93 protein-coding genes, 2 tRNA genes and 1 pseudogene are annotated in these 114218 nt (G+C 62.8%); 51 read left to right on the top strand and 45 right to left on the bottom strand.

The window, feature by feature from the left end; genetic code table 11:
- Window positions 1–272 precede the first annotated feature (272 nt).
- Window positions 273–1406: a site-specific DNA-methyltransferase gene (locus tag FJ418_RS23095; protein WP_140857290.1), complete on the top strand. Its 1134-nt coding sequence runs from the start codon at window positions 273–275 to the stop codon at window positions 1404–1406.
- Window positions 1407–1460: 54 nt separating this feature from the next.
- Here the strand turns inward: FJ418_RS23095 and FJ418_RS23090 are convergent, their stop codons facing one another.
- Together FJ418_RS23090 and mutY are read right to left on the bottom strand one after the other, a co-directional pair.
- Window positions 1461–2072, bottom strand: coding sequence for an HAD family phosphatase (locus FJ418_RS23090; RefSeq protein ID WP_140857288.1), 612 nt, complete (start codon window positions 2070–2072; stop codon window positions 1461–1463).
- Entirely contained in the window at window positions 2069–3241 is a 1173-nt protein-coding gene (gene mutY, locus FJ418_RS23085) for an A/G-specific adenine glycosylase (protein ID WP_140857287.1), read from the bottom strand. Before mutY ends, FJ418_RS23090 begins: the two co-directional genes overlap by 4 nt.
- Window positions 3242–3274: 33 nt before the next feature.
- Here mutY and FJ418_RS23080 point away from each other — a divergent pair, with 33 nt between their 5' ends.
- The 4 genes from FJ418_RS23080 (at window position 3275) to vsr (ending at window position 8722) form a co-directional block, all read left to right on the top strand.
- Window positions 3275–3784 (top strand): DUF721 domain-containing protein, encoded by a 510-nt coding sequence (locus FJ418_RS23080; protein ID WP_140869569.1) that lies wholly within the window; start codon window positions 3275–3277, stop codon window positions 3782–3784.
- Between the two features lie 154 nt (window positions 3785–3938).
- Complete coding sequence (locus FJ418_RS23075) at window positions 3939–4685, top strand: DsbA family protein (RefSeq protein WP_140647305.1); 747 nt, start codon at window positions 3939–3941, stop codon at window positions 4683–4685.
- 63 nt (window positions 4686–4748) lie between these two features.
- Window positions 4749–8210: a chromosome segregation protein SMC gene (gene smc, locus FJ418_RS23070; protein ID WP_140869567.1), complete on the top strand. Its 3462-nt coding sequence runs from the start codon at window positions 4749–4751 to the stop codon at window positions 8208–8210.
- A 104-nt stretch (window positions 8211–8314) separates the two neighbouring features.
- Entirely contained in the window at window positions 8315–8722 is a 408-nt protein-coding gene (vsr, locus tag FJ418_RS23065; protein ID WP_140869564.1) for a DNA mismatch endonuclease Vsr, read from the top strand.
- On the opposite strand, the gene FJ418_RS23060 is transcribed toward vsr, so the two are convergent.
- The 3 genes from FJ418_RS23060 to FJ418_RS23050 all read right to left on the bottom strand — a co-directional run bounded on the left by FJ418_RS23060 (window position 8719) and on the right by FJ418_RS23050 (window position 13064).
- On the bottom strand, window positions 8719–9948 hold the full coding sequence (locus FJ418_RS23060) for a DNA cytosine methyltransferase (protein ID WP_246683185.1): 1230 nt from the start codon (window positions 9946–9948) through the stop codon (window positions 8719–8721). The genes vsr and FJ418_RS23060 overlap by 4 nt on opposite strands.
- A 7-nt stretch (window positions 9949–9955) precedes the next feature.
- The gene (locus tag FJ418_RS23055) at window positions 9956–11167 is read right to left on the bottom strand and encodes a hypothetical protein (protein WP_140869562.1); all 1212 of its coding nucleotides are present in this window, start codon (window positions 11165–11167) and stop codon (window positions 9956–9958) included.
- A gap of 184 nt (window positions 11168–11351) precedes the next feature.
- Window positions 11352–13064, bottom strand: a complete 1713-nt coding sequence (locus FJ418_RS23050; protein ID WP_140869559.1) for an HAD family hydrolase — start codon at window positions 13062–13064, stop codon at window positions 11352–11354.
- Between the two features lie 226 nt (window positions 13065–13290).
- On the opposite strand from FJ418_RS23050, the gene FJ418_RS23045 reads away from it, so the two are divergent.
- The gene (locus FJ418_RS23045) at window positions 13291–14214 is read left to right on the top strand and encodes an acetamidase/formamidase family protein (RefSeq protein WP_140869556.1); all 924 of its coding nucleotides are present in this window, start codon (window positions 13291–13293) and stop codon (window positions 14212–14214) included.
- 161 nt (window positions 14215–14375) lie between these two features.
- Here FJ418_RS23045 and FJ418_RS23040 read toward each other — a convergent pair.
- The 5 genes from FJ418_RS23040 to FJ418_RS23020 all read right to left on the bottom strand — a co-directional run bounded on the left by FJ418_RS23040 (window position 14376) and on the right by FJ418_RS23020 (window position 18678).
- Window positions 14376–14450 (bottom strand) — tRNA-Gln (locus FJ418_RS23040).
- Between the two features lie 232 nt (window positions 14451–14682).
- On the bottom strand, window positions 14683–15627 hold the full coding sequence (locus tag FJ418_RS23035; RefSeq protein WP_140869553.1) for an NAD-dependent epimerase/dehydratase family protein: 945 nt from the start codon (window positions 15625–15627) through the stop codon (window positions 14683–14685).
- A gap of 107 nt (window positions 15628–15734) precedes the next feature.
- Window positions 15735–16718, bottom strand: a complete 984-nt coding sequence (gmd, locus tag FJ418_RS23030) for a GDP-mannose 4,6-dehydratase (RefSeq protein ID WP_140869550.1) — start codon at window positions 16716–16718, stop codon at window positions 15735–15737.
- Window positions 16719–16817: 99 nt separating this feature from the next.
- Window positions 16818–18242 carry a phosphomannomutase gene (locus tag FJ418_RS23025; protein WP_140869547.1) on the bottom strand — a complete coding sequence of 475 codons (1425 nt, stop codon included), beginning with the start codon at window positions 18240–18242 and terminating at the stop codon, window positions 16818–16820.
- 91 nt (window positions 18243–18333) lie between these two features.
- Window positions 18334–18678: a VOC family protein gene (locus FJ418_RS23020; protein ID WP_140869544.1), complete on the bottom strand. Its 345-nt coding sequence runs from the start codon at window positions 18676–18678 to the stop codon at window positions 18334–18336.
- 216 nt (window positions 18679–18894) lie between these two features.
- Here FJ418_RS23020 and ppdK point away from each other — a divergent pair, with 216 nt between their 5' ends.
- The 4 genes from ppdK to FJ418_RS22995 all read left to right on the top strand — a co-directional run bounded on the left by ppdK (window position 18895) and on the right by FJ418_RS22995 (window position 25269).
- Window positions 18895–21582 carry a pyruvate, phosphate dikinase gene (gene ppdK / locus FJ418_RS23015; RefSeq protein WP_140869541.1) on the top strand — a complete coding sequence of 896 codons (2688 nt, stop codon included), beginning with the start codon at window positions 18895–18897 and terminating at the stop codon, window positions 21580–21582.
- A gap of 342 nt (window positions 21583–21924) precedes the next feature.
- On the top strand, window positions 21925–23028 hold the full coding sequence (locus FJ418_RS23005) for a glycosyltransferase family 9 protein (RefSeq protein WP_140857259.1): 1104 nt from the start codon (window positions 21925–21927) through the stop codon (window positions 23026–23028).
- A gap of 197 nt (window positions 23029–23225) precedes the next feature.
- Window positions 23226–24386 (top strand): glycosyltransferase family 9 protein, encoded by a 1161-nt coding sequence (locus FJ418_RS23000; RefSeq protein ID WP_140869538.1) that lies wholly within the window; start codon window positions 23226–23228, stop codon window positions 24384–24386.
- A gap of 136 nt (window positions 24387–24522) precedes the next feature.
- Window positions 24523–25269 carry a polysaccharide deacetylase family protein gene (locus FJ418_RS22995; protein ID WP_140869535.1) on the top strand — a complete coding sequence of 249 codons (747 nt, stop codon included), beginning with the start codon at window positions 24523–24525 and terminating at the stop codon, window positions 25267–25269.
- Between the two features lie 191 nt (window positions 25270–25460).
- On the opposite strand, the gene FJ418_RS22990 is transcribed toward FJ418_RS22995, so the two are convergent.
- Together FJ418_RS22990 and FJ418_RS22985 are read right to left on the bottom strand one after the other, a co-directional pair.
- Window positions 25461–25850 (bottom strand): DUF427 domain-containing protein, encoded by a 390-nt coding sequence (locus FJ418_RS22990; RefSeq protein WP_140783383.1) that lies wholly within the window; start codon window positions 25848–25850, stop codon window positions 25461–25463.
- A 107-nt stretch (window positions 25851–25957) separates the two neighbouring features.
- Entirely contained in the window at window positions 25958–26314 is a 357-nt protein-coding gene (locus tag FJ418_RS22985) for a hypothetical protein (protein ID WP_140643350.1), read from the bottom strand.
- A 190-nt stretch (window positions 26315–26504) separates the two neighbouring features.
- Between FJ418_RS22985 and FJ418_RS22980 the strand changes: the two genes are divergently transcribed.
- Together FJ418_RS22980 and FJ418_RS22975 are read left to right on the top strand one after the other, a co-directional pair.
- Entirely contained in the window at window positions 26505–28133 is a 1629-nt protein-coding gene (locus FJ418_RS22980; RefSeq protein WP_140869532.1) for a fatty-acid--CoA ligase, read from the top strand.
- An 82-nt stretch (window positions 28134–28215) separates the two neighbouring features.
- Window positions 28216–29001, top strand: a complete 786-nt coding sequence (locus FJ418_RS22975) for a DUF1499 domain-containing protein (protein WP_140869529.1) — start codon at window positions 28216–28218, stop codon at window positions 28999–29001.
- Here the strand turns inward: FJ418_RS22975 and FJ418_RS22970 are convergent, their stop codons facing one another.
- Entirely contained in the window at window positions 29002–29910 is a 909-nt protein-coding gene (locus FJ418_RS22970; protein ID WP_140869526.1) for an MBL fold metallo-hydrolase, read from the bottom strand.
- A gap of 220 nt (window positions 29911–30130) precedes the next feature.
- On the opposite strand from FJ418_RS22970, the gene FJ418_RS22965 reads away from it, so the two are divergent.
- From FJ418_RS22965 to FJ418_RS22935, 7 genes are all read left to right on the top strand, one after another.
- Window positions 30131–30721, top strand: coding sequence for a biotin transporter BioY (locus tag FJ418_RS22965; RefSeq protein WP_140869524.1), 591 nt, complete (start codon window positions 30131–30133; stop codon window positions 30719–30721).
- A 221-nt stretch (window positions 30722–30942) separates the two neighbouring features.
- On the top strand, window positions 30943–31833 hold the full coding sequence (gene rfbA / locus FJ418_RS22960; RefSeq protein WP_140869521.1) for a glucose-1-phosphate thymidylyltransferase RfbA: 891 nt from the start codon (window positions 30943–30945) through the stop codon (window positions 31831–31833).
- The gene (gene rfbC, locus FJ418_RS22955; protein ID WP_140869519.1) at window positions 31826–32380 is read left to right on the top strand and encodes a dTDP-4-dehydrorhamnose 3,5-epimerase; all 555 of its coding nucleotides are present in this window, start codon (window positions 31826–31828) and stop codon (window positions 32378–32380) included. The genes rfbA and rfbC overlap by 8 nt, the downstream gene beginning before the upstream one ends.
- Before the next feature lie 14 nt (window positions 32381–32394).
- The gene (rfbB, locus tag FJ418_RS22950; RefSeq protein WP_246683181.1) at window positions 32395–33564 is read left to right on the top strand and encodes a dTDP-glucose 4,6-dehydratase; all 1170 of its coding nucleotides are present in this window, start codon (window positions 32395–32397) and stop codon (window positions 33562–33564) included.
- Window positions 33561–34442: a dTDP-4-dehydrorhamnose reductase gene (rfbD, locus tag FJ418_RS22945; protein WP_140869516.1), complete on the top strand. Its 882-nt coding sequence runs from the start codon at window positions 33561–33563 to the stop codon at window positions 34440–34442. Before rfbB ends, rfbD begins: the two co-directional genes overlap by 4 nt.
- A gap of 57 nt (window positions 34443–34499) precedes the next feature.
- Entirely contained in the window at window positions 34500–35993 is a 1494-nt protein-coding gene (locus FJ418_RS22940; protein WP_181167058.1) for a glycosyltransferase family 4 protein, read from the top strand.
- Window positions 35990–36886 carry an NAD-dependent epimerase/dehydratase family protein gene (locus FJ418_RS22935; protein ID WP_140869511.1) on the top strand — a complete coding sequence of 299 codons (897 nt, stop codon included), beginning with the start codon at window positions 35990–35992 and terminating at the stop codon, window positions 36884–36886. The genes FJ418_RS22940 and FJ418_RS22935 overlap by 4 nt, the downstream gene beginning before the upstream one ends.
- 41 nt (window positions 36887–36927) lie before the next feature.
- Here FJ418_RS22935 and FJ418_RS22930 read toward each other — a convergent pair whose 3' ends face one another.
- From FJ418_RS22930 to FJ418_RS22910, 5 genes are all read right to left on the bottom strand, one after another.
- Window positions 36928–38127 (bottom strand): glycosyltransferase family 61 protein, encoded by a 1200-nt coding sequence (locus FJ418_RS22930; protein WP_140869509.1) that lies wholly within the window; start codon window positions 38125–38127, stop codon window positions 36928–36930.
- Window positions 38124–38855 (bottom strand): hypothetical protein, encoded by a 732-nt coding sequence (locus tag FJ418_RS22925; RefSeq protein ID WP_140869506.1) that lies wholly within the window; start codon window positions 38853–38855, stop codon window positions 38124–38126. The genes FJ418_RS22930 and FJ418_RS22925 overlap by 4 nt, the downstream gene beginning before the upstream one ends.
- A 333-nt stretch (window positions 38856–39188) precedes the next feature.
- Window positions 39189–39941: a class I SAM-dependent methyltransferase gene (locus tag FJ418_RS22920; RefSeq protein ID WP_140869503.1), complete on the bottom strand. Its 753-nt coding sequence runs from the start codon at window positions 39939–39941 to the stop codon at window positions 39189–39191.
- Window positions 39942–39974: 33 nt separating this feature from the next.
- A complete protein-coding gene (locus tag FJ418_RS22915; protein ID WP_095766812.1) occupies window positions 39975–40718 on the bottom strand; it encodes an ABC transporter ATP-binding protein in 744 nt (247 codons plus the stop codon).
- A gap of 3 nt (window positions 40719–40721) precedes the next feature.
- Window positions 40722–41537 carry an ABC transporter permease gene (locus FJ418_RS22910; protein ID WP_246683179.1) on the bottom strand — a complete coding sequence of 272 codons (816 nt, stop codon included), beginning with the start codon at window positions 41535–41537 and terminating at the stop codon, window positions 40722–40724.
- Between the two features lie 293 nt (window positions 41538–41830).
- Between FJ418_RS22910 and FJ418_RS22905 the strand changes: the two genes are divergently transcribed.
- On the top strand, window positions 41831–44062 hold the full coding sequence (locus FJ418_RS22905; RefSeq protein WP_140869497.1) for a rhamnan synthesis F family protein: 2232 nt from the start codon (window positions 41831–41833) through the stop codon (window positions 44060–44062).
- A gap of 44 nt (window positions 44063–44106) precedes the next feature.
- Here FJ418_RS22905 and FJ418_RS22900 read toward each other — a convergent pair whose 3' ends face one another.
- From FJ418_RS22900 to FJ418_RS22885, 4 genes are read right to left on the bottom strand one after another with little or no spacing between them, the layout of a single operon-like run.
- Window positions 44107–44487, bottom strand: a complete 381-nt coding sequence (locus FJ418_RS22900) for a GtrA family protein (RefSeq protein WP_181167057.1) — start codon at window positions 44485–44487, stop codon at window positions 44107–44109.
- Window positions 44477–45427: a WxcM-like domain-containing protein gene (locus FJ418_RS22895; RefSeq protein WP_140869491.1), complete on the bottom strand. Its 951-nt coding sequence runs from the start codon at window positions 45425–45427 to the stop codon at window positions 44477–44479. Before FJ418_RS22895 ends, FJ418_RS22900 begins: the two co-directional genes overlap by 11 nt.
- A complete protein-coding gene (locus FJ418_RS22890) occupies window positions 45424–46362 on the bottom strand; it encodes a glycosyltransferase family 2 protein (RefSeq protein WP_210243163.1) in 939 nt (312 codons plus the stop codon). The genes FJ418_RS22895 and FJ418_RS22890 overlap by 4 nt, the downstream gene beginning before the upstream one ends.
- Window positions 46359–47489 (bottom strand): DegT/DnrJ/EryC1/StrS family aminotransferase, encoded by a 1131-nt coding sequence (locus FJ418_RS22885; RefSeq protein WP_140869485.1) that lies wholly within the window; start codon window positions 47487–47489, stop codon window positions 46359–46361. The genes FJ418_RS22890 and FJ418_RS22885 overlap by 4 nt, the downstream gene beginning before the upstream one ends.
- A 550-nt stretch (window positions 47490–48039) precedes the next feature.
- Between FJ418_RS22885 and FJ418_RS22880 the strand changes: the two genes are divergently transcribed.
- The 3 genes from FJ418_RS22880 (at window position 48040) to FJ418_RS22870 (ending at window position 51678) form a co-directional block, all read left to right on the top strand.
- Window positions 48040–50076: a nucleoside-diphosphate sugar epimerase/dehydratase gene (locus FJ418_RS22880; protein WP_181167056.1), complete on the top strand. Its 2037-nt coding sequence runs from the start codon at window positions 48040–48042 to the stop codon at window positions 50074–50076.
- Window positions 50077–50232: 156 nt separating this feature from the next.
- Window positions 50233–51144, top strand: coding sequence for a glycosyltransferase family 2 protein (locus FJ418_RS22875; protein WP_246683177.1), 912 nt, complete (start codon window positions 50233–50235; stop codon window positions 51142–51144).
- Window positions 51145–51147: 3 nt separating this feature from the next.
- On the top strand, window positions 51148–51678 hold the full coding sequence (locus FJ418_RS22870) for a sugar transferase (RefSeq protein WP_140869479.1): 531 nt from the start codon (window positions 51148–51150) through the stop codon (window positions 51676–51678).
- 19 nt (window positions 51679–51697) lie between these two features.
- On the opposite strand, the gene FJ418_RS22865 is transcribed toward FJ418_RS22870, so the two are convergent.
- Together FJ418_RS22865 and FJ418_RS22860 are read right to left on the bottom strand one after the other, a co-directional pair.
- Window positions 51698–52669, bottom strand: coding sequence for an NAD-dependent epimerase/dehydratase family protein (locus FJ418_RS22865; RefSeq protein WP_140869476.1), 972 nt, complete (start codon window positions 52667–52669; stop codon window positions 51698–51700).
- Complete coding sequence (locus FJ418_RS22860; RefSeq protein WP_140869473.1) at window positions 52666–53958, bottom strand: O-antigen ligase family protein; 1293 nt, start codon at window positions 53956–53958, stop codon at window positions 52666–52668. Before FJ418_RS22860 ends, FJ418_RS22865 begins: the two co-directional genes overlap by 4 nt.
- Window positions 53959–54413: 455 nt before the next feature.
- Between FJ418_RS22860 and cysD the strand changes: the two genes are divergently transcribed.
- From cysD to cysQ, 3 genes are read left to right on the top strand one after another with little or no spacing between them, the layout of a single operon-like run.
- On the top strand, window positions 54414–55319 hold the full coding sequence (cysD, locus tag FJ418_RS22855; protein WP_246683176.1) for a sulfate adenylyltransferase subunit CysD: 906 nt from the start codon (window positions 54414–54416) through the stop codon (window positions 55317–55319).
- Between the two features lie 2 nt (window positions 55320–55321).
- Window positions 55322–57259 carry a sulfate adenylyltransferase subunit CysN gene (cysN, locus tag FJ418_RS22850; RefSeq protein WP_181167055.1) on the top strand — a complete coding sequence of 646 codons (1938 nt, stop codon included), beginning with the start codon at window positions 55322–55324 and terminating at the stop codon, window positions 57257–57259.
- A gap of 10 nt (window positions 57260–57269) precedes the next feature.
- Window positions 57270–58052 carry a 3'(2'),5'-bisphosphate nucleotidase CysQ gene (cysQ, locus tag FJ418_RS22845; RefSeq protein ID WP_181167060.1) on the top strand — a complete coding sequence of 261 codons (783 nt, stop codon included), beginning with the start codon at window positions 57270–57272 and terminating at the stop codon, window positions 58050–58052.
- 64 nt (window positions 58053–58116) lie between these two features.
- On the opposite strand, the gene FJ418_RS22840 is transcribed toward cysQ, so the two are convergent.
- The 4 genes from FJ418_RS22840 to FJ418_RS22825 all read right to left on the bottom strand — a co-directional run bounded on the left by FJ418_RS22840 (window position 58117) and on the right by FJ418_RS22825 (window position 62102).
- Window positions 58117–59259: a DegT/DnrJ/EryC1/StrS aminotransferase family protein gene (locus FJ418_RS22840; protein WP_140869462.1), complete on the bottom strand. Its 1143-nt coding sequence runs from the start codon at window positions 59257–59259 to the stop codon at window positions 58117–58119.
- 251 nt (window positions 59260–59510) lie between these two features.
- Window positions 59511–60434 carry a carbohydrate kinase gene (locus FJ418_RS22835; protein WP_140869459.1) on the bottom strand — a complete coding sequence of 308 codons (924 nt, stop codon included), beginning with the start codon at window positions 60432–60434 and terminating at the stop codon, window positions 59511–59513.
- Window positions 60431–60877 carry an RbsD/FucU domain-containing protein gene (locus FJ418_RS22830; protein WP_140869456.1) on the bottom strand — a complete coding sequence of 149 codons (447 nt, stop codon included), beginning with the start codon at window positions 60875–60877 and terminating at the stop codon, window positions 60431–60433. Before FJ418_RS22830 ends, FJ418_RS22835 begins: the two co-directional genes overlap by 4 nt.
- A gap of 1 nt (window position 60878) precedes the next feature.
- Complete coding sequence (locus FJ418_RS22825) at window positions 60879–62102, bottom strand: ROK family transcriptional regulator (RefSeq protein ID WP_140869453.1); 1224 nt, start codon at window positions 62100–62102, stop codon at window positions 60879–60881.
- A gap of 210 nt (window positions 62103–62312) precedes the next feature.
- Here FJ418_RS22825 and FJ418_RS22820 point away from each other — a divergent pair, with 210 nt between their 5' ends.
- The 10 genes from FJ418_RS22820 (at window position 62313) to FJ418_RS22775 (ending at window position 78644) form a co-directional block, all read left to right on the top strand.
- A complete protein-coding gene (locus FJ418_RS22820; RefSeq protein ID WP_140643399.1) occupies window positions 62313–63341 on the top strand; it encodes a sugar ABC transporter substrate-binding protein in 1029 nt (342 codons plus the stop codon).
- 96 nt (window positions 63342–63437) lie between these two features.
- Window positions 63438–64514, top strand: coding sequence for an ABC transporter permease (locus tag FJ418_RS22815; RefSeq protein WP_140657070.1), 1077 nt, complete (start codon window positions 63438–63440; stop codon window positions 64512–64514).
- A complete protein-coding gene (locus FJ418_RS22810; protein ID WP_140643403.1) occupies window positions 64511–65308 on the top strand; it encodes an ATP-binding cassette domain-containing protein in 798 nt (265 codons plus the stop codon). The genes FJ418_RS22815 and FJ418_RS22810 overlap by 4 nt, the downstream gene beginning before the upstream one ends.
- 145 nt (window positions 65309–65453) lie before the next feature.
- Complete coding sequence (locus tag FJ418_RS22805) at window positions 65454–67904, top strand: glycogen/starch/alpha-glucan phosphorylase (RefSeq protein ID WP_140869449.1); 2451 nt, start codon at window positions 65454–65456, stop codon at window positions 67902–67904.
- Between the two features lie 119 nt (window positions 67905–68023).
- Entirely contained in the window at window positions 68024–70237 is a 2214-nt protein-coding gene (glgB, locus tag FJ418_RS22800) for a 1,4-alpha-glucan branching protein GlgB (protein WP_140869446.1), read from the top strand.
- A 63-nt stretch (window positions 70238–70300) separates the two neighbouring features.
- Window positions 70301–71569, top strand: coding sequence for a glucose-1-phosphate adenylyltransferase (gene glgC, locus FJ418_RS22795; protein WP_140643409.1), 1269 nt, complete (start codon window positions 70301–70303; stop codon window positions 71567–71569).
- A 151-nt stretch (window positions 71570–71720) separates the two neighbouring features.
- Window positions 71721–73166: a glycogen synthase GlgA gene (gene glgA / locus FJ418_RS22790; protein WP_140705425.1), complete on the top strand. Its 1446-nt coding sequence runs from the start codon at window positions 71721–71723 to the stop codon at window positions 73164–73166.
- A 3-nt stretch (window positions 73167–73169) separates the two neighbouring features.
- Window positions 73170–74798, top strand: a complete 1629-nt coding sequence (locus FJ418_RS22785; RefSeq protein WP_140869443.1) for an alpha-D-glucose phosphate-specific phosphoglucomutase — start codon at window positions 73170–73172, stop codon at window positions 74796–74798.
- Between the two features lie 190 nt (window positions 74799–74988).
- A complete protein-coding gene (gene glgX / locus FJ418_RS22780) occupies window positions 74989–76989 on the top strand; it encodes a glycogen debranching protein GlgX (protein ID WP_140869440.1) in 2001 nt (666 codons plus the stop codon).
- The gene (locus FJ418_RS22775; protein WP_140869437.1) at window positions 76989–78644 is read left to right on the top strand and encodes an alpha-glucosidase family protein; all 1656 of its coding nucleotides are present in this window, start codon (window positions 76989–76991) and stop codon (window positions 78642–78644) included. Before glgX ends, FJ418_RS22775 begins: the two co-directional genes overlap by 1 nt.
- Window positions 78645–78652: 8 nt before the next feature.
- Here FJ418_RS22775 and FJ418_RS22770 read toward each other — a convergent pair whose 3' ends face one another.
- Together FJ418_RS22770 and FJ418_RS22765 are read right to left on the bottom strand one after the other, a co-directional pair.
- The gene (locus FJ418_RS22770) at window positions 78653–80404 is read right to left on the bottom strand and encodes a pilus assembly protein TadG-related protein (RefSeq protein ID WP_246683175.1); all 1752 of its coding nucleotides are present in this window, start codon (window positions 80402–80404) and stop codon (window positions 78653–78655) included.
- A complete protein-coding gene (locus FJ418_RS22765) occupies window positions 80404–80850 on the bottom strand; it encodes a TadE/TadG family type IV pilus assembly protein (RefSeq protein WP_140643653.1) in 447 nt (148 codons plus the stop codon). Before FJ418_RS22765 ends, FJ418_RS22770 begins: the two co-directional genes overlap by 1 nt.
- Before the next feature lie 294 nt (window positions 80851–81144).
- Between FJ418_RS22765 and FJ418_RS22760 the strand changes: the two genes are divergently transcribed.
- The 4 genes from FJ418_RS22760 (at window position 81145) to FJ418_RS22745 (ending at window position 86570) form a co-directional block, all read left to right on the top strand.
- A complete protein-coding gene (locus tag FJ418_RS22760) occupies window positions 81145–82737 on the top strand; it encodes a peptide ABC transporter substrate-binding protein (RefSeq protein ID WP_140869434.1) in 1593 nt (530 codons plus the stop codon).
- Window positions 82738–82911: 174 nt separating this feature from the next.
- Complete coding sequence (locus tag FJ418_RS22755) at window positions 82912–83835, top strand: ABC transporter permease subunit (RefSeq protein WP_140869431.1); 924 nt, start codon at window positions 82912–82914, stop codon at window positions 83833–83835.
- Window positions 83828–84952, top strand: a complete 1125-nt coding sequence (locus FJ418_RS22750; RefSeq protein ID WP_140657051.1) for an ABC transporter permease subunit — start codon at window positions 83828–83830, stop codon at window positions 84950–84952. Before FJ418_RS22755 ends, FJ418_RS22750 begins: the two co-directional genes overlap by 8 nt.
- 1 nt (window position 84953) lies before the next feature.
- Window positions 84954–86570 (top strand): ABC transporter ATP-binding protein, encoded by a 1617-nt coding sequence (locus FJ418_RS22745; RefSeq protein WP_140869428.1) that lies wholly within the window; start codon window positions 84954–84956, stop codon window positions 86568–86570.
- 88 nt (window positions 86571–86658) lie between these two features.
- Here FJ418_RS22745 and FJ418_RS22740 read toward each other — a convergent pair whose 3' ends face one another.
- Window positions 86659–86994: a hypothetical protein gene (locus tag FJ418_RS22740; protein ID WP_140869425.1), complete on the bottom strand. Its 336-nt coding sequence runs from the start codon at window positions 86992–86994 to the stop codon at window positions 86659–86661.
- A gap of 212 nt (window positions 86995–87206) precedes the next feature.
- Between FJ418_RS22740 and FJ418_RS22735 the strand changes: the two genes are divergently transcribed.
- Entirely contained in the window at window positions 87207–87500 is a 294-nt protein-coding gene (locus FJ418_RS22735; protein WP_140869422.1) for a type II toxin-antitoxin system ParD family antitoxin, read from the top strand.
- Window positions 87443–87871, top strand: a complete 429-nt coding sequence (locus FJ418_RS22730; RefSeq protein ID WP_140869419.1) for a type II toxin-antitoxin system RelE/ParE family toxin — start codon at window positions 87443–87445, stop codon at window positions 87869–87871. The genes FJ418_RS22735 and FJ418_RS22730 overlap by 58 nt, the downstream gene beginning before the upstream one ends.
- A gap of 59 nt (window positions 87872–87930) precedes the next feature.
- On the opposite strand, the gene FJ418_RS22725 is transcribed toward FJ418_RS22730, so the two are convergent.
- A tRNA-Pro gene (locus FJ418_RS22725) sits at window positions 87931–88007 on the bottom strand.
- Window positions 88008–88195: 188 nt separating this feature from the next.
- On the opposite strand from FJ418_RS22725, the gene FJ418_RS22720 reads away from it, so the two are divergent.
- A complete protein-coding gene (locus FJ418_RS22720) occupies window positions 88196–90433 on the top strand; it encodes an AGE family epimerase/isomerase (protein ID WP_140869578.1) in 2238 nt (745 codons plus the stop codon).
- Window positions 90434–90462: 29 nt separating this feature from the next.
- On the opposite strand, the gene FJ418_RS22715 is transcribed toward FJ418_RS22720, so the two are convergent.
- The 6 genes from FJ418_RS22715 to betI all read right to left on the bottom strand — a co-directional run bounded on the left by FJ418_RS22715 (window position 90463) and on the right by betI (window position 97533).
- A complete protein-coding gene (locus FJ418_RS22715) occupies window positions 90463–91167 on the bottom strand; it encodes a YoaK family protein (RefSeq protein WP_140869416.1) in 705 nt (234 codons plus the stop codon).
- 93 nt (window positions 91168–91260) lie between these two features.
- A complete protein-coding gene (gene betB, locus FJ418_RS22710) occupies window positions 91261–92724 on the bottom strand; it encodes a betaine-aldehyde dehydrogenase (RefSeq protein WP_140869413.1) in 1464 nt (487 codons plus the stop codon).
- A 49-nt stretch (window positions 92725–92773) separates the two neighbouring features.
- Entirely contained in the window at window positions 92774–94426 is a 1653-nt protein-coding gene (gene betA / locus FJ418_RS22705; RefSeq protein WP_140869410.1) for a choline dehydrogenase, read from the bottom strand.
- On the bottom strand, window positions 94419–95420 hold the full coding sequence (locus tag FJ418_RS22700) for a threonine/serine dehydratase (RefSeq protein ID WP_181167054.1): 1002 nt from the start codon (window positions 95418–95420) through the stop codon (window positions 94419–94421). Before FJ418_RS22700 ends, betA begins: the two co-directional genes overlap by 8 nt.
- Window positions 95417–96946, bottom strand: coding sequence for a choline-sulfatase (gene betC, locus FJ418_RS22695; RefSeq protein ID WP_140869407.1), 1530 nt, complete (start codon window positions 96944–96946; stop codon window positions 95417–95419). The genes FJ418_RS22700 and betC overlap by 4 nt, the downstream gene beginning before the upstream one ends.
- The gene (gene betI / locus FJ418_RS22690; protein ID WP_140643450.1) at window positions 96943–97533 is read right to left on the bottom strand and encodes a transcriptional regulator BetI; all 591 of its coding nucleotides are present in this window, start codon (window positions 97531–97533) and stop codon (window positions 96943–96945) included. The genes betC and betI overlap by 4 nt, the downstream gene beginning before the upstream one ends.
- 189 nt (window positions 97534–97722) lie before the next feature.
- Here betI and FJ418_RS22685 point away from each other — a divergent pair, with 189 nt between their 5' ends.
- Entirely contained in the window at window positions 97723–98889 is a 1167-nt protein-coding gene (locus FJ418_RS22685) for an acetyl-CoA acetyltransferase (protein WP_140869404.1), read from the top strand.
- Window positions 98890–98942: 53 nt separating this feature from the next.
- Window positions 98943–99947, top strand: coding sequence for an asparaginase (locus FJ418_RS22680; protein ID WP_140869401.1), 1005 nt, complete (start codon window positions 98943–98945; stop codon window positions 99945–99947).
- On the opposite strand, the gene FJ418_RS22675 is transcribed toward FJ418_RS22680, so the two are convergent.
- On the bottom strand, window positions 99940–100419 hold the full coding sequence (locus tag FJ418_RS22675) for a GNAT family N-acetyltransferase (RefSeq protein ID WP_140869398.1): 480 nt from the start codon (window positions 100417–100419) through the stop codon (window positions 99940–99942). The genes FJ418_RS22680 and FJ418_RS22675 overlap by 8 nt on opposite strands.
- Window positions 100419–100700, bottom strand: coding sequence for a DUF1778 domain-containing protein (locus FJ418_RS22670; protein WP_140783347.1), 282 nt, complete (start codon window positions 100698–100700; stop codon window positions 100419–100421). The genes FJ418_RS22675 and FJ418_RS22670 overlap by 1 nt, the downstream gene beginning before the upstream one ends.
- A 183-nt stretch (window positions 100701–100883) precedes the next feature.
- Between FJ418_RS22670 and FJ418_RS22665 the strand changes: the two genes are divergently transcribed.
- Window positions 100884–101696 (top strand): methyltransferase domain-containing protein, encoded by an 813-nt coding sequence (locus tag FJ418_RS22665; RefSeq protein ID WP_140869572.1) that lies wholly within the window; start codon window positions 100884–100886, stop codon window positions 101694–101696.
- Here the strand turns inward: FJ418_RS22665 and FJ418_RS22660 are convergent.
- Window positions 101693–103069 (bottom strand): TIGR03808 family TAT-translocated repetitive protein, encoded by a 1377-nt coding sequence (locus tag FJ418_RS22660; protein WP_140869395.1) that lies wholly within the window; start codon window positions 103067–103069, stop codon window positions 101693–101695. The two genes, FJ418_RS22665 and FJ418_RS22660, sit on opposite strands and share 4 nt — an antisense overlap.
- 106 nt (window positions 103070–103175) lie before the next feature.
- On the opposite strand from FJ418_RS22660, the gene greA reads away from it, so the two are divergent.
- The gene (gene greA / locus FJ418_RS22655; RefSeq protein WP_140869392.1) at window positions 103176–103658 is read left to right on the top strand and encodes a transcription elongation factor GreA; all 483 of its coding nucleotides are present in this window, start codon (window positions 103176–103178) and stop codon (window positions 103656–103658) included.
- Here the strand turns inward: greA and FJ418_RS22650 are convergent.
- From FJ418_RS22650 to FJ418_RS22635, 4 genes are all read right to left on the bottom strand, one after another.
- Window positions 103655–104044, bottom strand: coding sequence for a type II toxin-antitoxin system death-on-curing family toxin (locus FJ418_RS22650; RefSeq protein WP_140869389.1), 390 nt, complete (start codon window positions 104042–104044; stop codon window positions 103655–103657). The two genes, greA and FJ418_RS22650, sit on opposite strands and share 4 nt — an antisense overlap.
- Window positions 104041–104262, bottom strand: a complete 222-nt coding sequence (locus FJ418_RS22645; RefSeq protein WP_140643466.1) for an AbrB/MazE/SpoVT family DNA-binding domain-containing protein — start codon at window positions 104260–104262, stop codon at window positions 104041–104043. The genes FJ418_RS22650 and FJ418_RS22645 overlap by 4 nt, the downstream gene beginning before the upstream one ends.
- 72 nt (window positions 104263–104334) lie before the next feature.
- Entirely contained in the window at window positions 104335–106458 is a 2124-nt protein-coding gene (gene scpA, locus FJ418_RS22640; protein WP_140869386.1) for a methylmalonyl-CoA mutase, read from the bottom strand.
- On the bottom strand, window positions 106455–107897 hold the full coding sequence (locus FJ418_RS22635; protein ID WP_140783343.1) for a methylmalonyl-CoA mutase subunit beta: 1443 nt from the start codon (window positions 107895–107897) through the stop codon (window positions 106455–106457). The genes scpA and FJ418_RS22635 overlap by 4 nt, the downstream gene beginning before the upstream one ends.
- A 232-nt stretch (window positions 107898–108129) precedes the next feature.
- On the opposite strand from FJ418_RS22635, the gene FJ418_RS22630 reads away from it, so the two are divergent.
- The 4 genes and pseudogenes from FJ418_RS22630 to FJ418_RS22615 all read left to right on the top strand — a co-directional run.
- Window positions 108130–109650, top strand: a complete 1521-nt coding sequence (locus FJ418_RS22630; RefSeq protein ID WP_140783342.1) for a helicase HerA-like C-terminal domain-containing protein — start codon at window positions 108130–108132, stop codon at window positions 109648–109650.
- A 396-nt stretch (window positions 109651–110046) separates the two neighbouring features.
- On the top strand, window positions 110047–110466 hold the full coding sequence (locus FJ418_RS22625) for an AraC family transcriptional regulator (protein WP_226891934.1): 420 nt from the start codon (window positions 110047–110049) through the stop codon (window positions 110464–110466).
- A gap of 192 nt (window positions 110467–110658) precedes the next feature.
- Window positions 110659–111114 (top strand): hypothetical protein, encoded by a 456-nt coding sequence (locus tag FJ418_RS22620; RefSeq protein ID WP_140869383.1) that lies wholly within the window; start codon window positions 110659–110661, stop codon window positions 111112–111114.
- A 98-nt stretch (window positions 111115–111212) separates the two neighbouring features.
- A pseudogene (locus FJ418_RS22615) lies at window positions 111213–114218 on the top strand (calcium-binding protein); the annotation flags it as partial.

The following is a 114218-nucleotide window of genomic DNA, read 5'->3' as shown; positions in this document are numbered from 1 at the left end:
CCGACCAGAGTTTCAGTGCCATCATCCATCTCGCTGCCGCCGTCATAAACTCACGATGAATCTCAACAAGCCCTAGAGCATGATGCCGAAAAGTGTGGAGCGGTTTTCGGAGGGCATCATGCTCTATTTCTTTGATCTAGGCGGCGCGGCATACACCAATGGACCGGCCTGCGCAAACCGCGTGGGCCGGGCGGCGAGCCTTCACCGAATGTTTACGCTGATCGGTAACCATAACAGCCAGTAAACCGTAACGCGTTCTTTTGGGTGTTTTGATGTCTGCCGTGCGTCTTATCGACGAGCTTTCCCAAGCTCCCCAGCAGGCCGAATGGCTGGACACGATCCTGAAGGGCGACTGCGTCGCCGCGCTGGACAAGCTGCCGGAAAAGTCGGTCGACATCATCTTCGCCGACCCGCCCTACAATCTGCAGCTCGACGGCGACCTGCACCGGCCCGATCAGTCCAAGGTCGACGCCGTCGACGACGACTGGGACCAGTTCGAGAGTTTCGAGGCATATGACGCCTTCACCCGCGCCTGGCTGCTCGCGGCGCGCCGCGTGCTGAAGCCCAGCGGCACCATCTGGGTCATCGGCTCCTATCACAACATCTTCCGCGTCGGCGCCCGCATGCAGGATCTCGGCTTCTGGATCCTCAACGACATCGTCTGGCGCAAGACCAACCCGATGCCGAATTTTCGCGGCCGCCGCTTCCAGAACGCGCATGAGACGATGATCTGGGCCTCGCGCGACCAGAAGGCCAAGGGCTACACCTTCAATTACGAAGCGCTGAAGGCCTCGAACGACGATTTGCAGATGCGCTCCGACTGGCTGTTCCCAATCTGCACCGGCGGCGAGCGGCTGAAGGACGAGAACGGCAACAAGCTGCATCCGACGCAGAAGCCGGAAGCGCTGCTCGCCCGTATCATGATGGCCTCGACCAAGCCGGGCGACGTCGTGCTCGATCCCTTCTTCGGCTCCGGCACCACGGGCGCCGTCGCCAAGCGCCTCGGCCGCCATTTCGTCGGCATCGAGCGCGAGCAGGCCTATATCGACGCCGCCAATGAGCGCATCGCCGCGGTGCGTCCGCTGGAAAACGCCGATCTCACCGTGCTTTCGGGCAAGCGTGCCGAGCCGCGCGTCGCCTTCATCAGCCTGATCGACAACGGCCTGGTGACGCCGGGCGCCACGCTTTACGACGCCAAGAAGCGCTGGGCGGCCAAGGTGCGCGCCGACGGCACGCTGGCGATTGGCGACAGCGCCGGCTCGATCCACAAGATCGGCGCCGAAGTGCAGGGGCTGGATGCCTGCAACGGCTGGACCTTCTGGCACTATGAGCGCAGCGGCGGCCTGACCCCGATCGACGAATTGCGCCGCATCGCCCGCCTCGGCATGGAGCGGGCAGGGGCCTGAGCCGCCGGCCCCTCTTGAATCAACACCTCAACGGATCGCCGCAAGCGATTCAGTTCAGGCCGCAATCCCGAACCGCTGAAGGTCTGCTTTAAGCGTCTTGGCGTCGGTGAACAGCACCGACTGCCAGCCGGCGGCCCTGGCGCCGTCGACATTCTTCTGGCTGTCGTCGATGAACAATGTGGCGGATGGCTCGAGACCGAACGCGGTCACGTGATGATCATAGATGGCGCGGTCCGGCTTGATCTGGCGGATGTCGGCCGACACGGTCACGCCGCGCGGCCGGTTGAGAAAGTCGAAACGCTGCCGTGCTTCGGCGAGCGTGTCGGCGGCGAAGTTGGTCAGCATGGTCACATCGTGGCCGCGCTCGATCAGGCCGAGCATGATGGCGACGCTGTCGTCATAGGCATGCGGCACCATCTCGTGCCAATGGCGGCGGAAGTTACGGATGTTCTCGGCGTGATCGGGATGCTCGGCGATCAGCAACGCCTCTGCATCTTCCCATGTGCGGCCGCGATCCTGCTCGATGTTCCACTCGCTGGTGCAGACATTGTCGAAGAACCATTTGCGCTCTTCGGCATCCGGTATCAGCCGGCTGAACGCAAGATCCGGATCGTAATGGATCAGCACCTTGCCGATGTCGAACACGATATGGCGGATTTCGGTCATGCAGGCCTCTTTGCACTGTGCGGCGACGGTTTCTTGGTCGCGCCCGGTATCGCCACCTCGATTGCCTTTTTCATGACAGTCGGCAGCGCTTCCCCGGAAATTTCATGAGCCAGCGACCAGAAATGCCCGTCCGGCGCGTCGCCTTTGACGCGGGCATGGAAGATTTCGAGCTCAAGCGCGAAATGGGTGAAGACGTGCCCGATCTGCCCGGCGCGGCGCCAATCGGCGGGAAAAGGCGCGGCCTCGGCCGTCGTGGCGCCGTCAACCCGCGCTGTCCAGCCGGTGGTCGGCACCTCGGTCATACCGCCGAGCAAGCCTTTCTCGGGCCGCTTGCGGAGCAGGATGGCGCCGTCGTCGCGCTCGGCGACGAAGGCGGCACCCTTGCGCAGTGGCTTGTCGTCCTTCGGCAGCCGGACCGGGAAACGTTCAGGATCGCCGGTGAGAATGGCGCTGCAATCCTCGCGGATCGGGCAGAGCATGCAGCGCGGCCGCTTCGGCGTGCAGATCGTCGCGCCGAGATCCATCATCGCCTGGGCAAAGTCCCCGGGCCGCGTCTGCGGCACCAGTTTTTCGACCAGCGCGCGGATCTCCGGCTTGGCCTCGCCGAGCGGCGTTTCGATCGAATAGAGCCGGGTCACGACCCGCTCGACATTGCCATCGACGACCGCCGCTGGCCGGTCGAAGGCGATCGCGGCGATCGCCGCCGCGGTATAGGCGCCGATTCCCGGCAATTCGCGCAGACCCGCCTCGGTGTCGGGAAAACGGCCGCCTCGGAGCGCCACCAGGTCGGCGCAGGCTTTCAGGTTGCGCGCCCTGGAATAATAGCCGAGCCCGGCCCACGCCTTCATCACATCCTCGGCGGGCGCCGCCGCCAACGCTTCGACCGTCGGCCATTTCTCGACGAAATTGCGGAAATAGGCTTTCACCGCCTCGACCGTGGTCTGCTGCAGCATCACCTCGGACATCCACACGCGATAGGGATCGGCCCTCACGCCGCGCCCAGACGCGACCGGCGTGACGCGCCAGGGCAAGTCGCGGTGATGCGCGTCATACCAGGCAAGCAGGCGGGAGGCGATATCCGGGGATCCAGCTTTGCTGGTATCGCCGGATCCGATATCGCCGGATGCGGTCTTCTGTGATGCCTTGCGGGTCTGATCGAGCGGTGCCATTGATCGGATGAGCTGGGGAACTGGAGAACGCACATGGCAGGGAAAAGGCCCTTCGGCAATCCCGTTCCGGTGAGCGATCTCGCCACCGAGATCCTCGACCCGGTGCTGAAGAAGCGCGCCGGTATCTCGATCGGGCTGGTGCAGTCCTGGGAAGAGATCGCCGGGCCGCGCCTGGCCGCCCACTCGCGGCCGGAGAAGATCCAGTGGCCACGCCGCTTGCACGAGGACGATCCGTTCGAGCCGGCGACCTTGATCATCGCCTGCGAAGGCATGGCGGCGTTGCATCTGCAGCACGAGGCCGGCGAGGTGATCAACCGCGTCAATGCCTTCCTGGGTTTCAACGCGGTCGGCCGCATCAAGATTCTGCAAAAACCGGTGCTTTCGCAAAAGGCGCGGCCGAAGCCGGCGCCGCGCCCTCTGAGCGAGGCGGAGAAGTCGAAGCTTTCGCATCTGGTCGGCCAGATCGAGGATGACGGCCTGCGCGCTTCGCTGGAGCGGCTCGGCGCCACGATTATGGGTGAAAGGAAGCCCAAACGGTCGTAAGAAGTGTCATGAATGCGTCACCAATCTCGCGCATTCGTGATGCTTATGATCAAGTTTCGCGATTGGATTGGGGATCGCGATGCCTTAATTCGCGCCAACTCTCGCTTTTTCTAGCCCTTGCATTGCAAAATCCAACCGATATCAGGTGATTCGCATGAACCGTGCCCCGTCTGGCAAAAGCTTGTCTCGCAGAAACCTTCTGACCGCGCTGGCTGCTGTTCCTGCGGTGGCGCTGCTTGCCGCATGCAGCGACTCCGGCGAGGAGGCGAAGGCAGCCGATGTGAAGCCGGCCAACCCGTCGACGCCTGCCAAGCCGGCCGCCACGCCGGCGGCGGTCCAGGTGCCCGAGGCGCAGGGCACCGTGGACATGACGGAACTGCTCAAGCCGGGCGCGCTGCCCGACAAGCAGCTCGGCAAGGACGACGCCAAGGTCACCATCGTCGAATACGCATCGATGACCTGCCCGCATTGCGCGCATTTCAATGACACCACCTTCCCACAGCTGAAGTCGAAATACATCGACACCGGCAAGGTCCGTTATATTCTGCGCGAATTCCCGTTCGACCCGAGCGCCGAGGCCGGCTTCATGCTGGCGCGCTGCTCGAAGGACAATTACTTCGCCATGGTCGACGTGCTGTTCAAGCAGCAGCCGAGCTGGGTCGGCGTCAACAACACCAAGGAAGCGCTGCTGCAGATCTCCAAGCTGGCCGGTTTTACACAGGAGTCCTTCGAGTCCTGCTTGACGGACCAGAAACTTCTGGACGATGTGAGAGCAGTCCAGAAACGCGGAGCGGACGAGTTCAAGGTCGACTCGACGCCGACCTTCTTCATCAACGGAAAGACCTATAAAGGGGCGATGTCGATTGAGGAAATGTCGGCCATCATCGACCCTCTGCTCTGACATCCAGGCCGCGCCGAAGCGGTCCGGCTTCGGCGCGCACGCCTGTAGTGTTGGGCGGCGCGAATGAAATTTTCGCGCCTTCGCCTCCTCGGTTTCAAATCGTTCGTCGAGCCCGGCGAGTTCGTCATCGAACGCGGGCTGACCGGCATTGTCGGGCCGAACGGCTGCGGCAAGTCGAACCTCGTCGAAGCTTTGCGCTGGGTGATGGGCGAAAGCTCCTACAAGAACATGCGCGCGTCCGGCATGGACGACGTGATCTTCTCAGGCTCCGGCGCGCGCCCCGCGCGCAACACCGCCGAAGTCACGCTTTTCCTCGACAATACCGACCGCACCGCGCCTTCCGCCTTCAACGACGCCGATGAACTGCAGGTGTCGCGCCGCATCGAGCGCGAGGCGGGCTCGCTCTACCGCATCAACGGCAAGGAAGCGCGCGCCAAGGACGTGCAGCTTCTGTTCGCCGACCAGTCGACCGGCGCACGCTCGCCCTCCATGGTCGGGCAGGGCCGTATCGGCGAGCTGATCCAGGCCAAGCCGCAGGCCCGCCGCGCCCTGCTCGAAGAAGCCGCCGGCATCTCCGGCCTGCACACGCGCCGGCATGAGGCCGAGCTTCGGCTCAAGGCGGCCGAGCAGAACCTCGAGCGGCTGGACGACGTGGTCGGCGAGCTGGAAGGCCAGATCGAGAGCCTGAAGCGCCAGGCACGCCAGGCGTCGCGCTTCAAGAACCTGTCGGCCGATATCCGCAAGGCCGAAGCGACGCTGCTGCATCTGCGCTGGACGCTGGCAAAAACCCAGGAAGGCGAGGCGCGTTCCGCGCTTGCCGTCGCCACCACGCTGGTCGGCGACCGCGCCGCGGCCCAGATGGCGGCGGCCAGGGAGCAGGGCATCGCCGCGCACCGGCTGCCGGACCTGCGCGACGCCGAAGCCGCCGCTGCTGCCGCCTTTCAGCGCCTGTCGATCGCCAAGACCCAGATCGAGGAAGAGGCCGGCCGCATCCGCGCCCGCCAGACCGAGCTCGAACGCCGCCTGCAGCAGCTCGACGCCGACATCGCCCGCGAGGAGCGGATGGTGCGCGACAATGCCGACATCCTGGAGCGCCTGCGCACCGAGGAAGCCGAGCTCAATTCGGAAAACGCCGGTGCCGCCGAGCGCGAGGCGACCACACGCGCCGCCTTCGAACAGGCCGGCGCGACGCTCTCGCAGAGCGAAGCAAAACTTGCCGCGCTGACCGCCGAGCGCGCCGAGGCGGCCGCCTCGCGCCACCAGATCGAGCGCTCGCTGCGCGAGACCGCCGAGCGCCGTGATCGCTTCGCCCGCCAGCTCGCCGAGGTCGACCGCGAGCTTTCCGACATCGTCGCGCGCATTTCCGGCCTGCCGGATCCGGCCGAGAAGCGGCTGTTGGTCGAGGATGCGCTTGCCCGGCTGGAAGAGAGCGAGGCCGGCGCCATTGCCGCCGAGCAGGCCGTCGCGGAGGCCCGCACTGCTGAAAGCGCCGCAAGGCCTCCGCTGCAGGATGCAAGGGCCGAACTGGCGCGCATCGAGACGGAAGCGCGCACGCTGGCGAAGATCCTCAATGCCACCAGCGGGGGCGATCTTTTCCCTTCGGTGCTGGACCAGATCAGTGTCGAGCGCGGCTACGAAACCGCGCTTGGCGCGGCCCTTGGCGAGGACCTCGACGTTCCGCTCGACCGCAGCGCTCCGGTGCATTGGGGCGAAAGCTCGGTCCAGCCCGGCGATGCGTCGCTGCCCGAAGGTGTGAAGAGCCTGGCCAGCGTCGTTCGCGCGCCGGCGCAGCTTGCCCGCCGCCTCGCGCAGATCGGCATCGTCGACGCCGTCGACGGCCGCCGGTTGCAGGCGCTTCTGGCCCCCGGCCAGCGGCTGGTCAGCCGCGATGGCGCGCTCTGGCGCTGGGACGGCTTGACCGCGAGCGCCGACGCTCCGACCGCCGCCGCGCTGCGGCTGGCGCAGAAGAACCGCCTGGCGGAGCTCGATGCCGAAGCCGTGCAGGCGACGCTTGTCGTACGCGAGGCCGAGGAGGCGTTGACGCATGCCGAGCAGGCGATGCGCCAGGCAAGCGATGCCGAGCGCAATGCGCGCCAAGCCGGCCGCGACGCCCAGCATGCGCTGGATGCGGCCCGCAACGCGCTGGCCGAGGCCGAGAAGGCCGGCGGCGAGCTGTTGAGCCGGCGCGCCGCGCTCGAAGAGGCACGCGCTCGCATTGTTGACAGCCATGAGGAGACGCAGGCCGCTTTCCTCGAAGCCGAGGCGATGTTGCAGGACGCGCCCGATCTTGGCGACCTGCAATTGCAGCTCGAACAGGCCTCCGCCAACGTCTCGCGCGACCGCGCCACGCTCGCCGATGCGCGCGCCGTGCATGAAGGGCTGCGGCGCGAGGCCGAGGCGCGCGTGCGCCGGCTTGACGCCATCGGCGCCGAGCGCAAGAACTGGCTGGAGCGCGCCGAGAACGCCTCGACGCAAATCGCGGCCCTTGGCGAGCGCAAGGCCGAAGCCGAGGCCGAGCGCGAAAGGCTGGCCGACGCGCCCGACGAGATCGACGCCAAGCGCCGCGCCCTGCTGTCGCAGCTGTCCGAGGCTGAGGCTTTGCGCCAGGCGGCGAGCGACCGCCTGCAGGAGGCGGAGAACAAGCAGGCCGAGCTCGACAAGGCGGCGACCGCCGCCATCCAGTCGCTCGCCGAATCGCGCGAAACCCGCGTCCGCGCCGAGGAGCGGCTCACCGCGGCGGATGAGCGCCGCGCCGAGGTCGAGGCGCGCATCCAGGAAGCGCTCAACACGCCGCCGCATCTGGTCATCAAGCATACCGGCCTCGAAGCCGACGACCCGATGCCCGACATGGCCGAGATCGAACGCCAGCTCGACCGATTGAAGATCGAGCGCGAGCGGCTCGGCGCCGTCAACCTGCGCGCCGAGGAAGAGCAGAAGGAATTGTCGGAGCGGCTGGAGACCATCGTTTCCGAGCGCGAGGACATCATCGAGGCGATTAGAAAACTGCGCCAGGCGATCCAGAGCCTCAACCGCGAGGGCCGCGAGCGGCTGCTGTCGGCCTTCGAGGTGGTCAACGGCCATTTCCAGCGGCTGTTCTCGCATCTGTTCGGCGGCGGCACGGCCGAGCTGCAGTTGATCGAGTCCGAGGATCCGCTGGAGGCGGGGCTGGAAATCCTCGCCCGTCCGCCCGGCAAGAAGCCGCAGACCATGACGCTGCTTTCCGGCGGCGAGCAGGCGCTGACGGCGATGTCGCTGATCTTCGCCGTGTTCCTCACCAACCCCGCGCCGATCTGCGTGCTCGACGAGGTCGACGCGCCGCTCGACGACCACAATGTCGAGCGCTTCTGCAATTTGATGGACGAGATGTCGAAGACCACCGAAACCCGCTTCGTCATCATCACCCACAACCCCATCACCATGGCGCGCATGGACCGGCTGTTCGGTGTCACCATGGCCGAGCAAGGCGTCAGCCAACTGGTCTCGGTCGACCTGCAAGCGGCCGAGGCGATGCGCGAGGCGAGCTGAGCTAGATCAGTGTTCGGTTGCCCTCATTAAACTGCACGTCGCAAAATCGTGCAGACATAGCTCGTTAAGGTAGCTGCTTTCACCTGCATCGAGTATTTTGGGTCATGGGAGATCGTCTTTCGCCTGAAGCGCGCAGCGCCCACATGCGCTTGATAACGAAGAAGAACACAAGACCAGAAATCCGGGTTCGAAAGCTGCTACACGCGCTCGGCTATCGCTTCCGACTGCACCGCCACGATTTGCCGGGTTCGCCCGACATTGTTCTTCCGAAGCGCAGGACAGCCATCTTCGTCCACGGTTGTTTTTGGCATCAGCATGCGGGATGCCGGCTTGCGCGTAAGCCAAAATCACGTCTGGAGTATTGGCTTCCTAAGTTGGCGCGTAACGCAATGCGAGATCAAGAAATTGACATGCGCCTTCGCGATCTGGGCTGGCGCTCTGCGACAATATGGGAATGCGAGACACAGCACGAAGAGTCCTTGCGAGGAAGGTTGCTTGAACTCCTCTCCTAAGCAGCTTCGCGCTCTCTATAGACGGCGCCTCGCCCGAGACCGGTACCGGGATGTGCTGAATCACTATGGGCTAAATGGAGAAATTTTTTTGCCACTGGCAGCCTTCTTTCAGGGGGCGGAAAAGCTTCCTGTGCAGAAGGCGCCAACGTTGACATTCCGAGGGCTCCATTGATGCCAAAGAACTGCGCAGCCACCTCTCGAGCCAAACTCTCAGCGAGCGCGGATGGCACGGCATTGCCGACCATCTTTTGAATTTCCGCATAGTTGCAATTGAAGCGGAGCCCATCCGGGAATGTCTGGAGTCGGCAAAGCTCCTCCTTTGAAAGACGCCTATTTTCCCAATGGAAAGGTCCGGTAGCTGGACCTGGTTGCGCTTGAATGGTCCATGATGGCTTGTCCTTTGCCAGCTTCAAGAGGAAGTTCCAATAGCGTCGGCGCCATCCAAAAAGCGCGGCACCACCGCCACGGTCGGTGTGCCAAAGGTAGTTCTGCCCTTCAGGAATAGAGGGCAGTAAATCGGCCCATTTGCCTTTGACCCTCAGAGCTGATTTGTCCTTAATGGAATCGAGATCAGCAAACGCATCCCAAGCGGTGCGGTGTCGGTTCTTTCCGGCGAGAGCTTCGACGCTGCCCGATCGGAAGTGCGTCGGCGACGGAAATCGGAAGCTTCGCCCGTCCCTTGAACCGACAATGAAGACACGTTCTCTGAGCTGTGGCACGCCATAGTCCACCGCATTGAGGGCTCGACACTCCAGCGCGTAGCGGGTTCCGAGATCGCGATTGATCTCCTCGATCCCAGCTTGCAAAGTCTCGATCCCTTCGCTCTTACCCCGATACGCTAGGCCGGGAACATTCTCTAGAAGGAATGTTTTGGGGCATGTATCGCGAAGTACCCGAAGATACTGGACCAGAGTGTCAGCGCGGGGATCGGAGAGCCGTCGAGAATCACCTCGAGCCCAATAGCCAGACTTGCTGAACGGCTGGCAAGGCGGTCCCCCGATCAGAATATCTGCCTCACCTGGCCTAAGATCGGCAGTCGCTAAGATAGTCTCGGACGAAATCGCGGCAATAGGCCCTTCCAGGACGGGCCAATTCCGATTTAATCTTACGGTTGCGCAAGCGATTGGATCAAAATCGAGCGCGACCCGTGTTTCAAATCCTGCCGCCTCAAATCCGAAATCGAGCCCACCAACGCCTGTGAACAAGGATATGGCCTTAAGTTTCACGATCACCTCACGTGGCTCTTGCGTAATGCAACTCGAACACCTTCTCAGCGCTGTCCGAGAAGATCGGTTCCGAAACGCCGATCATGTTTGCTATCCGGCCCGTGCAGGTCTTGTGTGGCTCCAAGTCAGCAGTGAGCGCGAAACGAAACTCCCAATTTTCAGTCACTGCATGAAGGCACGCAGCCAGCACCGGAAAGTCCCCTGGTCGATAGTAGCGAGAGCATGGATCGCCCTTGGATGCGCGAGTCTTCTGGAAATCGACCTTAGGCCGACCGTCCGAATAGGTTGATCGGAGTGTGTTCTTACACTCGATCAGGATGGGCGCGCCCCCCCTCCATCTGAGCGAAATATCCGGCTTGCCGTCTGCTTCAAGACGGGTGCATTCTGAGACACCCTTGAGCTTGCTTAGGATGTCGGCAAGGTGTTCCTCGGCGACCCATCCACGGACTGCCATTTTCAGGCGGCTTGCGCCTTCAATAAGGTCAAAGAGAGCGTCTGGCGTGATCCCAAACTCTTCGAGAATGGGGTGTGGAACGGCCCTAGCTGGCCTTAGCGCTTTGAGTTTATCCGCCACGAGGTGGCGCTCGCCTGGATCCAGCTGATAAGCAATCCGCTCCAAAGCAATCAAGTCGAGCAGGCGATCTTGTCTGCATCCAACTAGAACCTCAGTTCGGTAATCCTCAAGCTCGGCTTTGGGGCGATCTTTTGACTTCCCTGGACGCCGGTCACGCTCCCAAACAGCCCAGCCTTGCTGTTGAATTAGCGCCACATGATCGCGCTTGAATTCGATAGAGCGGGACATTGGCGCGGGCGTATTCATCAGCGGATCGGCGGCTACAAATACACCTTCCTTGAGATCAATGCCTACAAACAACGTGGTAACTAGCCGACTGGTGTCGATTGCGACCTCAAGCACACCTTTGAGATTGCCACCGTATTTGATCTGGAACCGATGTTCGTCGGGAGGTCGGTTCCTTATAAGCTTCGTATTTGCGAAAAACGCATACACGAGCACACCATGGCGCTCGCCGGTAGGCGTATCGAAAACGATGTAGAATGGAGCCCGGCTCGGCTCACTTGCGTATACGATAGAGCAATCCCGCATCTCTAGGGCTCGAAGCACGAATGCGCGCAATGGCTCCTTGTCAGAGCGACTTACCGAATAGCTTTTCCACTCCTGTGTGGAGAGGACGTCCTTGTGGGCATCGAACGGGCTCATGCGAAAAGCATTAGCGCCTTACCGATGATTCGAGAATCTGAGCCATCAACATCCCCCACCTTTGTGACGGCTAAGGAGATTAGCTGAATTCTGCGAACAAAACAAGAACAAGTTGTGTTCTCTGCCGTGAGAGCGAAGAGGGCATTCGTCAGGGATTTCTCGGCGAACGCAAGGGCAACCAGCCCTACTTCTCCGCAGCGGAGGCAGGCGCCGTATAGCGCCTTCGCACGGCGTCGATCACCAGCTTGCGGCTCTCGTCGGCCGACAACGCCTTGTTCTTCTCCGCCTCCGCCGTTTCTCGGGCGAGGTCCTTGTCCCTGATCTGCTGGCGGAACCATTTGGAATAATCGCCGGCGCGCAAATGGTATTCCCATGTCTTGTCGTCGATACCTTCCGCCATCTGGGCGAAGATGATGAGATTGTGAGCTCGCAGATTCATCGCCTTCTTCGGCCCGGTGAAATAGAAGCTGCCCGCCTCGTCGAGCTCGCCTTCGGCATATTTGCGGCTGTGCCGCTTCAGCGACTGGTCGGGCTCGATCGCCTTGACCGTGAACGGCTTCTTGCCGTCATGCGGCCGCCAGAACAGCACGCGGTCGCCCTTGGGCAGAGGAATATCCTTCGGCGCCTTTAGCTCGGTTTCCTTGCAGAAGGTCCTGATCACGTCCTTTGCGTTGGGCCCGAGTGCGATCACTGTCGTCACCAGCCGCAACGCATCGGTGGAGATTGCTTCGGGGTGGACGGTGATCAGCACGGTGCCAGGTAGCTCGATCGAAAGCACCGCGCGCGTATCTCCGCGTCGCTTGGGCATCAAATGATGCGCCTCGTCGATGATCAGCCAGTGCGGCCTTGCCGTGCGATAGCGGACATTGCCGAGGCCGGGTAGCAATTCGGCGAAGAAATCGGGACGCTCATCGACCTTCAGTGCCAGGCCGTTGACCACGACATTGTTCTGCGGTTTCTCGATCAATTCCAGCAATTGTTCCTTGTTCGGCGCGGTCGAGCCGTTGCCGAGCGGCACCGCGCCTTTCAGTCCGTCATAGTCGCCCTCGGGGTCGAAAATGCAGAATTGCAGACCTTTTTCGACCAGCCGCTCGGTGAGCGCCGTGGCCAAGGTCGATTTGCCGATGCCCGAGCTGCCGGCGATCAGCACTGTTTCCATCGGCGACAAGTAGATGTCCTTGCCGCGTGAGGTCCCGAGCAGCACGCCGCGCGAGCGCTTTTTGGCCAGCGGATAATCGCGCTTGGTCAGCTTGCGGATCAGTTCCTCGACGCCTTTGCCGCGCGGCGCCTTGGTGACAAGGTCGGCGGTTTCCTTGACCGCGGGCAGCGCGTTGGCCACCGCGACGCTGCAGCCCGAGGCCCTGAGGAAAGCGTGGTCGTTCTCGGCGTCGCCGACGGCCACGACATTATGCGGCGACAGCTTCAGGTCCTCGAGCGCAGCCGCCAGTCCGGTTGCCTTGTTGATGCCCGAGGGCAGGATCATCACCGCGCCCTTGTTGAAGATGATTTCCAGCTCCAGCCCGAGCTTCTTGATGACGTCGAGCACCGTCACCTGGTGCGGCTCCCAGGTGGCGACGATCGAGCGCCCAACCGACAGCGGCTTCACGCCGCGCTTCTTGAGCCCGTCGATGAGATCGACGGAAGGCGAGGGCGAGATCGTGCGTTCTTCCTCGCTGGCCGGCGTGTAGATCAGCGCGCCGTTTTCGGCGACGACCTTGTCGAACAGGAAAAGTTCGGGAAAAACCTCCTTGAGGTCGGGCAGTTCGCGGCCGGTGACCAGGATGAGCTTGCGCCCCGATTTCTTCAGCTTTTCCAGCGCCGAGATCGTGCTGGCCGTGACCAGGCCATCATGCGCCAGCGTGCCGTCATAGTCGGTGGCCAATGCCATGAAATACATCGGTTTAACCTCTCCGCCGGCTGTTTTTCGCGCCCGCCGGGAGTATCCGGCTCGGCGGACAACAACGCCTGGAGGCGGAAAAGGTTTAGGTCGAGCACTGGATTTCTCGGGCCGGCGCTAGGCCGTCGCGCATCGCAACGACTCGCCCATGCGAACGAAACGATCGGCCACGAAGAGCTCAATCCGCCCACTTGCCGTACGTCGACGCCTTCGTTACTGCGATCTGATGGCGACGCACAAGCTTACCAACACCACTTGGCACAATGTCCTCGGTACGATCGCGCCGGCGCTCACAATTGCATCCGGCGATGTCGTGACGACGGAAACGCTCGACGCTCAGGGCTTCGACAAGAACGGTGTGCAGCGGTCACGAGGGCCGAATCCTATGAACGGCCCGATCTTCGTGACGGGAGCCGCACCTGGTGATGCGCTGCGTGTGGAGATCCTGCGCATGGACCCGATCCGCTCTTCCGGCTGGACGATCTCGTCACTGGCTGCAAACGTTGTCGATCCGGAGGCTGCTCGTGGGCTGCCTGCCAGGGACAAAGTCACTTGGCAGATCGACCTGGAAGCGCGAACTGTGGTGTTGCAGGAGCCGCCGCCAGGCCTCGAGCACTTCATTTTGCCGGTCGAGCCGATGATCGGCTGCTTCGGCGTGGCGCCATCGATGGGCCAGGCTTTCTCCACCGCGACCAGTGCAGAAAATGGCGGGAACATGGATTACCGCGGGTTTCGGCCCGGCGCGACCGTTTGGTTCCCCGTTGCGGCAGAGGGTGCGCTCTTCTTCGCGGGCGATTGCCATGCGGCGCAGGGCCATGGGGAGATCGTTGGAACCGGGATCGAAACCTGCTTTGAAGTTGAGCTTCGCTTGACTGTGGAAAAAAACAGACGGTTGACATGGCCTCGTGGCGAGAACGAGACCCACATTTTCTCTGTTGGTAATGCTCGTCCGCTTGATCAGGCTCTCCAGCACGCGACCACGGATATGTTCAACTGGTTGACCAGTGACCACGGCTTGTCCGCCGCTGCCGCATCGCATCTGATGGGACAGGTTGTCCGGTATCACGTCGGAAACGTTTTTGACCCTGCCTATACGATGGTTTGCCTGATCGAAAAGCGATGGCTTCCGAAACCGGCCTCCACCGGCTGACGAGAGCAATTCCAGGAAAAGCGTGAGCGGTTTTCCGTTCGGAATTGCGTCAAAACAAAGAGGTAGGGCGGTTCGCTGTTTCCGTGAAACCGTGAAACGCACGAGTGCAAGCCACGGCGCCAACAACAACCATACCATCCGTTTGACTGACCGATGACAGTTGGCTGGGGCGCCAGGATTCGAACCTGGGAATGTCGGTACCAAAAACCGATGCCTTACCACTTGGCGACGCCCCAGCATGCGGGCATGCCCGCTGCGCGCGGCCTTATAGGACGAGGCGGAGCAAAGCTCAATGCCGGGAGATCAACTAAAATCGGCAGCGACGCGGGCCGTCATTCCCGGCCAGTTCATCGCTCGATCGCCCGGCGGTGGATCGTAAGCCGCACGCGCCGCGCGGCAGCTTCGCGCCTGTGCTGGCGCGGGAGCCGCTCAGCTCAGGCTTCAGGGAAGCAGGCGACGCATCCTTGCCTACGCCTGGGCCACGCGCGCGCGGCAATCCTCGAGGACGGCCGCAAGCGTATCCTCGAAGGGATGCTCGGGCGCCCAGCCAAGCAGGGTCCGGGCGCGGGTCGCATCGCCGACGATGCATGGCAGATCGCTCGGCCGCAGCCGCAGCGGATCCTGCTCCGTGACGATCTTGACGCTGCTCCGGGCCAGTAGCCGATCGAGGATGTCTCCCATCCGCCAGGACGCGCCGGATGCGACATTGAAAATGGTGTTCGGGGCGAGATCGCCGCTCTTCAGCACCGCGCACGAATACGCGCTGGCGACGTCGCGCGCATCCAGGAAATCGCGCCTCGCATCGAGATTGCCGACGCGGATGACCGGCGGGGCCACGCCCGCTTCGATCCGGGCGATCTGCATGGCGAAGGCCGGCACGGCAAATGCCTCGGTCTGACCCGGACCCGTATGGTTGAAGGGGCGCATCCGGACACACTTCAACCCCCTGCGTGAAAGCGCGCCGAGCGCGAGGTCGGCCGCGGCCTTGGTCACGGCGTAGTCGTCGATCGGAGCAAGCAGCGTGCCTTCGTCGAGCGGTCGTCCGGTCTTAGCGCTTTCGCCATAGACCAGGCCCGATCCGACATGAACCAGCCAGCAGTCCGGAGCCTTGTCGAGGACGGCATTGGCCACGTTGAGCGCGCCACCCACGTGAATGCGCCATGTATTGCGGGGATCGGCTTGGGCGGCACCCAGAGCCGCGACCGCCGCCAGATGAATGACATGGGTGGGCCGGTGACGGGCGATCGCATCCTGGACGGCAGCCGCGTCCGTCACGTCCAGCGCTTCGACCTGGCCGAAAGCGGGATGCGGACCGCCATCCTTGGAGGTTGCGGCAACGACAATTTCGCGGCCGCAAACGCTGCGTAGCGCTTCGAGCACATAGGGGCCGACGAACCCGTTGGCGCCGGTCATCAAAATCCGCATGCCGACCTCACGGACCATGACGTGTCGTCCGCATGCGGATGCGCGGCAAAAGACGGCGCGTCAAGTCATCGACCCGTAGATGCAAGAGCTTCCTTTCAACGCCTGGCGGTTGAGTGGCGTGCCAGATCGGCGTCCACCATTTCGCGAATCATCTCTTCCAGGGAGATCGTCGCTTCCCATCCGAGCTTCGCCTTTGCCTTGGCCGGATTGCCGCGCAGGATTTCGACTTCCGCCGGCCTGAACAGGTCGGGGTCGATGACGAGATGGTCGTGCATCTTCAGCCCCACATGCTCGAAGGCGATCCTGCACATGTCGCGCACCGTCGTGGTCCTGCCGGTGGCGACCACATAATCGTCGGGCTGATCCTGCTGCAGCATCAGCCACATGGCGCGGACATAGTCCCTGGAGTGGCCCCAGTCGCGCTTGGCGTCGATGTTGCCCAGGCGCAGCTCCCTCCCCAGGCCCTTCTTGATGCGCGCGACGGTGTCCGTGACCTTGCGTGTCACGAATTCGATGCCGCGAAGCGGCGATTCGTGATTGAACAAGATGCCGCTCGAAGCATGCAGGCCGAAGCTCTCGCGGTAGTTGACGGTGATCCAGTGACCGTAGACCTTCGCCACCGCATAGGGAGAGCGGGGATGGAAAGGCGTGGTTTCCGATTGCTCCGGCTCCTGGATAAGACCGTACATTTCCGACGACGAAGCCTGATAGAAACGCGCCTCGGGGATTTCGAGACGCAGCGCCTCGAGGACATTCGTCACGCCGATACCGGTGACGTTGCCCGTCAGGATCGGCTGCTGCCATGAGGATTTGACGAAAGACTGTGCGGCAAGGTTGTAGACCTCGTCCGGCCTTACGTCGCGCATGGTTCGAGTGAGACCCGACAGGTCGGTCAGGTCGCCATCGACGATCCGCACGTCGTTCTCGATCCCAAGCCATTTCAGGCGTGCGGTGTTGATGTCGGCTGTGCTCGACCGTCGCGCCAGGCCGTGGACGCCATAACCCTTCGAAAGCAGGAACTGGGCCAGATAGGCGCCATCCTGCCCCGTAATGCCGGTTATCAATGCCGTCCTTGTCATCGGTGTTCTCGGGGATCGAGCGAGATGCGGGGCGCGCACCCCCGTTGTTGTCGAACCGGCCGCGCCCCAGGCCTGCGGCAACCGCCGACGCTACTTTCGTTATACCGCCTCTGATTCATCTGCCAGTGTGCTGTCCCGCGCCCGTTCCAGCGCCATTGCCACAATTTCGGTCGCCCTGTCATGGCTGGCGGCCTCGGCATAGCAACGAAATTCGGGAGCGTTGCCGGAAGGCCGCAGATGGACGATCTCGCCGCTGCTCATCCGTGCCCTGAGGCCGTCGGTCTCATCGACGTCCGTGACGGTGCCGAAGGGGGCAAGGAATTGCCGCAACGCATCGCGGTCGGCGAGCTTGCGCATCAAGCCGCGCGATGCCTCGACAGGGAAGTTCTCGAGCCGCTCGCTGGCACAGACCGGAAGGTTCCAACTTTCGCGCAGGCCCGACAGCGATTTGCCGGTCGATGCCGCCGTGCCCAGGACAGCCAGGATGGGCAAGAACGAATCCCGCGTCGGCAGCGCGGACAAAGTCCTGCCGTTCATCAGGCAGTCCGACCCCAGAAGAACCCCGCCATTGGCTTCGAAGCCGACGACGATGCCGCGGGCCGATTGCGCGGCCTCCATGCCCGCTATGACGAAGGGAGACCCGACCTTGGTTCTCCTGACGTTGAACCCGAAAGCCTCGGAGATGCCTGAATTGGAGGTGACCGGCGTCACCACGATGTCGGCCTTGAGGAACAGCGCCGTCGCCAGCCCGATCAGGTCGCCGCGGAACAACTCGCCACTGTCGTCAATGACGAGAGGGCGATCGGCATCGGCATCGGCCGAGAGCACGGCGTCGAATTTGAATTCGCGCACCCAGGCTTTCATCTTCGCCATCGTTTCCGGGCTGACGGCCTCGGTATCGACCGGCACGAACGTTTCCGCTTTGCCTACGGGGATCACATCGGCGCCGTAGGATCGCAGAACCTCGACCAGCAGCGCCGCCGCAACGGTGCTGTGCTGGTAGACGCCGAGCCTCATTCCGGAAAGGGCGCCAGGGGGGAGAATGCCGCCGACCCGGTCTCGGAAGGCCACGCGCGCCTGTTCGTGGGCGGTCTGCCAGTCGGCGGGAGCCGGCGGCCACGGATACTGGTCCGACAGTTCAGCGACATGATGGGTGATCGCTGCCTCGTCCGCCTTGTCGATCTCGCCCTTCGGCCCGTAGAACTTGATGCCGTTGCGGTCGGCGGGAATATGCGAGCCGGTCACCATCAGCGCCGCGGCGCCGTGCAGGCGGGCATAAAAGGCAAGCGCGGGTGTGGGGATGGGGCCGCAATCGACCGGCTGGAAGCCGGCTGCGGCCAGGGCCGCCATGCAGTCCTCTGCAATTGCCGGACTGCTGTCGCGCAGATCGCGTCCGACGAAGACCTTGCCTTGCTGAAACCCGGTCGACCGCAAGCGCCGGGCAAAACCCTCGGTATAAAGCCCGCTTGGCCTCCCAACCAATTCGGAAGCCAAACCCCGAACGCCGCTTGAGCCGAATTTCATCAGTCTGCTTTTGCCGTTGGAAGATCGCCGCTACTTATTGGAGTGAGCAAGACTGTCAACAGCAAAAGATACCTCGAAATCCGCGTCTTTCCTAATATCCCCATACAGCCAGTTCGTTGCCGGCCGGATCTGTGAAATGAAACCGTCTACCGCCGGGAAAGGCGAAAATTGGCTTGATGATGGTGCCGCCGGCACTCTCGACAGCGTCCAGCGCTTCCTCGAGGTTTTCGCAGTAGATGACCGGAAGCGGCTTGGCCGGCGCTTCGCCGGCATCTGCCTGGAAGCCGCCGTCGAGTCCTTCGGCAAAGGCGGCATAGGTCGGGCCGTAGTCGGTGAACGACCACGAAAAGGCGGCGCTGTAAAAGGACTTGACGCTGTCCAGCCTGCCGCCTGTCGCCGGCAGTTCGAGATAGTCGAGTTTTCCGTTGAGTTTCATCACGCTACTCCACTATGTTCCCTTTATGTTCTATATCGCGCTGCCCCCTCCCGCAAGTCTTTTTGACGCAGCTTTTGCTTAATCGATTGTAGTTGCGATGCCCGCTGGGCCGGTGCCTTGCCTTTCGCACTGCAGCATCCTATCGCTCGGGTCGGGGAAGGCGGGGAACCGGGCAATCATCCGGATGTTCTATCTTCCACGAACTGGAGGGCAAGCATGACCAAGTGGGTTTACACCTTCGGCGACGGCGTTGCCGAAGGCCGTGCCGGCGACCGCAACCTTCTCGGTGGCAAGGGTGCCAATCTGGCCGAGATGTGCAGCCTCGGGCTGCCGGTGCCGCCCGGTTTCACCATCACCACCGAAGTCTGCAACGCCTATTACGCCAACGGCCGCACCTATCCCGACGCACTCGAGGCGGACGTCGTCTCCGCTCTCGATCATCTCGGCCGCATCACTGGCCGCCGCTTCGGCGACCCGTCGAAGCTGCTCCTGGTTTCCGTGCGCTCCGGCGCCCGGGCCTCCATGCCAGGCATGATGGATACGGTGCTCAATCTCGGCCTCAACGACGAGACGGTCGAGGCCCTGGCCGCCGATTCCGGCGATGCGCGTTTTGCCTATGACAGCTACCGCCGCTTCATCCAGATGTATTCCGACGTCGTGATGGGCCTGGACCACGAAGTGTTCGAGGAAATCCTCGAGGACGAGAAGGCGAGCCTCGGTCACGAGCTCGACACCGGGCTCTCGGCCCAGGAGTGGCAAGGCGTGATCGGCCTCTACAAGGCCAAGGTAGAGGAAGAGCTCGGCAAGCCGTTCCCGCAAGATCCGCGGGAGCAGCTCTGGGGCGCGATCGGCGCCGTGTTCTCGAGCTGGATGAACAACCGCGCCATCACTTACCGGCGCCTGCACGACATCCCGGAAAGCTGGGGCACGGCCGTCAACGTCCAGGCCATGGTGTTCGGCAATATGGGCGACACATCCGCGACCGGTGTCGCTTTCACCCGCAATCCCTCGACCGGCGACCGGCAGCTATACGGCGAGTTCCTGGTCAACGCCCAGGGCGAGGACGTGGTGGCCGGCATCCGCACGCCGCAGAACATCACCGAAGCGGCGCGCATCGCCGCCGGCTCCGACAAGCCATCGCTGCAGAAGCTTATGCCCGACGCCTTCCAGGCTTTCGTCGACATCTCCGACCGGCTGGAAAAGCATTACCGCGACATGCAGGACCTCGAATTCACCATCGAGCGCGGCAAATTGTGGATGTTGCAGACCCGCTCCGGCAAGCGCACCGCCAAGGCGGCGCTGAAGATCGCCGTCGAGATGGCCAGGGACGGGCTGATCACCAAGGAGGAGGCGGTCGCCCGCATCGATCCGGCTTCGCTCGACCAGCTGCTGCATCCGACCATCGACCCGAAGGCCGCGCGTGATGTCATCGGCATGGGCCTGCCGGCCTCGCCGGGTGCGGCCACCGGTGAGATCGTTTTTTCCTCCAGCGATGCCGAGGATGCCAAGGCGCAAGGCCGCAAGGTAATCCTGGTGCGCATCGAGACCAGTCCCGAGGACATCCACGGCATGCATGCCGCCGAAGGCATCCTCACCACGCGCGGCGGCATGACCAGCCACGCCGCCGTGGTGGCGCGCGGCATGGGCAAGCCCTGCGTGTCGGGCGCAGGCTCGCTGCGTGTCGACTACAAGGCAGGCACGCTGCTCTCGATGGGCCAGACCTTCCGCAAGGGCGACATCATCACCATCGATGGCGCCAACGGCCAGGTGCTGAAAGGGGCGGTCGCCATGCTGCAGCCGGAGCTGTCGGGCGATTTCGCCGCCATCATGGAATGGGCGGACGCCGCGCGCCGCATGAAGGTGCGCACCAATGCCGAAACGCCGCTCGACGCGCGCATGGCGCGCTCTTTCGGCGCCGAGGGCATCGGGCTGTGCCGCACCGAGCACATGTTCTTCGACGGCGACCGCATCGTCGCCATGCGCGAGATGATCCTGGCCGATACCGAGAACGACAGGCGTGCGGCACTGGACAAGCTCCTGCCCATGCAGCGCTCGGACTTCCTCGAGCTGTTCGAGATTATGGCCGGCCTGCCGGTGACGATCCGCCTGCTCGACCCGCCGCTGCACGAATTCCTGCCCAAGACCGAGGCCGAGCTCGCCGAGGTCGCCTCCGCAATGAACGTGTCGGCCGACAAGCTGAGGCAGCGCACGGAAGCGCTGCATGAATTCAACCCGATGCTCGGCCATCGCGGCTGCCGGCTCGCCGTCTCCTATCCCGAGATCGCCGAGATGCAGGCGCGCGCCATCTTCGAGGCGGCGGTCGAGGCCGGCCGCAAGGCCGGCGCGCTGGTCGTGCCGGAAATCATGGTGCCACTGGTTGGCCTCGTGAGGGAGCTGGAATATGTCAAGGCGCGCATCGACGCGGTCGCGCAGAGCGTGATGCAGGAAAGCGGCACCAAGATCGACTATCTGACCGGCACGATGATCGAATTGCCGCGCGCGGCGATCCGCGCCCATGTCATCGCCGAGGCGGCCGAATTCTTCTCCTTCGGCACCAATGATCTGACGCAGACCACCTTCGGCATCTCGCGCGACGATGCGGCCTCCTTCCTCGAAACATACCGGCAGAAGGGCATCATCGAGCAGGATCCGTTCGTGTCGCTCGATGTCGACGGCGTCGGCGAACTGGTGCGGATCGCGGCCGAAAAAGGCAAGGCGACGCGGCCGGGCATCAAGCTCGGCATCTGCGGCGAGCATGGCGGCGATCCGGCCTCGATCCGTTTCTGCGAGGAGGTCGGCCTCGATTACGTCTCGTGCTCGCCCTACCGGGTGCCGATCGCCCGGCTGGCGGCCGCGCAGGCGGCAGTGGCGGCGGCGAAGGGCGCTGCAAAACGCGCTTCCTGATGCATGTCGCCCAGAAGTGCGCAGCGGTTCTGGGACAACGACATGCATCAAAGCAAAGACCATGTCGCCCAGAAGTGCGCAGCGGTTCTGGGACAACGACATGCATCGAAGCAAAGACCATGTCGCCCAGAAGTGCGCAGCGGTTCTGGGACAATGACATGCATCGAAGCAAAGACTTGAAGCGCGCCGCCTGAATTTGTTTCAGCGCGGCGCGCTCAAGGGGCATTCGGATACCTTACGGTTTTGTATGCAATGTCACGCGAACGTGCGCGTGACGGCCCTGAATCTCGACACCGTTTCAAGGGACCTTCCGACACCGAATCTATTGGTGTCGGAAAACCCATGTTGCAGATTTCCCCATCCGCTTACCGCTCGATCCTGATCCTGCAGACCAAGTTCATCGGCGACATCGTGCTTGCCTCCGCGCTGGCGAAGAACCTGCGGCTTCAATATCCGGGCGTCCGGATCGTGTTTCTTTGCGAAGCGCATTTCGCCGGCTTCCTGACTGCCCATGGCATAGCTTCCGAGGTCGTCCCCTTCAGCCGTGCCAAGATGCGTGGCTCGCCGCTTGAGCGGGGTCGCGAGCTCTTCCGCATGGTGCGCACATTGCGGCAGCACCGTTTCGACATGACCATCGACATCACCGATTCCAAGACCTCACGGATCATTTCCGAACTGGTCAACGCTCCGGTCAGGGTCGGCTATTTTCCGACGGAGCGGCCTTTGCGCTGGCACGAGCGTCAACCCGCCAACGTCAGGATGAAGCCCTTCGGATTTGGCAAGACGCATTATCTCTACCGCTATCTGTCTCCGTTGGAGGCGCTGGGCGTCGGTCTGCGCGTCAGGGCGCCTGCCATTCGCCCGCTGCCCTTCGAGACGACGCGCGCCCTGGCCTTGCTCGCCAGGCACCAGATCCGGCCAAACGCTTTTGTTGCGGTCCATGCCGGAGCAAGCTTCGTGGGTCGCCGGTGGCAGCCGGAGCGCTTTGCCGAGGCAATCGGCAGGATCGTCCGCGAAACCGGCCTGCGCGTGGTTCTGGTCGGCGGTCCGGACGAGAGCGAGGCGACCGACAGGATCATGGCCGCGGCCAAGACGCCAGTCCTCAACCTAGCGGGCACGCTGCGGTTGGAAACGCTGCTGGCGCTGCTCAAGGAGGCGCGGCTGTTTCTCGGCAACGAAAGCGGGCCGATGCATATGGCGGCCGCGGCCGGCACGCCGGTCGTCGGCCTGTTCGGCCTGACCAGCCCGGTTCGCTGGGCGCCGATCGGGGTGCCCAGCATTTCGTTGCGGCCATCCATGCCTTGCGACTGCGTCGGCGGCGACCTTTGCCGCCGGACCGACCCGCGTAAGGCATGCTGCGTCTGGCGCCTGGAGGTCGATCCGGTCGTCGACGCTGCGCTCGAACTGCTGGCGCGCACCGAGATGCTCCTGGAGGCCGCGGTCTGACATTCGCCGGAAAGTTGCCCGTCGGCGGCGTAGCGTCCTTTGGACCAATCCCAGGAAGGTATGAAACGTTGGGCGCGGCCCCTTCGCCTTTTCCGTGAAACGGTGGAAGGCGCTTGTCGGCGCGCGAGTCACTCTGGTCCATGATCTTGCCATCTTGTATATGAGAGCCACGTGAAACAAGCGCATGACGGCTCCACATGTCGACGTCTCAGCCCAGCTTCGTGGACTCCGATCCGTCCGGCGCCCGGACGCGGGTGTCGCAGCTTCTCTCCGGCCCTCTCCGGTCGATCCTGATCCTGCAAACGAAGCACATTGGCGATCTCGTTCTTTCCTCCGCGTTGGCGAGGAATCTGCAGCTCGAATATCCCGGCGTGCGCATCGTCTTCCTCTGCGATGGCCGCTTCGCCGGCCTCCTCACGGCCAACGACATCGCCTCGGAGGTCGTGACATTCCGCCGTTCCCATATGCGCGGCACGCCGCTGCGGCGCACGCAGGAGCTCATTCTCACGCTCCTTAAGTTACGCCGCGGCCATTTCGATATGGTCGTCGACATCACCGATACGAAGACGTCGCGATTCATCTCAGGACTGGTTGGTGCACGGGTTCGCGTCGGATATCACCCGTCAGAAAGGCCCCCGCGTTGGCTCGAGCGCCAACCTGCCAATGTCAAGGCAAAGCCGTTCGGCTATGGCGAGCAGCATTTTCTCTATCGTTATCTTTCGCCGCTGGAGGCGCTTGGCATAGAGTTGCGTGTGCGGGATCCCGACATTCGACCGCTGCCGTTCGAGACGACGAAAGCCTTGGCCCTGCTGGACAAGTTCCACCTTCGGCCGAACGCCTTCGTCGCGGTGCATGCCGGTGCAAGCTTCCCCGGGCGCCGCTGGCAGCCGGAGCGCTTTGCCGCCGCGATCGACCGGATATCGGCTGAGACAGGTCTGGACGTCGCCCTGGTCGGCAGCCCGGACGAGAACGACGTGGTCGAAAAGATCCTGGCCGCTGCGAAGACGCCGATCGTCAATCTGGTCGGAGCGCTCCCGCTCGACACGCTGCCGGCGCTGTTCAAGCAGGCGCGGCTGTTTCTCGGCAACGACAGCGGCCCCATGCACATGGCCGCCGCGGTCGGCACGCCCGTCGTCGGCCTGTTCGGCCTGCAGAGCCCGGTCCACTGGGGGCCGGTCGGCGTGCCGAGCATCGCGGTACGCCCGGCCATGCCTTGCGATTGCGTCGGCGGTGACCTGTGCGAACGGCCTGACCCCAACAAGGCGTGTTGCGCCTGGCGCCTGGAGGTCGACACGGTCGTCGATGCCGTGCTCCAACTGCTGGCGCGAACGGAGTTGGCGCTGGAGGCCGCGGTCTAAGCGAAAGCAAATTTTCGCGACTGCTGCTTTTTGCGCTGTTTGCCGTCCCGATTTTCGCCTAGATGCGGGCCTTGTAGAGGCGAGTTTTGTTGGCGCGGCGCGGAGAATGCCCGAACGTGCCGGTTTGGAACGAATGATGGGTGTGCTTCGAAAATCCCTTTGCGCGATGGCGCTGTCGCTGTTCGCGGCGTCGGCGGGCAATGCCGCGACGCTGCTCGAGCCGACGCTGCATGTGAAGCCGCAGGGCCTCGAGGTTGGCAGCGGGCGCGTCGCGCTGACGCTCGATGCCTGCGGCGGCAAGACCGACACGAGGATACTTTCGGCGCTCGTCGACAACAGGATACCGGCGACGATCTTCGTTACCGGCATCTGGCTGAAGCGCAATGCCGAAGCCGTCGAGATCATGCGGGCGCATCCCGATCTGTTCGAACTGGAAAACCACGGCGGCCGCCACATTCCGGCGGTCGATACGCCGCAGAAGATCTACGGCATCCGCAGCGCCGGCAGCCCGGACGCCGTGCAGGCCGAGGTCGAATCCGGCGCCGCCGCCCTAGCCGGCGCAGGCGGGCCCGCGCCAAAATGGTTTCGCGGCGCAACCGCCGAATACAGCCCCTCGGCGATCGCCATGATCCGCAGGCTGGGCTTCAAGATCGCCGGCTTCTCGGTCAATGGCGACGGCGGCTCGCTGCTCGGCGCGAAGGAAACCGCGCGCCGCATCGCCGCCGCCAAGGACGGCGACGTCATCATCGCCCACATCAACCAGCCGACCCATGCGGCCGGCGAGGGCGTGGTTCAGGGGCTGCTTGCCTTGAAGCAGAAGGGCATGACCTTCGTGCGCCTCGACGATGCCGAGGGCATAGGCAACGACGGCACGACGGACTGAGTTGCCATGATATTCAGGTGAAGCCGGCCTGCGAACAGCGAGTTCCTGCGCTTCCGGCCTTCGCCAGCCGAAGCACTCATGAATGTCACGTCAGTTAAGGTTACGGCCGGCGTAGGCCAGTTCTCGGAACTCGCTTTTGTCGGCTCGGCCTGACCTGAATCTCAAGGCACCTCTGGCGGGCCAACAAAGGTTCAGCCCGGCTCAGCTTCGACCGTTACCTTGCTGGTATAGAATGCGCCGTGATTGCGGATTTCGGCCATCTCGTCGAATGGCGTCTCATAAGCCCACATTGCATTTTCGCCGACGTCGCCGGCTTCGCGGACGCTCCAGTAGCTGGCATCCCCTTTGTACGGGCAATGCGTCGAGTGCTCGGTGGCGGCCAGCTTGTTGAAATCGATGTCGTCGAACGGGATGTAGAAGGCATCCGCGTAGGGCGGCTCCGACAGCACCTTGGCCCGGGTCGACCGGGCGATGACGGTGTCGCCCGCGCGCACGATGACGCTGCCGCGATAGGGTTCGACGGTGATCGCCTTGTCCGGGTTGCGCTGGAAGCCGGGGGCGGGGTTGGCGAGCTTGTCCATGAATGGGTCTCCTTGGGGGAGATTTACATGTGTCGGACAAGCGCGTCGCGCAAGCCCGCGCGGCGCGAGGTGTCATCACCATTCATTGAATGTCTGTCACGCAGCCGTCAGGCGGCCGTCTTGAAGGCATCCATGAGGCTGGCATAGGCGGCGGCAATGCCCGCAACCGGATTGGTGCTTCTCGCCGCGGTTTCGACCTTCAGCGCGCCGCCGCTGGTCGGCAGCGTCAGCAGCAGGAACTGACGATTGTCGGCGTTGCCAACGCAGGCCGCGGCGACATGTTCACCCTCGGTCCCGTTTTCGACGCGCATTTTGAACAGCAACGTTCCGCCGACGGCCTCCAGCGCGCCGCCGACGACTTCGGCAAATTCATCTTCGGAAACTGTTTTGGTGTCCGGCGTCAGAACGTCCAGACTTTCGGCAAGCGTGCTTTCGAGGGCCTTATCGTCGAGCTGCGCGTCCATGCGAACCACTCCATTCGCCAATCTCACCCAGCCCGTTAATGAAGCTTAACGGCGACGATGGCCGGATTATGGCGGTTTTTCAGGTTCTTCGATCCATCCACGGGCTTCTACTTATGGCGGCTGGACAAACCGCCGGTTCGTTCCACAATGCGTGAAACAAACGACGCGAATGCGCAAAGGGGAGGAACAGATGCTTGGATTGATGCAGGAATGGCCGCTGCTTTGCCACAAGCTGCTCGACCATGCCGAACGCCAGCACGGCGACAGGGAGGTCGTGTCGCGTTCGATCGAAGGCCCGATCGTGCGCACCACCTTCGCCGAAATCCATCACCGGGCGCTCAAGGTGGCGCAGCGGCTGGAGCGTGACGGCTTCAGGCTCGGCGACCGCATCGCGACCCTTGCCTGGAACACGGCCCGCCATATCGAGGCCTGGTACGGCATCATGGGCATCGGCGCGATCTATCACACGCTCAACCCGAGGCTTTTTCCCGAGCAGATCGCCTGGATCATGAACAATGCGGAGGACAAGGCGATCTTCGTCGATTTGACCTTCGTGCCGCTCCTGGAAAAGATCGCCGGCGCAATCCGGTCGCTGAGAAAGGTGATCGTGCTGACCGACCGGGCGCATATGCCGCAAACGTCGCTGGCGAATGCCGTCGCCTATGAGGAATGGCTGGCCGAGGCCGATGGCGCCTTCGCCTGGAAGGCGTTCGACGAGAACACCGCCGCCGGCATGTGCTACACCTCGGGCACGACGGGCGACCCGAAGGGTGTGCTCTACAGCCACCGCTCCAATGTCCTGCACGCCATGATGGCCGCCATGCCCGACGCCATGGGCATATCCACCCGGGATGTGATCCTGCCTGTCGTGCCGATGTTCCACGCCAATGCCTGGGGTCTTGGCCAGAGCGGACCGATGATCGGCGCCAAGCTGGTGATGCCCGGCTGCAGGATGGACGGAGCCTCGATCTATGATCTGCTCGACACCGAGAAGGTGACGTTCAGCGCGGCCGTACCGACCGTCTGGATGATGCTGCTGCAATATCTTGAGGAGACCGGCAAGAAGCTGCCTCACCTGAAGAAGGTCGTCATCGGCGGCGCGTCCTGTCCGCGCGCCATCACCGCCAAGTTCCAGGACAACTACGATGTGCAGGTGGTGCATGCCTGGGGCATGACCGAGATGTCGCCGCTGGGCACGCTCTGCACCCTGAAGCCGCAATATGAGACGCTGACTGGCGACGCGCGGCTCGATGTCCAGGGCAAGCAGGGTTTTTCGCCCTTCGGCGTCGAAATGAAAGTGACCGATGACGACGACAACGCGCTGCCCTGGGACGGCAAGACCTTCGGGCATCTCAAGGTGCGCGGCCCCGCGGTGGCCCGCGCCTATTATGGCGGCGCCGGCACCGAGCAGTTCGATGCCGATGGCTGGTTCGACACCGGCGATGTCGCCCATATAGACGCCAGCGGCTACATGCAGATCACCGATCGCGCCAAGGACGTCATCAAGTCCGGCGGCGAATGGATATCGACCATCGATCTCGAGAATCTCGCCGTCGGCCATCCCGACGTGGCGGAGGCGGCGGCTATCGGCATCCCGCATTCGAAATGGGGCGAGCGGCCCTTGCTGGTCGTCGTGAGCAAGCCCGGCAGGGAGCCGAGCAAGGGCGACATCCTCACCTTCATGAGCGGCAAGGTAGCGAAGTGGTGGATGCCCGACGACGTGGCCTTCGTCGGCGAAATTCCGCACACCGCCACCGGCAAGATCCAGAAGACCAGTTTGCGCGACCAGTTCAAGGATTACCGCCTGCCGACGGATTGACCAAAAATGTTTGTTCTTTCGGCTTCAAGCCGGCGTCAAAAACCGCTAACTCTCGGCGCGGGTTGGGACGACACGGCACAGAATGGCATCTATTCCTGAACGGCAGACGTCGAGGGCGGCCGGCTGGTCGCGGCGGATCGGGGCATTTTCCCTCGTCCTTTTGCTCACCCTCATTGCAGCCTACAGGCTGGGTCTCGTCGACACACCGCCTTTCCTGTGGGTGCTGGCGGTCGTGGCGCTGCTGGCGGCGCTTGCCCTGTTGCTGGCTGGTCTCGGTCTGTCCAGGGTCTGGAGTTTCGGCGATCGCGGTGGCCGCGATCTCAGCATCGGCGCGCTGCTGGCGCTTCTGGTGCTGGCGCCATACGGCGTCGCCGTCTACTGGGCGACGATCTATCCGCCGCTGCGCGACATCTCGACCGATCTCGACGATCCGCCGGTGCTGGACACCAGCGAACGCACCGCCGACATGAACGAGCTGTCGCCGCCCACCCCGGGCGAACAGAGCCTGCAGGCCGCCGCCTATCCGCTAGTTAGCGGGCGCAGCTACAACCTGCCTTTCGAAACCGTCGTCGACGCTGTCGAAACCGTGCTCGACCGCCGCGACTGGCAGCTGACGGCACCTTATCCCGATATCAACGGCCAGAGCGAGGCGACGATCAATGCGCTGGCCAAGGGCTTCGTGCTCGGACTGCCGGCCGACGTCGCCATCCGCGTCACGGACGACGGCGAGCAGGTCGTCGTCGACATGCGCTCGGCCTCGCGCTACGGCCGCTACGACCTTGGCGACAACGCCGCCCGCATCACGGATTTCCTCGGCGAGCTCGACCAGGAGGTCGCCGGGCAGGTCGGCGCGGCGCCGGCCGAGTGATCAGCCGGCGGGACTGAAAACACCGTCGATGGCAGGCTCGCCGTCGGTTGCGACCAGGCCGCGCGCGACCAGATCCTCGAGATGGGCAAGCACCGAAAGCCCCGCGGCGCCGTGCAGCCGCGGGTCTGTGTCGCGATAGATCGCAGCGACCATTTCCGCGATCGTCCGGTCTCCGGCGCGGATGCGTTCCAGGATCGCCCTTTCGCGCATCTTGCGATGCGTCTTGAGGCCGCGCATGAACCTTTGCGGCGCGGTCACTGGCCCGCCATGGCCCGGCAAAAGCAAGCGATCGTCGCGCGCCAGCAGCCTGTCGAGGGAGCTCATATAGTCGGCCATGGCGCCGTCCGGCGGCGCGACGATCGAGGTCGACCACGCCATGACATGGTCGGCTGAAAACAGGGTTCCGGTTCCCTCGAGGGCAAACACGGCGTGGTTGGCGGTGTGGCCGGGCGTCAGCACGGTGCGGATGGCCCAGCCGTCGCCCTGGGTCAGCGCATTGTCGGCCAGCACGACATCGGGAACGAAGCCAAGGTCGGCGCTGGCGTCGAGCGGATTGACCTCGCCGATGCGTAAAGGCCGTGCCGGTCGATGCTGGCCTTCGGCAAGCGTTGGCGCGCCGGTCAGCTCTTTCAATCGCGACGCGAGTGGCGAATGGTCGCGATGGGTGTGGCTGACGAAGATGTGGCTGACCGGGCGGCCATCGATCGCCGTAAGCAGCGTCTCGAGATGGGCGTCATCTTCCGGGCCTGGGTCGATCACCGCCAGCGTCTCGCGGCCGACGAGATAGCTGTTGGTGCCGTGGAAGGTGAAAGGGCTCGGATTTCTGGCGGTGATGCGCAGCACATCCGGCGCAACCGCAACCGCCCGGCCATAGGCGGGATCGAAACTGGTGTCGAATTCAAGGGCCATGCCGGCGGGCTCCGTTGCAATGCGGCAAAATGATTGCCGCCCGATACGGAAGCCAATATAGGAAAATTAGTGCATGTCGCCCAAAAGTGCGCAGCGGTTTTGGGAGAACGACATGCATCGACACAAAGTTTGAAGCGCGTTGCCTGAAATCCGTTTCTGCGCGGCGCGCTTCAAGCCAGCAAATCAGCCACCCAATAGATTAGCCAGAATGGGGAAGACCATGGCAACTGCAACCACGATGCGCCCGCTTGTTTCTCTCACTCTGCCGGATCGGGGCGCTGCCCGGCTCGCGACCCAGCTCTTCCTGGCGCTCGCCGGGACGCTGCTGCTGACGCTTTCGGCCAAGACCAAAGTGGTGCTCGGCCCGGTCGACATTTCGCTGCAGACGCTCGCCGTGCTGTTGATCGCCTCGGCGTTCGGCCTGCGGCTGGCCGTCGCCACGCTCCTTCTCTACCTCGCCGAAGGTGCTTTTGGCTTGCCGGTTTTCCAGGGTACGCCGGAAAAGGGCATCGGCGTCGCCTATATGCTGGGTTCGACGGGCGGCTATCTTGCCGGCTTCGTGGTCATGGCGGCGATCGCCGGCTGGGCCGCGGATCGCGGCTGGGACCGCAATCCGTTCAAGCTGTTCGGCGCCATGCTGACGGCGGAGGTCGTCATGATGGCCACCGGCTTTGCCTGGCTGGCGATCCTCATCGGGCCGGAAAAGTCCTGGCAGTTCGGCGTTCTGCCCTTCATCGTCGGCGACCTGATCAAGGTGGCTCTGGCCGCCAGCCTGGTGCCGGCCGTGTGGACATTGCTCAAGCGCGGCTGAGAACAATCGACGAGAAAAAGGCCGGCGGGCGACAAGCGCCCGCCGGCCCTTTTTCATGGCGCTGTCGGATTTCGCTCGAAACCGCCTTATGCCAGATGATAGAAAGCGATGAAGTAACGTCGGGAAGCAGTCGAAGCCGACATTGACAAGCCAGCGCCCGAAAACTAAGCACGGGCAACTTGGCGTCGAGGCGGGGGCCGCGGTAGTTCAAGGAGAGCTTGTTGAAAGGAATTATCCTTGCGGGCGGCAGCGGAACACGTCTCTATCCGCTTACATTAGCGATTTCTAAGCAGATACTGCCGATCTACGACAAGCCGATGATCTATTACCCGCTGAGCGTGCTGATGCTCGCGGGAATTCGCCAGATTCTCATCATCTCGACTCCGCGCGACTTGCCGGTCTTTCAGGCATTGCTGGGCGACGGTTCCGAATTCGGGCTGGAATTGTCCTATGCCGAGCAACCGCAGCCCAACGGTCTCGCGGAAGCCTTCATCATTGGCCGCGAGTTCATTGGCAAGGACAGCGTGTCGATGATCCTTGGCGACAACATCTATTTTGGCGGCGGCCTGTCGCAACTCTGCCGCGAGGCGGCGACCCGCGAGGGCGGCGCCTCGGTCTTTGCCTACTATGTCGACGATCCTGAGCGCTATGGCGTGGTTTCCTTCGACAAGGCCTCCGGCAAGGCTCTGACGATCGAGGAGAAGCCGCAAAAGCCGAAGTCCAACTGGGCCGTGACCGGTCTTTATTTCTACGACAACAACGTGGTCGACATTGCCTCGACGATCCGCCCTTCGGCGCGCGGCGAGCTCGAGATCACGGCGGTCAACAACGTCTATCTCGAGCGTGGCGAACTGCATGTCCACCGTCTCGGCCGCGGCTATGCCTGGCTCGACACCGGCACGCATGACAGCCTGCTCGAGGCATCGTCTTTCGTGCGCACGATCGAGCATCGCCAAGGCATCAAGATTGCGTGCCCCGAGGAGATTGCGCTGGAGCAGCACTGGATCAGCGCCGACAAGGTGCTGGATCGCGCCGCGCGGCTCGGCAAGAACGAATATGCCGCCTATCTGCGCCGGCGGGTGGCCGATCTGATGGAGGAGCGCGGTGCTTGAGGTCAGGCGGCTCGGCCTCGACGGCGTGCTGGAGATCGTGCCGAAGCGGCATGGCGATGCGCGCGGCTTTTTCAGCGAGACCTGGAATGCCGAGCGCTTCGCCGAAGCCGGCATCGATCTCGTTTTCGTGCAGGACAATCACTCCTATTCCGCCGCGGCCGGCGTGCTGCGCGGCCTGCATTACCAGCTGCCGCCGCGCGCGCAAGCCAAGCTGCTGCGCGTCATCCGGGGCAGCGTGCTCGATGTCGCGGTCGACATCCGCCGTTCTTCGCCCACTTTCGGCAAATGGGAAGCGCTGAAGATATCGGCCGACAAGGGCAACCAGGTCCTGGTGCCGCAAGGCTTCGCGCATGGTTTCGTCACGCTCGTGCCGGATACCGAGGTTCTCTACAAGGTGACCGACACCTACTCACCCGAGCATGACCGTTCGATCCGTTTCGACGACCCGGCGATCGGCATAAAATGGCCGGCGATCGCGGGCGGCTTCCAGCTTTCGGACAAGGACCGCAACGCGCCCTTGCTCGGCCTGGCGGAGGTGTTCGCGTGAGGAGGGATGGCGGCATGAATTTTCTGGTCACCGGAGGCGCCGGCTTCATCGGCTCGGCCGTGTGCCGGCATCTGTGCGCCAATCCGGCCTATCGCGTCACCAATCTCGACAAGCTGACCTATGCCGGCAACCTCGCATCGCTGAGGCCGATCGAGAACGCGCACAACTACCGCTTCGAGCAGGCTGATATCTGCGACGAGCGCGCGGTGCTGGAGATCTTGCGCCGCGACGACATCGACATCGTCATGAACCTCGCCGCCGAGAGCCATGTCGACCGCTCTATCGACGGCCCCGGCGCCTTCATCGAGACCAACATCGTCGGCACCTACCGCATCCTGAATGCCGCGCTGGAATACTGGCGCGGTCTGTCCGAGACTCGCCAAGGCGGCTTCCGCTTCCATCATGTCTCGACCGACGAGGTCTTTGGCGACCTGCCTTTCGACGGCGGCATGTTCGTGGAGGAGACGCCATACGCGCCGTCCTCGCCCTATTCGGCCTCGAAGGCGGCATCCGACCATCTGGTGCGGGCCTGGCACGAGACCTATGGCCTGCCGGTGGTGCTTTCCAACTGCTCGAACAATTATGGCCCCTATCATTTCCCGGAAAAGCTGATCCCGCTGGTCATCCTCAACGCGCTCGACGAGAAGCCACTGCCCGTCTATGGCGCCGGCGCCAATGTGCGCGACTGGCTGTTCGTCGAGGACCACGCGCGGGCCCTTGAACTGGTGGCCACCAGGGGGCAGCCGGGCGAGAGCTACAATGTCGGCGGCAATTCCGAGCGCACCAATCTCGGCGTCGTCGAGGCGATCTGCGATCTTCTCGACCTGAGGCGGCCGCGCGCCGGCGGCAAGCGCTATCGCGAGCTGATCGCCTTCGTCACCGACCGCCCCGGCCATGACCGGCGCTATGCGATCGACGCCTCCAAGATCGCGCGCGACCTCGGCTGGGCGCCGCGGGAGGACTTCGACAGCGGCCTGGCAAGGACCGTCGACTGGTATCTCGACAACAAATGGTGGTGGGGGCCGATCCGCGAGCAGCGCTACGACGGCGCGCGGCTGGGCCGAGCTACGGCGCAAAAGCGCCCGATCGAAAACGCCCCGGTCGAGAACGCCCAGATCGAAAATGCAAGGGTCGAAAGCAACTCGGCCGGGAACGCGGCCGAGAGCAGGAAGGTGACCACGTGAGGCTTGCCGTCACCGGACGCGAGGGCCAAGTCGCCGCAAGCCTGGTCGAGGCGGCGCGGGGCCGCGACGATGTCGAGGTCGTCGCCGTCGGCCGGCCGGCGCTCGACCTGGCGCGGCCAGACACGGTGTTCGCAGCCCTTGAAGCGGCAAGGCCCGACATCGTCGTTTCCGCCGCCGCCTACACCGCCGTGGACCAGGCCGAGGACGAGAAGGATCTGGCCTTCGCCGTGAACGCCACCGGCGCCGGCAAGGTGGCCGAAGCCGCGGCAAGGCTCGGCGTGCCCGTCATCCATCTGTCGACCGACTATGTGTTCGACGGCACCAAGAACGGCGCCTATGTCGAAACCGACCCGACCGCCCCGCTCGGCGTCTACGGCGCCTCCAAGCTCGCCGGCGAAGAGGCTGTGGCGGCGGCCAACCCGCGCCACCTCATCCTGCGCACCGCCTGGGTCTACAGCCCCTTCGGCAGGAATTTCGTCAAGACGATGCTGCGCCTCGCCGCCGATCGCGACGAGATATCGGTCGTCGCCGACCAGTGGGGCAATCCGACATCCGCGCTCGACATTGCCGACGCCATCCTGCATGCGGCGGCGAAGCTGCGGGACGACAGGAATTTTGCCGCCTTCGGCGTCTACCATCTGGCGGGCGAGGGCGACACCAACTGGAGCGGCTTTGCCCGTCACATCCTCGACACAAGCCGGGCGTTTGGTGGCCCGCACGCGAGCGTGCGCGATATCGCGACGGCAGATTATCCGACCAAGGCCAGGCGCCCGCAAAATTCGCGGCTTTTGACCGAAAAGTTCGCATCCACATTCAGCGAGATACCGGAATGGCAAAGGTCGGCGGAAGCTGTGGTCCGGCGGCTTCTACCAGGTTGACGAAGTGTAATGTCGAGTAGTGCTTCGCGAAGCGAACATCCGATATTGGGGGCACCAGTGAATGAAATCGTGAACCTTCTCCGAAAGAGAATTTCTTTGTGGAAACACACAAGGATCGTTCGCCAAAGCGGGATTTTCGACGACGGGTACTATCTTGCTCAACTTGGTGAAAGAGGGCCACCAGGAGACCTTATTACTCACTATGTATCAGTTGGCGAAAAATTGGGGCTCAGGCCCTCCAAAAAGTTCGACCCGAGCTTTTACGGCAGCCGCTATCCAGATGTCGCGTCGAGTGGGCGCAACCTATTGTCACATTTTGTTACTCATGGCGTCCAGGAAGGACGACTAGGCCGGCCACAAACGGAGGAATTTGAGACCGCTGAAGTCGCTCTTGATCAGACAAAGCGTACGATTCTGCTTCTGGTGCACGAATTGTCCAGAACCGGTGCTCCGATACTCGGCTGGAACATCGGTCGTTACCTCAAGAAGAATTTTGAATACAATATAGTAGTTGTATCACTTTCGTCCGGGGATCTAGCTGATAAATTCACCGATGAATTCGATATTGTTATCTCTTTTGATGGTATAAGTCATAACGACGAGGCGCAGTTTCAATCTATTGCTAAATCAGCTCTTTCGCGGTTTAGGCCAGATTACATTTTGGCCAATAGCATAATAACTTTTCCCCTTGCAAACGAGTTTTTTAAGCTTGGAGTTCCTGTCATAGGGCTGGTGCACGAGTTCGCGACCTTCGCCATCCACATGCGGGAGATCGCCAAAACGATGCAAAATTTGTCCGAGCTTGTTTTCCCAGCAGAGGTCGTACGCCGGTCCTCTTTTGAAAAATTCCCGTCACTCAAGATGCGGCCGTCGCACATCATAGCACAAGGGAGATCGGAAGTGCCGCACACCAAGCACGCCCCTAAAAGGGGCGTGAGTGCCCTAGCAGAATTTCGTAGTGGTGCCGATTTTGTCGTAATCGGTGTAGGCACACTCGAATGGCGAAAAGGAGTGGATTTGTTTGTATCTGCGGCCGCGACCGCGAAGAGAAAGGCCCCCAAGATCAAACTGAGATTCGTTTGGATCGGCAGTGTGCATGGCAGTGGGTACGAGTTGAAGGAATTTTTAAACGAGCAGGTAGCTCGCTCCGGCGTGACCGAAATTGTCGAATTTCTTGAGGCGGTTCCTGATCTCGACTGGGCATATGCAAGTGCCGACGCGTTTTTTTTAAGTTCGCGACTCGATCCGCTACCTAATGTCAGCATTGAAGCCGTTTCTCGCGGTTTACCTCTAGTTTGCTTTGAGAACGGTAGCGGCATGGCTGAGATCATGTCGAACGATGCGGACGCAAAGCAACTCGTGGTGCCCTACCTGGACGCATCGGCCGCCGCGGATGTTTTCATCAGAATGGCATCTGACCAATTGTGGATGGACAGGAAAAAAGCGGCGATGGAACGGGTCGCCAATCAGCGTTTTGATATGAAAGCGTATGTAACTAAGCTCGATGTTTTAGGGAGGAGTATTACTCTGGCGAGGTCTCCGAGCTCATGACTATTGCAATATTCGGGAGTACTGGCTTTATCGGCAGGCACCTTGTAAAACTACTCGATTCTAGCGAAGTTACTTATAAGAAATTCTGCCATAAGGTAAATTTGGAAGACGCATCCGCAATACCTGTCGAGTTTGAAAATCCCGTGTCCTACCGCGACCATCTGGCGGGCGTGTCGACAGTCATATTGCTGGTTAGCCAGTCGAGTCCAGGATCATTTGCCAATCGGGCTGAATCCGAGGTCGTGCACAATCTGCTGCCTTATGCGCGCTTTCTTGAGGTCGTACCCTCGTCATCGATCAGGCACGTTGTCTTCGTGTCGTCTGGCGGAACCGTCTATGGCCAACAAGCCGGAACGATGATCGATGAGCATCATCCGACCAAACCGATAAGCTTCTATGGTGCTGGTAAGCTTATGGTCGAGATCATGTTGCAAACGGCGCTGAACGAATTGGATATCCCATGGACGATCCTACGTCCCGGTAATCCCGTCGGCGTAGATCAGGATGTCGGACGGGTGGGATTTGTTAAGAATGCGGTGCATGCGGCAATGACAGGATCCAAACTGGAAATCTGGGGGGATGGCTCCGTCGTCAGAGATTATTTTCACGTCGAAGACCTTGCTGAGTCAATTACCATGAGTGTGAATAATACTCTTGCGCACAACAAGATTTTTAACGTTGGTACTGGCGTTGGAACAAGTATAAATGAAGTTATATCTCTTATTGAGCGTGTGTCGTCGAGGAAGATAGATACCACATACCGGCCATCTCGTTATGTGGATGTTCGATCGAATGTGCTATCCTGCAAATTGATCGCCGATACCCTTGGCTGGCGCCCGAGAAGAAATCTCTCTGAAATTATTGAAGAGCTTGTCCTGCCTCTGATCTGTTAAATTTGTGGTCAGTTATACAGCTCTTTGTCGTCGGCCGTTGGTTAGAAAGTATCCAACCTACTTATCAGTCCGGGCACGTCTACGTTAAAAGGCACATGCGGTTTACCGCTGGTATCGAGGGCTAAGCCTTCGTATACGCCATAGTTTAGCCCTCGCGAGGCGAATATCCGAACGTGACCATTAATCCAATGAGGCTCGCTTTCTATATCGATAAAACGGGCTCCTGGATAACAAAAAGCAGCGTTGTAGATTGCTGAACCAGCAGCGGAAACAATCGTCTCAGCAGACGAGAATATTCCTATTTGGTCTATTGCAGTCATCTGTTCTGGCAGGATGACTTCGAACCCTCGTGCGATAAGCGCATCGATCAACTCGGGCTCATTCACCATTTTGCGCGGATGGCCTTCGATCGCTTTCCGAGAAAGATAAACTTTGCGGTCGCTGCGCCGACAGCCATGTCGCATCCGCATACTATCGAAAAGACCGATCGTCTCATCATCGAACCATACATCGCGATTCCGTATGCTTGGCACATAGACGCGCTTTAGGCGATACCAGTGGTCGACTAACCAATGCGGAATAATACGAGAATCGTCGATCCCGGCCGCGATAAGAAACTGCCGGAACGTTTCATGATATAGCGGTGCTAAAATCTTTATGCTTTTGTCCATGCGGGCCAAAGCGGCTACCTTCGGCAACATCCGATAGATAAAGGCTCCGAAATTCGGTCCTTCGGCTGAAGATAGCAGGGCAACAGGTTCGTCTATTTCAATGATGGGCTTTTCTTCGACGAGTTGATAGACACCGGCTCGATCCGTGGAGGAGAAGCCCATCCATTGGTTGAGATGGAATTCCGGCTGCCCGAGCCTTGATGTCTCCATCTCTTGAATGTCCAGCGTCGGAAAATTCTCGTCGAAGCAGTATCGACCGTCGCTTGTTACAAGCCCGCGGGTGCCTGTCAGAAGAACGTCATCTAAGGTTGCGATGAAAACTGCTGGCCTGACCGCTGGCATGCCGAACGTCATGTTGGTGATGCCACCAGGCGTGCGGTCATAGAAGGCGGGAACGGTGTGCGGAGCCGGATACGGACCTGCTTCCCGCTCAACCCACACGCTGTTCGCCGACGTTTCGAGATCACCAAGGTCAACTCGGGTGAGTTCCAAGGGGTCGCGATAAGTAAGATCTTGAAACATCAATTTGGACTTCGGGTCCGTTCTCGTTCGACTAAACGGCCAGATCATTGAAATCCTCCAGAAAGGATAGATGGCTCCGTACCTTTGCCATCTCTCAATTCGCGGCTGCCTATTGCGTTGGCTGCGGAAAAATCGTGTATTAACTCTGGCTTCGCAACTTCGACAAAAACGCGATGGAAGAAAGCCTCTTCCACATTTGGAATCAGCGGCGAGAGCTTTCTATACAGATAAGAGGCATCTGTGGCGCTTCTCGGAAAAGAGATGAGCGTCATCGGTATATCGTGCCGAACCAAAGCCTCTATTAGACTAGTCAGTTTTCTTCGTAGAACATCGACCTGGCCTTCGGCGGTCTCGGTCTCCCACAAGCCACCTTTGACATTCTCCCCAGGGTTAGCTTGCTGGACAAGAATCCGGCTCGCTGCAGCGTCCTCTAGTCGCCTGATTGGTATAATGACGTGATCGATGGCCATGCCGGCGGCGAGAACCGCATCGACCTGCTCGCAGAGAAAAGGACTTTTGACTATTCTAGGTGCATCTAGGTCGAATATGTGTCTTTCTAAGCCGGCGCGTGCATTTGGGAAGTATTCGTCATCGGTCCATGTTCCTGTATCAAGTCCGAGTTTTGTCAAAAGTTGGACGAGGTAGGTTGTGCCAGCCCGACCGGTGCCGCTGATGAAAATTCGTTTTGCATCCGATTGCAGGCTGTTGGATTGCATTGTGGCTGCTTCTGGTTGTGTCATCATAAGTCGCGCCAATAAGTTGCCAATCGAGAACATTGAGCCCCTCACGAATCGATACAAACCTGATTGTGCGCAGCTAACCAACTGGTTGAAAGATTGCGGGCGCTGAGTGGCGAGGATTTCCAGCGTCTGCGTGGATAAAAAGGGTGGTTCTCACCGTGGTCGGAGATCTCCGGTGACAAGCAACGCGTTGAAACGGGTACGGCACGCCTCCAATGTCCGCGTACGGGATTTGGTAAATCTGGATTACTCCCCGTCGGTTCATCGTGCCCAGGGCTAAACGAAACCAACGTTCTCCCAATCTCAGCATTCGGCGAACGATCCTGTGCCATCAAGAGTCCGCCGAATTCCGGCCGGCTTGGCATTGATCTAGAGTCGAAACTTCGCGGCTAACGACGTGCTGTCCAAAAGGCTTTCCGCGGGCGTTATGGTCACGCTGTTCCAGTACGCATCAAGCCGATCAGCATCAAAATCGTATGCGTGCTCCTCGATGAGCGCTTGGCAATTATCGGCAAGGATAGTGCTGTTTGGATCGAGATTGGTTACGAGCACCAAGCCTGTACCAACGCAATCCAAGATCGTAATTGCCAGGTCTGGCCGAAATTTCTTCAGCACCGGGACGATTTTCCAGACGTCGCCCGTCCAATAACCTGTGTACTTTGTATTTAACCAGAGAGGATCGTCTTGCGACCTCAGCGTCATGTAATTGTCCAAAGGAAGGCAGTCATGAAGCGCGATGATCGAATTTTTTTTGCAGTATTTTTCAGTATTTATAAAGTCTCTTAACAGGAATTCAAAGAGATGCATTCCATCCAAGAAAGCAAAGTCGACCGGCTCGCCAAATATCTCGGATAGGCTGTGTTTGGCAAAGAACTCGTCGCTCGTCTGCTGGTACAGGTGGCATACCGGTTTTTCACCCACAACGTCTGTTTGAATTCGAAAAACAGGATCAACAGCGATCGATGCGCATTTCGCATTCGCAAGGGTGATGCCATGTAGAGTTCCGATCTCGAAATAGCTCTTTGGCTTCACGTGCTCCTGCATATTTCTCAGAAATTCATGGTAAATCAGTCCAGTCACTCTGTGCCCGAAATCTAAACTCGCATTTGTGGAGGCGCTCATGGTTTGGTCCATCTCTTTTCGCTAAATCACTAACTAACCACCGAAATATTGAGCTGCTACATCCCGTGCTGGCCCATCCGCCCGCACGTGCCCGTGCTCCAGCCAAACGATGCGGTTGCAATTTTGCAGCAACAGTTCTCTAGAGTGACTCGCCAGAACCAGAATCTTTGTCGAACTCACAATCTCGTGCAGGCGTCTATTAGCGCGTTCCTTGAAATCTTCGTCACCGGTTGAAAGCCACTCATCCATAATGAGGATTTCCGGTCGGATCGACGTTGATGTCGCGAACGCCAATCTCAGTTGCATACCGGATGAGTATGTGCGGAAAGGCATGTCCAAAAAATCCCCAAGTCCCGAGAACTCGGTAATTTCGTCGAGCCTTTCGCGCAGTTCAGCCGGCGTGAATCCCATCATCGCGGCTCGCAAGCGAATGTTCTCTCGGCCGGTCGCCTCGGGATCTATGCCAAGACTGATGTTGATCAGGGACACGCACTCACCGTCGATAACGGCAATACCGGAAGTAGGTGCGTAAATTCCAGATAGAACACGTAGCAGCGTTGTCTTGCCCGAACCATTGTGTCCTATCAGGCCGACCCGCTCTCCTTCTCTGATCTCGAGATTGATATTCTCAAGCCCCTTCACGACGATATTCCCGTCGTGAAGGCGCTCGATGGCTCCGCCCGTTGCAACGCTCAGGACGCGATTTTTGAACGAGCGGCTCGCTGCGTTGTAAACGGGAAACGCTACAGAGACGTTGTCGAGATGGACGTGGGACATTTTTTAAAGCCAGTAGGCAATGCGTCGACGATAGCGACCAAAAAACCAGATCGCAAATACCCAACCAAATGCCATCATGGCAACAACCACGCCCCAACTCAGCGGTGCCGGCGCCTCACCGAGCAGTGGCTCGCGCACGATCGTCACCAAATGATAAAATGGGTTGAGATCAAATAGATAACGAGACGCGCCCTGCGGAAGGGTTTTGATCTGCCACATGATGGGCGTGATATAAAAAAGTACCTGCAGAAAATTTTGCAGAACCTGAGTGATATCACGGTATCTAGCGCAGATTATTCCTAGAACAAGCATCATCCAGAGCAAGTTTAGAGAGACCAGAAGGAATCCAAGGATCGAAAGCATGGCGTAAGGGGGGAAGCCGAGCCCTAAAATTAAAATCAAAATTGGGAAGATTACAACATTGTGGCCGAATATGATCATATTACGCCACATCGTTCTCAATAAATGTGTGAACAACGGCATGCGAACTTGAAGAATAATTCCCTCTGAGCTGATGAAGCTTGTGCAGCCTTCATTGAGACAGGATGAGATGAAGCCCCAAATAATTACGCCGCTGCAGATGAACGGGAGATAGTCCTGCATTGGAGACCTGAACAGGTTTCCGAATATCAGCCCCAAGGCGCCGATAAGCACGCCCATGTTGATCGTGAGCCAAAAAGCCCCGACACGCGATCTGCGGTAGCGCTGGGCTACGTCCTGCCACCCGAACGTCGTCGCAAGGTGATACTTTTCGAGCGCTTCAACAATGTCATGCAGCGCATCCTGGGTTCTTGTTCTGGTTTCGGCAGGTCGAACCAATGGATTCCTCATCGACGTTCAGCCGGCAGCGAATAGATCATTTGTGTCGGAATAGGAAGCCAGGCCGCCGGCGAAGCGCCCGCGACCAATGTGCGCAGCAACAGGCAAACCGGAATGACAGCACCTGCTTCGCGGTATAGATCACCCGACCTGCCCAGCCTCCAGCGCGGGACCGGTTTGGGCGCGCTCGGCATCTGCTGTATGCCAGCAGGACTTGACGGCTCTCATGCCGTGGTGGAGGACGTAACTCACGAGCGATTCCCCAAAACCGTCATCCAGTAAGAAGGGGCAAAATGCGCAGGGCGCTCCCATTGGTAACCCGCGGCATCCACATCCTCAAGACCGAAGGGCTGCAGTCTGCCGGGGTGAGGACGTTTCGTTTCCTTGCGAAGAGACGTCTCTTTTTTCGGATCAAAAATCCCACTCTCAGCTCAGCTTTTGCATTTTTTAACAAGGAGGGCGCGACGAATGCGCGGCGCCCCCTCCCTGAAGACGACGTAGCGCTTCGGATACCCTTTCCGAACACGGCAGACGTTGCCTTGCAGGACAACATAGCGGTGATTGTCCATGCGTTCTATACGGATGTTTTTCAAGAAATAATTTCGTATTTGAAAAATATCGAGCAGAGATTTTACCTTTATGTTTCAACGTCGGATGAAACTAAAAAGAAAATCATATTGGGTATCTGCTCGGATAACGGAATCAGTGATGTAGAAGTACGCGTTTTCGCGAATAAAGGTCGAGACATTGCGCCAAAAATTGTTGGGTTCCGCGACGTATACGACAGGCATGAGATATTCCTCCATTTGCACACGAAGAAGTCTCCGCACTTGTCGTCGCTCGGAGGCTGGCGAGAATACCTGCTTCAGAATCTGATTGGCTCAAAGGAGGTGGTGAGATCGATTTTGGCCTTGTTTTCCGCCGATCATAATCTGGGCGTTGTGTATCCTCAGCACTTCTACCCGATACGCGGAATGCTCAACTGGGGGTTCGATTTCCAAGCCGCGCAAGCTCTTCTGGCGAAAGTTCATTGGAGTCTCAGTAAGGATAGCCTTTTGGAATTTCCATCCGGATCGATGTTCTGGGGCAGGTCCGCAGCCTTAAAGCCGCTCCTCGATCTGGGCTTGACGTTCGACGATTTCCCGATCGAGGCCGGTCAGGTCGATGGCACATTGGCGCATGCGATCGAGCGAAGTTACCTCCATTTCGCCGAATGCGCCGGGTTTCACTGGCTCAAAGTCCAAAACAGCGCGGACCTTCGGTCACGAGGGATACTCACCGTTGAAAAGCCTGAGGATTCACGAATCCTGGAAAAGGTTTACCTGCCTCTTTTCGAAGAACCTGGGCGGTCAGATCTTTCAATGGGCAGAGAATACGCCGAACTCCGTCCCTTGAGGTTGGCAAAATCAAACAATCCCAGGCCGAGAATCAACCTACTCCTGCCGACGATAGACCCTCTATGGGTTTTTGGTGGAATCTCGACAGCCCTGAAGACGTTCGACGAACTGTCTGCCCAGCTATCCGACTTCGACAAGAGAATTGTTGTCCTCGACTCTCCTGTCGAGCCACATCACCTTCGTAATTTTCAAGGATATGCACTGAATTCAAGCGACGGTCAGCCAGTCATTTTCGAGGCATTCAACCGCACCCGGAGCATGGATGTGCGCAGAGACGATGTGTACAACTCAACCGCGTGGTGGTCCGAATATCTGCGCGCGTCGATCGGGCAATTCCAGGAGAAGGCGTTTGGGTCGCGCTCCAAGGCTGTGTATTTCATCCAAGACTATGAATCGAACTTCATCCAATGGTCTTCGCGTTGGGCGATTGCGGAATCGACATATGGCTTTGACGATAAGGTGGCTTGGCTGGTTAATTCGGAAGAGCTCTCCACTTACATGAGCCAGAGATTTGGACGTACCGACCAAATGGTTGTCCCGTTCCGCATGAATGAGACGATCAAGCGCGGTGTAAGGCCATTGCCAAAAGAGAGGATCATCCTTTGTTACGGCAGACCGACCGCAGCCAGAAATTGCTTTGAGATAGTTGTAGATGGGCTATCGCTGTGGCAGCAAAGGAACCCGATTGAAGCGAGTAAGTGGCAAGTCGTCTTCTTGGGGGAGAATTTTGATGCGAGCAGGATTTGGCCAATTCAAAATGGATCCGTTCCTGGAAAAGTCAGCCTTGAGGAGTATGCCGGATATCTGAGCCGGTCGAGTGTCGGCATTTCCCTAATGATTTCGCCACACCCTAGCTATCCGCCTTTGGAGATGGCCTATTCCGGCCTGACCACGATCTCGAATAATTACGATGCGAAAAAAATTTTCAACCGGAGTGACAATTTTGTAGCTCTTGACCAGGTGACACCCGATTCCCTTGCGCTGGCTATCGAACGATCCGTAAAGCTTGCAGAAGAGAAGATCGGTCGGATGGGAGAGCAGAGGGAGATCTTCGAGCTTCCATTCGTTGGCATAAAATATGAACCGAGGAAGTTGGCGGCGCTTCTTGCGAATCGATCGCCCAGATAGTTGATTACGCCACCGACAACGCCGCCCGGATCAGGAGGGGCGTGTCAGCATCGTCTGCGCAGTATCCATCGAGAAACCAGGAAATTGAGCATTGTCGTGACGACAAGCGTTGCAAAGAACGCCGCCCCTCGGCTTTGCAGCGCTCGCTCGAGAAGATGAAGGCTTACCAAGCCTGCCACAAACACCGCGACGACCGAGCCGCCGACCGCCAGCCGGTCCGGCAAGCCGGTGCGCCCGCCAGGAAAGACGCGGTCCGGATAGAACACCATCACGAATGCGAGGCCTGCCAGCCAGGCAATCGTGTAGGAAACGCCAGGCGACAGGATCGTCAGGCCGGCAAAGTAGACAGCGCTCGTCAGCGCGGTGTTCAGTCCTCCCGCCGCAAGAAAACGGATTGCATCCGAGCCTATCCGGTCAGCGGTCATCCGGCCCGACCGTCGCGAGGAAATCCGAATAGTCCCTGATATAATCGCTTGCGTCATAGGGATGCGAGGCCATGACGAGCAAGACCGTGTCCGGCTGGAACTTGTACTGGATGCCCCACACGCCGGGCGGCAGATAGAGCCCGACCGAGGGATCTGCCAGCGACACTTCCTTTCTGTCGTGACCGTCATCGACGACCACCGACAGGCGGCCATGGGTGGCAATCAGGAATTGCTGGCACTGGCGGTGTGCATGCTCGCCCCTGACCTTGTCGGAACGAACGCCGTAAACGAGAAACGAGCGCAAGGGCTTGAAAGGCAGGTTGTGTCCGAACTCGAGCGGGGCCAGTTCGCCGCGAAGGTCGCTGAAGTGCGGCAACCGCCAGAGCTCGCATCCGCCGACGCCCAGCGCCATCCTGTCGCCCGCAGCGCCGGGGGCTGCTTGCGTCATCACAGGCTCGACCTGCGGGCCGGTCTGATAGCCGACAATGACGGCCGGATTTCCAACCACCACGGCGTTTGCCGGCACGTTCTTGGTCACCACGGCGCCGGCGCCGATCATCGCCTGGCGGCCGATCGTTATGCCCGGCAGGATCGTTGCGTTGGCGCCGACCGACGCGCCGTCCTCGACGACCGTCTGGAGAAACTGCTCCGGATAGTGTTTCGAACGCGGGAAGCGGTCGTTGGTGAAGGTCGCATTCGGGCCGACGAACACGCGATTGCCCAGCCGGACGCCGTCCCATAGCTGAACGCCGCTTTTTATCGTGACGTCATCGCCGACGCTCACGTCATTTTCGATGAAGACATGATCGCAGATGTTGCAGTTCGCGCCGATCACGGCGCCTGGGAGGACATGAGCAAACGCCCATACGCGTGTGCCATTGCCGACGCGCGTGCTTTCGCAGATCCCGCGGTCATGGACGAAAAATGGTTTGTCGTTCATGCGGACGTCCCGTCAACAATGCGGCTTATTATCCGCAACGGGCGCGATTTGGTATTTTCAACCGCCCGCCAAAGATAACAGCCAAGGATGCCTTGCACCGCGAGGATCGCTGATCCAAAGCCCACGATCAGCAGCACCAGGGTCGTGTATCCGGCCGGATCGATCTTGCCCAGCAAGCGGGCGACGACGGTGATCACGGCAAACACAAGACTGAGCACGCAGCCCGCAATGCCTACCCAGAGTATGAAAACGATCGGAAAATCGGAAAACGAGAAGACCGAATCCATCATATATCTGAGCCGGCGCCCAATGCCCCAGGCACTCTTCCCATGCTCCCGCTCGCGCCGCCGGTAAGGCACGAACTCCCGCCTGAACCCAACCCAGAACAGCTGAACCACAAGCGAGCTGTTTGGCTCCTCGATTGACAGGATCGCATCGAGCGCCTGGCGGTTGCAGGCAAATATATCGACCCCGCCGCTCGGCATGCTGGGCAAGATCAGCCTGCGGTAAACGCTCCAGAAGGCCCGGGACAGGAAACGTGTCAGAAGGGGGTCATCGCGGCCGGTTCTGCGGCCAAACACGACGTCGACCGTGTCCTTTTCCAGCATCGAAAAGAATTCGACAATGAGCTCGGGCGGCTCCTGCAGGTCGGCAGCCATCGCGGCCACATGTTTGCCGGACGCGTGTTCGAGCCCCGTCCGAATGGCCGTGAAGGAGCCAAAATTCCGGCTGTGAAAGATGATCTTGTACTTGTAGCTGGCGTCCTTCAAAGCCCTGACCAGCAGACCACCCGACTGATCGGGCGATCCATCGATGACGAAGACAAACTCGATGTCGCCCTCATACAGGGCGTCGAATTTGGCGACGGCCTGCAACAGGGAAGGGATGTTCGGCTCATTGCGGTAAATGGGAAAAACAAGAGAGCGCGCAGTCACATTGCCTCCCATGCGCTGAGGGCCCTGCACACTTGCTCGGCCTCATCATTCGTCATGTCCGGATAGCACGGAACGGAACAGAGACGACTGATGCTTGCCCTGGAGATCGCAAGATTTTCGGTCCCTTTCATGGGCAGGGCAGCCCAACCAACCTGATCGCAATCGAGCACGGGATAGTGGACATCGGTATCGACGCCGCGCTCCTTCATGAAGGTGCGGAATGCGTCCCGGTCGTCACACAGCAGGACCGCCAAGTGTGCGACGGCGCCGTTGCCGCCGTCGAGGAATTTAAGCCGGCGCCCGGTAACAGCCTTAAATCGGCCAAGGATGGCCCGGCGTTGTTCGTTGCGGCTGTTCAAGTCCGGAAGGAGTATATCCAAAATCGCGGCCTGGACCTCGTCCATGCGAGAGTTGCGCCCTCCCGGCAGGGCCACATGATATTTGGAACTCCAGCCATACTGATGAAGCTGACGAACGCGGTCCGCCAGCTTTGGGTTGGAGGTGAGGACTGCGCCGCCGTCACCCATCGCGCCGAGATTTTTGGTCGGATAGAAGCTGAAAGTGGCGATATCCCCAAGTGATCCAGCCGTTTGACCCCTGATGCGAGCACCATGTGCCTGGGCACAATCCTCGATGACCGGTATGTGCGACATGCCGGCATCGGCAAGTCCTGCTCGCATGGCGGGTACATCGACCACGCCGCCGTAAAGATGGGTAGCGACAATCGCAGCCGTGTCGGTACTCACCGCTTCCAGCACCGATTGGACGCTTGCAAGTTGGCTGGCTGGTTCGATGTCGACGTAGTGTGGAATGAGGTCGTTGTGCCAGCACGCGCAACTGGCATATCCCCCGGCGTTCGCCGCCACGATCACCTCGCGTCCATGCGCATCGTCAAGCCCGACGATAGAGCGTAAAGCGAGTTCAAGGGCGTCCGTTCCGTTCGCGACGAGGATGCAATCCGAGGCTCCTGCAAACGTCGCAAAGTTCGCTGCGAATCGCTTCCCTGCCGCGCCGTTGAGCCACCATCCGGACCGCAGCGTGCTTGCCACTTCGCGCGCGATTTCAACCTCATAGCGCTGGTACAGACGCTTGAGATCATTCATCGGAACGGCATTCGGCTTCGTCATCAACAACTCGACGGCGTGTCTTGTTCGTTCCGGCGTGTTCGCCGGCAAACATTCGGAAATTCAGATGATTCTGACATGACTCAGTTAAGAATACTTGCATCGCGGAAACAGCGGAAAGCCGGAATCACAAGGCACAACTGTTGAGATTCCGGCTCGGTCGCGACAGGCTGGCGTCATTTTGTGGGACGCTGTGAGCCCTAGGGGCTGGCCAAACCGCTTCCGCAGACCTGATCGGCACCGCCGTCAGCGACTCCACTCGGCCGCTCGCCGAGCTCGCTGAAGCCAATGATGGAAGCCAGATCGTCACATCGTGACATTTATTAGCTCCCCCTGTTGGGCATCTGACAGTTCTCTGAGTTATTGCGGCTTCAAGTCAAATCATTCGCGCAATCGAATATCGCCCAAAAAACCTCTAGCTCTCCCGCACTCTCCGCGCTAAGGCGATAACCGGGCGACGGGGTCGGGGATTTGCAATCTGAAGTGGCGGTGGACGATGTTCTGTCCAGGGCCGTTCTGATAGCATCCTCGCGCCTGGAGCCAGTACTGCCCAATGACCGCATACGTAGAAGCCGTATCGGAACTCCGACCGAGGATGCGGCGCGCCATCATCATGGTCCAGGACCTCGTCATGGTCCTGGTCGCGGTTGCGCTTAGCCTCATCCTGTCGCAGTCGCGGCTTTCCTTCGACGCGTTCTCTTCCGGCGGGCTGGCCTGCTGGGCGCTCATCGTGCTCATCGCCCATCTGCTGTTCCGATCCAGCGGCCTCTACAACACCGTGTGGCGCTTTGCCTCCACGCCCGACTTCTTCAACATCCTGAAGGGCTGCGGCAGCCTGACGGTGGTCCTCTATCTGGCCTCGCTTGCCTTCCGCTTCTTCTTCCAGCCGGTCGCCGGCCTCAACGAGCGCCAGTTCATCGTCTTCTTCCTGGTCTCCTTCACCATCATTTCGGCGCCCAGGCTCTATTATCGCTTCCTGCGCGACGGCGCGAGCTGGCGCATCCTGCGCCGCGCCGCCGGCGATGCCTCGACCAAGCAGGCGCTGTTCGTCGGCCGGCTGAGCGAGGCGGACCTGATCGTCCGCTTCACCCGCACGGCCATGCCTGCCGAATACGCCATCGCCGGCATCATGGCCACCGAGAGCGACGCGCCGCTCGGCACGCGGATCCAGGGCGTTCCTGTCGTGGCGCTACGGCCGCGCCTGGTCGAGGTGCTGGAGGAATATGTCAAGGGCACGGAAAACCTCGACCTCCTGATCTTCGGCCAGGGGGTCGAGCGCGAGATCGAGGACTATGCCGAGCTGGTGCGCATCGCCCGCCACAGCGGCATCGCCGTCGTCCAGTTTTCCGGCCTGTCGGAACTGGGGCAGGGCGGCAAGCTGGTTCTCGATGCCGTCGAAATGGCGACCATCATGCGCCGTTCGGCGGTCGCCACCGACATCACGCGCATCGGCGCCTTCGTCGGCGGCAAGCGCGTGATGGTCACCGGCGGCGCCGGCTCCATCGGCCGCGTGCTGGTCAAGCGCGCGCTGGAGCTCGGCGCCGAGGCGGTGCTGGTGGCCGACAATTCCGAGTTCGGCATCTTCCAGCTCGATCAGCAGACCGACGACGGCGAACGCGACCGGCTGACCAGCCGCATCGTCGACGTCACCGACCGGCCTCACATGACGCGCCTCGTCAGCGAGTTCAAACCCGCGATCATCTTTCACGCCGCGGCGCTGAAGCACGTGCCGCTGCTCGAGGAGAACTGGGAAGCGGCGATCGAGACGAATGTCTTCGGGACGCTCGCCTGCGCCGAGATCGCCGCCGAATGCGGGGTGCCGCAGTTCCTGCTGATTTCCAGCGACAAGGCCGTCGACCCGACTTCGGTGCTGGGCGTCACCAAGCGGGCGGCCGAACAGGTCGTCTCCTCGCTGCATGAAGCCCAGGCGGCCTCGCGGCCGCTGCGTGCCCGCGCGGCAAATGGCCACCATGCCGGCGCCCCCGATCTGCATCATTCGGGCACGAAATTCATCGCCGTGCGCTTCGGCAACGTCTTCGGCTCCAACGGCTCGGTGGCGACCATCTTCCAGGCGCAGATCGAGGCCGGCGGGCCGGTCACCATTACCGACCGGCGCATGACCCGCTATTTCATGACCGTGGCCGAGGCCGTCGACCTCGTCATCATGTCGGCCGCCGACGCCGAGCAGCGCCGGGGCGCAGATGACTACGCCATCTACATGCTCGACATGGGCAAGCCCGTGCCGATCCTCGAAGTCGCCGAAACCATGATCCGCATGGCCGGCAAAAGCCCCTATACCGACATTCCGATCCGCTTCACCGGCATCAGGCCCGGCGAGAAGCTGCACGAGACGCTGCATGCCGAGAACGAGGAGGTGGTCAAGCTCGACACCGCCAAGATCTTCGGCCTCAGGACCGGCGTCATCGAATGGCCGAAGATCGAGGCGGCCCTGCCGGCGTTGGTGGCCGCGATGCACGATCGCGACAAGGCCGCCGCGCTTGCCATCCTGGCAGGGCTCTACGGGGTGGAAGAAGCTGTTGGCGGCGCGCGTGAAGATGCGTCGCCGAAAACGGCCGGACAGGCCGGTTAACATGTCTCCCGAAAGTGGAAACCGGTTTCGGGATAAAGACATGCGTAAAATCAAAACTTTTAGACCTGTGCCGTACGCCAGCAATTGTCCATTGAAACCTGTTCAAGCACCCGTCGGGCAAGTGATTTCAGAGCCGTGACCAGAAGAGATCAGCACGTGGCCGTTCTCATGGGCACGAAGGATGGCGCGGCCTATATCGGCGAACAATTGCAATCCTTGGCTACGCAATCCTGGCCGCTCGTCGATCTCTGGGTCTCCGACGACGGCTCGTCGGACGCCACAACCGCAATCGTCGAAACGTGGCGATCCCGCTGGACCAAGGGGTCCCTCACCCTTTTGCAAGGCCCGCAAAGGGGCTTCGCCGCCAATTTCCGCTCGATGATCATCGATCCGTGCATCGATGCCGATTTCTATGCCTTTTGCGACCAGGACGATGTCTGGGAGCCGGACCGGCTGGAGAGCGCAATCCGCTGGATGGAGGGAGAGGACATCGAAACGCCGCTCCTGTTCTGCTCGCGCACGGCGACCATTTCGCAGACCGGCGTCCCGGCCGGCTATTCGCCGCTGTTTCGTCGCCCGCCGTCCTTCCGCAATGCGCTGGTGCAGAGCATCGCGGGCGGCAACACCATGCTCTTCAACCGCGCGGCGCGTCAGCTTCTAGCGAAAGCATCGGCGAGAACCGAATTCGTCAGCCATGACTGGTGGGCCTATCTCATCGTCACCGCCGCCGGCGGCAAGGTCCGCTACGAGCCGCGGCCGCTGGTGAGATACCGCCAGCACGCGGCAAATCTCGTCGGCGCCAACGTCTCGTGGGGGGCGAGGTTCTCAAGACTGGGACGTCTGTTCAAGGGCCAGTTCGCCACCTGGACGGACAGCAATCTGCGCGGCCTCGCCGTCAACCGCGACCTCATCGCGCGCGATGCGGCACTTTGCCTTCGCCTGTTCATCAGGGCGCGCAAAGGCAGTGTCTTCAAGCGCTTCGGCCTGCTCGGCAAAAGCGGCGTCTACCGGCAGACATTCATGGGGACGCTCGGGCTCTACGTCGCCTTCCTTTGGCGACGGATCTGAGCGATGACCGCGAAGCGCGCGCTCGACCTCGCGGTCGCCGTTCCGATGCTGGTGGCGGCGGCTCCCGTCCTGCTTGTCGCGATGCTGGCAATCAGCGCGACGTCGCCCGGCCCGGCCATCTTCTCGCAGATCCGCGTCGGCCGGGGAGGAGCCCTCTTTGCCTGCCGCAAATTGCGCACGATGTATCGCGCAACGCCTTCCTTGCCCACGCACGAAGCGCCGGCCGGTTCGGTCACCGCGGTCGGCAAGATGCTGCGGGCAACCAAGATCGACGAATTGCCGCAGCTCTGGAACGTGCTCAAGGGCGAGATGAGCCTTGTCGGCCCTCGTCCATGCCTGCCGACGCAGGCGGAACTGATCGAACGGCGCAGGGAACTGGGCGTGCTCACCGCACTTCCAGGCATCACAGGGCTCGCGCAGATCAAGGGGATCGACATGTCCGATCCAAAACTTTGCGCGGAAACCGACGCGGCCTACATCAAGGCCGCCTCGACCAGCCTGGACCTGAAGATATTGCTGGCTACGTTCTTTTGAGGCGCTTCCGCACGGAAAGCTACGGCGAAGGCGCCGAACCTGGCCGCTTTCCGGAATCGTTCTGACCGGCCTGCCGCGCCAGTTCCTCAAGCCGGCCGAGCGTGTCGGTTTCCGGCATCCAGCCTTCCGAGGCCAGCAGGGACGGGTCACAGATCTGCGTCGCCATGAAGGCTTGCCATGACGCCTGCCGGCCAAGCAGCGTGGCCAGCAGGCGCAGCGGCAAGGCCGGCATGGGGAAAAGCCGGGCCGGTCGGCCGTATCCGCGCCGGAACGCGGTGATGATTTCGGACATCGCAACCGGCGAAGCATCGCTGAGCACATAGATCGGGCGCGGCGGCGTGGGACGGGTCAGAAGATGCATCACGGCGCCGGCCACGGCGTCTTGCGAGACGAGCGAGCGAACCGCCGTCAGGGCGGCTGCTGGCAGCGGCAGGCCGTTGGCAGCGAGGCGCGTCAGCCCGCGCAGATTTCCCTTCATGCCTTCGCCATAGACCGGCGGCAGCCGCAGCGCAGTCGCCCCGGCGCGCCCTGCCGCTGCGAAAGCCTCCAGCGTTTTGATCTCGCCTTCGCGCTTGGAACGCCCATAGGCGACTTGCGGGGCAGGGGGCGTGGCCTCGTCGATGGTGCCGCTGAAACCGGCGCCCACCACGGCGCGGATCGAGGAAAGATAGATGAAGCGCCCGGCGGTGCGCATGGCCGCCGCCTGGGCGAGCCGTCCGGTCAGCATCGCATTGACGGCCTGGAAGTCGGCCTCGCCGGCGCGGCGGTCATTGTTGAGCGCCGCACAGTGGACGACATGCGTCACCTCGCGCATCAGCGCCAGGAAGGCTTCGTCCGGCGCATCGGCGCTGGGCAGCGCTACGGCATCGTCCGCGCCCGCCAGTTGCTGCGGCTGGCGGGAGGCGATCCGTATGCCGAATCCGGCCTCGCGCAACCGGCTGACGACCCGGCGTCCAATGAAGCCTGTCGCGCCGGTGACCAGGACCTTCATGGTTGCAGGCTGGCGTCCGGCGCCGCCGCAGGCGCGCTTTTCCCGGTTGGCGCTGCCGTCCGCCCGGATGCAAGGTAGGTCCCCGAGATCAGGAACACCATCAGCGTTGCATCGAGGATGTCGTGGCCGACCAGGATGCCGGCCATTCCGCCGGTGAGATAGGTGATGACCGCGACAAGGACCATCGTCGCGCCGAACCGCTCCACCGGATCGACGCTGCGGCGCAGCGTCCGTGCCGCGTTCCAGGCGGCGACGGCGAAAATCGACGCCAGCGCCAGCGCCCCCAGCAGACCGGCCTCGACCAGCGCGGTCAGGAAGCCATTGTGAAAATGGCTGAAACCCGCGCTTAGGCCGAACTGCTCGTGAAAACCCTGCTTCATCAGCGCCCGGCTTGCCGAGATGCCATGGCCGAAAATCGGCATCTCGCGAAACGCGGCAAAGCCGATTTCCCACATCGCCACGCGCAGGCCGAGCGCCGTCGAATGGTCACCATTGGCGTTCAGCGCATCCCAGTCGCTGACCAGGAAGTCGGTTCTATCCAGCACGGCACGGGAGCCGATGGCGGCGATCACAAGGGCGACCACGACGCCGATCGCCACGAAGCGTGCCAGGCTGGCGCCGGTGAACCGGCGGCGGTTGATGAGAAGCACGACGATGCTGGCGATCGGCACGGCCACCCAGATCATGCGCGATCCCGAATAGACAATCGCAATGGCTCCGGCGACCGCCGCCAGGACCAGCAGCTTCCAGCGTTTCTCGATGCCCGACAGCGCGCCGGCAAGGCATGTCATGACGGCAAGGCAGGTAACGGTCGCGAAGACGATCGGATTGCCGGCGCCGCCCTCCGCCCTCACGCCGAGTCGGTGATACTGGAACACGGCCATCGCCAGCGCGCCGAAGCAGGCTGCGGTGCTGGCCAGAGTGGCGATGCGTGCCAGTGTGCTCTTCTCGGTGATGCTCCAGGTCGAATAGGAGATGGGGAACAGCAGGAAGGTGATCAACGGCAGGAAAAACCGCAAATCGGCGGCCAGCGTGCCGTTGACGATCGAAGCCAGAACCATGGCCGCGCAATAGGCGTAGATCGCCACCGTGACGGCGAGCATCGGCCGGTCGATGTTGAAGCGCCGGCGTTTCGCGGCCAGAAGCATCGCGGACCACACACCACCGGCATTGAAGGCGATGCTGACCAGCGATCCAAGCACCGGCGGCGAGAAAAAGCAGACGATCGAGAAATAGATGTTGATCTGTGCGGGCGTGAGGTGGCGCCGGAGCGTTGTAAACGGGTTCAAATGCTTGCTTCGCAATTTTCCAGGTTGCGCCCGGATCCATGGAGCCAGCCAGAGGCCGCCTCGCCGATCTCCGTTTGCCGCGCCTTGCCCGTTCCCCGAGCCCGTATAGCGGCTGGCGCCGCTCCGCGATAGTGCGGTCGACGATGTTGCGGCAGAAATCCCCGATCAGGCCACGATCGGACGGCCTCGGAATTCCCCGGACGCCACGGGCTTTCTCCGCTTCCGCGTTTTCGATGGCTCCGGCAGGATTTTCCGCTTTGCCGGCCGCGCTTGGAAAATTCGTTCTCTAATCACCTCGCGCCGCGCGGGTCTTGCATTGTTATCGGCGGCGCCGATCTGTTAGAACGCCCGCACGAAACAGTTTGTCTGAAGTGAAATCTGCGCCCGGAGCGCATGGAATTGCGCCTGCGATGCAAGATTTCCGCTCCACGGCACGAAAGAACGCTCGACGCTCCATGAATATCGCGCTCACGCATCTGCAGCGGCTCGAGGCCGAATCCATCCACATCTTCCGGGAAGTCGCGGCATCTTTCTCCAAGCCGGTGATGCTCTATTCGGTCGGCAAGGATTCGTCCGTGCTGATGCATCTGGCGATGAAGGCCTTCTATCCGGCCAAGCCGCCTTTCCCGTTCCTGCATGTCGACACCACCTGGAAGTTCCGCGAGATGATCGCCTTTCGCGATCAGATGGCGCAGAAGCTTGGCTTCGACCTCCTGGTCCACGTCAATGAGGATGGTGTTCGCGAGGGCATCAACCCCTTCGATCATGGCTCCAACACCCACACCCATGTGATGAAGACGGTGGCGTTGCGCCAGGCGCTCGACAAATACGGCTTCGATGCCGCATTCGGCGGCGCTCGCCGCGACGAGGAGAAGTCGCGCGCCAAGGAGCGCATCTTTTCCTTCCGCAACGCCCAGCACGCCTGGGACCCGAAGAACCAGCGGCCGGAAATGTGGAAGATCTTCAACACCCGCATCGCGCCGGGCGAATCGATCCGCGTCTTCCCGCTGTCCAACTGGACCGAGCTCGACATCTGGCAGTACATTCTGCAGGAAAACATCCCGATCGTGCCACTCTATTTCGCCAAGGAGCGGCCGGTGGTCGAGCGCGACGGCATGCTGATCATGAAGGACGATGACCGCATGCATCTGCGCCCCGGCGAGGCGGTCGATAACCGGCTCGTGCGCTTCCGCACGCTGGGCTGCTATCCGCTGACCGGGGCGATCGAGTCCGACGCCGACACGCTGGAGGCCATTGTCGGCGAGATGCTGACCGCGCGCACCTCCGAGCGCCAGGGCCGCCTCATCGACCGCGACGAGGCCGGCTCGATGGAAAAGAAGAAGCGCGAGGGTTATTTCTGATAATGCGCCACATCATGGCAAAAAGCCTCGCCCCGACCGATTCGATCCGCGACTACATGGCCGCGCAGGAGAAGAAGTCGCTGCTGCGCTTTCTCACCTGCGGCTCGGTCGACGACGGCAAGTCGACGCTGATCGGGCGGCTGCTCTCCGACACCAAGCAGATCTTCGAGGACCAGCTTGCGGCGCTCGAGAAGGATTCGCGCAAGCACGGCACCACCGGCGACGACATCGATTTCGCGCTGCTGGTCGACGGGCTGGAGGCGGAGCGCGAGCAGGGCATCACCATCGATGTCGCCTATCGCTTCTTCGCCACGCCGAAGCGCAAGTTCATCGTCGCCGACACGCCCGGTCATGAGCAGTACACGCGCAATATGGCAACGGGCGCCTCGACCGCCGATCTCGCCATCGTGCTGATCGACGCGCGCCAGGGCGTGCTTCGCCAGACCAGGCGTCATTCGATCATCGCCTCGCTGCTCGGCATCCGGCACATCGTGCTTGCGGTCAACAAGATCGACCTCGTCGGCTTCGACGAGACCGTGTTCGACCGGATCGTCACCGACTATGGCGAGTTCGCGAAGGAGCTCGGCTTCGTCAGCATCGCGCCGATCCCGATGTCGGCGCGCTTTGGCGACAACGTCACCAGCCGCTCGGAGCGCACGCCCTGGTATTCCGGGCCATCGCTGATCGAGCATCTCGAAACCGTGTCGGTCGACGAGGCCGCCGTCGAACTGCCTTTCCGCTTCCCCGTCCAGTATGTGAACCGCCCGAACCTCGATTTCCGCGGCTTCGCCGGCACCATCGCCTCGGGTGTGGTCTCTGAAGGAGACGAGGTCGTCGTGGCCAAGTCTGGCAAGGCGTCCCGGGTCAAGCGCATCGTCGCGCAGGGCGGCGATCTCGAGCAGGCGGTCGCCGGCCAGGCGGTTACGCTCGTCCTCGAGGACGAAGTGGAGGTGTCGCGCGGCAACTTGCTGGTGTCGCCGGCCGCGCGGCCGCAGGTCGCCGATCAGTTCGCCGCCAACATCGTCTGGTTCGACGAGCAGGCGCTGCTGCCCGGCCGCTCCTACGTCCTGCGCACCGAGACCGATCAGGTCAGCGCCACCGTCACCGAGCTCAAATACCGGGTCAACGTCAACGATTTCGCGCATGAGGCGGCGAAGTCGCTCGACATCAACGAGGTCGGCGTCTGCAACCTCTCGACCCGCGCGCCGATCGCCTTCGATCCCTTCGCCGAGAACCGCACCACCGGCGCCTTCATCCTGATCGACCGCATCACCAACGCCACCGTCGGCGCCGGAATGATCCTGCATTCGCTGCGCCGCGCCGAAAACATCCATTGGCAGTCGCTCGATGTCGGCAAGCGCGGCCGCTCCGACCTGAAGAACCAGCGCCCGGCGGTGTTCTGGTTCACCGGCCTTTCCGGCTCCGGCAAGTCGACCATCGCCAATTTGTTCGAGAAGAAGCTGTTCGCGTCCGGCCGCCACACCTACATCCTCGACGGCGACAATGTCCGCCACGGCCTCAACCGCGATCTCGGCTTCACCGACGCCGACCGCGTGGAAAACATCCGTCGCGTCGCCGAGGTGGCCAAGCTGATGGCCGATGCAGGCCTGATCGTCATCGTCTCCTTCATCTCGCCCTTCAGCGCCGAGCGGCGCATGGCGCGCGAGCTGATGGCCGAAGGCGAGTTCGTCGAGGTCTTCGTCGATACGCCTTTCGAGGAATGCGCCCGCCGTGATCCGAAGGGTCTTTACGCGCGCGCCTTGAGCGGCGAGATCAAGAATTTCACCGGCGTGGATTCTCCTTATGAGGCGCCGCAGAATCCGGAAATTCACCTGAAGACTCTCGGCAGGAGCCCGCAGGAGATGGCGGAAGCCCTGGAACATTGGCTGACCGAACGCGACATTGCCGAGGAGCAGTACGACAATGGCGGCGGTATCTGACGACGAGGCGATGTTGGGCGTCTTCGAGCGCCTGGCGCTCGAAGCCGGGCGCGAGGTGATGCGCGTCTTCCACGAGGGCTGCGCCGTCGACAGCAAGGCCGACTCTTCGCCGGTGACGGAAGCCGATCGCGAAAGCGAGAAGATCATCCTCGCCGGCCTGCGCGCCGCCTATCCGGAAATCCCTTGCGTGGCCGAGGAGGAGGTTGCGGCAGGCATCGCAACGCCTGATCTTGACGGCGCGTTCTTCCTGATCGATCCGCTCGACGGCACCAAGGAATTCGTCAACCGCCGCACCGATTTCACCGTCAACATCGCGCTGGTCCGCCATGGCGTGCCGGAAGTCGGCGTCGTTTTCGCGCCGTGCACGGGGCGCTTTTTCTCCGGACGACCCGGCAAGGCCGAGGCGCTCGAGGTCGATCCCGACTATCGCGTGGCCGGCCGCCGGCCGATCACGGTGCGGGCAGGCGGCTCGCCGCTCGCCGTCGTCGCCAGCCGCTCGCACAACACGCCGGAGACCGATGCCTTCATCCGCAACCTTGGCGCCGCCGAGATCGTCTCGGTCGGCTCGTCGCTGAAATTCTGCCTGCTCGCCGCGGCGGAAGCCGACGTCTATCCGCGCTTCGGCCGCACCATGGAATGGGATACGGCGGCGGGCGACGCGGTGTTGCGCGCCGCCGGCGGCATGACGCGCACCCTGGACGGCGAGCCGCTCGTCTACGGCAAGCGCAACCAGGCGAGCGATAGCGATTTCGCCAACCCGCATTTCATTGCAACGGGGAAGAGCGCGGCTTAGGGCAGCGTTGCCAATTATCGATGCTGGCGGAACAGAGGGGCGCCCGGCGCCGACCTTTCAGGCTTTAAGCCGCCGCCACATGCGCCGAGTTCGACCCGATATAATTGCGGATCGTCTCGATGATGCGGTCCTGGTCGGCCTCGCTCAAATAGGCGTGCATCGGCAGGCAGAGGATCTGCTTGGGCAGCGCTTCCGAGACGGCAAGGCCGGTCGGCGTGCGCGGATAATCCTTGTAGGCCACCTGCTCGTGCAGCGGCTTCACATAATAGATCACCGACGGAATGCCCTTTTCGCCGAGATGGGCCTTGAGCCCGTCGCGTTTCGGCGTCTCGATCGCATACTGCGCCCAGGCCGAGCGACCATGGCCAAGATTGCGCGACGCCTTGACGATGTCGCCGAGGCCCCTGGCATAGCGGTCGGCGACGACCTGGCGCGCCACCATCTCATCCTCGAGGATGGCGAGCTTTTCGATCAGGATCGCCGCCTGCAGCGTGTCGAGGCGCGAATTGATGCCGACGCGGACATTGTCATATTGCGTCTCGCCCTTGCCGTGGAAGGCGAAGGAGCGGAGCTTGTCGGCCAGCGCGCCGTCATTGGTGAACATGGCGCCGCCGTCGCCATAGCAGCCAAGCGGCTTGGCAGGGTAAAAACTGGTCGAGCCGACATGGCCAAAAGCGCCGCACATTTTGACGTCGGCGGAACCGCCCATCGACTGCGCGGCATCCTCGATCACTAGAAGGTTCTCGCGCTTGGCGATCGCCATGATCGCCTCGTAGTCCGCGGAGAGCCCGAACAGGTCGACGGGGATGATCGCCCTCGGCTTCAGCCTTCCTTCCTTCTTGATCATCTCGATCGCCGCCTCGAGACTGGCGATGTCGATGTTGTAGGTGTCGCGGTCGACGTCGACGAAGACCGGCTCGGCCTTGGCCAGCGCGACGACTTCAGCCGTCGCGGCAAAGGTGAAGCTCGGCACGAACACCGCATCGCCCGGGCCGATGCCGGCGGCAAACAGCGGCAGAAGCAGCGCGTCGGTGCCGTTGGCGCAGGCGACCACATGCTTGACGCCGATATAGGCCGCCAGCTTGTCCTCGAATTCGGCGACCTGCGGGCCGAGGATATAGCGGCCGTCCTCGACGACTTTGTTGATAGCGACCTTCAGCCGGTCGCGGATACGTTCGCGCTGCGCGCTAAGATCGATGAACTGCATGTCGGCCTCAATGCCTGTAAAACCGGCCCGCTGGTAACAGACTTGAACCGGCTGAGAAAGCCGGCGGCGGGCGGCGCAAATTGCCTATGTGTCGCAGCGTGTTACCGACTTTGCCGGCGCAATGCCTGAAAAAGCCGGAAATCCGAGCTTTGAGAGGCGTTTTCCGGCCTCTCTTATCGCGTCGTTCCACCGATGGGAAACATAAAGTGATCGGCCGCGAAGGGCGGGCTCACGTCCGTCCCCATGCTGGATCAGGCGATCTCGTGCCGCCATGGCGGGTTGGCGCCGGCTCGCGAAACCGTTACAGCGGCGGCCTTGGCGCCTAGTTCCAGCGCCTTGCGGATGGCGTCCTCGGAGAGGCTGCCGATCGCCGCCTTGGTGAGCAGGCCCTGCTCATGCAGGGAGGCCAGGATGCCCGCATTGAACGTGTCGCCGGCGCCGACCGTATCGATGACCTTCACCTTCTGCGGCATGACGGTGACCTTGTGCGCCTTGCTGTAGCCGACGGCGCCTTCGCTGCCATGCGTGACGACGATCAGCTGCGGCCCACGCTCCAGCCAGTTGCGCACCACATCCTCATGCGAGCCGGCCTCGTCGAACCATTTCAGGTCCTCGTCCGACAATTTCACGATGTCGGCCATCGCCATCATCTCGCGGATGCGCCGAAGATGCTTGGCCTTGTCCGGAATGAAGTTCGGCCGGATGTTGGGGTCGAGCATCATGACGCGGCTTTGGTGCTCGCGTCGCATGAATTCTTCGTAGGCCGAGCCCGCCGGCTCAGAGATCAGGCTGATGGCGCCGAACAGCATAGCCTCGATCTCGGCCCCGAGCTTCGGCAGGTCCTCGATGGTCAGCATGCGCCCGGCGGTGTTCTCGTCATAGAAAGTGTAGGTCGCCTGGCCGTTGGTGAGCCGCACGAAGGCGAGCGTGGTCGGACGAGGGGAGGTGTGCGCATAGGTGGAACTCACCTTGCTGGCGCCGAGCGCGTCGCGGAATTGGCCGCCGAACAGGTCGGAGGAGAGGCCGGAAAAGAAGCCTGCCGGGGCGCCGAGCCGGCCGAGCGCGATCGCCGAGTTGAACACCGCGCCGCCGACATAGGGCGCGAACGCCGCTTCGCCTTCCGTCGTGGTGCGCGGCAGCATGTCGATCAGGGCTTCGCCACAGCAAAGGATCATGTCGTCTTGGTCTCCGGCGGATGGATCACGCCCTTGCGGATGATAATGTTGGCAAAGAGCCTGGGTTCGCTGGTCGCCACGATCGCGTGCGCGGCCTTGACGCGTGCATAGAAGTCGGGCCCGGCCAGCGCAACCAGCTTGTGGCCCGGCGCGCGCATGGCGCAGACCGCTTCCATCTCGCGATGCACGGGGTCGGCGAGCGCCGGGTCGCCCTGCACCGAGGCCCGGAACAAAGCCTCCGGCACCGCCTCGTCCACCGGCAGCACGCTGAGCACGGCGTCGAGGACGGCTATGACGTGGTGGCCGTCCGCGCGGATCAGCCGCCGCGCCTGTTCCTCGGCCGGATAATTGCCGTCGACGATCGCGATCTCGTCGCCATGGCCCATTGCCCTGAGCGTCGCCAGGAACTGGGGCCCGAGCAGCGGCGGGATGCCGATCAGCATGTCAGGCGCCCCCGGACGTATTCGGCCCGATCAGGAAGCGCTCGGAGAGCGGCAGGCTGGCGCCGCCCATGGCGCGAGCGTGGATGCCGACCGTTCCCTCGCGCACGACAGGCAGCTTCAGTCCTTCGGCATCGATGCGGGCGATCGCTTCCGTCACGGCATCGACCAGCCGGCGCCGCACGTCGAGCGGCATCCAGCCATCGATGACCGCCGCTTCGAAATCGATGACCGACGAGGCAGCGACAATGGCATAGGCGAGCGCCCGCGAGGCGCTGGCGATCCACTCGTCGAGATCGGCGCCGATCTCGCCCCATTCCTGCGGCGAGGTCCAAAGATAGGAGCCGTCGATGCCCTTGGCGGAGAGCGCCCTTTCCAGCATCGCGATCGAGGCGACGTCGATGAGCTGCGTCGGCTTGCCGTCCGGCCCCGGCACCGGCATCGAGCCCAGCGCGCCGGCGTTGCCTTTCGGCCCGCTGTAGAGGCGGCCGTTGAGCACGATGCCGCCGCCGGCGAAGGCGCCGATATAGAAATAGACGAAATCGCGCGCCGCGCCGGCGCGCCCGAAGACGAGCTCCGCGCCACAGGCCGACGTCGCGTCGTTCTGCAGGTAGACGGGAAACTCGCACTGCCCCTGGATGTCGGCGCGGATGTCGCGATGGCGCCATTCGTCCATGATCTCGCGCGGCGCGCCGGCCGTGTCGACCCAGTTCCATAGCTCGAACGGCATGGCGATGCCGAGCCCGGCGATGCGCTTGTCCTGAGCCGGCGTAAGCGCGCCGCGCATCGTCTTGATGCCGGCGGTGACGAACTCGACGGTCTCGCGCGGTGCGGGATAGCGGTAGGAATGCTGCAGCATCGCGCGCACATTGCCGAGGAAGTCTATCAGCACGAGCTCGGCGCTGCGGCGGCCGATCTTGAGGCCGATGAAAAAGGCGCCTTCCGGATTGAGCGCCATCGGGATCGAAGGTTGGCCGATCTTGCCGCGCAGCGGCGCCTGGCGCACGAGCAGCTTGTCTTCCTCGAGCTCGCGCATGATCACCGACACTGTCTGGGCAGACAGCCCGGTCATGCGCGCAATGTCGGATTTGGCCAGGCTGCCATGCTGGCGCACCAGGGACAGCACGAGCCGCTCATTGTGGTCGCGCATGCCGCTCTGGTTGGTGCCGCGATGCAGCCGGCTTTCCAAAGCCTCGGGCGAACCGTGCCTCGCAATGCCGGTCTCCACCCTGTTCCTCCCGTCTGTTTCCCCTCGATGCTTTTCGTTCAGAATGAGTGAACAGCGCAAGAGTGTCAATAATAAATAAGAGTGATTTAATTATTGACAGCCGTTACGGACTGGTGTCTCTTTGACATCGCGCCCACACTGGGAGAACTTCGGTGGGCGCTCCGCAGGCGCCGGTTGGCCGGCGCCGGAGTGGTTCACTGGGAGGAAATCATGCGTAAATGGACTATCCTGAAGGCGGCCGTTGCCGGCCTTGCCTTTTACGGCGCGATGGCCACGGCCTCGTATGCCGCCGACATCGTCGGCCTGATCACCAAGACCGAGGGCAACCCGTTCTTCGTCAAGATGCGCGAAGGCGCGCAGGCCAAAGCCAAGGAGCTCGGCCTCACGCTGCAGACCTTTGCCGGTAAGTTCGACGGCGACAATGACAGCCAGGTCGCGGCCATCGAGAATCTGATCTCGGCCGGCGCCAAGGGCTTCGCCATCGTGCCGAGCGATTCCAGCGCCATCGTGCCGACCATCAAGAAGGCGCGCGATGCGGGCCTGCTGGTCATCGTGCTCGACACGCCGCTCGATCCGATCGACGCGGCGGACGCCACTTTCGCAACCGACAATTTCAAGGCCGGTGAGCTGATCGGCGAGTGGGCCAAGGGCACGCTGGGCGACAAGGCCTCCAGCGCCAAGATCGCCTTCCTCGATCTCGCCACCAACCAGCCGACCGTCGACTATCTGCGCGATCAGGGCTTCATGAAGGGCTTCGGCATCGACATCAAGGATCCGAAGAAATACGGCGACGAGGACGACGCGCGCATCTGCGGCCATGAGATGACCGGCGGCGCCGAGGATGGCGGCCGCACCGCCATGGAAACGCTGCTGCAGAAGTGCCCGGACGTGAGCGTGATGTACACGATCAACGAGCCGGCGGCGGCCGGTGGTTACCAGGCGCTCAAGGCGGCCGGCAAGGATGACGGCTCGGTCCTTGTGGTTTCGATCGACGGCGGTTGCCCGGGCGTCAAGAACGTCGCGGCCGGCGTCATCGGCGCGACCTCGCAGCAATATCCGCTGAAGATGGCCGCCATGGCCATGGAAGCGATCGAGAAGTTCGCCAAGACCGGCGAAAAGCCGAAGCCGACCCCCGGTAAGGAGTTCTTCGACACCGGCGCCACGCTGATCACCGACAAGCCCGTCAACGGCGTCGAGTCGATCGACAGCAAGAAGGGCGCGGAACTTTGCTGGGGCTGATGCCCTTCCTAATACCCGCAATAACGGACTAAACTCACTGAAAGGGCGGCTCCGGCCGCCCTTTCCCGAAGCACGGGATCCTGGGAGGGGATAAAGATGAGCGACGACACAACCGGCTCGGTCTCGGCCGAGCGCGGCCTTCAGGGCCACGACCAGTCCGTGGCGAGTTTTGATGAGGACCGGGGTTCATTAGTCAAAACCCTGCAGCGCTTCCTGCACGAATATCCCACGGCCATCCCGTTCATTGTCCTGGTCATCGGCGTTTTGATCTTCTCGGTCGCGGCGGGCGGGCGCTTTTTCGCGCCGTTCAATCTTTCGCTGGTGCTGCAACAAGTCACCATCATCGCCTTTCTGGGCATCGCCCAGACGCTGGTCATCCTGACCGCCGGCATCGATCTTTCGGTCGGCGCCATGATGGTGCTGTCGTCCATCGTCATGGGCAGGCTGACCGTCACCTATGGCGTGCCGGTCGAATTGAGTTTCGTGCTGGGCCTGCTCACCGGTCTTGTCTGCGGCCTGATCAACGGCGTGCTGGTGGCGGTGATCAAGCTGCCGCCCTTCATCGTCACGCTCGGCACCTGGAGCGTCTACGGCGCGATGGTCATCTACGTCTCGCATTCCGAGACCGTGCGCGCCCAGGACATCGAGGCGGCGGGACCGCTGCTGCAGTGGCTGGGCCACACGATCAGGTTGGGTGGCGGCGCGGTGCTGACCTACGGCGCCATCGCCATGATCCTGACGGCTCTGATCATCTGGTATGTGTTGAACCGCACCGCCTTCGGCCGCCATGTCTACGCCACCGGTGACGACGACGAAGCCGCACGCCTCGCCGGCATCAACACCCGCGGCGTGTTCATTGCCGTCTACACGCTGGCCGGCTTCATCTGCGCCGTCGCCGCCTGGGCGCTTATCGGCCGCATCGGCGCCGCAAGCCCGCTCGGCAACCAGACCGCCAATCTCGATGCCATCACCGCCGTGGTGATCGGCGGCACCTCGCTGTTCGGCGGGCGCGGCTCGATCGTCGGGACATTGTTCGGCGCGCTGATCGTCGGCGTCTTCCGCAATGGCCTGGCGCTCGCCGGCGTCGACTCGCTCTGGCAGGAGTTCACCGTCGGCATCCTCATCATTCTCGCCGTCACCATCGATCAGTGGATCAGGAAGATTTCGGCATGAGCACCCAGTCGATTCATCAGGTCCCCATTCTTCAGGCCAAAGGCCTCAACAAGCGCTACGGCAGGGTGGTCGCTCTCGACAATGCCGATTTCGACCTGATGCCGGGCGAGATCCTTGCCGTCATCGGCGACAACGGCGCCGGCAAGTCGACGCTGGTGAAGGCGCTGTGCGGCGCGGTCATCCCGGACTCCGGCGCGATCGAGCTCAACGGCCAGCCGGTGCATTTCCGCTCGCCGATCGAGGCGCGCATGGCCGGCATCGAGACCGTCTACCAGAACCTGGCCTTGTCGCCGGCGCTGTCGATCGCCGACAACATGTTCCTCGGCCGCGAGCTGCGTAAGCCGGGTTTTGCCGGGCAATGGCTGAGGAGGCTCGACCGCTCGGCCATGGCGCGCATCGCCCGCGAGAAACTGTCCGAGCTTGGGCTGATGACCATCCAGAACATCAACCAGTCGGTCGAAACGCTCTCGGGCGGCCAGCGCCAGGGTGTCGCTGTCGCCCGCGCCGCGGCCTTCGGCAGCCGCGTCGTCATCATGGACGAGCCGACCGCGGCGCTCGGCGTCAAGGAAAGCCGCCGCGTGCTGGAGCTGATGCTCGACGTCAAGAAGCGCGGCCTGCCGATCGTGCTCATCTCGCACAACATGCCGCATGTCTTCGAGGTGGCCGACCGCATCCACATCCATCGCCTGGGCCGTCGCCTCGCCGTCATCGATCCGAAGCAATATACAATGTCCGACGCTGTCGCTTTCATGACCGGCGCCAAGGCTCCGCCAGAAGTTTTGGAGACGGCCTGATTGGGCCGTCTTGTTCCGGCACACGACCATTGGCCAGCCGTCTAAATCGATTGAGTATATGTTGCAATGCACTAGGATGGGCTGGGAGGAACGATACAAGCCGTTATGATCACGCCAGTTGAACGAGAGGCGAAATGACATCCGCATGACGATCGAAGCCCCTGTTCTCGACAATCCCGATCCCAAGACCCTCGCTGAGGAGGTCTTGATGTCGCTCAAGTACCGGGTCGGCAAGGACACAACCGTCGCCACGCCCTATGACTGGTTGACGGCTTCGATCAAGGTCGTCCGCGACCGCATCGTCGACCACTGGATGCAGGCAACCAAGGAAGCCTATGACCAGCAGGAAAAACGCGTCTATTACCTTTCGCTGGAATTCCTGATCGGGCGCCTGATGCGTGACGCCTTCTCCAATCTCGGCCTGATGGAGAACATGCGCGAGGCGCTGTCCTCCCTCGGCGTCGACCTCGACCTCATCGCGGGGCTCGAACCGGACGCCGCGCTCGGCAATGGCGGCCTCGGCCGTCTCGCCGCCTGCTTCATGGAAAGCATGGCGACCGTCGATATCCCCGCCCATGGCTACGGAATCCGCTACGCCAACGGCATGTTCCGCCAGGAAATCCACGGCGGCTGGCAGGTCGAGCTGCCGGAGACCTGGCTCGATCACGGCAATCCCTGGGAGTTCGAACGGCGCGAGCGCTCCTTCGAGGTCGGCTTCGGCGGCTCGGTGGAATCGATCACCTCCAAGGACGGCCGGCTCGAACGCCACGTCTGGAAGCCGACCGAGCATGTGCTGGCCGTCGCCTACGACACGCCCGTCGCCGGCTGGCACGCCAGGCGCGTCAACACGCTGAGACTTTGGTCCGGCATGCCGATCGATCCGATCCTGCTCGACAAGTTCAACGCCGGCGACCACATCGGCGCGCTGGCCGAAAGCAACAAGGCCGACGCGCTGTCGCGCGTGCTCTATCCGGCAGATTCCCACATGGCAGGGCAGGAGTTGAGACTGCGGCAGGAGTATTTCTTCTCCACCGCCTCGCTGCAGGACATCGTGCAGCGTCATCTCAGCCAGTATGGCGACCTGAAATCGTTGCCCGACAAGGCGGCGATCCACTTGAACGACACCCATCCCGCGGTCGCCGTGGCGGAGCTGATGCGGCTCCTGATGGACGTCCACGGCATGGACTTCGACCAGGCCTGGGACATCACCAAGCGCACCTTCGGCTACACCAACCACACGCTGTTGCCCGAGGCGTTGGAAAGCTGGCCCGTGCCGCTGTTCGAACGTCTGCTGCCGCGCCACATGCAGATCGTCTATGCCATCAATGCGCAGGTGCTGCTCGAGGCCCGCGCCACCAACCAGTTCTCGGGCGATCAGATCGCCCGCATCTCGCTGATCCAGGAAAATGGCGACCGCCGCGTGCGCATGGGCAATCTGGCCTTCGTCGGCTCGCATTCGATCAACGGCGTCTCGGCCCTGCACACCGAGCTGATGAAGGAGACGGTGTTCGCCGATCTCCACAAGCTCTATCCCGACCGCATCAACAACAAGACCAACGGCATCACGCCCAGGCGCTGGCTGATCCAGTGCAATCCGGGCCTGACCTCGCTTGCCCGCGAGGCGATCGGCGACCGCTTCATGGACGACATCGAGGCGATCAAGGATCTCGATCCGCTCGCCGACGACGCGGCGTTCCGTGAGAAATTCGCCGCCGTGAAGCGGCAGAACAAGGTGAAGCTCGCCAACCTGATCGCCGATCGGCTCGGCGTTCGGCTCGACCCGTCGGCGTTGTTCGACATCCAGGTCAAGCGCATCCACGAATACAAGCGCCAGCTCCTCAACATCATCGAGGCGATCGCGCTCTACGACCAGATACGCTCGCATCCCGAGCGGGACTGGATGCCGCGCGTCAAGATCTTCGGCGGCAAGGCGGCGCCGAGCTACCATAACGCCAAGCTGATCATCAAACTGGCCAACGACGTCGCGAAAGTCATCAACGGCGATCCGTCGGTGCGCGGCCTGCTCAAGGTGGTGTTCGTGCCGAACTACAATGTCAGCCTGGCCGAAGTGCTGATGCCCGCCGCCGACCTCTCCGAGCAGATCTCGACCGCCGGCATGGAAGCATCCGGCACGGGCAACATGAAGTTCGGCATGAACGGCGCGCTCACCATCGGCACGCTCGACGGCGCCAATGTCGAGATGAAGGAACATGTCGGCGACGACAACATCTTCATCTTCGGCCTCACCACCGCCGAGGTCGCCGATCGGCGCAACAATGGCTACAACCCGCGCGGCATCATCGAGGCGTCCCCTGAATTGTCGCAGGCCGTCGCGGCGATCTCGTCCGGCGTCTTCTCGCCCGATGACCCCAATCGCTACCGCGACCTCATGAACGGGCTCTACAGCAGCGACTGGTTCATGGTGGCGGCCGACTTCGATTCCTACGCCGCCTGCCAGCGCGACGTGGACCGCGTCTGGCGCGACAGCCCCGATTGGAACGCGCGCGCCATCCGAAACGTTGCCCGCATGGGCTGGTTCTCGTCCGATCGCACGATCCGCCAATATGCGAAAGAAATCTGGAACGTACCCGTCTGATATGATTGCATGAGATCACGAACAATGTGGTGTCGTGCATGTCGCCCAAAAGTGCGTTGCGGTTTTGGGGCAACGACATGCACAAAACAAAATAGCTCCCGGGGAGGGAACACCGCCTGATGAGGAAGCCGCGCGCGACCGCTGCGACAAGCGGGCCGGACGGACTGGCGCCAGCCGGCGATGTCGCGGCGATTGTCGCCGGAACGCATGGCGATCCTTTCTCGGTCCTGGGCGTGCAGGAAGTCGGCAAAGGCTTCGTCGCCCGCTGCTTCGTGCCCAACGCCGAATTCGTCACCGCCTATACGCTGACCGGCAAGGAGGTCGGCGAGCTCTCCCGCCGCGACGACGCCGGCTTCTTCGAGGGCAAGGTCTCGATCCGCAAGCGCCAGCCGCTGCGCTATCACGCCAGCAACGCCGGCGGCGACTGGTGGCTGACCGATCCCTATTCCTTCGGTCCGGTGCTCGGTCCGATGGACGACTATTACATGGCCGAAGGCTCGCATCTCAGGCTGTTCGACAAGCTCGGCGCCCACATCGTCGAACACGAGGGCGCCACCGGCGTGCATTTCGCCGTCTGGGCGCCCAATGCCAGGCGCGTCTCCGTGGTCGGCGCCTTCAACGACTGGGATGGCCGCCGCCACACCATGCGCGACCGCAAGGACACCGGCATCTGGGAGTTGTTCATTCCCGATCTCGGCGCGGGCCAGCCCTACAAGTTCGAGATCATCGCGCCCGACGGCGTGCGCCTGCCGCTCAAGGCCGATCCGTTCGCCTTCGAGTCGGAGCTGCGCCCGGCGACCGCCTCGGTGACGGCGCCGCCGATCGCGCATCAGTGGGGCGACGAGGCGCATCGCGGCTACTGGCGCAAGGCCGATCCCAGGCGCGAGGCGATCTCGATCTACGAGGTCCATGCCGGTTCCTGGCAGCGCCGCGACGACGGCACGTTCCTGTCCTGGGACGAGCTGGCCGCGCGGCTCATCCCATACGTGGTCGACACCGGCTTCACCCATATCGAGTTCCTGCCGATCTCGGAGCACCCTTACGACCCGTCCTGGGGCTACCAGACCACCGGCCTTTACGCGCCGTCGGCTCGCTTCGGCGACCCCGACGGCTTCGCCCGCTTCGTCGACGGCGCGCACCGCGCCGGCATCGGCGTCATCCTCGACTGGGTGCCGGCGCATTTCCCTGTCGACGAGCACGGGCTGGTGAAGTTCGACGGCACCGCGCTCTACGAGCATGCCGATCCGCGCCAAGGTTTCCATCCCGACTGGAACACGGCCATCTACAATTTCGGCCGCCGCGAGGTGGTGTCGTTCCTCGTCAACAACGCGCTGTTCTGGGCCGAGAAGTACCATGTCGACGGCCTGCGCGTCGACGCGGTCGCCTCGATGCTCTACCTCGATTATTCGCGCAAGGCCGGCGAGTGGATCCCCAACGAGAAGGGCGGGCGCGAGAACCTGCAGGCCGTCTCGTTCCTGCAGAAGATGAACAAGGAGCTTTACGGCCACCACCCCGGCGTGATGACGATCGCCGAGGAATCGACCTCATGGCCGAAAGTGTCGCGTCCCGTGCATGAAGGCGGCCTGGGCTTCGGCTTCAAATGGAACATGGGCTTCATGCACGACACGCTGGAGTATCTCTCCAAGGAGCCGATCTTCCGCAAGCACCATCACAACGACATCACCTTCGGCCTGGTCTACGCTTTCTCGGAAAACTTCGTCCTGCCGCTGTCGCATGACGAGGTCGTGCACGGCAAAGGCACGCTGCTCAACAAGATGGCCGGCGACGACTGGCAGAAGTTCGCCACGCTGCGCGCCTACTACGCCTTCATGTGGGGCTATCCCGGCAAGAAGCTCCTGTTCATGGGCCAGGAATTCGCCCAGCGCCGCGAGTGGAGCGAGGAACGCGCGCTCGACTGGGACCTGCTCGAATTCGCGCCGCATCGCGGCGTCTGGCAGGCGGTGCGGGATTTGAACTACCTCTACCGTTCGCGCCCGGCGCTGCATGCGCGCGATTGCGAGCCGGAGGGCTTCTCCTGGCTGATCGTCGACGACCGCGACAATTCGGTCTTCGCCTGGCTGCGCAGCGCGCCGGATGGCAATTCGATCGCCGTCATCTCCAATTTCACGCCGGTGCCGCGCGAGAACTATCGCGTGCCGCTGCCGAAGGCGGGAAAATGGCGCGAAATCATCAATACCGACGCCGAGGTCTATGGCGGCTCCGGCATGGGCAATCGCGGCGTGGTCGAGGCGAGCGGGGAAGGGGGAGGCATATCGGCGACGATGCTCTTGCCGCCGCTGTCGACGATCATGCTGGAATTCGTCGCGGATTGAAGCAGATGATGTCTCATCCTGCTCTTGCAACGGTCCGGGCAGCTTGTTTGGGAGGGTAACAAAATGGCAGAGATCAAAAGAACCCAGCCGCTGGCGCGCGATGCCATGGCCTATGTGCTGGCCGGCGGCCGCGGCAGCCGCCTCAGGGAGCTGACCGACCGGCGCGCCAAGCCCGCCGTCTATTTCGGCGGCAAGACGCGCATCATCGATTTCGCCCTCTCAAATGCGCTCAACTCCGGCATCCGCCGCCTCGGCGTCGCCACCCAGTACAAGGCGCATTCGCTGATCCGCCACCTGCAGCGCGGCTGGAACTTCCTGCGGCCCGAGCGAAACGAAAGCTTCGACATCCTGCCGGCATCGCAGCGCGTGTCCGAAACGCAGTGGTATGAAGGCACGGCCGACGCCGTCTACCAGAACATCGACATCATCGAGGCCTACGGACCCGAATACATGGTGATCCTCGCCGGCGACCACATCTACAAGATGGATTACGAGCTGATGCTGCGCCAGCATGTCGACGCCGGCGCCGACGTCACCGTCGGCTGCCTCGAAGTGCCGCGCATGGAGGCGACCGGCTTCGGCGTCATGCATGTCGACAAGAAGGACAACATCATCGCTTTCGTCGAAAAGCCGGCCGATCCGCCGGGCATTCCGGACAAGCCGGAATTCGCCCTGGCCTCGATGGGCATCTATGTCTTCAAGACCAAGTTCCTGATGGAACAGCTCCGCCGCGACGCGGCCGAGCCCGGCTCCAGCCGCGACTTTGGCAAGGACATCATCCCTTACATCGTCCAGCATGGTAAGGCGATCGCCCACCGTTTCGCCAAATCCTGCGTGCGTTCCTCGCACGAGTCCGAGCCCTACTGGCGCGACGTCGGCACGGTGGACGCCTATTGGGAGGCCAATATCGACCTCACCGACGTCACGCCCGAGCTCGACCTCTACGATCGCGACTGGCCGATCTGGACCTATGCCGAATTGAAGCCGCCGGCAAAGTTTGTGCATGACGAGGACGGGCGCCGCGGCGAGGCGATCTCCTCGCTGGTGTCGGGCGACTGCATCGTCTCCGGCGCATCGCTGCGCCGCAGCCTTATCTTCACCGGCGCCCGCATCAATTCCTATTCCAAGCTCGAGGAAGTGGTGATGCTGCCCGACGTTACTGTTGGGCGTAAGGCGCGCCTCAAGCGCGTCGTCATCGACCATGGCGTGCAGATCCCCGAGGGGCTGGTGGTCGGCGAGGATCCGGCGCTGGACGCCAAGCGTTTTCGCGTGTCGGAGAAGGGCATCTGCCTGATCACCCAGGACATGATCAACAAGTTGTCGACCCCGTAGGGTCGATCAACAAGCTGTCAACCTGATAAGGTTGATCAGCTGTCGACCTGATAGGGTCGATCAGCAAGCTGTCGGGTCGATCAGCAAGCTGATGACTTGATCAACAGATTGTCACTTTGACCTGTCACGTTGAGATCGGAATGTGGAGCGCATGCAGGTTCTGTCGGTTACGCCCGAAATCTTTCCGCTGGTCAAAACCGGCGGGCTTGCCGACGTGACCGGCGCCCTGCCGATCGCGCTGGTCGGGAAGGGCGTGGCGATGCGCACGCTGGTCCCCGGCTATCCTGTCGTGATGGCGGCCTTCGCCAAGAAGAAGGCCGTTTACCAGTACCCGCTGCTGCAAGGCGGCAAGGCTTCGGTCCATGCCGTCAAGATCGGCGAGCTCGATCTCTTCGTGCTCGACGCGCCGCATCTCTTCGATCGCCAGGGCGGCCCCTACGGCACCGCCTCCGGCGCCGACTGGCCGGACAATTGGCGCCGCTTCGCGGCCTTGAGCCAGGTCGGCGGCGACATTGCCGGCGGCGCGATCTCCGGCTACCAGCCGGACATCGTTCATGCCCACGACTGGCAGTCGGCGATGACGCTTGCCTATATGCGATACGGCAAGGCGGTCGGCGTGCCGTCGCTGATCACCGTGCACAATCTTGCTTTCCAGGGCCAGTTCGGCGCCGGCATCTTCGGCGAGCTCGGCCTGCCGGCCGTGGCTATGCAACTCGACGGCGTCGAATATTATGGCGGCGTCGGATTTCTCAAGGCCGGCCTGCAAGCCGCCTGGGCGATCACCACGGTAAGCCCGACCTATGCGCAGGAAATCCGCTCGCCGGAATTCGGCATGGGTCTCGACGGGCTGATCAACATGCGCTCCACCGATCTCTACGGCATCGTCAACGGCATCGACGTCGACATCTGGAATCCCGAGACCGACAAGCATCTGGTGGCCAATTATTCGGCCGAGACGCTTGCTGCGCGGGCCAAGAACCGCAAGGCGGTCGAAGAGCGCTTCAACCTAGAGGCGGACGGCAGCCCGATCGTCTGCGTCGTCAGCCGGCTGACCTGGCAGAAGGGCATGGACATCCTGGCCGCGGTCGTCGACGGCATCGTCGCCGCCGGCGCGCGCCTCGCCATTCTGGGCTCTGGTGACGCCGGTCTCGAAGGCACGCTGCTTGCTGCCGCCGCCCGTCATCGCGGCCGCGTCGGCGTCGTCGTCGGTTACGATGAAGGCCTTTCGCACGTCATGCAGGGCGGCTGCGATGCCATCATCATTCCGTCCCGCTTCGAGCCCTGCGGCCTGACCCAGCTCTATGGCCTGCGCTATGGCTGTGTGCCGGTCGTCGCCCGTACCGGTGGTTTGGCCGACACCATCATCGACGCCAATGAAGCCGCCTTGTCGGCAGGCGTCGCCACCGGCTTCCAGTTCGCGCCCAACAATGGCGGCGCGATGGTGCATGCCATCCAGCGGCTGGTCGAGCAACATGCGCGGCCGGCGACCTGGGCCTCGATCCAGCGCCAGGGCATGAAGGCCGATGTCTCCTGGGACAAGAGCGCCGAAAAATACGTCGAACTCTATCGCTTGCTGCTTTCGAAAAGGGCTGCCTGAGGCATGATCAGAACCGTCCCCACCAAACCCTATACCGACCAGAAGCCCGGCACCTCCGGCTTGCGCAAGAAGGTGCCGGTGTTCCAGCAGGAGCACTATGCCGAGAACTTCATCCAGGCGATCTTCGATGCGCTGGACGGTTTTCAAGGAAAGACGCTGGTGATCGGCGGCGACGGCCGCTTCTACAACCGCGAGGTCATCCAGAAGGCCATCGCCATCGCGGCCGGCAACGGCTTCGGCAAGGTGATGGTCGGCCAGGGCGGGATTCTCTCGACCCCCGCCGCCTCCAACATCATCCGCAAATACAAGACCTTCGGCGGCATCATCCTGTCGGCCAGCCACAATCCCGGTGGCCCGCACGAGGATTTCGGCATCAAGTACAATGCCGGCAATGGCGGCCCGGCGCCCGAAAAGATCACCGACGCGATCTTCGCCAAGTCGAAGGAGATCAAGAGCTTCAAGATCGCCGATATAGGCGCCATCGACATCGACACCATCGGCACCGTCAAGGCGGGCGACATGACGGTCGAGATATTCGATCCGGTCAAGGACTATGCCGAATTGATGGAAAGCCTGTTCGACTTCGATGCGCTGAAGAAGCTCTTCAAGTCGGGCTTCCGCATGCGTTTCGACGCCATGCACGCGGTGACCGGCCCCTATGCCAAGGAGATCCTCGAACATCGCCTCGGCGCGCCCGAAGGCACCTGCCGCAACTTCAAGCCGCTTCCCGACTTCGGCGGCCATCACCCGGATCCGAACCTGGTGCATGCAAAACACCTCTATGACGAGATGATGGGGCCGGACGCGCCGGACTTCGGCGCGGCCTCCGACGGCGACGGCGACCGCAACCTGATCATCGGCAGGGGCATCTTCGTCACGCCGTCGGACTCGGTGGCGATGCTTGCCGCCAATGCCCAACTGGCGCCGGGCTACAAGGACGGCCTGAAAGGCATCGCCCGCTCCATGCCGACCAGCGGCGCGGCCGACCGCGTCGCCGAGAAGCTCGGCATCGGCATCTACGAGACGCCGACCGGCTGGAAGTTCTTCGGCAACCTGCTCGACGCCGGCATGGCGACCATCTGCGGCGAGGAAAGCGCCGGCACCGGCTCCAACCACGTGCGCGAGAAGGACGGGTTGTGGGCCGTGCTCTTGTGGCTCAACATCCTCGCCGCGCGCGGCGAGAGCTGCAAGCAGATCGTCACCGAGCATTGGGCGACGTACGGCCGCAATTACTATTCGCGCCACGATTACGAGGAGGTCGAGAGCGACCGCGCCAACGCGCTGGTCGACGAACTGCGCGCCAAGCTTGGTTCGCTCCCCGGCACCGGCGTGCGCGGCCTCAAGATCGCCAAGGCCGACGATTTTGCCTATCACGATCCGGTCGACGGCTCCGTGAGCGAGCATCAGGGCATACGAATCCTGTTCGAGGGCGGCTCGCGCGTTGTCCTGCGCCTCTCCGGCACCGGCACGTCAGGGGCGACGCTGCGCGTCTATATCGAGCGCTACGAGCCGGACAAGGCCAGGCACGATCTCGACACGCAGGAGGCGCTCGCCGATCTCATCGCCGCCGCCGACGACATCGCCAGCATTAAGAGCCACACCGGCCGCAACAAGCCGAGCGTGATTACTTGAGCGTGGCGGCGCGGCGCGGCTCCCCTTGTGGGAGAAGGTGTCGCCGAAGGCGACGGATGAGGAGTGCTCCAGCTTGGCGCAAACCGGCGGTGGCACCGCCGGCGCCTCATTTCTTCCAACACCCCTCATCCGTCTCGGCGCCGCGCGCCGGTCCACCTTCTCCCACAAGGGCAGAAGGGGAGGCGCTCGCATGACCCAGCTTGGCGTCACCATCACCCCCGATGGCATCCGCTTCGCCGTCTGGTCCTCATCGGCGCGGCGTCTCTGGGTCTCGATCTTCGACGACACCGGCGCGCGCGAACTCGACCGGCTGGAGCTCAATCCGGAAGGTGAGGGCGTGCACGCGCTCCTCGTCCCCAGCCTTGGCGAGGGCACGCATTACGGCTTTCGCGCCGATGGCGACTATGTGCCGGAGCGCGGCCTTTGGTTCGACCCGAACAAGCTTCTCACCGACCCCTACGCCGTCGAGTTGGACCGTCCATACCAATACCATTGGCGGCTCGCAGCCAAGCGCAACGAAAGCGCCGACACCGCCTCGCTGATGCCGAAGGCGATTGCGCGCCCGCTGCCCAAGCCGCAGCCGGCCAAGCCGCCGCTGTTCCAGGCCGGCGGGCTGATCTACGAGCTCAACGTCCGCTCCTTCACCAAGCTGCATCCGGAGGTTCCGGAAGCGCAGCGCGGCACCATCGCGGCGCTCGCCCATCCGGCTGTCGTCGAGCACCTGAAGCGTCTCGGTGTGTCAGCCGTCGAGTTGATGCCGGTCACCGCGTCGATCGATGAGCGGCACCTGCCGCCATTGGGGCTGAGCAACGCCTGGGGCTACAATCCTGTCACCTTCATGGCGCTCGATCCGCGTCTCGCGCCCGGCGGCCTCGACGAACTGCGCGATACCGTCGCCGCGTTGCGCAAGGCGGGCATCGGCACCATCCTCGACCTCGTCTTCAACCACACCGGCGAAAGCGATCGGCTCGGGCCGACGCTGTCGCTGCGCGGACTGGATGCGATAGGCTACTACCGGCATCAGCCGGACGGCAGGCTGATCAACGACACCGGCACAGGCAACACCGTCGCCTGCGACCATCCGGTGGTGCGCGAGATGGTGCTCGACACGCTCCGCCACTTCGTCCGCTCCGCCGGCGTCGACGGCTTCCGCTTCGATCTGGCGCCAGTGCTCGGTCGCGTCGACGGCGCCTTCGATTCCGAGGCACCGCTGCTTCAGGCCATCGCCGGCGATCCTGTGCTCGCCGATCGCGTGCTGATCGCCGAGCCCTGGGATATCGGTCCGAACGGTTACCAGCTCGGCAGTTTCCGTCCGCCATATCTGGAATGGAACGACCTCTACCGCGACGATGTCAGGCGCTTCTGGCGCGGCGATACCGGCGCGATCGGCGCTCTGGCCACCCGGCTTGCCGGTTCCTCCGATGTCTTCGGCAGGGACGGCCAACCGGCGAGCCGCAGCGTTAATTTCATCGCCGCGCATGACGGCATGACGCTGACCGACATCGTCGCCTATGAGCGCAAGCATAACGAGGCCAACGGCGAGCAGAATCGCGACGGCCATAACGACAATTTGTCCTGGAACAACGGCGCCGAGGGCGAGACGGACGACGCGGCGATCGCCATGGCCCGCTTCAACGACCAGCGCGCGCTGCTCGCCACGCTGTTTGCCTCGCGCGGCACCATCATGCTGACCGCCGGCGACGAGTTCGGCCGCACGCAGAAAGGCAACAACAATGCCTATGCGCAGGACAATGCCATCACCTGGCTCGACTGGGCTGGCCGCGACCGGGCGCTGGAGCAATACGCATCGTCGCTCGCCACGCTGCGCCGGGGCTTTCCTGCGCTGGCGGATACGCACTTCCTGACCGGCGAGCCTGCCGACGGATCGGAAATCCCCGACGTGGCCTGGCTGACCGAGACCGGCGCGCCGCTCGGCGAGGCCGACTGGAACGATCCCGGCCGACATCGCCTCGTCATGCTGCTCGGCGATGCCGAGGGCGGGCGCCTGGCAGTGGTGATCAACGGCGACCGCCGCCAATGTGTCTTCAGCCTGCCCGCGCGGGACGGATTTGAATGGCGCCCGGCAATCGAGACGCAGCCGGTCGATCTGGCGCGGCCGTTGCCTGGCCGCAGCGTCGGTTTCATGATCGAGCGGCGAGCCGCTAAATCGCGCAGCAGGAAGGGGTCGTGATGGCTTGCGGCAATCCAGGGCAAGGCGCCGAATGGTGGCGCGGCTGCGTCATCTACCAGGTCTATCCGCGCTCCTTCCAGGATACGAGCGGCGACGGCAGCGGCGACCTGAAGGGCATCACCGCGCGGCTCGCTTATATCGCCTCGCTCGGCGTCGACGCGGTCTGGCTCTCGCCCTTCTTCAAGTCGCCGATGGCCGACATGGGCTATGACGTGTCCGATTACCGCGATGTCGATCCGATCTTCGGCACGCTGGAGGATTTCGACGCGCTGGTCGCCGAGGCGCATCGGCTCGGCCTGAAGCTCATCATCGACCAGGTGATCTCGCATTCGTCGGACAAGCACGAATGGTTCGTCGAAAGCCGGGCCAGCCGCGACAATGCCAAGGCCGACTGGTATGTCTGGGCCGACGCCAGGCCGGACGGCAATGCCCCCAACAACTGGCTGTCCGTCTTCGGTGGCCCGTCCTGGGAATGGGACGCCACCCGCCGGCAATATTACATGCACAATTTTCTGGCCGCGCAGCCGGATCTGAACTTCCACAATCCTGACGTTCAGGACGCGCTGCTCGACACCGTGCGCTTCTGGCTGGAGCGCGGCGTCGACGGCTTTCGGCTGGATACGGTCAACTACTATGTCCATGACCGCTGGCTGCGCGACAACCCGCCCTTGGCATCAAGCGTCGCCGGCACCAACGGTTCGACCAGCACCTATGGCTTCCAGGAGCATCTCTTCGACAAGACGCGGCCCGAAAACCTCGACTTCCTGAAACGCTTCCGCGCGCTGCTCGACGAATATCCCGACCGCGCCGCGGTCGGCGAGGTGGGTGACGAGGAGCGTTCCTTGCAGACGCTCGCCGCCTATGTATCCGGCGGCGATAAATTGCAGATGTGCTACACGTTCGACCTGCTCAGCCCGCAATTTTCCACCGCCCATGTGCGCGGCTGCGTGGAGGCGTTCGAGACGACCGCCCCGGACGGCTGGGTCTGCTGGGCCTTCTCCAACCATGACGTCGTGCGCCACGTCAGCCGCTGGACACGGCCCGGCGAGAGCCCGGACGCGGTGGCGAAGTTCTCGATCGCGCTATTGTCATGCCTGCGCGGATCGATCTGCCTCTATCAGGGTGAGGAACTGGGGCTGGAGGAAGCCGAGCTTGCCTATGAGGATCTGCGCGATCCGGTCGGCATCCGCTTCTGGCCGGGCGTGAAGGGCAGGGACGGCTGCCGCACGCCGATGGTGTGGCAGGCGGAGGCGGACAATGCCGGCTTCTCCACCGGCAAGCCTTGGCTGCCGGTGCCGCAAGCACATCGTGTGCGTGCGGTCGATGTCCAGCATGGCGAAGGCGGTTCCGTGCTGGCGACTTATCGCTCGATCCTTGCCCTGCGCAGGCGCCATTCGGCGCTGATCCAAGGCTCTATCCGTTTCCTCGAGGCCGAGGGCGATGTGCTGGCTTTCATCCGCCAGCACGAAGACGAGAAATTGCTGTGCGTCTTCAACTTCGCCGCGGAGCCGGCGAACTGGTCGCTGCCGGCCGAGATCAGGGATACCGAGATAACGGCTCTTGCCGTTGAGGTCGCCGGCGTTCTTGGCGGTGTTCTCGAGGAGGTTGCCCTGGCACTGCCGCCCGTGGGGTGCTTCGTCGGGAGAATTGCCTGAAAGGCGGCTTACTGGACGAGGACCGAGCGCCCGCAGGTCGCGCCGGTCACCCGGACGTCGGCCTCGCCGACGCGGACGCCAAGCGCCCCAAGAACGTTGTAGACCAGGCTGTCGACCGGCGCGGTCACGCCGTTGAGCAGCGTCGTCACCGCCGGCTTCACTGTGCCGAGCACGGCGGTCACGTCGAGGCCTAGCCCCAGCGCATTAACCGAAAGCGACAGGTTGTTGATCAGCGATGTCGTCAGCGACTGCGTCAGGTTCTTCGTCGACACCGTCTTGATCGCCTTGTTGGCGATGTCGGTGGCGTTGTAGGTCAGGGTGGTCGGCGTCATGTTGGTGACCGAGAAGGCCGACGAGCCTGTCACCTGCAGCACCGGGATGAGCAACAGCTTCAGGTCCGCGATATCGGCGTCGGAGAAGGACTGCGGCTTGGTGAAATCCGCGAAGCCGCTTGCGCTGCTGCTGGCGAGATGGGCTGAGACCACGCCCGGCTGCGCGGCGATCGAAACCTTGATGCTGGAGGGACCCGTCGGGCAACTGATATCGGTCAGCTTCGCTTCGGCATAGGCCACTTCGACATTGAGCGGCAGGTGGACGGCGACAAGACTGGCGCCGCCGCCGAGATTGGAATTGCCAAGTGTCACGCTGGCGTTGAGCTTGATGCGAGTCTGCGCCGTGCGCACCACGGTGCCTGCTTCTCCGACCGCGAGCCAGGGCGAGTTCTGCATCGGCTCGCCGATGGCGATGGCAAGCGTCGTCGATGCCAGCCCCGGTATCGTGGCGCCGAGATTGACCGGGACCTGGTTCGTGCCGTTGGCAAGCGCCGCCGCCGCCGTCAGCATGCTGAGCGCGCTGGCGTCGACCGACAGCCCGGCGGGTTTCTGCCCGAGGCCGAGGCTGCCCACCGAGCCCAGGTCGACGAGGCTGCCGAGCGGAATCTTGACCGTATTGGTGGCGCTGGAGGCCATGGTCTGCAGGGCGATCTTGGCTGTGCGGTCCAGCCCCGGCACATTGGCCATGGCGGTGGCGATCTGGCCGATCGTTGCCTTGGAGGCGAGCACGTCGGAATAGCTGACGCCAGTCAGATGCAATTGCGTGGCCAGCGCATCGGTGAACGAAAGAACATCGACATCGGCCGACACCAGTGAATTATAATCCATCACGCTGAGCGAGATGTTGCCGCCGAGAAGGCCGCCGAGAAGCGCGTTGAGAATGCCGCCATTGAGGCTGGCAAGCCGCGAGCCGACCGAAAAGGCCGCTTGCGGCTGCGCGCTGGCGATAGCGGTCGTGCCAAGAGTGGGCGGCGACATGATCGAGCCGGCGAAATAGAGCGTGCCCTGCTTCTTCAGCGACACCTGCACGGCATTGTAGGGCAGCTTGCCCGCCTCGAACCGGTTGCCGGCGGCAATGGTGCTGACGCCCGTGTAGCGCCCCGGCACGATCTGGACGACCGCCTTGCTGGCGGTTGGCGCCACGGTGGTGCCTTGCTGCTGCACGGCGACCGAGGTGATGCCGTTGTCGCTGAGCGTCGTCAGCACCGCCTGCTCGGCATTGGTGATGTTCGAGGCCGCGGTGATGGCGGCAAGGTCGACGATCGACTGCGCGGCGCGGCGCTCGTTGTAGAGCGAGCCTTCGTCGATCGCGAAGGCGGTCAGCGCCAGCGCCACCGGCGTGCATAGCGCCGTCATGACGGCGAAATTCGCGTTACGGTCGGCGAGCAGTCTCCGCGTCGCCGCCATCAATCCCCCCTTGACGGGCATCATATGCCTCCGACGCGGATCGTCGATTGACTCTGGATCGTCGTGCCCGGCAGCGGCAGTGTCCGGAACAGGTTCCAGATCGGCAGGTTGCGCGCATCGTAGCTGACCGAGACGACGAACTGGCTGCCGTCGGCGACGCTGTCCTGTGCGTTGATGGTCAGCTTGTTGGGATCGACGAAGGGGTACCCCGCGACGTCGTGGGCGATGAAATCGGTGACCAGTGCCTGCCGCTCGGTCTGATTGAGGCCGGCAATGGCCGTGCGCGCCGCATCGGCGGCGATCTGCTGCACGGAGTGGCTGGCACCGAAATAGATTCCATATGCAACCATGCCGAGCAGAAGCAGGATGAAGATCGGCGCAAGCATGGCGAATTCGATTGCCGACGTGCCCGAGGCGTCCGCCCGGAAACGAGACCAAGAAACAGGGAATTTTCGGTTTTTCAGCATGTTGCGGAGAATGCCAACACCTGCCTGCAAAAACAGAAAACACATCGAACAACCGGCAGGTGTGCCAAGTTGAAGGCAAGCTATAAGCTTTAGGTTTCGCTGTTTTAGCGTGATGACGCTCACTCTGCGTCAAGCAGGCAATGGTTGAAATAAGATTTCGCTCTGTCTAGTCTCCTGCCACCAGCCGCCGGAACGGACCGGCGGCACGCCTGAAACGGGGCCGTTTCAACGGTTCCGGGGTGTCAAAACTTAAAAAGGCGCGGCTGAGGGGCCTCGCCGACAGGGAGAGACTTCATGCTGAAAAACATGCTGAAGGCGACGGTGTTCGCCACCACCATGGCTCTGGCCGCCGGCACCTTCTACACGCCGGCCTTCGCCGAGACCGTCTACAACCGCGGCGCCGCCGCCGAGGCGGAGACGGTCGATCCGCACAAGACATCGACAGTCTATGAAGCCGATATCATACGCGACCTGTTCCAGGGCCTCGCCATGCATGACCAGAAGACGAACCTCATTCCGGGTGCCGCCGAAAGTTGGACGGTATCGGATGACGGCACCGTATACACCTTCAAGCTGCGCAAGGACGGCCTCTGGTCGGACGGCACCCCGGTGACGGCGGACGACTTTGTCTATTCGTTCCGTCGACTGGAAGATCCGGCCACCGCTGCGGAATACGCCTCGATGCTCTATCCGGTGAAGGGCGCGGAGGACTTCAACACCAAAAAAGGCAAGGCCGAGGATATGGGCGTGAAGGCGATCGACGCCAACACGCTTGAAGTCACGCTGAAGGCTCCGACACCCTACTTCCTGGAGATGCTGACCCACCAGGCGACCTATCCGGTCAACAAGGCTTCCATCGACAAGCTCGGCGCCGACTGGATCAAGCCGGGCAAGCTGGTCTCCAACGGCGCCTATACGCTGGCGGAGTGGGTTCCCAACGACCATATGAAATTGGTCAAGAACCCGAAGTTCTGGGACGCCGCGAGCGTCAAGCTCGACGTGGTCAACTACATCCCGACCGAGGATCGCTCGTCGGCGATGAAGCGTTTCGAGGCCGGTGAACTCGACAGCTATGGCGACCTGCCAACTGAGCAACTCGCCGATCTCAAGACCAAATTCGGTGACCAGGTCCGTGTCGGGCCATATCTCGGCACTTATTATTACGCGATCAAGACAGACAAGGCGCCGTGGGACAATGTCGAGTTGCGCAACGCAATCTCGATGGCGATCGACCGCGACTTCCTCGCCGAGAAGGTCTGGCAGAACTCGATGCTGCCCGGATATTCGATGGTGCCTCCGGGCATCGAGGGCTACACGCCGGCACTGGCCAAATACGCCGACATGCCGCAGATCGACCGCGAGGACGAGGCCAAGAAGATCCTGGAAAAACTAGGCTATACACCCGAGCATCCGTTGAAGATGGAGATCCGCTACAACACCTCGGAGAACCATAAGAACACGGCGGTCGCCATCCAGGAACAGTTGAAGCCGCTCGGCGTCGAGGTGACTCTGCTCAACACCGACACCAAGACCCACTACGGCTTCCTCGAGCAGAAGGGCAATTACGACGTCGCCCGCGCCGCCTGGATCGCCGACTACAAGGATCCGGAGACCTTCCTCGGCATCTCGCGCAAGGCAAGCGGCAACAACTACTCGAACTACAACAGCCCTGCCTATGAAGCCGCCATGGACAAGGCGGCCGCCGCGGGCGGCAAGCCTGAGGAGCGCATGAAGGACCTCGCCGCAGCCGAGCGCATCCTCGTCGACGATGTCGGCGAGATCCCGCTTCTCTACTACAGCTACCACGACATCGTTTCGTCGAAGCTGCATGGCTTCGACGACAATGTGATGGACATTCATCCGTCCCGCTTCATCTCCAAGGACTGACAAGAAACCTTGGCCGTGCCGCCGCTCTCTTTTTGGGAGCGGCGGCCTCGGTCTGTCGTCGTGCCGGGCCGAAAGTCGGATTGGATTTTCGGGCATGCCGGTGCGAAGATCAGAGATGCCAGCGCGCCACGGTCTCGTCTGGAGAGCTGTCGCCCTGGCTGAAGCGGGGCGCCGATGCTGCGTTATGTCTTCCGGCGGCTGTTGACCGCCATCCCCACGCTGTTCGTCATCGTGACGGTGGCGTTTTTCCTGATCCGCGTCGCCCCTGGCGGCCCGTTCAACCAGGAGCGGGGCCTGAGCCCTGAGATCAGGGCCAATCTCGAAGCCCAGTTCGGCCTCAACGATCCGCTCTGGCTGCAATATGTTCACTATCTCGGCAATCTTTTGCGCGGCAGTTTCGGCCCGAGCTACAACCTGCCGGATTTCACCGTCACCGAACTCTTCGCCAAGGGCCTGCCGATCTCGATCCAGATCGGCACCTCGGCGCTGGTGCTGGCGCTGCTGCTGGGCTCCATCCTGGGCACCATCGCCGCGCTCAACCAGAACAAAATAGGCGATTATTCGGTGATCGCCTTGGCCACCGCCGGCAGCACCATCCCGACCTTCGTCATCGCGCCGGTGATCCAGCTCGTCTTCGGGCTGTCCTGGAAGCTATTGCCGATCGGCGGCTGGGGCGACGGCACCTTCATCAACAAGGTCGGCCCGGTGCTGACGCTGGCCTTGCCGCAGATCGCCATCGTCGCCCGGCTGATGCGCGGCTCCATGATCGAGAGCCTGCGTTCGCACCATATCCGCACGGCGCGCGCCCTCGGTCTCTCCGACTGGTCGGTAGTGGTCAAGCACGCGCTGCGCGGCGCCGTGCTGCCGATCGTCTCCTTCAGCGGCCCGGCGGCCGCCGCGCTGTTGACCGGTTCGATCATCGTCGAGACGATCTTCTCCATCCCCGGCGTCGGCCGCTACTTCGTCGATGCAGCCCTCAACCGCGACTACACGCTGGTCATGGGAACCGTGGTGGTGATCGCGCTCTTCACCATCGTCTTCAACCTGATCGTCGACCTGCTCTATGCGGTCGTCGACCCGAGGGTGCGCTATGACTGACCTCGCCGTCGCCGTACCCGAGCCGATCGTCGGCCGCTCGCTCTGGGGCAATGCCTGGGCTCGGCTCAAGCGCAACCGAGCCGCGATGCTCAGCCTCTATTACCTAGCCTTCATCGCCGTCACCAGCATTTGCGGTCCGTGGGTCGTGCCGCATGAATACACCACCATCTATGGCGACTATGTGCGCATGCCGCCGAGCCTTTCGGCCTATCCGAAACCCGACATGATCCAGGGTGCGCTGGGCGACGCCATCAAGCGCATGCGCGCCGACATCAAGGAATGGCACCAGGACGGCAATCGCGTCACCGTAACCGTCACCTCGACCAAGCCGATCGACGACCGCAACATCCGCTATCTCGACCGCTCCGACGCCTTCGACGACACCAGGATCGAGAACAAGTCGCCCGACGGTCTCGAAGTGACGATGAGCTCGGCCGTGAAGCAGCAATATTTCTTCTTCGGCACCGACAACACCGGCCGCGACCTGCTCTCGCGAACGCTGATGGCCGGGCGTATATCCTTAGCCATCGGCCTGCTCGCCGGGGTCGTCGCCGGCGTCATCGGCGTCATCTATGGCGCCACAGCTGGCTTCGCCGGCGGCAGGGTCGACGAGGTGATGATGCGCATCGTCGACGTGCTCTATTCGCTGCCCTTCATCTTCTTCGTCATCATGCTGGTGGTGTTTTTCGGCCGCAACTTCGTGCTGATGTTTCTGGCGGTGGGCGCTGTGCTGTGGCTCGACATGGCGCGCATCGTGCGCGGCCAGGCGCTGTCGATCCGCAGGCAGGAATATGTCCAGGCGGCGGAAGCCATGGGTGTCGGCCAGCGCGGCATCCTGCTGCGCCACGTCATCCCCAACCTGCTCGGGCCGGTGGTCATCTACATGACGCTCTTGGTGCCGCAGGTCATCATCCTGGAGAGCTTCCTCTCCTTCCTCGGTCTCGGCGTGCAGGAGCCGATGACCAGCTGGGGCGTGCTGATCTCGGTCGGCGCCAAGAACATCGGCTACGCCAACTGGCTGCTTTTGTTCCCGGCCTTCTTCCTCGTCTCGACGCTGTTCGCGCTGAATTTCGTTGGCGACGGCCTGCGCGACGCCCTTGACCCAAAGGACCGTTGACATGGCCACCGAAACGATCCTCAGCGTCAAGGACTTGCGCGTCCGCTTCCAGACACTCGACGGCACGGTCGAGGCGGTCAAGGGCATCAACATCAAGGTCAATGCCGGCGAGACGGTCGCCGTCGTCGGCGAATCCGGTTCCGGCAAGAGCCAAACGATGATGGCGGCGATGAGCCTGCTTTCCTCCAATGGCGAGGCGAGCGGCCAGGTCGACTACCGTGGCCGCAATCTCCTGACGATGTCAAAGAGCGAGCTGAACCAGGTGCGCGGCCGCAAGATCAGCATGATCTTCCAGGAGCCGATGACCTCGCTCGACCCGCTCTACACCATCGGCAACCAGCTGATGGAACCGATCAGTCGACACCGCGGGCTGAACGCGGCCGCGGCGCGGGAAGAGGCGCTGAAATTGCTCAGGCTGGTGCACATTCCCGATCCCGAACGGCGGATGAAATCCTATCCGCACGAGATGTCGGGCGGCCAGCGCCAGCGCGTCATGATCGCCATGGCCTTGGCGAACGATCCGGACATCCTCATCGCCGACGAACCGACGACGGCGCTCGACGTCACCATCCAGGCGCAGATTCTGATGCTGCTTGCCGAACTGCAGCGCAAGCTCGGCATGGCCATCGTCTTCATCACCCACGACCTCGGCATCGTGCGCCGCTTCGCCGACCGCGTCTATGTCATGCGCCAGGGCGAGGTGGTGGAGGAGGGCGCGGCGGAAGCGCTCTTCGCCAACCCGCAGCACGCCTACACCAAGATGCTGCTCGCGGCCGAGCCGACCGGCACCAAGTCGGCGCCGCCGGCCAGTTCGCCGGTACTGCTCGAAGGCCGCAATGTCGAGGTGGTGTTCAAGATCGGCGGCGGCTTCTTCGGCGGCGAGCCGCTGATGCTGCGCGCGGTGGACAGGATCTCGGTCCGGCTGAAGCGCAACCAGACGATCGGCATCGTCGGCGAGTCCGGCTCGGGCAAGTCGACGCTCGGCCGCGCGCTGCTCAGGCTCTTGCCCAGCGACGGCGTCATCCGCTTCGGCGACCGCGATATTTCCGAGGCCGACCGCCAGGCGATGCGGCCGCTCAGGCGCGAATTGCAGCTCGTCTTCCAGGATCCGTTCGGTTCGCTGTCGCCGCGCATGACCGTCGGTCAGATCGTTACCGAAGGCCTTTTGGTGCACGAGCCCTCGCTCACGGGCAAGCAGCGCGACCAGCGCGCCACCGAGGCGCTGCGCGAGGTCGGCCTCGATCCCAATGCGCGCAACCGCTACCCGCACGAATTCTCCGGCGGCCAGCGCCAGCGCATCGCCATTGCCCGCGCCATGATCCTGAAGCCGAAAGTGGTGGTGCTGGACGAGCCGACTTCGGCGCTCGACCGCTCCGTGCAGAAGCAGATCGTCGAGCTGTTGCGCAAGCTGCAGTCCGACCACGAACTGTCCTATCTCTTCATCAGCCACGACCTCGCGGTGGTCCGCGCCATGGCCGACTACATCATCGTCATGAAGCAGGGAAAGATCGTCGAGGAAGGCCCGACGCAAGAGATATTCGACAATCCGCGCGAAGCCTACACGCAGACGCTGATGAACGCGGCGATCGATTCGACAAAGTTCCGCATGAGCGCTTGAGGCGGGCGAGCCCAGCCAGGCTAATGCATGTCGCCCAAAAGTGTGTGGCGGCATCGCCTGAATCCGTTCGGCGCGACGCGCGTCAGATTCACTGCGACGATGGGCACCTCTGCCTCCGCGTGGCGACGATCGCCTGCTGCTGTTGCTGCAGCCTGTCGATCCGGGCGGTTTCGCGATTGGCGACAACCGTCTTCACGCGCTCGCCGCCGAGCAGCCACGTCGGCACGCTCGTGTTGGCGACCTTGCCGCGGGCTATTGCGGTCCGTGAAATGTCAGTGGCGGTGTCGCCGACCGCATTATTGAGCTCGGGGCAGTTCATTTTGTCGTACTTCGCCGGGCTGATCGACGCTGTGGTCGATGAACAACCTCCCGCGAACAGGAGGAACACGAGTGTCGGTGCAATGGCCGTCGGCGTGAACTCCATACTCTCAACCCTGGTTCGCCGTCTTACAGTCCCGCGCATCTCGAAAGCATAGCGGGTTGCCATTAGGCCAAACTGAGAAACTGTTGTCGAGCGTTGCCGCGCGATTCTGTTTCGAAGGTCGGGCCATCTTTCGACGGCGCTGACCGCAATAATTATTGGCATAATATGCCATGTCCCTGTATCGTGCCTGTTGAATTGGAGCTGATATCGCGATGCCGACACGCAATGTTGTCCTGACGGAACACCTCGAAGAGGTGATCGACCGACTGGTGAAAACCGGGCGTTATCAGAACGCCAGCGAGGTGTTGCGTGACGGCTTGCGGCTGGTCGAGCAGCGCGAGGCGAGGGAGAAGGCAAAGCTCGCTGCGCTCAGGGATGCCGCCAACATCGGTTTCCACGACATCGAACAAGGCCGTTTCGAGGATGTTACTGAAGACGGCGTCGAGAAATTTATAGATGGCCTGGGGCAACAGGCAAGCTTACGCGCGAAAAAAACCGGCTTGTAAGGCCATGGTTCCTATACCGGCTTTCCGCGGCCGCGAAGGAAGACATCGTTCAAATACTCGCCTACACGGAAGTCAATTTCGGCGAGATTGCGCGTATTCGCTACCAACGGCTGCTGATGGTGGCCCTGCGCGACATTGTCGCCGATCCCCAACGGGCCGGCAGCATCGCCCGCGCGGAGCTGGGAAACAAGATCCGCAGCTACCACCTGCGCCATAGTCGGGACCGCGCGCGGACCGAACATGGCATTGTGCTACGACCGCGCCATTTCCTGCTCTATCGGATGACGCTCCAGGTCATCGGAATTGGCCGCGTTCTCCACGACGCCATGGAACTACAGCGTCATCTGCCGGAGAGCTACGGCGACGATTGACGCCAGTCCTGATTTCAGGCGGGTAGCAATTTCGGGAAAAGCCAAGTGATTGTTTTTTCTGGTCGGAGTGGCAGGATTTGAACCTGCGACCCCCTCGTCCCGAACGAGGTGCGCTACCAGACTGCGCTACACTCCGTGACCAGACCGCGGGCTTATAGCTGCCGCTTTCCGATCCTGCAAGCGGCAATGGCAGCACATGTGTCGCATTTCCTTTCTTTCGCGAAGCTTGCCCGAATGGCATAGGATTGGCTGTCAGCTAAAGGGGGGCTTAAAGGCTTTTGTCGTAAGACCGTCCCATCGGAGCCAGACTTGACAGGGTCGTTTATGAGCCAGCGCATCGTCAGTTTCGTCATGAGCGGCGGCGTCGGCTCGCGGCTGTGGCCGCTGTCGCGCGAGGACAACCCAAAGCAGTTCCACGACTTCTCGGGCGACGGCTCGATGCTGGCCAAGACCTTGCGCCGGCTGGCGGCGCGCCCGCAAGGCGAGACACCGATTTTCCTGATCGCCGCGGAACGTCACGCCGACCGCGTCCATGCCGACCTTGCCGGTCTCGATCTGGCCGGCGGCGGACCGCTGTTCGAGCCGACAGGTCGCAACACCGCAGCCGCGGTGGCGCTTGCCAGCTTGCGCACGCTCTCCGAATATGGCGACGAGCTGGTGCTGGTGGTGCCGTCCGACCACGAAATATCGACGCCTCGTCAGTTCTGGCAAAGCATCGAGGCGGGCGCGGGCGCGGCAAATGCCGGCCGGCTCGTTGTGTTCGGCCTGAAACCGACACAGCCCGAGACCGGCTATGGCTATATCGAGGTCGGGGCCGGCAAGGACGGCGTCTTCGACGTCTCGCGCTTCGTCGAAAAGCCCGATCTCGCCACCGCGCAGGCCTATCTGGACGCCGGCAGCTTCTACTGGAACACCGGCATCTTCCTGTTCCGCGCCGGCGCCATGCGCGACGCTTTCGCGGCCCATGAACCGAAAATCTGGCGGGCGACGGAAGCCGCCTACAAGGCTGCGACCAGCGATCTGTCCGGCCTCTACATGCCGCTGGAACTCTATTCCGCGATCCCGTCGACCTCGATCGACTACGCCATCATGGAACGCGCGAAAGACATCGCCATGGTGCCGGCCGGCTTCCGCTGGAACGATCTCGGTTCATGGCAGTCGCTGCTCGATGTCGGCCCGTCCGATGGGCAGGGCAACGTCATCGTCGGAGACGTCGTCGCCATAGATTGCGAGAACTCCTATATCCGCAGCGAGGGGCGCCTGCTGTCGGCGATCGGCATGAAGGACGTGGCGATCGTCTCCACCGCCGACGCCACTTTCGTCGCGCCGGTCAGCCACAGCCAGCACGTCAAGAAGATCGTCGAGCAGTTGGAGAAATCCGGCCGGCTCGAAACCAGGTTCACGCCGGCGCATGACCGCGTCATCGAGAGCGGCGCCTGGCGGCGGCGCGTGCGCCACTGGCTGTTCGAGGAGACGCTGCCGCTATGGTCCACCATTGGCGTCGACGAGCGCCATGGCGGCTTCCACGAGGCGCTGGGCTTCGATGCCTCGCCGCTGATGAAACCCAAGCGCATGCGCACGCAGGCGCGTCAGGTCTATGCTTTCGCGGTCGCCAAGGAGCGCGGCTGGGATGGCCCGGCGGACACGCTGATTGCGCACGGCATCGACTTCATGGCAGGTCAGGGCCGCACCGACAAAGGCGGCTGGGTGCGCACGCTCAACATCGACGGCTCGGTCGCCGATCCGGTCGAGGATGCCTACGACCATTCCTGCGTGCTTCTGGCGCTGGCCCACGCCCATATGTCAGGCCATCCCGATGCGTTGCGGCTCGGCGAGGAGACGTTCGCCTTCCTCGATGCGCATCTGGAAGATGCCCGCATGACCGGCTTTCTGGAAACCTCCGACGGCGAGGGCGAGCGCCGCTCCAACCCGCACATGCATCTGCTCGAAGCCTTCCTTGCCTGGCACCGGGCGACCGGAGACCGCGCCTATCTGCGCCGCGCCGCGCGCATCATCGATCTTTTCCGCAGCCATTTCTTCGACCCGGAAAGCTGGACGTTGGGCGAATATTTCGACGCCGGCTGGAAGCCCGCCGCCGGCGACAAGGGCGCCTGGACCGAGCCCGGCCACCATTTCGAATGGGCCTCGCTGCTCATCGATTTCGCCGCCCGCAGCGGCCAGACGGAGCTCGGCGGCTTCGCCAGGAAACTCTATGCCTCGGCGATCGCCAACGGCCTCAACCGCGCCACCGGCCTTGCCTATGGCGCCGTCTCGCGCCAGGGCGTGCCGCTCGACACGGTCTCGCGCAGCTGGCCGCAGGCCGAAGCGGTGAAGGCGGCGATAGCGCTCAACGGGTCAGGCGGCCCGGATCTCAAGCCGGAGATCGAGGCGCGCGTCGGCCGGCTGTTCCGCTGGCACATCGACCCGGCGCCGCTGGGCTTGTGGATCGACCGCATCGACGAACGCGGCCGCTCACTGGCGACCGACGTGCCGGCCAGTATCTTCTACCATCTGGTCTATGCGCTGACGCAGTATCTGGATGGCACCAGCGATAAGTCGTAGGCCGTTTGCCCCATGCTCGGACCTTGGCGTCACTGCACGGTGGCGGGTGCGCTTTCCTGTATGACAAGGGGCACGATCGCAACGATCGGCGGCAGCGCAAAACACCACATTCCAACTTGTGAATAGAGCAAAGCGGCTGTCCCACATCCTAGCGCGAAGACGAACACGGCGACCGACATTCGCGCCAGGCGCGATCGGGACGCGGCCTCGCTCTCGGGCAGTGCGCCGTGGATGAGATCGGCGAGGTCGAGCATGATCTGGGTCGTGGTGCCCGTCATCAGCGTCGACGGCGGCGCACTGGGAAGATGGACGCGATGCGCGGCATTCTGCACCGCCATGGCCGAAACCAGCACCATGCCGGTGACGATGGCGGCCCAGCTGTTTCCGTCGGGAAATGGGCCAAGGCGGATTGCCAGGATCGCACCTGCCGTCAGCAGCAACAGTTTGATTGCCAACAATGACCGGAAGACCGGCAGCTTCCGGCTTTGTAACGGATACGATAGAAGTCGGCTAAGGATAACCATGAAGCAGAAGACCGGCAAAGCCAGAAGTTTTGCAAAGGCGCCTGACGTGCCAAGCGCCAGCGAAGCGCCGAGCGTGACGAAATTGCCGGTGACATGCGCCGTGAACAGTCCCTGCAGCGCCAGGAAGCCCGCGGTATCGACATAGCCTCCATTGAAGCTAAGCAGCAGCGGCAGCGTGGCCGCCTTGTTGTCCTTGGCTTCGCCCGCCATTTTCGCCTCCTCGATTGCCCCGTCAGAAAACCTACGGCAAGCCGGCAGCAAGGAGAACTGCCTTCTCGGCAAATCGCGCCCTTCAGCAGAGGCTCAGTAGGGGGCCACTACATCCCCCGTCTCGACATAGACAGACTTCAATTGCGAATAATGCGCCAGCGCGGCCAGCGAATTCTCCCGTCCTATGCCGGACTGCTTGACGCCGCCGAACGGCATTTCCACGGGCGTCAGATTGTAGGCGTTGATCCAGCAGGTGCCGGCCTGCAACTCGGCGATCACCCGATGCGCGCGCGGCAGGTCGCGCGTGAACACGCCGGCGGCCAGCCCGAATTCGGTGTCGTTGGCGCGCTCGATCACCTCGTCCTCGCTGTCGAATCTCAAGACGCTCATCACCGGCCCGAAAATCTCCTCGCGCGCGATGCGCATGGTGTCGGTGACGCCTGAGAACACCGTCGGTTCGATGAAGAAGCCGCCGTCGAAACCCTGCAGTGACGGCACGTTTCCGCCGCAGGCGAGGCCGGCCCCTTCCTGCTTGCCGGCTTCGATATAGGACACGACCTTGTCCTGCTGCGCCTTGTTGACCAGCGGCCCCATCTGCGTTTCGAGATCGAGCGGATCGCCGATGCGGATCTTTTTCGTCCGCTCGACCAGCCGCTCGACGAAACGGTCGTGGACGCCGCTCTGCACGAAGACGCGTGTGCCGTTGGAGCAGATCTGCCCGGTCGAGTAAAAATTGCCGAGCATGGCGCCGCCGATGGCGTTCTCGAGATCGGCGTCGTCGAAGACGATCAGCGGCGACTTGCCGCCGAGCTCCATCGTCGCGTGCTTCATCTTCGAGCCGGCAAGCGACAGCACCTTGCGGCCGGTCGGCACCGAGCCGGTCACCGAGACCTTTGCCACGACATCATGATCGACGAGGCCGGCGCCGACATCGCCGTAACCCTGCACGACATTGAACAGCCCGTCCGGCAGTCCAGCCTCCGAGTAGATTTCGGCCAGCGCCAGCGCCGAAAGCGGGGTGTTTTCCGACGGCTTGAACACCATGGCATTGCCCATGGCCAAGGCCGGCGCCGATTTCCAGCCGGCGATCTGGATCGGATAATTCCAGGCGCCGATGCCGACGCACACGCCGAGCGGCTCGCGTCGCGTGTAGGCGAAGGGCCCGCCGAGATCGATCATCTCGCCATTGAAGGCGGCGACCGCTCCGGCGAAATATTCCAGGCAGTCGGCGGCCGAAGGGGCGTCGGCCACCAGCGTCTCCTGGATCGCCTTGCCAGTGTCGAGCGTCTCGATACGGGCCAGATCGGCATTGCGCGCCCGCAGGATGTCGGCTGCGCGGCGCAGGATGCGGCCGCGTTCGACCGGCTTCAGCCGCGCCCAGGCGGGCTGCGCGGCGCGTGCGGCCTCGATGGCGAGTTCCAGCACGTTGGGCGTCGCTGAATGCAGCGTGGCGATGGTCTCGCCCGTCGCCGGATAGATCACGGGCAGTGGCGCGCCGCCTTCGTCCTCGATGTAGCGGCCGTTGACGTAATGCGATGCCGTGGGTTGGGCGCGCATGGCTTTCTCCAAGTCTGTTCGCCGAGCGGGCGGTCTGCCCGACAATGCCCTATCGGTCCGCCACCTGCCAGCGTGGATTGATCCACGGTTCCTGGTTGGATGGCGCCAGCGGCGTGCGGCCGAGGATGTGGTCGGAGGCCTTTTCGCCGGTCATGATCGATGGCGCGTTGAGATTGCCGTTTGTCACCCGCGGAAAAATCGAGGAGTCGGCGACGCGCAGCCCCTCGACGCCGATTACCCGGCATTCGGGATCGACGACGGCGGTCAGATCGTCGGCGCGGCCCATCCTGCAGGTGCCGCAGGGATGATAGGCGCTCTCGGCATGGTCGCGGATGAAGGCGTCGAGTTCGTCATCCGATTGCACATGGCTGCCCGGCGAAATCTCCTTGCCGCGAAAGCCGTCGAAGGCTTTCTGGCCAAAAATCTCGCGCGTCAGCCGGACGCAGTGGCGGAACTCGCTCCAGTCGTCCGGATGCGACATATAGTTGAAGCGGATCACCGGCTTCGTCTTCGGATCTGGCGAGCGCAGGCTCACCGAACCGCGCGACTTCGAGCGCATCGGCCCGACGTGCGCCTGGAAGCCATGCGACTTCGCCGCCGACTTGCCGTCATAGCGCACCGCCGCCGGGATGAAGTGGTATTGGATGTCCGGGTAGTCCACACCGGCTTGCGAGCGCACGAAGGCCGCCGCCTCGAAATGGTTGGTGGCGCCAAGCCCGGTCTTGAAGAACAGCCACTGCGCGCCGATCAATGCCTTGGAGAAAGGATTGAGCACCGAGTTCAGCGTGATCGGCTTGGTCGATTCCTGCTGGATGTAGAGTTCCAGATGATCCTGCAGATTTGCGCCGACGCCCGGCCGGTCGGCAATCACCTGGACGCCGTTTTCCTTGAGATGCGCGCCCGGGCCGATGCCGGACAGCATCAGGATCTTCGGCGAATTGACCGACGATGCCGCGACGATCACCTCACGCCGCGCCTTAACGACCTGAATCTGTTTGTTGGCTTCGATCTCGACGCCGATCGCGCGTTGATTCTCGATCACCACGCGTCGGGCGAAGCCTTTGATCAGACTCACATTCCTGCGTTTGAGAGCCGGCTTCAGATAGGCGTTCGCCGCCGACCAGCGGCGGCCGCCAAGAATGGTCTGCTCCATCGGTCCGAAGCCTTCCTGCTTCGAGCCGTTATAGTCGTCGGTGAGCTCGAAACCGGCTTGGCGGCCGGCCTCGATGAAGGCGCCGTAGAGCGGATTTTTCCGCGTGCCGCGCTGCACATGCAGCGGTCCGCTTTTGCCCCGCCAGCCATCCTCGCCGCCGTCGGAATCCTCCATGCGCTTGAAATAGGGGAGCACGTCGGCGAAGGCCCAGCCGGCAGCACCCTGTTCGGCCCAGTGGTCGAAGTCATGCGCATGTCCACGCACATAGACCATGCCGTTGATCGAGGAGGAACCGCCGAGCACCTTGCCGCGCGGCGTGGCGAGCACGCGCCCGCCGAGATGCGGCTCCGGTTCGCTGGCGAAACCCCAGTCGTACAGGCTCATATTGAGCGGGATCGACAGCGCCGACGGCATCTGGATTAGCGGCCCCATATCGGTGCCGCCGAACTCGATGACGATCACCGAGTGCTTGCCGTCTTCCGACAGCCGGTAGGCCATGGCCGAGCCGGCGGAGCCGGAGCCGATGATAACGAAATCCGCTTCAAGCATTGTTCATATGCGCCAAAAAGTCGGCGAGCGAGACATTGCCGCCGGTTGCAACCACGAGGACAGTCTTGCCCTTCACATCCACCTTGCCGCCGAGCAGCGCCGCCAGCGATGCCGCGCCCGATGGCTCCAGTACCAGCTTCATCCGCTCGAAGGCGATCTTCATCGCACGCCGCACCGAGGCGTCGTCGACGGTGACGCCGCGCACGCCGGCGGCGCTCACCGCCGCGAAGGGCGCGTCGCCGGGCTTGCGCGCCATCAGCCCGTCGCAGATCGATTTCGGCCCGATCGGCATCGTCTCGATAGCGCCATGCGCGAGCGACGAGCCCATGCCGTTGAAACCCTCCGGCTCGACCGCGATGATCTCGGTACCGGGCGATACATAGTGGAAGGCGAGCGAAACGCCGCCGATCAGGCCGCCGCCGACCGAGCAGAACACCAGGTCTGCTCGCGTCTTCTTCGCTGTCAACTGGTCGAGCGCTTCCAGCCCGGCGCCGGCCTGACCCGCGACGATCTCCGGATCGTCGAAGGGATGCAGCAAGGTGAGGTGCTCGGTCTGAGCGATCTCGCGCGCCTTGGCGGCCGCGACCTCCTCGCGGGCGCGGTCGCCATGATCGGTCAGCACCACGCGCGCGCCATAACCGGCTGTCGCGTCACGCTTGGCGGCCGGCGCGTCGATCGGCATGACGATGGTGACCGGAATGCCCAGCGCCTGGCCGGCGGCCGCCAGCCCCTGCGCGAAATTGCCGGAGGAATACGCCACCACGCCTTTCCTCGCTTCATCCGGTGAAAGCCGGTTCAGCCGCCAGTAGGCGCCGCGCACCTTGAAGGAGCCGGCCCATTGCAGCGACTCCGGTTTGACGAAGACGCGCGCGGCGCCGGTCTCCTTGGCCAAAGCCGCCGACTCCAAAAGCGGCGTCACCTGCGTGGCCGTCGAGGTGACGGCGTAAGCCTGCTTCAGATGATCGAGGGTAGGGATGAGAACGTCTGCCATCATTCGCCTCTCGGATACCGTTTGCTCTCTTCGAGATTGTCGAGGTTCATGTGATTGCGCATGTAGCGTTCCGATGCCTTCTGCAGCGGCTGGAACTCCCACGGGTAGTAAGCGCCGTTGCGCAGCGCCGGGTAGACGACCCAGCGGCGCGCCTGGCTTTCGCGCACGGCGGCGTCGAAGCTTGCCATATCCCAGCGGCCACGGACCTTTTCCATGAAGGTCGAGACCAGATCGGCGTAGGCCGGATTGGTCGCGAGATTGTCGAGCTCGCGCGGATCGGCATCGAGGTCGAAGAGTTGCGGCGGATCGAGCTCGCAATGGACGAATTTGTATTTGCCCTCGCGGATCGCCACCATAGGTGCGGAGGAGCCTTCGGCCGCATATTCCATCAGCACCAGCGCCGAGCGCTGCTCGCCGCCGGCAAGCGGCAGCAGCGACTGGCCGTCCGTCCAAGGCGCGATCCCGCTCATATCGACGCCGGCGAGGTCGCAGAGCGTCGGCGTCACGTCGAGATTGGAGACAGGCGCCTCGATCAGCCCGGCCTTGATGCCCTTGCCGGCCATCATCAAGGGCACTCGCGCCGCGCCTTCATAGAAGCACATCTTGAACCACAAGCCGCGCTCGCCCAGCATGTCGCCATGGTCGGAGCAGAACATCACGATTGTGTCGTCGGCCATACGGGTGCGCTCCAGCACCGACAGCAAGTCGCCGACCTTGTCGTCGAGATAGGAGATGTTGGCGAAATAGCCGCGCCGCGAGCGGCGCACCTGCTCCGGCGTGATGTCGAAACTGTCGTAGTCGGAGGCCTTGTAGAGCCGCTTGGAATGCGGGTCCTGGCTGTCATAGGGAATGAAACCCACCTCCGGCTCCAGCGCCGGGCAATCCTCGTAAAGGTCCCAGTACTTGCGCCGCGCGACATAGGGGTCGTGCGGATGGGTGAAGGAAATGGTCAGGCACCAGGGGCGACGTCCGGCGTCGTCGGAAACACGGGCAAACTCATAGAGTTTTTGCGTCGCGTGGAACGCGACCTCATCGTCATATTCCATCTGGTTGGTGATCTCGGCGACGCCGGCGCCAGTCACCGAACCCAGATTGTGGTACCACCAGTCGATGCGCTCGCCGGGCTTGCGGTAGTCCGGTGTCCAGCCGAAATCGGCCGGGTAGATGTCGGTGGTGAGCCGCTCCTCGAACCCGTGCAACTGGTCCGGTCCGACGAAATGCATCTTGCCGGAGAGCACCGTGTGATAGCCGGCGCTGCGCAAATGATGCGCGTAGGTCGGGATCGAGGAGGCGAACTCGGCGGCGTTGTCATAGACCTGGGTGCGCGACGGCAGTTGCCCGCTCATGAACGAGGCGCGGCCCGGGGCGCAGAGCGGCGAGGCGGTGTAATTGTTGGCGAAGCGCGCCGAGCGCGCGGCCAGCGCCTTCAGATGCGGCGCATGCAGGAAATCCGCGGGGCCGTCCGGGAAGAGAGTGCCGTTGAGCTGATCGACCATGACGATCAGGAAATTGGGTCGCCGGGTGGTCAAGGCAGGCTCCGTCCGTTGAGCTTGGTTTCGAGGTAGTCTTCCACGAGCGCGATCGCGGTCTGCGCATCCGGCACACCGTCCTTCAGCGCGCGGCGGATGTAGAGCCCGTCGATCAGCGCCGCGGTCGCTTCCGCCACGCGGTCGGCCTCGGCCCGAGGCAGGATGCCGGTCAGCCCGCTCATCAGGTTCGAATGCAGCCGCCGCGCATAGATGCGCAGTAGCCGCCGCAGGTCGGAGGACTTCTGCGCCTCGACATAAAAGGCGAGCCAGGCGGCTATGATCTGAGGCTGGAACTGGTCGTCGGAAAAGCTGACGGCGACGACGGCCAAGACGCGCTGGCGCGGCGTCACCGCAAGGCCGAACGCGCGCCTTGTGTCCGCGTTGAGCTCGGCAAGGATGTGCCGCATCGTCGCGAACAGCAGCTCGTCCTTGGCGCCGAAATAGTGATGCGCCAGCGCCGACGACACGCCGGCGCGGCCGGCGATCTCCGACATGGTCACGTCCAGCGATCCGCGCTCGCCGATCGCCGAGATCGTCGCGTCGATCAGCGCCTTGCGGCGCACGGGCTCCATTCCGATTTTCGGCATTTTGGGGATCCGGTTCGAGCCGAGATTATTTTTTATTGACGCATCAATCAATAAAAAACTGGCGCTGGGATCAACCGATCGTGTCGTTCTGGACCATGGCATGGGGCTGGAAAACGGTTCATTGTTGAACAATATTGAATCACGTGCCGCGCGCGATCGTGCTAGGTTGCGGCGCAAATGGAGGTTGCCATGACCGCATGCATCGTCGGCTGGGCGCATTCGCGCTTCGGCAAGCTCGAAGGCGAGACGCTGGAGGGCCTGATCACCAAGGTTGCCGTCGAGGCCCTCGACCACGCCGGCATTGGTCCGGACGATGTCGACGAGATCGTCCTTGGCCACTTCAACGCCGGCTTCTCGCCGCAGGATTTTACCGCAAGCCTCGTGCTGCAGGCCGATGACCGCCTGCGCTTCAAGCCGGCGACGCGCGTCGAGAACGCCTGCGCCACCGGCTCGGCCGCCGTCCGGCAAGGCATCCGCGCCATCGACGCCAACGCCGCCCGCATCGTGCTGGTGGTCGGCGCCGAGCAGATGACGACCACGCCCGGTCCCGAGATCGGCAAGAACCTGCTCAAGGCATCCTATCTGCCTGAAGACGGCGAGACGCCTGCCGGCTTCGCCGGCGTCTTCGGCAAGATCGCGCAGGCCTATTTCCAGCGCTACGGCGATCAGTCGGATGCGCTGGCCATGATCGCCGCCAAGAACCACAAAAACGGCGTCGAAAACCCTTACGCCCAGATGCGCAAGGATTTCGGCTATGAGTTCTGCCGCCAGGAAAGCGAGAAGAACCCCTTCGTCGCCGGTCCGCTGAAGCGTACCGATTGCTCGCTGGTTTCGGACGGCGCGGCCGCACTTGTGCTCACCGACACCGCGACGGCGCTGAAGATGCGCCGCGCCGTGACCTTCCGCGTCAACGAGCATGTCCAGGACTTCCTGCCGATGTCCAAGCGCGACATTCTCTCCTTCGAGGGCTGCGAGCGTGCCTGGGAGCAGGCGCTGAAAAAGGCCGGGGTCACGCTCGACGACCTCTCCTTCGTCGAGACGCATGACTGCTTCACCATCGCCGAATTGATCGAATATGAGGCGATGGGCCTGGCAAAGCCAGGCGAGGGCGCCAGGCTGGCGTTGGACGGCTCGACGGCGAAGGACGGCCGCCTTCCGGTCAATCCCTCCGGCGGCCTGAAAGCCAAGGGCCATCCGATCGGCGCCACCGGCGTGTCGATGCATGTGCTGACCGCGATGCAGTTGATGGGCGAGGCCGGCGGCATCCAGGTGCCGGGCGCCAAGCTCGGCGGCATCTTCAACATGGGCGGCGCGGCGGTCGCCAACTACGTTTCCATTCTCGACAGGATTCGCTAGAAGCGGCCCGCATTGAAGCGGCGCACCCCTTGGGTGCGCGTGCGGGAGGCAACATGACAAATCCGGTTCTGGTCGAAGTCACGCGCGGCGCGGTGGTCGAAAGCAGGCACCGCGGCGCGGTTTCGATCTTCGACGCCGACGGCAAGGCCGTCTGGGAGATCGGCGACACGGAACGTCCGGTGTTCCCGCGCTCCGCGGTGAAGGCGATCCAGGCATTGCCGCTGGTCGAATCGGGCGCTGCCGACGCCTATGGCTTCGGCGACCGCGAACTGGCGCTGGCCTGCGCCTCGCATTCGGGCGAGCCGGCCCATGTCGAGCTGGCAACGGCGATGCTCGCCAGGGCCGGGCTCGACAGGAGGGCGCTGGAATGCGGCGCGCATTGGCCCTCGAGCCACGACGCCACCATCGCGCTCGCCCGCGCCGGCGGCGTGCCCAACGCTTTGCACAACAATTGCTCCGGCAAGCATTCCGGCTTCCTCTGCACCTGCGTCCATTCCGGCATTGCGCATGGCGGCTACGTCAAGGCCGGCCATGCGCTGCAGGAGATGGTGCGCGACGCCATGCAATCCGTGACGGGCGCGGCGCATGATGTCGACCATTGCGGCACCGACGGCTGCTCGATCCCGACCTACGCCGTACCGTTGAAGAGTTTTGCGCTGGGCTTTGCCCGCATGTCGACAGGCAAGGGCTTTTCGCCCGAACGCGCCAAGGCGGCGAAGCGGCTGGTCTCGGCTTGCATGGCCGAGCCGTTCCTCGTCGCCGGCACCGGCAAGGCCGATGTCGCGCTGATGCAGGCAGCACCGGGCCGCATCTTCGTCAAGACTGGCGCCGAAGGCGTTTATTGCGCGGCACTGCCCGAACTTGGCCTCGGTATCGCCTTGAAATGCGATGACGGCGCGGGCAGGGCGGCGGAGGCGATGATCGCCGCGGTGCTGGCGAAGCTGCTGCGCGGCGATGAAGCGGCTGCGGCAAGGCTCACCGAGCTCGCCCATCCTCCGGTCGAAAGCCGTATTGGCGCCAACGTCGGCATGCTGCGGCCGACGGCGGCGCTCAACTAGCCGTCCTCAGCGACAGCACCAAAGTCATCGGATTTTTTGGGGAAGCCTGGAAGCCATACTGCTCATAAAACGCCTTGGCTTCATCCGATATGGCATGAACCAAGAGACCGCGAATGCCAAGAATGGCTGCCGCTTGACCGGTCCGCAACACCGCGTCCTGCAGCAGAGCGACACCCAGACCTTTTCCCTGCCAACTTGCGTCGACAGCCAAACGGCCGAGCACAGCCATAGGCACGGGATCGGACATATTGCGCCGGATCGAACCGGGCGCATCCACAAGGTCGAGTCCGCCTGATGAAAGGCAATAGTAACCGACGACGCGCGTGCCTTCTGCAATCACATAGGTTCTGGACGCACCGCTGACTTGATTGGCACGCGCCCGCCGTCGGAGCCATTGATCCAGGCTGTCGGTTCCGCTTTGAAAGAAGTCGAGTTCGTGACTATCGGCAAGAAGCACCGGCGCCGAAAGCATCAGTCCCGCCAGGGCTTGGGCGCATTCATCAGGCGGGCAAATCCTTCGCCGCTCGGTGGCTGGTCGAGGATATCGAGATAATGCTGATAGCTCTCGGCATCGACCTTGACGAGGGTCTGGTCGAGCAGCGTGTCTTCTGCGGCGCGGTAAGCGGCGTCGATCATGAAGTCGGAGCGGGTCTTCCCGCGTATCTTCGCGGCACGGTCGATCAAGATACGGACATCCTCGCGGATGCGCAGATTGACGGGCTTGGCGTGGGTGTTGTGGTCTTTGGTGGCCATGGCGATGGATCCTTACCTTTACCGATATAGCAATTTGCATACACAATGTGTATCTAAATTTATGGGTTACCCGGATTTAGGTCGCTGACGAGCCGGAAAAACGCTGGTCTACGACAAAACGGAACAGCAAGTTCGTTTTTTGCTAGTCTCCCTCCACCATTGAACGGGCGTTGGGTGATGAGCATGCTGGAAGCGGACAAGGTATTTGCCGGCTCGATCCCGGAAAACTACGATCGCCATATGGTGCCGCTGATTTTCGAGGCCTATGCCGCCGAGACCGCACGACGGGCCGTGTCCTTCTCACCCTTGGCCGTTTTGGAGACGGCCGCGGGAACCGGGGCCGTCACCCGCTCGCTGGCGCCACAGCTTTCTCCCGGCGCCAGCTACACCGTAACAGACCTCAACCAGCCGATGCTCGACTACGCCGCTTCGCGCCAGGGGCCCGACAGCCGCATCACATGGCGCCAGGCGGATGCCCTGAAGCTGCCTTTCGACGACGCTGCTTTCGACCTCGTCTGTTGTCAGTTTGGCGCGATGTTCTTTCCCGACCGCGCCGCCGCCTATCGTGAGGCGAAGCGGGTTCTGAAGCCGGGCGGGCATTTCCTCTTCAGCGTCTGGGATCGCATCGAGGAGAATGTATTCGCGGACGACGTGACGAATGCTCTGGCGAGGATTTTTCCGCACGATCCGCCGCGTTTCCTGGCGCGCACGCCGCATGGTTACCACGACAAGGCGCTGATCCGCAGCGATCTGGAGACCGCCGGCTTCTCCGATGTGGCGATCGACACGAGGGCCGAGCAGAGCCGCGCATCCTCGGCGCGCGTTCCCGCCGTCGCCTATTGTCAAGGAACCCTGCTTCGCAACGAGATCGAAGCGAGGGAGGCAGGACGGTTGGCATCCGCGACCGACTACGCCGAATCCGCGATCGCCCACAGACATGGCAGCGGCGAGGTTGTCGCAAAAATCCAGGCACACATTATCATCGCCGCGGCCTAGCTCACCTTGTTGCGCTCGACCGTGAGATGTGCGTAGCCGGTGTCGGTTGACTGGGATAGATCGCCGGTCACCGGATCGGCCCAGCGCTGGCCGATGATGGCGCCGTTCTGCGCGCCGTCGATGACATTGTCCGAGATGACGGCGCTGCCGGAACCTTCGACGACGGAAACGACGATGCCGGTGCCGGCCTGGCGGATGATGTTTCCGCTTGCCACGACATTGCGCAGATAAGGGCCCCAGCCGAGCTGCATGCCGTAGAGCGGCGCGTTCTCGACGACATTGCCGGAGACCGTGGTATCGGCCTCGGCGCTGATGCCGACGCCGAAGCCGGGCGGGTCGGCGGTGTATGGACCGGTGGTTGAGAGGTTGCGCACGATGTTGTTCGAGCAAACCGCCATCCGCCCGCCTTCGTTGAAATTGACGATCGAGATACCGTTGGCGGCGCCGTCGACCAGATTGTTGCTGAGGATCGCGCCTTCGAAGGAGAATTCCGAATAGATCCCAGTCTCGCCCGAGCGCGAGCAGGTGTTGCCGGTGATCTGCAGATTGCTCGAGCTGTTGGCGCGCACCGCGGTGAAGGCGCAATCGGAGACGACGTTGCCCGAGATGATCACATTGCCGGCGCGGAAAGCATTGATGCCGTTGCCGTTCTGGCCGGTGCCGCCGCTGCGCGCGCCAATCCGCTGGACACGATTGCCGCTGACGATGGTGCCGTCCTCCGCCGCCTGCCAGCGATGCACCAGGATACCGCCACTGGCGCAGTCCGAAACGCTATTGCCCGAAATCTCCAGACCCCCGGCCTCGACCGAATAGATACCGGCGTCCGCGGCGCCAGAAATATCGCAGCGGCCGATGCGGCCGACGGCATGCTCGAGGGCCAATCCGTTCTTGCCGCTGCCGGTCACCTGGCAATTGTCGATGACGAGATGGCCGACGCGGCGCAAATCGAGCAGGCCCTGCGTGTAGTCGGCCAGCCAGCGGTTGGCGCCGTCCAGCACCAGCCCGCTGAACTCGATATGCTCGGCCTGTTCGGCCATCATCAGATGGCCGTTGCCGCCATAGACGATGCGCGTCGCGCCGGGCACGCCCGACAGTCGCACGCGTGCGGGCAGCTTTAGGTTCGAGACGAGATAGGTGCCGGGCGGCAGGAATACCGGCTGGTCGCGGTCGCTGGCCTCGGCCAGCATCTTGGCGAAGACCTTGCTCTGGTCGTCGACCGCGCCGGGCTGCACGCCGATCTCCGTGGCGTTGATCGAGCCGCGCATAGCGGCCATTTCGATGCCGGGCAGCGATTTCGCCAATGCTTTGCCGGCGAAGACGCCGGCGACGGCGAAGCCGGCGGTCCGGGCAAGCAGCGTTCGTCTGTTCAACATCGGCACAGGTCCTGGCGTTTCGCCCTGTCTGTCGCAGGAATCGTGCCAGGGTGACCTTATCGGCAAACCGCTTGTGCAGTCGCCTCGCCAAGCCTAAGTTCATTGTATGAGCAGAGCTTTCACGCGCGAAGAAGACAGCGAGAACGCCATTGCCGGCGTCGGCGAACGGCCGGTCAGCACGCACCGCAATCTGGTGACGGAGCGCGGCCTTGCGATGATCGAGGACAACCTCGCCGAGCTGCGCGACATACTGGGCAAGGCGGAGAGGAAGGGCGACCGCGAGCGCATCGCGGTGGTTTCCCGCGACCTGCGCTATTGGACCGCGCGGCGCGAGAACGCCGAGCTTTCGGTGCCGGAGCCCGGCAGCATAGTGGTGCGCTTCGGCATGGGCGTCACGCTGGAAGGCGACGACGGCAAGAAGGTGCATTGGCGCATCGTCGGCGAAGACGAAGCCGACCCGTCAAAGGGTAGCATTTCCCATGTCTCGCCGATGGCCGTGGCCCTGTTCGGCAAGAAGGTCGGCGAGGTCGTCAAGGTCAACGGTAAGGAATGGGAGATCGTCAAGCTCTCGGACAAGGCCGAGAATTAGTCTGCGAACTTCACGACATGGTCGCGGAAGAAGGCTGCCGCCCCAGCCTCATCGATCTCACCTGCGGCGACACCCATGACGAATTCGTAGATCGTGCCATTGTCCGCCATGAGGTCGTAACCGTTGATCATCAGGAACGCGCCGGCTGCAACCATGGCCGTGCGCTTGTTACCATCAACGAACGCATGGTTCCTCGCGATGCCGAAGACGTAGGCTGCAGCCAGATCCTCGATAGACGGGTCACCATAGTTGGCCTTGTTCTCGGCGCGGGCTAGCGCGGATTCAAGGGCGTTCTCGTCCCTCAAACCCTGTGCACCGCCGTGCCGACGCAATTGCTCGGCATGCATCGCTTCGACTGCGCGACGCGACAGAAACTGCCAGCTCATTCCGCAAGCTTCTGAAGCGCGACTTTGTATTTGTCCATGACCTTGCGGGCGGCTTCCATTTGCCGCTCGAAGCTGTCGTCCACGGGCTCAAGGGCAATGCCCTTGTCCGTTTCAACGATCTGAAGCTGGTCACCCGCCTTCATGTTCAGGCGGTCAAGAAGCTCCTTCGGCAGAATCACGCCTTCGGAATTGCCGATCTTGCGAATGGTGGTGTTCATGACGGAATTATCCTGTTGCAACGATAATTATAACGTCAAGTGACTTATGTTGCAACTGGAATTATAACGAGGTTAACCCTCAGCCAACAATCGATCCATCAGCCGGTTGGCCGCTTCCGGGATGACGGTCCCCGGCGGGAAGATTTCCGCCGCGCCTGCCGCCAGCACCGCGTCATAATCCTGCGGCGGGATGACGCCGCCGGCGACGATCAGCATGTCGGCATGGCCGAGCTTCCTCAGCGCTTCCTTGAGCTCGGGGATCAGCGTCAGGTGCCCGGCCGCGAGCGACGACGCGCCGATGATGTCGACATCGTGCCGCGCCGCCAGCTTGGCGATCTCATCCGGCGTCTGGAACATCGGCCCGACGGTGACGTCGAAGCCCAGATCGGCGAAGGCGCTGGCGATCACCTTTTGGCCGCGATCGTGGCCGTCCTGGCCCATCTTGGCGACCAGGATGCGCGGCTTGCCGCCGGATTTCTTCTCGAACGCCTCGATCTTCTCCTGCAGCCGCTCGAGCGCCGGGTTGTCGCCGAGCGCCTCGCGATAGACGCCGGAGATCGTCTGCACCGCCGCCGTGTGGCGGCCGAATACTTTTTCCAGCGCCAGCGAGATCTCACCCACGGTGGCGTTGGCGCGCGCGGCGCGGATCGCGAACTCAAGCAGGTTCTCGCCGCCCTCGGCGGCACGGGTCAGCGCTGCCAGCGCATCCTCCAGCGCCGCGACGTCGCGCGTGCCTTTGAGCCGCTGCAGCTTCGCCAATTGTCTGGCTTTCACCTCGGCATTGTCGATCTTCAGCACATCGACTTCGATGTCGGTCTGGGGCCGGTGCGCGTTGACGCCGACCAGAATTTGCTCGCCGGAATCGATGCGCGCCTGGGTGCGTGCCGCCGCTTCCTCGATGCGCAGCTTAGGAATGCCTTGCTCGATCGCCGCCGCCATGCCGCCGAGGCTTTCGACCTCCTCGATATGGGCCAGCGCGCGCGCCGCCAGATCATGCGTCAGCCGCTCGACATAAGCCGAGCCGCCCCATGGATCGATCATGCGCGTGGTGCCGGATTCCTTCTGCAGGATGAGCTGCGTGTTGCGGGCGATCCGCGCCGAATGATCGGTCGGCAGCGCCATCGCCTCGTCGAAGGAATTGGTGTGCAGTGATTGGGTATGCCCCTGCGTCGCCGCCATCGCCTCGATCATGGTGCGGGTGATGTTGTTGTAAGGATCCTGCGCCGTCAGCGACCAGCCCGAGGTCTGGCAATGGGCGCGCAACGACAGCGAACGCTCGTCCTTCGGCGCAAAATTCTTCTTCATCAGGCTCGACCACAGCAGCCGCGCGGCCCTGAGCTTGGCGACCTCCATGAAGAAGTTCATGCCGATCGCCCAGAAGAAGGAGAGGCGCGGCGCGAAACGGTCGATGTCGAGACCGCCCGCAACGCCGGCGCGCGCATACTCGATGCCGTCGGCGATCGTATAGGCAAGCTCGAGGTCGGCCGTCGCGCCGGCCTCCTGCATGTGATAGCCGGAGATCGAAATCGAGTTGAATTTCGGCATATGCCTGGAGGTGTAGGCAAAAATGTCCGACACGATCCGCATCGAAGGTTTCGGCGGATAGATGTAGGTGTTGCGGACCATGAACTCCTTCAGAATGTCGTTCTGAATGGTTCCGGCGAGATCCTTCTGCGCGACGCCTTGTTCCTCCGCCGCCACGATGTACAGCGCCATGATCGGCAGCACCGCGCCGTTCATGGTCATCGACACCGTCATTTCATTGAGCGGAATGCCGTCGAAGAGCTGGCGCATGTCGAGGATGGAATCGATCGCCACACCCGCCATGCCGACATCGCCGGCGACGCGCGGATGGTCGCTGTCATAACCACGATGCGTGGCGAGATCGAAGGCCACCGACAGGCCTTTCTGGCCCGCGGCGAGGTTGCGCCGGTAGAAGGCGTTGGATTCCTCCGCCGTCGAGAACCCGGCATACTGCCGGATCGTCCAGGGCTGCTGGACATACATGGTGGGGTAGGGGCCGCGCACGAAGGGCGGCATGCCCGGATACGTGTCTAGATTGGCGAGCACCTTGAGGTCGCCTTGGCCGTAAAGATGCTTCACGGCGATGCCTTCCGGCGTCATCCGCTGGCCTTTGAGCTCGACCGGCGCGCGACGCGGCGCCGACCAGCCGATCTGGCTGAAATCCGGGATCATGACCCGGCTCCGATCGACTGATCGATGCGCACCGGAAACAGCGGCTCGCAGGTCGCGACGCCCTCCGTCAGCGCTGGACGCCGCTCTTGCGGCAGCGTCTCGACCGGGCGCTCCGCGCCGACGCGGTAAAGCGTCGTGCCGACAATGCCGCGTTCGCCCGACCGGTAGGCGCCGTTGCGCTTGGCCGCGGCCGTCTGAACGCGATTTTGGATATAGCCCTGCTGCAGGCTGGCAAGCACGCCGCCCTCGGCCTCGATGCGCTGGAATTCTTCCCAGGCCGCGGCGCAGAGATCGTCGGTCAGCGCTTCGACCGCGCCCGAGCCGCTGGCCGGGTCGACGACGTGGCCGATATGGCTCTCCTCGGCCATGATCAGTTGGGCGTTGCGGGCAACGCGGCGGGCAAAGCCGGCCGGCAGCCCATGCGCGATCGTGTGCGGCAGGATCGAGATCGAATCGGCGCCGCCGGTTGCCGCCGCGAAGGCCGCGATCGCCGTGCGCAAAATATTGGTTTCCGGGTCGGCCATCGTCATCATGCGATAGGAGGTCTCGGCATGGATGCTGGCGGTCGAGGCCGGGATCGAGCAGGCTTCCTGGATGCGCGCCCAGAGCGTGCGCAACGCCCGCACCTTGGCCATCGACAGGAACTGGTCCTGGTCGACGCTGAGCGCGAAGCCGATATAGGGCGCCGCATAGACCAGTGGCTGGCGCGCCTTCTCGAACATCCTGAGATAGGACACCACGGAAGCCATCATCGTGCCGAGCTCCTGCGCCTCGGTGGCGCCGGCATTGTGGAAGACACGGCCGTCGGCCTCGAGCAGCACGCCCGGCACGCCCATCGAGAAGAAATGCGCCAGCGACTGCGGCATCGATTCCTGCAGCGCCTCGATCGAGGTGCGCAGCCGCCCGGTGCCGGCGAAGATCGCCGCCGGGTCGATGCCGAAGGAAAGGTTGAGCTTGGCCGGATCGGAGCGGCGGCGGCTCAGGAAAGCGAGCAGCCAGTCGGCCACGGCGCGGCTCCAGGGATGCGCGTCGATGCGCACCTGCACGCGGTTGAGCGGCACGCCGTCGAGCACCCGTTCCAACGCTTCCGCGGTGCGCGGCAGGCCATAGCCGAAGGCATTCGGCGCGCCCTCGAAGACCAGCGACAGGCCGCTGGCGCCTTGGGCGATGTCTTCCAGGGCTTGCGCGCTGGCCCGGGCAATATCCGGGTCGTCGACCCGCTGGCTGACGATCCAGCGCGCGGTCGGATTTGTACGCGGCAATGGCTCGGCGGTCGTCGAGCGTTGTCTGAGCGGCTCGATGCGGATGCCGTCATCGGTGCGGGAGACGAGCTTTTCCTCGAAGGAACCGCCGGCAAGCGCCTTTTCCGCCAGCGCCTGCCAACGCTTGGCGTCCGGGTTCGGAAGGTCGACATCCCTGGTCAAGGCGCCGGCGCCCATCGCTCTCCTCGCTTCTCGGCCGCATCAGCCGGGTCCAGCCAATCTAAGGTCAGGAACCGGATATCACAATGCGTCATCCGGCCAATCGATTGCCAAACATGCGCGGAATCCGCAAGCGCCAAAGGCCGAATTCGCTGCGCCCCAAAATCGATGCTGGGCATTGCCGCATGTGACGAGCGTTACTATACCTCCGAATGAGGCCTTTGAGCGGAACAGATTGCGGAGACAGGATATGGTTGACGAGACCAGCATCTTCATCGGCGCCAGCCGCAAGCCCGACGATTCCTATCAGCGCGCGGAGGAGCTGCTGCTGCGCTACGGCAACCGCCACGGCCTTGTCACCGGAGCCACGGGCACCGGCAAGACGGTCAGCCTGCAGATCCTGGCCGAGGGCTTTTCCAATGCCGGCGTGCCTGTCTTCTGCGCCGACATCAAGGGCGACCTTTCCGGCATATCCATGATGGGCGAGGCCAAGGATTTCCTGGTCAAGCGCGCCGAGCAAGTGAAGCTCGATCCCTACCAGTTCCAGGAATTCCCGGTCATCTTCTGGGATCTGTTCGGCGAGCAGGGCCACCCGATCCGCGCCACCATTTCCGAGATGGGGCCGCTGCTTTTGTCGCGGCTCATGAACCTCACGGAGGCGCAGGAAGGCGTCATGAACATCGCCTTCCGCATCGCCGACGAGGAAGGCCTGCTGCTGCTCGATCTCAAGGACCTGCAGGCGCTGCTCGCCAACATGGCCGACCGCGCCGACCAGCTCAGCGCCCGATACGGCAATGTCACCAAACCCTCCGTCGGCGCCATCCAGCGCACGCTGCTGGTGCTGGAGAGCCAAGGTGCCGCGAACTTCTTCGGCGAGCCGGCGCTGCGCATCGCCGACATCATGCGCACGACGCGCGACGGCCGCGGCGCGATCAGCGTTCTGGCCGCCGACAAGCTGATGATGAACCCAAGACTCTACGCCACCTTCCTGCTGTGGCTGATGTCGGAACTGTTCGAGGAACTGCCCGAGGTCGGCGATCTCGACCGGCCGAAGCTGGTGTTCTTCTTCGACGAGGCGCATCTTTTGTTCGAGGACGCGCCGAAGGTGCTGATCGACCGTGTCGAGCAGGTGGTGCGGCTGATCCGCTCCAAGGGCGTCGGCGTCTATTTCGTCACCCAGAACCCGCTGGATATTCCCGAAAAAGTGCTGGCCCAGCTCGGCAACCGCGTCCAGCATGCGCTGCGCGCCTATACGCCGCGCGAGCAGCAGGCGGTGCGCACGGCCGCCGAGACCTTCCGGCCCAACCCCGATTTCGATTGCGCCACCGCCATCACCCAGCTCGCCACCGGCGAGGCGCTGGTCTCGATGCTGGAGGACAAGGGCGTGCCGGCCATGGTCCAGCGCACGCTGATCCGGCCGCCGTCATCCCGGCTTGGACCGATCACGCCCGACGAGCGCCGCAAGATCATCGCCGAGAGCCCGGTCGCCGGCCAGTACGACGAGACCGTCGATCGCGAATCGGCTTTCGAAATCCTGCAGAAGAAGACCAAGGAGGCGCAGGACGCCGAGGCGGCAAAGCAGCGGAACAGCGGCGGCTCGCGCTGGACCATTCCCGGTTTCGACGATGTTTTGGGAACAGGCAACCGGCGGTCCTCCAGCCGCCAGACCGTGGCCGAAGCCGCCATCAAGTCGGTGGTGCGCTCGGTCGGCTCCTCCGTCGGCCGCGCCATCGTACGCGGGATTTTGGGAAGCCTTGCGCGAGGCCGCTGAAGCGAAGAGGCGGCACCGAGCGGAGCGCGACGCGAATCACGCCCCGCAACCTTTGATGTCAGGCGAGGACCCGCTTGCCGTCGGGCGAACCCGTCACGGAAATGCGCCACCCCGGAAGGCTGTCCGCGTTACCTCCCGACGATCAAATCTTACCCGTCGACGGGTGAGCCGCATCAGTGGCAGCTGAAACTTTCCGCAAGGGAATTTTTCCCGGCGGAACCGCAATTTCATGAAATACCGGACGCGCCAAATCATGGCCTTTGACGTGCTGTTGCCGGGGGGCAAACTCGATAGCGCCGACAGCACGTGCGATCACGAATTATTGTGGCAAGGGAACCGAAAGCGCCCTCTAAGGTTGGGCAAAGGCCGCGGAGGGCTGAGCATCAGGAGTCCGAGTTGCGGCGCGATGACGATCTGCCAGCTTGGTATTCGGAAATTCCTGCTGAAAGGCGGCCACTGCTAAACGCGAAAGGCGGGCTGTCGTTCGGCCACACTCGCCTCATGCAGCAATTCTTGAGCGAGAACTTTTCGCGCAAGCTTTCGCTCGCCGAGATGGCGGCTGTGTGCGGGCTGTCCCCCTACCACTTCGCCCGTGCTTTCTCCAAGACGTTCGGCATGACGCCGCATCAATATGTTCTTACCCTTCGCCTTGACTTTGCCGAGAAGCTGCTGGCCGACAGGCGCGTCTCGATCACGGACATCGCCTATCTGAGCGGCTTCTCGAGCCAGAGCCACCTCACCACCACGATGAAGAAATATCGCGACGCCACCCCACAGCAGGTGCGGGCAAGGCATGTTCGGTCGCGGTCCGGATAGGGAAACTAATTTAGCAGTATGGAAATTAAGCGGATCTCTTATAAAGATTCGGCTAAAGTAATTTACTGTTAACCTCCAGAAAACCTGCGGTATATTTTCAGATAAACAGCAATTTATTGGAATACGAAGCCCCTGAAAACGTGTCTTTTTGCAGCAAATCCGGTATTCGGATTCTAAGCTGGCCGAGGGGACATGAGCGACGAGACGGCGATTCGCCGGAGCCTTTCCGAGGAGATCGGTTACTGGCTGGAGTCGGCATCGCGGACGCTTGAGAAGCGCTATGGAAATGGCGTGCCCCTCGCCAAGCAGGACATGCTGCTGGCCCATTATCTTTATGGCCTCACGGCTGTCGTTCACGCGCATGACGCGCCTGCCGTCCATCTGGCGGCGGTGCGGTCCTATCTCGAGCGGCTGATCCCAACGGAGCGGGTTGCGGCGGCGCTCAAGGCTGTCCCCGAGGATGGTGACGCCTGGCTTGAAAACACGCTCGATCGCGTCGAGGCGATCGGTGAAAAACAGGGCCATGCGCTGCTGGTGCGCAGCGCCGATATCGTCATCCCATTTTCGAGCAGACACGCTTTGGCGGCAGGATCGGCGGAACCTGCCGTGATCGAGCGCGACCCACCAAAGGAGGCATTCTCGCAATGAACTTCAGGCAGGAACGTATCAGTCAGCGCGGATCGGCCCGATTTGCAGGCAATTGGATTTCCAGCGCCGGCGACAGCCGCTCGCTCCGGCGCCGCCTGATGGCGGTATTGCGCATGGCGCATCGGGTGCTTGGCCTCGGTCGCAAGAATATGGGTCTGGGAACACTGGGCAGCGGCGGCAACGCGCGTTCGGCTCTGGCCTGCGGCATGAGCCCGGCCAGCATGCTCGGCGGCCTGGCGGGAATCGCCGCGCTCGGCCTCGCCACGCCGGCGCTGGCGCAATATGCCGCGGGCGGCGGTTCGGCGACCGGCGGCAACGCCGTCGCCATCGGTAACGGCGCCGCGACGAATGGCAATAACAGCGTGGCGTTGGGCAGCTCCAACAGTGCAACGGGCGACGGCACGATTGCCATCGGCTATGCGATGGGTGTCAATGGCCTCAATTCCATAGGCATAGGTGTCTTCGCAGGCGCAACCGGCGTCAATGCCCTCGCCGTGGGCGGGAACGCCAAGGCCAACGGGGACGGAGCAAGCGCTGTTGGCGTCAATTCGGTTGCAACCACAAGCGCGGCCGCCTTTGGCAATAATGCGCGTGCCGACGGAGTGAACTCCACGGCGATCGGCACTGTTACCCGCGCGACCGGGCTGCGCGCCACCGCGCTCGGGTTCGGGGCAACAGCATCCGGCGTGGATTCGATTGCCCAAGGTAACAGCGCCATCGCAAGCAACCAGAATGCCGTCGCCATCGGCTTCCAGGCGGTCGCTTCGCAGATCAACTCCATCAATATCGGCGGGCGCACTCTTGCGGGAGCGGGCGCTACTGCGCAGGGCGCCATCGCCCTTGGCACGGATGTGACGGCATCTCAGCAAAACACCGTTGCCATAGGCATACTGACCAAGGCAACGGGAACGAGCGCCACGGCGATGGGTAACACGGCCAGCGCCTGGGGCAACCAGTCCATCGCACTCGGCTTGGGAGCGCAGGCCGGCCTTCAGGCCAACACGGCGCTACCCAACAGCATCGCGATCGGCACCAACTCGGTCTCTTCAGGCGCTTCTGCCGTCGCATTCGGCACTGCGGCGAAAGCATCCCAGGCCGACGCTGTTGCGATGGGAAGCAACGCCAGTGCATCGGCACAATACGCCGTGGCTATCGGCCTGAACGCGGCGGCCTCGGGCACCGGCGGCGCGATGGCGCTAGGCCAAGGCACGATCTCGAGCGGCGTCAATTCGGTCGCGCTCGGCGTTCAGGCCAGTGCCACCTTAGCCGGCGCCAGCGCTCTCGGCACCCTCTCCGTTGCTTCGGGAAGCAACTCCACCGCGGTCGGCGTCAGTTCCACCGCAAGCAACACTTTTGCGTTCGCCGGAGGCTGGTCGTCCGTCGCCAGCGGCGCCAATTCCATCGCCGTAGGGCGTCAGGCCCTCGCCAGTGGAACAAACGCCTCCTCATTCGGGTCTGGAGCGAATGCGACAGGAGACAATTCTCTCGCTGGCGGCGTCAGTGCCAACGCCAGCGGAATCGCCAGTACCGCACTCGGCATCGGCGCCAATGCGTCGGCGCAGAGCGCCATCGCCGTCGGTAACAATGCCAACGCCGATTCCGCCAATGCGGTCGCTATGGGCACCAACGCGGTGGCGACTGGCGGCCAGGCAGTCTCCATCGGCGCGAACAACACTGCCTATGGCAACGGCGCAGTCTCCATCGGCGACCCAAGCTATGCCAGCGGCACCGGCGCCTTCACCGGCGGCGCCAACAACATCGCCAACAGCGACGGCACGGCAAGCGCCACCGCCGCTAACCAGGCCGCCGGCGCGGTCGCGATCGGCAACAACAACAAGGCGATTGGGCAGGGCTCCGTGGCGCTGGGCAACGGCTCCACCGCGGGTGCCGCCGGTCTCGCCGGCAATGTCGCGCTCGGCGACGGTGCGACCGCGGCGGCGAAATCCGGCGACGTGGCCTTGGGCTCCGGCTCGGTGACCGTCGCTGCCGTCGGCACCAGCGGCACGACGATCGGCGGGACGGCCTACAGTTTCGCCGGCACGACGCCTTCCTCGACCGTCAGCATCGGCGCTCCAGGCGCGGAGCGGACCCTCACCAATCTCGCCGCGGGCCGGCTCAGCAACGCCTCGACCGACGCCATCAACGGTTCGCAGCTTTTCGCCACCAATCAGCAGGTGACGCAGAACACGACCGATATCGCCAACATCGGGAATACGATCACCAACATCAACACCGGTGCCGGCATCAAGTATTTCCACGCCAATTCGACGCTGCCCGATTCCCAGGCTCTGGGGACGGATTCGGTCGCGATCGGCCCGAATGCCGTCGCCAACAATGCGGGCGACGTGGCAATCGGCCTGAACTCCGTATCCGGCACCACGACCGTGGTCGGCGGCACGACGATCGGCGGTGTGAACTATAACTTCGCCGGCGGAACGCCGGCCGGCGCGTTCTCGGTCGGCTCGGTTGGTGCTGAACGCCAGATCCAGAACGTTGCGGCCGGGCGGTTGAGCAACTCCTCGACCGACGCGGTCAACGGCTCGCAGCTGTTCGCGACAAACCAACAAGTGACGCAGAACACAACTGATATCGCGGCCAACACCGCCGACATCACCAATCTCGGCAACACGATCACCAACATCAACACCGGTGCCGGCATCAAGTATTTCCACGCCAATTCGACGCTCGCCGATTCTCAGGCGCTGGGGACGGACTCCGTCGCGATTGGCCCGAATGCCATCGCGAACAACGCCGGCGACGTGGCTATCGGCTTGAATTCGGTATCGGGCGCTACGACCAATGTCGGAGGCACGACGATCGGCGGCGTCAACTACACCTTCGCTGGCGGAACGCCGGCCGGCGCATTCTCGGTCGGCTCGGTGGGCGCGGAGCGCCAGATCCAGAACGTCGCGGCCGGGCGGTTGAGCAACTCCTCGACCGACGCGGTCAACGGCTCGCAGCTGTTCGCGACCAACCAGCAGGTGACGCAGAACACGACCGATATCGCGGCCAACACTGCCGACATCGCCGCCAACACTGCCGACATCACCACGCTCGGCAACACCATCAACAATTTTGCCGGCGACACCTCGACTGCCTACACG

The sequence above is a fragment of the Mesorhizobium sp. B2-8-3 genome (genome assembly GCF_006440815.1).
Lineage (GTDB): Bacteria > Pseudomonadota > Alphaproteobacteria > Rhizobiales > Rhizobiaceae > Mesorhizobium.
Note: the sequence above shows the minus strand (reverse complement) of the source record. Positions and strands in the feature narration are given on the sequence as shown.

Coding starts and splice junctions, on each gene's coding strand:
- FJ418_RS23095 (WP_140857290.1), top strand. CDS start 273: ATGTCTGCCGTGCGTCTTATCGACGAGCTTTCCCAAGCTCCCCAGCAG.
- FJ418_RS22745 (WP_140869428.1), top strand. CDS start 84,954: ATGGCCACCGAAACGATCCTCAGCGTCAAGGACTTGCGCGTCCGCTTC.
- FJ418_RS22840 (WP_140869462.1), bottom strand. CDS start 59,259: ATGCAGTTCATCGATCTTAGCGCGCAGCGCGAACGTATCCGCGACCGG.
- cysQ (WP_181167060.1), top strand. CDS start 57,270: ATGTTGGGCGTCTTCGAGCGCCTGGCGCTCGAAGCCGGGCGCGAGGTG.
- FJ418_RS22665 (WP_140869572.1), top strand. CDS start 100,884: ATGCTGGAAGCGGACAAGGTATTTGCCGGCTCGATCCCGGAAAACTAC.
- scpA (WP_140869386.1), bottom strand. CDS start 106,458: ATGATCCCGGATTTCAGCCAGATCGGCTGGTCGGCGCCGCGTCGCGCG.
- FJ418_RS22925 (WP_140869506.1), bottom strand. CDS start 38,855: ATGTTCTCGATTGGCAACTTATTGGCGCGACTTATGATGACACAACCA.
- vsr (WP_140869564.1), top strand. CDS start 8,315: ATGGGAGATCGTCTTTCGCCTGAAGCGCGCAGCGCCCACATGCGCTTG.
- glgC (WP_140643409.1), top strand. CDS start 70,301: ATGGCAGAGATCAAAAGAACCCAGCCGCTGGCGCGCGATGCCATGGCC.
- FJ418_RS22660 (WP_140869395.1), bottom strand. CDS start 103,069: ATGTTGAACAGACGAACGCTGCTTGCCCGGACCGCCGGCTTCGCCGTC.
- FJ418_RS23005 (WP_140857259.1), top strand. CDS start 21,925: ATGTTGCAGATTTCCCCATCCGCTTACCGCTCGATCCTGATCCTGCAG.
- FJ418_RS23020 (WP_140869544.1), bottom strand. CDS start 18,678: ATGAAACTCAACGGAAAACTCGACTATCTCGAACTGCCGGCGACAGGC.
- cysN (WP_181167055.1), top strand. CDS start 55,322: ATGCGCCACATCATGGCAAAAAGCCTCGCCCCGACCGATTCGATCCGC.
- FJ418_RS22865 (WP_140869476.1), bottom strand. CDS start 52,669: ATGAAGGTCCTGGTCACCGGCGCGACAGGCTTCATTGGACGCCGGGTC.
- FJ418_RS22750 (WP_140657051.1), top strand. CDS start 83,828: ATGACTGACCTCGCCGTCGCCGTACCCGAGCCGATCGTCGGCCGCTCG.
- FJ418_RS22805 (WP_140869449.1), top strand. CDS start 65,454: ATGACGATCGAAGCCCCTGTTCTCGACAATCCCGATCCCAAGACCCTC.
- FJ418_RS23055 (WP_140869562.1), bottom strand. CDS start 11,167: ATGAGCCCGTTCGATGCCCACAAGGACGTCCTCTCCACACAGGAGTGG.
- FJ418_RS22990 (WP_140783383.1), bottom strand. CDS start 25,850: ATGGACAAGCTCGCCAACCCCGCCCCCGGCTTCCAGCGCAACCCGGAC.
- FJ418_RS22735 (WP_140869422.1), top strand. CDS start 87,207: ATGCCGACACGCAATGTTGTCCTGACGGAACACCTCGAAGAGGTGATC.
- FJ418_RS22900 (WP_181167057.1), bottom strand. CDS start 44,487: ATGACCGCTGACCGGATAGGCTCGGATGCAATCCGTTTTCTTGCGGCG.
- gmd (WP_140869550.1), bottom strand. CDS start 16,718: ATGACAAGGACGGCATTGATAACCGGCATTACGGGGCAGGATGGCGCC.
- FJ418_RS22920 (WP_140869503.1), bottom strand. CDS start 39,941: ATGAGCGCCTCCACAAATGCGAGTTTAGATTTCGGGCACAGAGTGACT.
- FJ418_RS22785 (WP_140869443.1), top strand. CDS start 73,170: ATGATCAGAACCGTCCCCACCAAACCCTATACCGACCAGAAGCCCGGC.
- FJ418_RS22765 (WP_140643653.1), bottom strand. CDS start 80,850: ATGCTGAAAAACCGAAAATTCCCTGTTTCTTGGTCTCGTTTCCGGGCG.
- FJ418_RS23045 (WP_140869556.1), top strand. CDS start 13,291: ATGGCGACGCACAAGCTTACCAACACCACTTGGCACAATGTCCTCGGT.
- betB (WP_140869413.1), bottom strand. CDS start 92,724: ATGCGCGCCCAACCCACGGCATCGCATTACGTCAACGGCCGCTACATC.
- FJ418_RS22980 (WP_140869532.1), top strand. CDS start 26,505: ATGCTTGGATTGATGCAGGAATGGCCGCTGCTTTGCCACAAGCTGCTC.
- FJ418_RS22650 (WP_140869389.1), bottom strand. CDS start 104,044: ATGAGCTGGCAGTTTCTGTCGCGTCGCGCAGTCGAAGCGATGCATGCC.
- FJ418_RS22885 (WP_140869485.1), bottom strand. CDS start 47,489: ATGACGAAGCCGAATGCCGTTCCGATGAATGATCTCAAGCGTCTGTAC.
- FJ418_RS22870 (WP_140869479.1), top strand. CDS start 51,148: ATGACCGCGAAGCGCGCGCTCGACCTCGCGGTCGCCGTTCCGATGCTG.
- FJ418_RS22915 (WP_095766812.1), bottom strand. CDS start 40,718: ATGTCCCACGTCCATCTCGACAACGTCTCTGTAGCGTTTCCCGTTTAC.
- FJ418_RS23035 (WP_140869553.1), bottom strand. CDS start 15,627: ATGACCGGCGCCAACGGGTTCGTCGGCCCCTATGTGCTCGAAGCGCTA.
- FJ418_RS22675 (WP_140869398.1), bottom strand. CDS start 100,419: ATGCTTTCGGCGCCGGTGCTTCTTGCCGATAGTCACGAACTCGACTTC.
- FJ418_RS23075 (WP_140647305.1), top strand. CDS start 3,939: ATGAACCGTGCCCCGTCTGGCAAAAGCTTGTCTCGCAGAAACCTTCTG.
- FJ418_RS22680 (WP_140869401.1), top strand. CDS start 98,943: ATGACAAATCCGGTTCTGGTCGAAGTCACGCGCGGCGCGGTGGTCGAA.
- FJ418_RS22715 (WP_140869416.1), bottom strand. CDS start 91,167: ATGGCGGGCGAAGCCAAGGACAACAAGGCGGCCACGCTGCCGCTGCTG.
- rfbB (WP_246683181.1), top strand. CDS start 32,395: ATGAATTTTCTGGTCACCGGAGGCGCCGGCTTCATCGGCTCGGCCGTG.
- FJ418_RS23000 (WP_140869538.1), top strand. CDS start 23,226: ATGTCGACGTCTCAGCCCAGCTTCGTGGACTCCGATCCGTCCGGCGCC.
- FJ418_RS22895 (WP_140869491.1), bottom strand. CDS start 45,427: ATGAACGACAAACCATTTTTCGTCCATGACCGCGGGATCTGCGAAAGC.
- glgA (WP_140705425.1), top strand. CDS start 71,721: ATGCAGGTTCTGTCGGTTACGCCCGAAATCTTTCCGCTGGTCAAAACC.
- FJ418_RS22810 (WP_140643403.1), top strand. CDS start 64,511: ATGAGCACCCAGTCGATTCATCAGGTCCCCATTCTTCAGGCCAAAGGC.
- FJ418_RS22645 (WP_140643466.1), bottom strand. CDS start 104,262: ATGAACACCACCATTCGCAAGATCGGCAATTCCGAAGGCGTGATTCTG.
- mutY (WP_140857287.1), bottom strand. CDS start 3,241: ATGGCACCGCTCGATCAGACCCGCAAGGCATCACAGAAGACCGCATCC.
- FJ418_RS22985 (WP_140643350.1), bottom strand. CDS start 26,314: ATGGACGCGCAGCTCGACGATAAGGCCCTCGAAAGCACGCTTGCCGAA.
- FJ418_RS22630 (WP_140783342.1), top strand. CDS start 108,130: ATGGTTGACGAGACCAGCATCTTCATCGGCGCCAGCCGCAAGCCCGAC.
- FJ418_RS22995 (WP_140869535.1), top strand. CDS start 24,523: ATGGGTGTGCTTCGAAAATCCCTTTGCGCGATGGCGCTGTCGCTGTTC.
- FJ418_RS22815 (WP_140657070.1), top strand. CDS start 63,438: ATGAGCGACGACACAACCGGCTCGGTCTCGGCCGAGCGCGGCCTTCAG.
- FJ418_RS22965 (WP_140869524.1), top strand. CDS start 30,131: ATGGCAACTGCAACCACGATGCGCCCGCTTGTTTCTCTCACTCTGCCG.
- FJ418_RS23025 (WP_140869547.1), bottom strand. CDS start 18,242: ATGAAATTCGGCTCAAGCGGCGTTCGGGGTTTGGCTTCCGAATTGGTT.
- FJ418_RS22770 (WP_246683175.1), bottom strand. CDS start 80,404: ATGCCCGTCAAGGGGGGATTGATGGCGGCGACGCGGAGACTGCTCGCC.
- FJ418_RS22975 (WP_140869529.1), top strand. CDS start 28,216: ATGGCATCTATTCCTGAACGGCAGACGTCGAGGGCGGCCGGCTGGTCG.
- FJ418_RS23050 (WP_140869559.1), bottom strand. CDS start 13,064: ATGTATTTCATGGCATTGGCCACCGACTATGACGGCACGCTGGCGCAT.
- glgB (WP_140869446.1), top strand. CDS start 68,024: ATGAGGAAGCCGCGCGCGACCGCTGCGACAAGCGGGCCGGACGGACTG.
- FJ418_RS22830 (WP_140869456.1), bottom strand. CDS start 60,877: ATGCTGATCGGCATCCCGCCGCTGCTCGGGCCCCAGTTCCTGGCGACG.
- FJ418_RS22720 (WP_140869578.1), top strand. CDS start 88,196: ATGAGCCAGCGCATCGTCAGTTTCGTCATGAGCGGCGGCGTCGGCTCG.
- betA (WP_140869410.1), bottom strand. CDS start 94,426: ATGCTTGAAGCGGATTTCGTTATCATCGGCTCCGGCTCCGCCGGCTCG.
- betI (WP_140643450.1), bottom strand. CDS start 97,533: ATGCCGAAAATCGGAATGGAGCCCGTGCGCCGCAAGGCGCTGATCGAC.
- ppdK (WP_140869541.1), top strand. CDS start 18,895: ATGACCAAGTGGGTTTACACCTTCGGCGACGGCGTTGCCGAAGGCCGT.
- FJ418_RS22685 (WP_140869404.1), top strand. CDS start 97,723: ATGACCGCATGCATCGTCGGCTGGGCGCATTCGCGCTTCGGCAAGCTC.
- cysD (WP_246683176.1), top strand. CDS start 54,414: ATGAATATCGCGCTCACGCATCTGCAGCGGCTCGAGGCCGAATCCATC.
- FJ418_RS22620 (WP_140869383.1), top strand. CDS start 110,659: ATGAGCGACGAGACGGCGATTCGCCGGAGCCTTTCCGAGGAGATCGGT.
- FJ418_RS22635 (WP_140783343.1), bottom strand. CDS start 107,897: ATGGGCGCCGGCGCCTTGACCAGGGATGTCGACCTTCCGAACCCGGAC.
- FJ418_RS22970 (WP_140869526.1), bottom strand. CDS start 29,910: ATGGCCCTTGAATTCGACACCAGTTTCGATCCCGCCTATGGCCGGGCG.
- FJ418_RS22700 (WP_181167054.1), bottom strand. CDS start 95,420: ATGATGGCAGACGTTCTCATCCCTACCCTCGATCATCTGAAGCAGGCT.
- glgX (WP_140869440.1), top strand. CDS start 74,989: ATGACCCAGCTTGGCGTCACCATCACCCCCGATGGCATCCGCTTCGCC.
- FJ418_RS22880 (WP_181167056.1), top strand. CDS start 48,040: ATGACCGCATACGTAGAAGCCGTATCGGAACTCCGACCGAGGATGCGG.
- FJ418_RS22905 (WP_140869497.1), top strand. CDS start 41,831: ATGCGCAGGGCGCTCCCATTGGTAACCCGCGGCATCCACATCCTCAAG.
- greA (WP_140869392.1), top strand. CDS start 103,176: ATGAGCAGAGCTTTCACGCGCGAAGAAGACAGCGAGAACGCCATTGCC.
- FJ418_RS23090 (WP_140857288.1), bottom strand. CDS start 2,072: ATGACCGAAATCCGCCATATCGTGTTCGACATCGGCAAGGTGCTGATC.
- FJ418_RS22755 (WP_140869431.1), top strand. CDS start 82,912: ATGCTGCGTTATGTCTTCCGGCGGCTGTTGACCGCCATCCCCACGCTG.
- FJ418_RS22820 (WP_140643399.1), top strand. CDS start 62,313: ATGCGTAAATGGACTATCCTGAAGGCGGCCGTTGCCGGCCTTGCCTTT.
- FJ418_RS22930 (WP_140869509.1), bottom strand. CDS start 38,127: ATGATCTGGCCGTTTAGTCGAACGAGAACGGACCCGAAGTCCAAATTG.
- FJ418_RS22760 (WP_140869434.1), top strand. CDS start 81,145: ATGCTGAAAAACATGCTGAAGGCGACGGTGTTCGCCACCACCATGGCT.
- FJ418_RS22740 (WP_140869425.1), bottom strand. CDS start 86,994: ATGGAGTTCACGCCGACGGCCATTGCACCGACACTCGTGTTCCTCCTG.
- smc (WP_140869567.1), top strand. CDS start 4,749: ATGAAATTTTCGCGCCTTCGCCTCCTCGGTTTCAAATCGTTCGTCGAG.
- FJ418_RS22775 (WP_140869437.1), top strand. CDS start 76,989: ATGGCTTGCGGCAATCCAGGGCAAGGCGCCGAATGGTGGCGCGGCTGC.
- FJ418_RS22935 (WP_140869511.1), top strand. CDS start 35,990: ATGACTATTGCAATATTCGGGAGTACTGGCTTTATCGGCAGGCACCTT.
- FJ418_RS22670 (WP_140783347.1), bottom strand. CDS start 100,700: ATGGCCACCAAAGACCACAACACCCACGCCAAGCCCGTCAATCTGCGC.
- FJ418_RS22835 (WP_140869459.1), bottom strand. CDS start 60,434: ATGATCCTTTGCTGTGGCGAAGCCCTGATCGACATGCTGCCGCGCACC.
- FJ418_RS23080 (WP_140869569.1), top strand. CDS start 3,275: ATGGCAGGGAAAAGGCCCTTCGGCAATCCCGTTCCGGTGAGCGATCTC.